This is a genomic window from Mycobacterium sp. (assembly GCF_052143115.1).
Lineage (GTDB): Bacteria > Actinomycetota > Actinomycetes > Mycobacteriales > Mycobacteriaceae > Mycobacterium.
In genome coordinates, this window is sequence record NZ_JBKQTQ010000136.1 from 1 (window position 1) to 90,529 (window position 90,529).

Consider the following 90,529-nt stretch of genomic DNA (forward strand, 5'->3'; position numbering starts at 1 on the left):
GAAAGCCATCCGCACGACATCACCATGACCGCCGAAGCGCCCAACTACTACGTGCGGTGAACCGATCGAGAAGGGTCGCTCATGCGTGACATGGTCGAGATCGGCATGGGCCGAACGGCAAGGCGCACTTACGAACTCGATGACATTAACATCGTGCCGTCACGGCGCACCCGCTCCTCGCAGGACGTGTCGACGGCGTGGCAGCTCGACGCGTATCGGTTCGAGATCCCCGTCATGGCTCATCCGACCGATGCGCTGGTGTCGCCGGAATTCGCCATCGAACTCGGCCGGCTCGGCGGTCTGGGAGTGCTCAACGGCGAAGGGTTGATCGGCCGGCACGCGGACGTGGCCGCCAAGATCGCTCAGGTCACCGAGGCCGCTGCCAAAGAACCCGAGCCGTCGGCGGCCATCCGGCTGCTGCAGCAGCTGCACGCTGCGCCGCTGGATCCCGAGTTGCTGGCCGCGGCGGTGGCCCGCATCCGCGACGCCGGGGTGACGACCGCGGTGCGGGTGAGTCCGCAGAACGCCCAGGCGCTGACGCCGACGCTGCTGTCGGCCGGCATCGACCTGCTGGTCATCCAGGGCACCATCATCTCCGCCGAACGTGTCGCCAGCGACGGCGAGCCGCTGAACCTGAAGACCTTCATCTCCGAGCTTGACGTGCCCGTGGTGGCCGGTGGGGTGCTCGACCACCGCACGGCGCTGCATCTGATGCGCACCGGAGCAGCCGGTGTCATCGTCGGCTACGGGTCCACCAGCGGAGTGACCACCAGCGACGAGGTACTCGGGATCAGCGTGCCGATGGCCACTGCGATCGCCGACGCCGCCGCGGCCCGGCGCGAATACCTCGACGAGACGGGCGGCCGCTACGTGCATGTGCTGGCTGACGGGGACATCCACACGTCCGGCGAGCTGGCCAAAGCCATCGCCTGCGGCGCCGACGCAGTGGTGCTCGGGACGCCGCTGGCCGAGGCGGCCGAGGCGCTGGGTGACGGATGGTTCTGGCCGACGGCCGCCGCCCACCCGTCGCTGCCGCGCGGCGCGTTGCTGCAGATCGCCGTTGGCGAGCGGCCTCCGTTGCAGCAGGTCCTCAACGGCCCGTCCGACGATCCGTTCGGCTCGCTCAACCTGGTCGGCGGCCTGCGCCGATCGATGGCCAAGGCCGGCTACTGCGACCTCAAGGAATTCCAAAAAGTCGGCCTCACCGTCGATAGCTGACGCCGAATCGCTGGCGCCCTGGTTTATTAACGCCGGGTAAGTCCATACTGGTGCGGTGAAACCGGATTACGACGTTCTGATTATCGGTTCGGGTTTCGGGGGCAGTGTCACCGCGCTGCGGTTGACCGAGAAGGGTTACCGCGTCGGCGTGCTCGAGGCCGGTCGCCGCTTCTCTGACGAGGATTTCGCCAAGACCTCCTGGAACCTGCGCAAGTTCCTGTGGGCGCCCAAGCTCGGCATGTACGGCATCCAGCGCATCCACCTGCTGCGCAACGTGATAATCCTGGCCGGGGCCGGCGTTGGCGGCGGATCGCTGAACTACGCCAACACGTTGTACGTGCCGCCCGAGCCGTTCTTCGCCGACAGGCAGTGGTCGCACATCACCGATTGGCGCGCCGAGCTGACGCCGCATTATCAGCAGGCGCAGCGGATGCTGGGCGTGGTGCAAAACCCGACCTTCACCGACGCCGACCGCATCGTCAAGGAGGTCGCCGACGACATGGGCGTGGGCGACACGTTCGTGCCGACCCCGGTGGGCGTGTTCTTCGGGCCCGACGGCACCAAGACACCCGGCGAGACGGTGCCCGACCCGTATTTCGGCGGCGCGGGCCCGGCGCGGACCGGCTGCCTGGAATGCGGATCCTGTATGACCGGCTGCCGCTTCGGCGCCAAGAACACGCTGGTGAAGAATTATCTCGGTCTCGCGGAATCCGCTGGGGCAGAGGTGATTCCAATGACGACGGTCACCGGTTTCCAGCAGCGCTCCGATGGGATCTGGGAGGTCCGCACCGCGCGCACCGGCCGCTGGCTGCGCCGCAAGAAGCGCACCTTCACCGCAACCCACCTGGTGCTGGCCGCCGGCACCTGGGGAACGCAGCATCTGCTGTTCAAGATGCGCGACAAGGGCAAGTTGCCGGCACTATCCGATCGGCTGGGTGTGCTGACCCGCACCAACTCCGAATCCATCGTCGGGGCGGCCCGGCTGAAGGTCAGCGCCGACATGGACCTCACCCATGGGGTGGCGATCACCTCGTCGATCCACCCGACCTCAGACACCCATATCGAACCGGTGCGCTACGGCAAGGGCTCCAACGCGATGGGGCTGCTGCAGACACTGATGACCGACGGCCCCGGCCCCGGCGGCAGCGATGTGCCGCGATGGAGGCAACTGTTGGATCAAGCCGGCGAAGATCCGCGCGGCATACTTCGAATGCTCAATCCCCGTCAGTGGAGCGAACGCACGGTGATCGCGCTGGTCATGCAGCACCTGGACAACTCGATCACCACGTTCACCAAACGCGGCAAGCTGGGGCGCCGCCGGTATGTCAGCAAGCAGGGCCACGGCGAGCCGAACCCAACCTGGATCCCGGTCGGCAACGAGGTCACCCGGCGCATCGCCGCCAAGATCGACGGTGTCGCCGGCGGAACCTGGGGCGAGCTGTTCAACATCCCACTGACCGCGCACTTCCTCGGCGGCGCCGCGATCGGCGACAGCCCGGACCACGGGGTCATCGACCCATACCAGCGGGTGTACGGCTACCCGACGCTGTTCGTCACAGATGGCGCGGCCATCTCGGCGAACCTGGGGGTCAACCCGGCGCTGTCGATCACAGCGCAGGCCGAGCGGGCCGCGTCGCTGTGGCCGAACAAGGGCCAGAACGATCTGCGGCCACGCCAGGGCGAGTCATACCGTCGGCTGGACCCGATCGCGCCGCAGCACCCGGTGGTGCCGGCCGACGCGCCCGGCGCGCTGCGCTGGCTGCCGATCGAGCCGATCAGCTCGGCTGGCTAACCGACCGGTAAGCGTTGCGGTGCAGCGGCGCGCGCCCGGGTGGTTGCTGCGGGGTGGGCAGCAGCGGCTCACGCTTTATCAGCGTGATCGTCGTCGGTTCGCTGGTGCTGAGCTCAACATCCTCCCCGGCATGCCGGATGGTCAATTCGCCGCCGGGCCCGTCGCGCAGCGTGTAGATCACTGTGTCGTGGATGACGTCCACGGTCAGCCGGAAGCCGCGCCAGCGCAACCGGAATCGCAGTCGCGAGATGCCTTCGGGCAGGTACGGGTCCAGGTACAGAATGCCCTCGTCGTCGCGCAGGCCGCCGAAGCCGGCGACCAGCGCAGTCCACGCGCCGGCCAGCGACGCCATGTGTAAGCCGTCGCGAGTGTTGTGGTGCAGATCGCGAAGGTCGACCAGAGCCGCCTCATAGGTGTAGTCGTGCGCTAGCTCCACATGCCCGACGTTGGCGCACATCACCGCTTGGGTGCAGGCGGACAACGACGAGTCGCGCACCGTGCGCCGCTCGTAGTAGTCGACGTTGCGCGCCTTCTGTTCGTCGCTGAATTTGTGACTTTGCCAGTACATGGCCAAAACCAGATCGGTCTGCTTGACCACCTGCGCGGGATAGAGCAGCGCGTACGGCTCGTGCAGCAGCAGCGGGTAGGTTGTCTTCTCGTTGAAGTCCCACTCGGCGTAAGTGGTGAAGCCTTCGCACTGCGGATGCACGCCAAGCTCTTCGTCGAAGGGAATGTGCGCGGCGTCGGCGGCGTCGCGCCATGCGGCGGTCTCTTCGGTGGTCACGCCCAGCTCGCGAGCGGTCTCGGAGTGCCGGGCGCACGCGTCGGCGGCAACCCGCAGGTTGTGTGCCGCCATCATGTTGGTGAACACATTGTCGCGCACGATCGCGGTGTATTCGTCGGGACCGGTAACCCCGTCCAGGTGCCATACTCCGTGGCGGTCGTGATGGCCGAGTGAATGCCACAGCCGGGCCGTCTCGATGAGCACTTCCAGCCCGCAGTCCCTCTCCAGCGACTCGTCGCCGCTGACGATCCGATAGCGCTCGAAAGCCATTGCGATGTCGGCGTTGATGTGCCACGCGGCGGTTCCGGCCGGCCAGTAGGCCGAGCATTCCTGGCCGCGAATCGTTCGCCAGGGATAGCTGGCACCCTTGAGGTCCAGCTGTGCGGCGCGCTCCCTTGCTAAGTCCAAAGTCGAAGCGCGCCAACGCAATGCATCGGCAGCCGCGTGCGGCAAGGTATAAGTCAGCACCGGAAGAACGAATCCCTCAGTGTCCCAGAAGATGTGGCCGTCGTACCCGGTGCCGGTCAAGCCTTTACTGCCGATACCGCGCCGCTCGGCTCGCGCGCTGGCCTGCAGCAGGTGGAAAAGCCCGAACCGCACCGCCTGCTGGCATACCGGGTCGCCTTCGACCTCCACATCGGCGCCGTCCCAATAGTCGTCGAGAATCTTGCGCTGGGCGTCGACCAGGCCGCGCCACCCGCTGTAGCGTGCGCTGTGCAAAGCGGCGGCAGCCTGGTCGCGCAGCGCCGGACGTGAACGCTGGCTTGACCAGCCGTATGCCAGGTATTTCACGATGCGCAGTTGCTGGCCCGGCCGCAGCCCGCAGATCACGGTCGTGCGGGCGAGGTCGTCGCCCGCGTCGTTGGTGATTTCCACGCGGCCTTCTACCTCGACTTCGTGGTCCATCGCCGCGGCCATCATCAAGGCACTGGCGCGCGTCCGGTGCATCAGCAGCGCGCCGCATTCGGTGTCCTCGTGGTCGACGGCCTCCAGCGGACTTTCCAGGATCGCCGCCACCCGCGGATCGCCCGAAGTCGTGGGCTGGTCCTCGTTGGCCACCAGCTCGGATTGCACCGTCACGCGAACGAATTCAGCACCCGCCTCGACGATGTACTCGATCGCGGCGACGCTGCGCTGTGCCAGTGACACCAGCCGGGTCGAGGTCACCTTCACCTGCTTGCCGACCGGTGACTGCCAGTGCGCGGATCGGGTCAACGTGCCGGCCCGCAGGTCGAGCACCCGCTCGTGGCTCAACAGCTTGCCGTAGCGAACGTCGAACGGCTCGTCGTCGACCAGCAGACGCAGGATCTTGCCGTTGGTGACGTCGACGACGGTCTGCCCGGCCTCCGGGTAGCCGAAACCGGCCTCCGCGTACGGCAGCGGACGGACCTCGTAGAAGGAGTTCAGATACGTGCCGGGCAGGCCGTACGGCTCGCCTTCGTCGAGGTTGCCGCGGAGTCCGATGTGCCCGTTGGACAACGTGAACAGCGACTCCGATTGCGCCAACACATTGAGGTCCAGTTGGGTCTCGCGGAGCTGCCAGGGTTCGACGGGGAAGGTGTTATCCGGGATCATCGCGGCGCCTACAGCAGATCGCCGAGATCGGTCACGACAACATCGGCGCCGTGGCTGCGTAATTCATCGGCTTGACCCACACGGTCGACACCTACCACGTAACCGAAGTGTCCCGCATGCCCGGCGGCGACGCCAGAAAGCGCGTCCTCGAACACGGCCGCTGCGGCGGGGGGAACGTTCAGCAGCTGGGCGGCACGCAGGAAGGAGTCTGGCGCCGGCTTGCCGGCGATGTGCTCCTCGCGCAGCGTGACGCCGTCGACTCGCTGTTGAATGAAGCGTTCCAGCCCGGTGATCTCCAGCACCTGGCGGGTATTGGCGCTGGAGGACACCACCGCCGTAGCGAGACCCGCGGCGGCCACCTTTTCCAGGTAGCGGCGCGAGCCGTCGAATACCTTGACGCCGTCGCTGTGCAGCGTCTCCTGGAAGGCATCGTTCTTGCGGGTGCCCAACCCGTAGACGGTGTCCTTATCGGACGTGTCGTCGGGGTCGCCATCGGGCAGCTCGATGCCGCGGCTGGCCAGAAACGACCGGACTCCATCCTCCCGCTTCTTGCCGTCGACATATTTCAGGTAGTCGTCGACCGGATCGAACGGGACGAACGGCTCGCCGGTCTGTTCGGCCCGTTGCTGCAGGAACGCGTCGAACATGACCTTCCAGGCCTTGGTATGGACACTCGCGGTGTCGGTCAGCACACCGTCGAGATCGAACAGACAGGCGTGCACCGCTTCAGGTAGACCCAGCACGGCGGACCTCGCTTCCAGGGGGTGATTTCGGCCGAGGCAATTACCACCTCACCATGCCCGACGCCGTTCCGCTATGCGATCTGCTGTCCTACTGTTTCCCCGCTGTTCGGCTGCTCGACCTGTCAGCTTGCTGCGGTCTGGAGGGCCTGCAGCGGAGCGCCGCTGATTACCCGGCTGCGTTGGCCGTGCACGTCGACCGGTACGTCGCCCATCACGGTGACCCGGTGCATCAGCCGGTACTGGTCGTCGTAGTCGTCGATCGCGCGGTGCTGGGTCGCCCGGTTATCCCAGATGGCGACATCACCGGACTCCCAGTTCCACCGGATGGTGTTCTCCGGCATGGTGATTCGTCGTTGCAGCAACTCCAGAAGCACCTGCGACTCGTAGTTGTCCATACCGACGAAGCCGCGGACGAAATCCCCGGCCACCAGGGTCCGCTCACCGGTTTCCGGGTGAACCCGCACCACCGGATGTTCGGTGCGGAAGTCCGCCTTTTCGAACCGGGTCCGATGCGCCTTTTGCTCTTCGGTCTGCGCCTGGGCAGCAGCGACATAGTCGAAGCGGTTGCTGTGCAGCGCCCAGAGATTCTCGGTGAGGTGTTTGAGCGGTTCGGGCAGCGCCTGGTAGGCCGCCGCGGTGGATGCCCACAGCGTCGATCCGCCGTAGCTGGGCAGGGTGACGGCGCGCAGGATCGACGCGGCGGGGTAGTTCGCGACGAACGTGACGTCGGTGTGCCAGCGGTTGGCCTTGCCGTAGTCGGAGTTGATCGGCGTAATGATCGGCGCGTTTTCATGCTGGACCGAGGGGTGAGCGATCGGAGTGCCCAAGCGGGCGGCGAAAGCCTGCTGCTGGGCATCGTCGAGGTGGTGCTGATTCCGGAAGAAGATCACCTTGTGGCGCAGCAGCGCCTCGCGGATCTGTCCGACCGTGGCGGCGTCAAGGTCGCCGGCGAGGCGGACGCCGTCGATGTGGGCGCCGATCCGGCCGCACAATTGCGTCACGGTCAAGGTGGATGTCGACGGACTCGTCATTGCAGTGGTCCTCTCACCTAGTATGTAGTCATTTGACTACACCTGCATACAGACTACTGTAGTCGGTTGACTACGCGCGTGTCAAGCCGGGGTTTGAGACCGCGTGCGGCGCTCATCGGCCGGCGGCTTCCGGCCACTAGACTGTGCCGGTGGAGTCAGCATCGCCCCGTCCCGTGCTGGTTGTCGATTTCGGTGCGCAATACGCGCAATTGATCGCCCGCAGGGTGCGCGAGGCCCGGGCGTATTCCGAAGTGATTCCGCACACCGCGTCGGTCGACGAGATCAAAGGCCACGACCCGCAGGCGGTGGTGCTCTCCGGTGGCCCGGCCAGTGTGTACGCCGAGGGCGCGCCACAGCTGGATCCGGCGCTGTTCGACCTGGGCGTGCCGGTGTTCGGCATCTGCTACGGGTTTCAGGCGATGGCACAAGCCCTCGGCGGTACCGTCGCGCGCACCGGCACCAGTGAGTACGGCCGAACCGAATTGAAAGTCGTTGACGGTGACCTGCATTCGGATCTGCCCGAGACGCAGCCGGTGTGGATGAGTCACGGTGACGCCGTCACCTCGGCCCCGGACGGGTTCGAGGTGGTGGCCACCAGCGCGGGTTCCCCGGTGGCCGCCTTCGAGAACCGATCCCGCCGGTTGGCCGGTGTTCAGTACCACCCGGAGGTCATGCACACCCCGCATGGGCAGCAGGTACTCAGCCGGTTCCTGCACGAATTCGCCGGCATCGCCGCCGACTGGACGCCGGCGGGAATCGCCAGTGCACTGATTGAGCAGGTGCGCAACCAGGTTGGCGATGGCCACGCGATCTGCGGACTGTCCGGCGGGGTGGATTCCGCGGTGGCCGCAGCGCTGGTGCAACATGCCATCGGGGACCGGCTGACCTGTGTGTTCGTTGACCACGGGCTGCTGCGCGCCGGCGAACGCGCGCAGGTGCAACGCGACTTCGTCGCCGCTACCGGCGCCAACCTGGTGACCGTCGACGCGGCCGCGACGTTCCTCGAGGCGCTGTCCGGGGTGACCAATCCCGAGGGCAAGCGCAAGATCATCGGGCGTCAGTTCATCCGCGCCTTCGAAGGTGCTGTTCGGGATGTATTGGGAGACAACGATGTTGAGTTTCTGGTGCAGGGCACGCTGTATCCAGACGTAGTGGAGTCCGGTGGCGGCACCGGTGCAGCGAACATCAAGAGCCACCACAACGTCGGCGGTCTGCCAGGCGACCTGAAGTTCACACTTGTCGAGCCGCTGCGGCTGCTGTTCAAAGACGAGGTGCGTGCGGTCGGGCGGGAGTTGGGCCTGCCGGAGGAAATCGTTGCGCGCCAGCCCTTTCCGGGTCCAGGTTTGGCGATCCGGATTGTCGGTGAGGTCACCGCGGCGCGGCTCGACACGCTGCGGCGTGCGGATTCGATCGCGCGTGAGGAGCTGACGGCGGCGGGTTTGGACCAGCAGATCTGGCAATGCCCGGTGGTGCTGCTGGCCGACGTCCGTTCGGTCGGTGTGCAGGGCGACGGCCGCACGTACGGGCACCCGATCGTGTTGCGGCCGGTGTCCAGTGAGGACGCGATGACCGCCGACTGGACTCGGGTGCCTTACGAAGTGCTGGAGCGGATCTCCACCCGGATCACCAACGAGGTCGTCGAGGTCAATCGGGTGGTGCTGGATGTCACCAGTAAGCCGCCCGGCACCATCGAGTGGGAGTAGCTGGACCGGGCAGAACCAGCGCTGGGATGGCCGGCGGACTTGCTGTTGTAACGCACGCCATCAGCGAGGAAGGAAGAGTCGCGATGGCTGCTGCTGTCGATCCATCGGTGCCGCCCAGTGGTATTGGTTGTGCCGAGTGTGATGCCGCCGGTGGTTGGTGGGTGCACCTGCGGCGGTGTGCGGCCTGCGGCCATATCGGTTGCTGCGACGATTCGCTGTCCCGGCACGCAACGCAGCATTGGCGAGAGACTGGGCACCCGATAATCCGATCGTTCGAACCGGGTGAGGACTGGTTCTGGGACTACGAGAGCAATGACTACTACGAAGGTCCCGAACTTGCCCCACCGAAATGCCATCCCGAGGACCAGACGGTCCCCGGTCCTCGCGATCGAGTGCCGCGCGACTGGGCCGACCTGCTCGGTCAGCAAGACGGATAGTTCACCTCGCCGAATCGACCTGGTCGGAGGAGTAGCCGATGACAGGCGTCGACTCGCCGTAGATGTCGAGGGTGTGCAGGAAGCGGTGCAGTCCCATCGTTCCGGCGCAGGTGAAGCCAAGTTCGACGATCTGTGCGGCAGTGAAATGCTCGCCCAGCCGCCGGTAGAATTCGTCGTCGATGGAGTGGTGATCGCCGGACAGCCGGTCGAGGAATTCCACGGCCATATGCTCCTGCGGTGTCAAAGCGTCGTGCTCCGGCGCGAGCAGACACAGAACGTCTTCGTCGGTGATCGAGTCGTGCTTGCGTGATTGGCTGCAGGGCTCGCACTCGCCCAGCTGGGCGCTGCGGATGCGCAACAGCTCCAGTATCCGGCCGCCGAGCAGGGTGCCGGCACCGAGGTGGGTCCTGGCCATGTTGACCTGTTCGAGCTGCGCGCTGCGATACGCGAAGATCTGCAGGGGAACCGGGGTCGCGTAGAGTCCGGCCGCGACGCCGGCCTCGACGATTTCGCGGGAGTGTGAGCTGAGCTCTTGCATCGGGATTGGCGCAATACGCGGCATCGAATCAGGCTAACTTTCTTTAGCGTCACCGAACAGAACCGGCCTTGGGAGAACTCGATGTCCAGACTTGCCGGAAAGGTTGCGATAGTCACCGGAGGTGCTGGCGGGATCGGTGCGGCAACGGCGCACGAATTGGCGCGTGAAGGCGCCGCCGTCGCGGTCGTCGATATCGACGAGGCGAAGGCCGCCGAGGTTGTCGACGAGATTCGGCGAACGGGGGCGCGGGCGATCGCACTCGGCGGCGACCTCGCAGAAGAGCAGACGGCCAGGCAAGTCGTGCAATCCACGGTGGCGGAGTTCGGCCGCCTCGATGTACTGCACAACAATGCGGCGCTGACCACCAGTAGCTTCCTGTCGCGGGATACCACCGTCAGCGAGATGGCGCTGGACGTGTGGCAGCGGTCTTTGGAAGTCAACCTCGGAAGCCAGCTGCTGATGTGCAAGTACGCGGTGCCCGAAATGCGAAAGAGCGGCGGCGGTTCCATCGTCAACATGTCGTCGGGGGCGGCGCTATCGGGTGACCGGACCCGCCTGGCCTACGGTGTGTCGAAGTCCGGGGTGCACACCCTGACGATGTACGTCGCGACCAGTGAGGGAAAGCGCAGCGTGCGGGCGAACACCATCGTGCCCGGATTGATCCTGACCGACGCCGTACGCGCGCATCTATCCGAGGACATCATCAGTCGCCTCGGCCACGCCACGCTGACGCCGTATCTCGGACAACCACAAGACGTCGCTGGCCTAGTCGTTTTCCTGGCTTCGGAGCAGTCTCGCTACATCACCGGACAAATGATTTCGATCGACGGCGGAATGTCCGCACACGTCATGCTGGACACCGGTGATTAGAAGCGCTCAGCTGCTCGGTCCGAGCGCGTAGGCGCCGGTCTTCGGGTCGTGGTACCAGCCGCTGGCTGCTTGGGTGCCGCCGTCCACGTGGATCGTCTGCCCGGTGATGTAGCTGGACATGTCGGACGCGAGAAAAACTGCTGCGCCTGCCATCTCGTCGACGTGGCCTGCGCGTCCCATCGGAACCGTGAAGCCGAAGCGTTCTTCGGAACCCGGGGGTGCTATTTGCCTGATCCCTTCGGTCAAGGTGATGTCGGGCGCGAGCGCGTTGACCCGAATGCCGTGCGGGGCGAGCTCGAGTGCCGCGGTCTTGGTGTAGTTGATGACGCCGGCTTTGGCCGCCGCGTAGGTCGCGTAACCCGGTGCGGCGCGGACACCTTCGATCGACGTGACGCTGATGATGCTGCCCGCCAATTTCTGCTCGACGAGGACGCGGGCCACGCGCTGCGTGCACAGGTAGATGTGGCGCAGGTTCGACTTGTACAGCGCGTCCCAACCGTTCTCGGTGGTGTCGAGGATCCCCGACCAGAAGACGCCGCCGGCATTGTTGACCAGGATCGTCACCGGCCCAAGCTCGGCTGTGGTCTGGGCGAGTGCGGCGTCGACCGCGCCACTGTCGCGCACGTCGACCGTGATACCCAGCGCACCGATCTCCGCTGCGGCGGACGCGCACGACTCGGGGTTGCGTTCCCAGATCGCCACCTGCGCACCGAATGCCTTGAAACCCGCCGCGATGCCACGGCCGATGCCCGCGCCGCCGCCGGTGACAACCGCGACGCGGTCGGTGAGAAGGACGCTTGAGGGGTCGAGTGCCATGAAACTGAATATAGAACAATCGCACGTCAAGGTTTACAGTCTTGACTGAATGTGTTCGATATGTAACAACCGATGCGTAGGAGGATGGCCATGCCCAGCACGATCTTCGTCACCGGCGCGACCGGCCAGACCGGCGGCAACGTCTGCGAGCAGTTGATCCAGCGGGGCGATCAGGTTCGGGCCCTGGTCCGCAATCCGGACGAAGCCTCCGCGCTTTCCGATATCGGAGTCGAGTTGGTCAAGGGCGATATCCGCGACGGCGACGACGTGCTGCGTGCGGCCAAGGGCGCTGAGGCGGCCATCCACTGTGCGGCGCTACTGGGCGGCGCGAGCCAGGACCTCGAAGACTTCAAGGCCGTCAACATGGTCGGCACCGCCAACGTTTTGGATGCGGGCAAAGCTCACGGCATGCGTCGGGTGGTGGCACTGAGCACCGCCACCTTCCTCAATCTGAGCACCGGCGTCGACTTCGAAGAGGCACCCGTGCTGGACAACCCGCCCAAAGACCCCTACACCGTGACCAAGCTCGCCGCCTTTCAGGAAGCGCACCGGCGCGCTGCCGCGGGCGACGACGTGTTGACGTGTCACCCTGGTGCGATCTTCGGCCCTGCCCCGGTCGTCGAACGCGCCTTGCACCGAACCAGCTTCAACCGGGTGCTGCTGGCGGGCATGCGCGGAAAGATCAAGCGCTACCTCGCTTTTCCGGTGACGTGGGTGGCGGGCAAGGACGTCGCGACGGGCTCGATCGCGGCGCTGGACCGCGGCGTGGCCGGCGAGCGCTACCTGTTGGTCGGCCGGCCGCGGGAAAGCTTCAGCACCGCCGGCGGAATCAATCGTGCCTGCGAGATCGCCGGAATCGACCATCGTGTCCAGGATCTCGATTACCGCACGGATCCTGAGGCATTGACCGCCGAATTCGGGCCCACCTTGATGGCCATCGCGAAAGCTGCGGCCAAGAGCGAGCGCAAGCTGAGAAGCAACGACAACCTGACCACCCGGCGCCTCGGTTATGAGCCCATGTCGTTCGACGACGGGCTGCGGCTGCTGATCTCGTGGCTGCGTGGACTCGGCCGGCTCGATCCGGTAGCCGCCTGAATTCCGGGCTGAAACGCAGGAGTTGCCATCGTGTCGATCGCCGAACCGCACGGATCCGGTTCAGCTCGCGGCGATCTGGCCGATCGGATACTCGAGGCGGCTCGGCGGCTCGTGCTGAGGACGGGCGCACGCAAGTTGTCATTGTCTGATGTGGCAACTCTGGCTGGGGTGTCACGGCCGACCATCTATCGCTACTTCGTGTCCAAAGAGGACCTGATCGATGCGCTGGGAGCGCATGAACGACGGCGTTTCGACGCGGCGATGGAACGGGCGATGAGCGGGGTCACCGGCATCGCACGATTGGAAGCGGCGGTCGACCTTGTGGCGACTTTCGTGGAGGATCAGCCGCCCGGGCGCCAGCTCGATCTGGATCCGGGCTTCGCGCAGGACCAGATGGCGCGGGCGTTGCCGATGATCAGCGAGAGGTTGATGGTGGTCTTGGAGCAGTGCGCTCGTGAGGACGGCTTCGATGCCGCGGCGAATGCCCGTGATCGTGCGGGTGCAATCGCACGAGTTGCATTGAGCCACTATATGTTTCGAGAGAACGACCCAGCGGCGGCACGTCGGGAGATCCGCGCTACGGCCGGCCTTCCGGACAGTCGATCCAGGATGTCGCGTTCACGTTGATGGTGATCGCGTGATGGTGTTCCGAGGCCGGGATCGATGCAGAAAAACGCCAGTAGGAAAGCACCAGAAGCCACATGAGTACCGGTTGTATGAAACAGCCTCTCACGTTTCTTGACGGTGTCGGAGGGCGGGTGTTGACTGACTTCTATCGAACATATATTCGAACATCATTGGTAACACCCGGACACCAGGAGGTGGTGATGACTGCGGCTTTCGCCTCCGATCGGCCCCATCACAGCCGTGCTGAGCAGCTAAAACAGCTGCGTCGCCAGATGGCGGCGGTGTCCGGAAAGGTCGGTTCCGGTCGGCTTAGTCATATTCAAAGCCATGCTCATAGTCACCCCGGCCCGGACGACCTGCTTCCGGATTCGGAGACCAAGCTGCCGATCCCGCAGCTGCTGGCTGATTTGCTCCCAGACGCGTTGCCACGGGGAACGGTGGCGGTGCTGTCGGGGGCCCGGTCGCTGCCGTTGAGCATGGTGGCCGCGGTGACGGCCGCCGGTGGGAACGCGGCCATTGTCGGCCAGCCGGATATCGGATTGCTGGCCGCCGTGGAAATGGGAGCGGATCTGAGCCGGCTCGCGGTAATCCCAGATCCCGGTTCCGATCCGGTGGAGGTGGCTGCGGTGCTCATGGACGGGATGGATCTGGTCGTGCTGGCTCTGGGCGGGCGCTCGGTGCCACTGACACGGGCGCGGGCGGTGGTTGCCCGCGCTCACCACAAAGGCTGCACCCTGCTGGTCACCGATGGTGACTGGCAGGGTGCATCGATACGGCTCAAGGCCCGGGTCTGCGGCTATGAGACCACGGCGGGTACGCCCGGTTTCGGACGGATCAGCAAGGTGCGGCTTGACGTGTGCGCAGGTGGGCGGGCAATCGGCCGGGTGCGAACCGGGTAGTTCACGTGGCCTCCCGAGTACTGGCGATTTGGTGTATGGACTGGCCTGCGGTCGGCGCGGCGGCGGCCGCGGGCCTGCCTGCGACCGCACCCGTCGCCGTCACGCTGGCCAACCGGGTGATCGCCTGCTCATCGGCTGCCCGTACGGCGGGAGTGCGGCGAGGATTGCGGCGGCGAGAGGCGGCGGCCCGCTGTCCGCAACTGCACGTCGTGACCGCCGACTCCGACCGCGACGCCCGCTTCTTCGAAGGAGTTATCGCGGCGGTGGACGATCTGGTGCTGCGCGCTGAGGTGCTGCGGCCCGGGCTCTTGGTGTTGCCGGTGCGTGGGGCGGCCCGCTTTTTCGGGTCCGAACAGCAGGCCGCTGAGCGGCTGACCGACGCAGTGGCCGCAGCCGGCGCCGAGTGTCAGGTCGGAATCGCCGACCAGCTGTCCACCGCGGTCTTCGCCGCCCGTACCGGTCGTATCGTCGAACCGGGAGAAGACGCGCGGTTCCTGGCGGCGCTGTCGATCCGGCAACTCGCCACCGAGCCCAGCCTGTCCGGTCCCGGACGAGACGATCTAGCGGATCTGCTGTGGCGGATGGGGATTCGCACCATCGGACAGTTCGCCGCACTGCCGCGCACCGACGTGGCTTCCCGGTTCGGCGCCGACGCGGTCAGCGCGCACCGGTTCGCCCGCGGTGAGCCGGAACGCGGACCATCCGGGCATGAGCCGCCGGCCGAACTCGACGCCGTGCTGCATTGCGATCCACCGATCGACCGGGTTGACGCCGCGGCATTTGCCGGCCGTTCGTTGGCCAGCACGTTGCATCAGACATTGATGGCCGCCGGAGTGGGATGCACCCGACTGGCCGTTCACGCCGTCACCGCCAATGGCGAAGAGCTGACCCGGGTATGGCGATGCGCCGAGCCGTTGACCGAGGATGCCACCGCCGACCGGGTGCGTTGGCAACTGGACGGATGGCTGAACACCCGGACCGTCGCGGATCGGCCCACCACGCCGGTGACGCTGTTACGGCTGCAGGCGGTGGAGGTGGTGTCGGCCGGGGCGTTGCAGCTACCGCTCTGGGGTGGCCTCGGTGAAGAAGACAGGATGCGTGCCCGTCGGGCGCTGGTGCGGGTGCAGGGTCTGCTTGGCCCGGAGGCGGTACAGGTGCCGGTACTGTCCGGCGGTCGTGGGCCGGCCGAGCGCATCACGTTGACGCCGCTGGGCGACGAGCCGGTGCCGCGGGCCGACCCATGTCTGCCGTGGCCCGGTCAACTGCCCGAACCGTCGCCAACGGTGCTGCTCGATGACCCGGTGGAATTGCTTGATGCCCAAGGTAACTCGATCCGTGTGACCAGCCGCGGGCTGTTCTCCGCCGACCCGGCACGGCTGACCTCTCGCGGCCGCGACGACCAGCTGCGCTGGTGGGCCGGCCCATGGCCGGTCGACGAACGCTGGTGGGATCCGGATCGGGTGGCCACCGGCGCAGGTGGGCGCACCGCCCGGGCCCAGGTGTTGTTGGAAGGCGGGCAGGCATCCGATCCCGGGATCGCGATGCTGCTGTGCTATCGCCAGCGGAGGTGGTACTTGGAGGGAATCTACGAGTGACGGCTTGCGGCCTCAGCCCAGGCGCGCGGCGAACGGTCCCACCCGATCGATGAACCGGTCGAAGAACACTGCTGGATCAACTCCGACACCGATCAGCGCGTTGGGTTTTCGGCGCCAGCGCCCTGACCAGTCGGTCACCGTCATGCCGCGGGTCAGGCTACCCGTCAGCTCGACGTCCACCGTCGCTGGCCGGGTGGCCAGCAGCTGCGGGTCCAGCGCGACCGCCGCGGCCAATGGATCGTGCAGATGGGCCTGGTAACCGTGGCCGAGGTCGTGGTAGGACTCCAGGTAGAACCGCGTCGCGTCCTCGATCAGCCGAATCAGCGGGTTGGACGCCGACGACCGGCTGCCCCGCTCATCGTCGACGCCCATCATGGTCGTCGCCGTGTTGGCAGCCGCCGCCAGTCTGACCAGTATCTCCGGTGTGATCGAGATGTTCCGCGTCACGTCCAGGCCGCACAGAATCGGAAGCGATTGCGGGTCAGCGCCTTCCGGTATTTCGGGGGACCAGGCGGCGAAGACTTCGGCCGCCGCCTCGGGGTCCACTCCGATGTTCCACTCCGCGACCGGATTGATGTTGCCGCGGTAGTCATAGGCCCCGCCCATGATCACCAGCCGGCGCAACAGCTTCGGCAGCGCGGGTTCCTTACGCAGCGCCAGCGCCAAGTTGGTCAGCGGGCCGGTAGCCAGCCCGATCAGCTGTCCCGGATGAGCATGTGCCGCCGTGACCCATGCCGTCGCCGCATCGTCACCGGCGAGCTGACGATCGCTCGGCGGCAACTCCGCGTAGCCCAGACCCCTTGGCCCATGGACTTTCCCGACCGGAAGCATGGGGGAGTTCAACGGGTGATCTACACCTTTGGATACCGGCACGCCGTCGATCCGGCACAGCTCGAGCAGGCCGAGGTTGTTCTCGCAGACTTGATCTACCCCGACGTTCCCACCGGTCGAGGCGATGCCGACCAGCTCGGCCTCCGGGCTGGCCAGCAGGTAAATCAGCGCAATGGCGTCATCTACACCGGTGTCGACGTCGGCGAAAACTGGTGCGGCAGCCACTGCTGCAACGATACCCGGAGGGGCTACCAGTGCACGCCGGGCACCAGCCGTATCGCCCGCTTGACCGGCCGCGGAACCCGCACCCGGGTAACCGCACGTGTCGGTCGCCTCGGTCGGCGCCGCGAAGACGATTGCGCAGCAACGGTTTCCGGCGGCGTTATTCCTTGCGCTGCCGCTGAATCCGGATATCCGAGGTAGAGCTGGTGCAGGATCCGTCGCAACAGCTTGGGGGTGAAGTAGTTTCCGGCTTCCGCAAGGGTGCCCACCGGGGTGTCGATGCGGGCCGGCTTGTCGACCAGCCCACGCACCACCATCGCCGCCGCATGCTCGGCACTGATCGGCGGAACGGGGTTGAGCCGCCGTGACGGCGCGATCATCGGCGTGGCCACCAACGGCATGTGGATGTTGGTGAACGTGATGTGGTCGGAAAGCGTCTCGGTGCCCACAACTTCGGAGAACGCGTCCAACGCGGCCTTGGTGGGCAGATACGAGCTGTACTTGGGGCTGGGGGCCTGCACGCCGGCGCTGGATACGTTGACGACGTGACCGAACCGGCGCTCACGCCAATGCGGCAGCAGCGCCAATACCATCCGCACTGCGCCGAAGTAGTTGACCGCCATCACCCGCTCGTAGTCGTGGAACCGGTCGGTGGCGTTGACCACCGAGCGGCGGATCGACCGGCCGGCGTTGTTCACCAGGTAGTCGACGTGGCCGAAGCGGCCCAGGATGTCCTTGACCGTGTGCTCCACCGAGGCGGAGTCGGTGACGTCGCAGGTGAAGGCGTGAGCCTGACCGCCGTTGGCGCGGATCTCGGCGACCAGGTCGTCGAGCGCCTCACCGTTGCGCGCCAACGCGAATACTGTTGCGCCGCGTTCGGCGACGGCGATCGCCGCGGCCCGGCCGATGCCACTGGACGCGCCGGTGATGATCACGTGGCGCCCCATCAGTGCTCCGGCCGGATCGTCGCGTCGGGCCCGATCGGGGTCCAAATGGTCGGCCCAGTACCGCCACAGCTTGGGTGCGTAACTGGCGAACTCAGGAACCTCGATACCGGTGCCGTGCAATGCTTTTCGCGTGTTGTGGGAGATGAACGTGGGCGCCAGCTCGACGACGTCGAGAACCTCGGCGGGAATGCCCAGTTGGGTGGCCGCCATGTTGCGCCACACCTTGGCCCGCCCGCGCACCTTCGTCAAAGGTGCAGAGACGGACCGGGGCAGTGATCCGCGCAGCGGCGGCAGCCCGGCCGCGTCGGCGATCCCGCGATAAATGCCGCGCAGGCCAATCGTTTTCGGTGCGGTCAGATGGAACGTCTGGCCGTCGCGACCGTCGGCGTGCATGAGGGCGACCAGCGCGTCGACGACGTAGTCAACCGGGACGATGTTGGTGCGGCCGGTGTCGGGCAGCATGATCGGCGTGAACCGGGGCAAAACCGCGAGCTTGGCCAGCACGCCGAAGAAGTAGTACGGCCCGTCGATCTTGTCCATCTCACCGGTGCGTGAATCACCCACCACCACCGCGGGACGGTAGATCCGATGACGCAGGCCGGTCGCCTCGCGCACCAGCAGCTCGGCCTCGAACTTCGTCTGGTGATACGGCGTCGGCAGCTGCTGACCGACGTCGAAATCGTCCTCGGTGTACTCACCGCGGAATTCCCCGGCCACCGCGATCGACGACACGTGATGCAGCGTCGCGTCGAGCCGGCGCGCGAGTTCGATCACGGCGCGGGTGCCTTCGACGTTGGCGATGCGTTGATCGGGTTCGGGGGTGGTGAGGTCGTAGATCGCCGCGCAGTGCACCACATGCTCGACGTTGCCCAGCTCGGCGATGGCCTCGTCGGTCAACCCGAGATCGGGCTCGGCCAGGTCGCCGACCAGTGGTTTCGCTCGTTCGCCCCACTGACCGGCTAGGCGTTCGAACCGGCCCAACGACGGGCGACGAACCACGACCCACACCTCGGCGTCCGGCCGGGAGTCCAGCAGACGTGACACAACGCGCCGCCCGATGAACCCGGTACCGCCGGTAACGACGTACCGCATGTGAGCCATCGTGGCCGCTCAGATGGGCAACGTCAACTAGGTGTGACGCGATCGTGGAACGCGGAAGGCCGACTACCCGGAAGTAACCGCCGTGGCGGGATCTCTTCGTCGTCCCATAGCAGTAGTTGACGGACCGCGGGACGTGGCCCGTACGGCCGAAGCATCTGGCTGGCCGGGCGTGGACGGACTCGTTGCGGCCACCAGAACCAGCGGCCGAGCAGGGTAGCGATCGAGGGCGTCAAAAACGAACGCACGATCAGCGTGTCGAACAACAGGCCGAGGCCGATGGTGGTCCCTAGCTGACCAAGCACCTGCAGATCGCTGAACACAAACGCGCACATGGTGATCGCGAACACCAAGCCGGCAGAGGTCACCACCGAGCCGGAGCCGGCCATCGCACGGATGATGCCGGTCTTCAAGCCGGCGTCGATCTCCTCCTTGAACCGGGAAATCAACAGCAGGTTGTAGTCGGATCCCACGGCCAACAGCAGGATGACGGCTAACGCGAGGACCACCCAGTACAGCTGGATACCGAGGATGTACTGCCAGACCAAGACGGAGATCCCGAACGAGGCGCCCAATGAAAGCGCGACGGTACCGACAATGACGAGCGCGGCAACCAGGCCTCGGGTGATGAGCATCATGATCAGCAAAATCAAGCTGAGCGCGGCCAGTCCGGCGATCATCAGGTCGTACTTAGCCATGTCCTGGATGTCTTTGTAGGTGGACGACGTGCCGCCGAGATAGAAGCCGGCGTTGGCCAAGGGTGTGCCCTTTACGGCTTCGTGTGCGGCCGTAGTGATCGGGTCGATGTGTGAAATGCCTTGCGGCGTCGCGGGATCACCTTCATGGGTGATGATCATCCGAGCGGCCTTGCCGTCCGGCGACATAAACAGTTTCAGGCCGCGCTTGAAGTCGGCGTTGTCGAAAACCTCTGGAGGCAAGTAGAACGAGTCGTCGTTTTTGGAGGCGTCAAAGGCTCGTCCCAGGGCGGTCGCGTTTTCCAGGGCGGCCGACGTCTGGGCGTAGATCCCGGATTGGGTGGCGTAGCTCGACAGGGTCAGGCCCCGGTTGGTCTCCTGGCTGGCGATCTGGGGCGGAGTCAGTGCCACCAGTTGTGGTTGCAGCGCATCCAATTTGTCCAGGGTTGCGGTGAGGTTCGTAAATTTTTCGCTGAGCTGGTCGATCCCGTCGATCGTGTCCCAGACGGATCTAAAGGCAAGGCAGACGGGGATGTCGTAGCAGTGCTTTCCCAGTAGAAGTAGCTGCGAATCGGCCTAAAGATGTCGTCGAAATTCGCGATCTGGTCTCGCAGCTGGTTGATCGTCGCGATGGTGTCGTGAAAGGCCTGGGTCTCGGCGTGGGTATCGGCGGCCAGCTGCTGTTGGAGAGCAAACTGTTGCTTCAAAATGCCGATCGTTTTCGCCAATTCGGCTGCCTGCTTGAGCAAGTCGGCCGCGCGATCCTTCTGGTATTTCAGATTTTCGATCTGGCTGGCGCTTTGCGCGCTGATCTGAAACGGGATCGAGCTGTGGTCGAGCGGCGTCCCCAACGGCCTGGTCATGGCCTGTACCTGAGCGATGCCGTGTACATGGAACACGGCCTTGGCCACCCGTTCCAAGATCAGCATGTCGGCAGGATCGCGCAGATCGTGATCCGCCTCGATCATCAGCAATTCGGGTTCCAGCCGGGACCGAGAGAAGTGCCGCTCGGCAGCCGCGTAGCCGATCTTGGACGGAGCACGGTCGGGCATGTAGGGCCGAATGTCATAGCTGGTCTTGTATCCCGGCAGGGCGAGCAGACCGATGAGGGCAATCGCGGATGCCACGGCAAATATGGCTCCAGGCCAGCGGACGATGGCCGTGCCGATGCGCCGCCAGCCCCGAGTTCTCAACGCGCGCTTGGGATCTAGCAGACCGAAGGAACTGCCCAGTGTAAGCACCGCAGGACCGAGGGTGAGTGAGGCCACTAGCGCAACGAGAATGCCCAAGCCGGCAGGAATCGCCAGGCTTTGAAAATAAGGCATCCGGGTGAAGCTGAGGCAAAATACCGCACCGGCGACGGTCAGGCCGGACCCGAGGACGATATGCGCGGTCCCCCGGTACATCGTGTAGAACGCAGTTTCCCGATCCTCCCCGGCGCCACGCGCTTCTTGATATCGGCCGACGAAAAAGATCGCGTAGTCCGTTCCGGCGGCGATGACCAGTAACGTGAGCAGGTTAGTCGAGTACGTCGAAAGTCCGATGAACCCGTGGTAGGCCAAAAACGCGACGATTCCTCGGGCTGCGGCCATTTCAACAAGGACAGTGAGAAGCACGAGGATCATCGTGAGGACGGAACGGTAGACGAAAAGCAACATCAGCGCGATCACCAGCACGGTTATCGTGGTGACCTTCGCGGTACCTTGACTGCCCACTTCGAATTGATCCGCGGTTAGCGGCGCCGCGCCGGTGACGTAGGCCTTGACACCCTTCGGGGCTTGCGTGTGATTGACGATGCTGCGCACGGCGTCGACGGACTCGTTGGTCAGCGCCGAACCCTGATCGCCGGCAAGATCGACCTGCACATACGCGGCCTTGCCGTCTGCGCTCTGCGAGCCGGCCGCCGTCAGGGTATCGCCCCAGAAGTCCTGGACATGCTCGACGTGCTTCTTGTCCTGTTCGAGCTTGTGGACCATGGTGTCGTAAAACTGATGCGCGTCAGCGCCCAACGGCTTATCGCCTTCGAGGACGACCATCGCGGTGCTGTCGGAATCGAACTCGTGGAACACTTTCCCGATGTGTTTCGTCGCCTGAAGTGACGGCGCATCGGGCGAGCTCAGCGCAACGTTGTGTACTCGTCCGACCTCTTCCAGTTGCGGGACAGTGCTATTCGTGATGGCAGCCAGCGCAACCCACAGCAGCAGGATCGGCACCGCAAGCCGGCGGATGGTGTGCGGCACCGAAGGGCGGCGAAGATGATGGTTGCTCATCCGGACTTGTCCAGGCAGAAGGTGTAGGCGTTCACTGCGTTGACGGTCCTCTCGTCTTTGACGACGCCGTTGACGGTGATGCGGCAGCCGATGGTGTCGCCGTTACCCTGCGCCACAACGTTGCCGACGACCGCGGGCTCCGTGCTCGTGATCGTGTATGACCACGGCAGCGGGGTGTCCAGGACCTGCTGTGGCTGAGCATTGACGTCCAGGTAGTTGATGGTCGCTACGGTCCCGGGCGCGCCGAAAACCTCGAGGATCACGTGCTTGGGGTTGAACGGGACGATCTCATTCGAGATGCCCTCGGCGGCCGAACTGTTGTGGTGCGAGCCGAAGATGCTGTGCAACCGGTAGACACCGAAGGCGGCGGTGGCGATGACGACCGCGGCGACCAACGCCATCCAGCCACGTCTGACCACGCGGGAAAGTGAAATCGCTTTCACCTGTTGGCCTTTCGGTAACCGGTGGCACGACCGCCTGGCGACGTTGCCGGCGCTTCGGGCGCGGGTCGACAGGTTTGACAGTACGGTACCGGACCGGACAGTACAAGAGACGATGCCGTACACATTCGTCCGGGCGATCTCAGTCGCGCGGACGGTGAATCGGTGTCGATCGCCACTTATCCGGTGGGTCGGGTGAGGCTCGGGATCATGACCTCGTCGACGAGGGCTTGGACGGTGTGCCGGGTCGGGGGCCGGCTGGGGATGATGGACCGGAAGATCAGATAGCCGGGCAGCAGATCCCAGAACTCGTCGTTGATGGCGGCTGCATCGATCTCACCGCGGTCGACGGCCTGCTGGAGGACGTGGCCGATCAGCGCCTTCCGCTGGTCGAGGAACTGGTGCTGCATCACGTCATTAAGTGCCGGGTTGCGTGACACCTCGACGAGCACCGCGCGGATCGTGCTCGCGTGCTGCTCGGCCTGCTGGCAGACCAGCTCTCCCACGTGCAACAAATCGCCTCGCAACGTGCCGGTTTCGGGTGGAACGGCGACTTGGCGGATACCCTCGATGAACGCGGCCAACACCAATTCGGCTTTCGACGGCCAGCGCCGGTACACCGTGGCCTTGCTGGCGCGGGCGGTGGCCGCCACGGCGTCCACCGTCAACCGGTCATACCCGTGTTCTTGCAGGAGTTGCAGCGTCACCACGAGCAGTTCGGTCTCCCGCGGCGACCACGGTGACGACTCCGCGGCGGGATCGGCAATCTGGGTCACAGCGCAAAGGATAGGCTCACAACGGCAGTACAGTCCAGTACCGTACCGTCAGAATTTCGCTGACAACTAGCCGTCGAGTCCAGGGCGCGTTCGGCTCAGTAAGTGAAGTCGCGGATGCCGTCCCAGTCCACCAGCGTCCATCCCATCGCCGGACTGCCGGTGACCACCACTCGGCCGAGATTTGGCAGCCGATGGCTTGTCACCAGGCTGTCCTTGGGATTTTTGACGTTCATCAAGGTCCAGTACATGATCGCCCCGCCGTGCGAGAACGCAACGGGTTTGGTGTTACCGCTGTCGTAGATCTTCTGGACGGCGGCAGTGAACTGATCGTTGAATTCATTGCCGCTGATCGAGCCCGGGATGGCGTTCTTGCGGTCGCCGTTGAGCCAATCCGCCGGCGCGAGCAGATAGGTCAGGTCGGCCCTCTTGGTCGGTGTGTTGTTGTACCAGCCGGCGTCGATTTCCCGCAGACCGGGCAGGACTTCGACCGGCTTGCCCAGCGCGTGGGCCAGCGGCGCAGCCGTCTCCTGGGTACGAACCATGTCGGAGACGTAGATGCCGTCGAAGTTGTTGCGGGAGAGCTGGTGGGCCAGCTGCTCGGCTTGCGCCTTGCCTTCCTCGGTAAGGCTTGGACCGGGAATATCGGTGTTGACGACATTGTCGGCGTTGGCCTGCGACTCGGCATGCCGGATGAACGTCAGCGTGATGCTGCGCACGTGCGGGGATCCCGAACAGGCGCCGATCATCATGGTCACGACGAGCGCGGCCAAAGCCTTCCAGATCACGGTGCGGTTGCGCATGGCGATAGCCTGCCTTGTCGACGGCTTCGGTGTGGTGGGTTTGCCACGGTTAGCCGTATGAATCTGATCGAGAGGAGAACCGCATGGCGATCGACCCGAAGGCCGTAGGCGCAACAACCAACCCGATGCTGTTCGAATGGACCGACCGGGACACCATCCTGTACGCGCTCGGTGTGGGTGCTGGAACCGAGGATTTGTCCTTCACCACGGAGAACAGCCACGGCATCACCCAGCAGGTGCTACCGACGTACGCCGTGATCTGCTGCCCGGCGTTCGGCGCGGCGGGCAAGGTCGGATCGTTCAACTGGGCCATGCTTTTACACGGTTCGCAGGGCATCCGGCTGCACGCGCCGCTGCCGGCCGCGGGCAAGCTGTCAGTCGTCACCGAGGTGGCCGACATCCAGGACAAGGGTGAGGGCAAGAACGCGATCATCATGTTGCGCGGCCGCGGCACCGATCCTGACACCGGGACACTGGTCGCCGAGACCCTCACGACGCTGGTGATCCGCGGCGAGGGCGGCTTCGGGGGAGAGCCGGGCCAGCGGCCGGTCGCGCCGGAAATCCCCGACCGCGAGCCCGACGCCCGAGTCGCCCTGCCTACCAGGGAGGATCAGCCGCTGATCTACCGACTCTCCGGCGACCGTAATCCGCTGCACAGCGACCCATGGTTCGCCAAAGAACTGGCCGGCTTCCCCAAGCCGATCATGCACGGGCTGTGCACCTACGGGTTCTCCGGCCGAGCTTTGGTCGCCGAGCTCGGCAATGGCGATGCCAGTGCCATCACCTCGATCGACGCGCGGTTCACCAAACCGGTCTTTCCCGGCGAGACGCTGACCACCTTGATCTGGCGCACCGAACCCGGCAAGGCGGTATTCCGCACGGAAGCTTCTGGCGCCAACGGCGCCGGAGATGGCGACGCGCGGCTGGTGCTGGAGGACGGCGCGGTCGAATACGCGGAGGGCTAACGCTGAGGTTTAGCGGGGCCGCCATCGTGGCAGCCTGCGGCTATGGCATTCAAACTCACCTACAGCGACGGGCAAGCGACTGACTACGACGACAGCACCAAGTGGGAAGTCGAAAACGGGGTGGTCAAGATGGGGCGCGAGGCCGGGAAGTGGACGGTCTTCATCTCCCCGAGTCATTGGGCCACCCTCGAGCTAGTGGCCGGAAAAGATCGAGACAAAACAGTCGGCGACGGGCACGAAGACAAAGGCCAGGGCAAACACAAAAAGGGCAAGGAGCACGACGAACAGGACAAAGACGACTGAGCCCCCTAAGGAGGTTGCCTCTCGCCTTTGGATGCCGCCCGCTCGCAGACCGCCTCGGCACCCGCGTGGTGTCCGCCGCCGCTGCGCGCTCTCATTACCCGTCAGGTAATCGTGAGGGTGAGCCCGCGCGGCTAGCATCGTGGCGGTGACGACTCTGGCCCAGCGGGCCCCGGCAACACCGCCGGTCGGTCAGCTGCTGCGCGAGTGGCGCGAGCGGCGTCGAATAAGCCAGCTTGACTTGTCAATTCAGGCCGATATCTCGGCTCGGCATCTGAGCTTTGTGGAGACCGGACGGTCGCGCCCGACCCCGGGAATGATTCTGCGGCTCAGCGAGCAACTCGACGTTCCGCTGCGCGAGCGCAACGCACTGCTGCTGGCCGGTGGTTACGCGCCCGCCTATCCTGAGCACTCGCTCGACGAGCCGGAACTGACACGACTGCGCGCCGCACTGCGTCAGATCCTCACCGGACACGAGCCGTATCCCGCGCTGGTTGTCAACCGGTGGTGGGAAATGCTCGACGGCAACTCGGCCATCGCGATGCTCACCGAAGGATGCGACCCCGCACTGCTGACACCGCCGGTGAACGCATTACGGGTGTCGCTGCACCCCGACGGCATGGCGCCACGCATCGCCAATCTCGCAGAGTGGCGCGCGCACATCCTCGAACGCCTGCACCGGCAAGTGCACACCACACGCGACCCGCGGCTGGCCGAGTTGCACGCCGAGTTGGCGGCCTATCCGGGCGGCGTTACCGAGCGCCCCGAGCTCACCGACGTCGCGGTGCCGCTGCGCCTGCTTCGTGGCGATCAAGAGTTGGCATTCTTCAGCATGACCGCCGTCGTTGGCGCGCCGCTGGACGTCACGGTCGCCGAGGTTGCGATCGAGTCGTTCTACCCTGCCGACGCGGAAACCGCTGCGGCGCTGCACGGAATTGGAGGGTGAGCTCATGACCGACGCCGCCGCGACCGAATTGATCCACGCGCAGGTCCCGCTGTGCGCGACTCTGGGCATCACCGCGGACACATTCCGGCCCGACGAGGTGGTGCTGAGTCTGGATTGGGCGCCGACGCTTTGCACAGGTAACAACGTGCTGCACGGCGGGATCGTCATGGCCCTGGCGGACTCGGCGGGTGGGGTATGCGCGTTCCTGAATCTCCCTGAGGGGGCGTGAGGAACCGCAACCATAGAATCCAAGACCAATTTCTTGGCTGCGACCCGCGGTGGCACAGTCAAGGCGCACAGTCGCCCGCTGCACATCGGGGAGCGCGTCATCGTGCTCGAAACCGAAGTCCGCGGCGACGACGGCAAGCTGGCCGCCAAAGTACTACAAACCCAAGCGATCCTGTGATCAGCGAGCGAGCTGCCGCGCCAGCAGCTCGGTGAAGTCCCGCACTCGTTCGGGATTGTCCAATGCGTACTTCGCGGCGGTGGCGCGATCGCCGTCGTCGGTGTGCCGCACCACGATGGGGATACCGTCGTCGTGGACGGCGTCAAACGCGTCTTCATCGGTGATGTCGTCGCCGAGGTAGATCGGTAACAACGGACCCGGATGCTCGTCATGGCGAATGTAGTCGAGCACCCAGCGCAGCGTCGTGCCCTTGTCCCAGTCGACATTTGGACGTAGCTCGATGACTTCGCGACCGGTGGTGACGCGAAGCGCAGTGCGCCGACCGGCGCTTCGTACCGCTGCGGACACCTCGCCGACTCGGTCACGCGCGGCGTTGCGGTAGTGTACGGCAACACCAAACCGCTTGTGCTCCACCACAACACCCGGGATGTGGCCGAGCTGGTCGGCCAGCTCGGCGGCCGCCTCCTCGAGCACCGGGATACTCGCCGCCGCCTCAGCGTTTTCGTGGTGTGCGCCGTCGGGTCCGGTCAGCTCGAAACCATGACTGCCCGCATACCAGATGCCGGGCAGGCCAATCCGCTGGCGCACGTCCGCGAGGTCGCGGCCGCTCAGTATCGCGACGGGGCACTGCGCGGTCAGCGATGTCAGCGCATCGGCCGCACCCTCGACCAGCCACGCAGAGTCGGGATTCTCGACGATGTCGGAGAGCGTGCCGTCGAAGTCGAAGAACACCGCAGGCTGCCGACCGGTCACCACGTCGAGCGCCCGCACCGCGTCGGGCAGCTCGAACATCCGGCGGTCCCCGGTGCGCACGCTGATGTCGCGCACGTCCGTGATCACCGCGTCGGCCCCTCGGCTGGTCAGCTCATCGCGGTGTCCGGTCGTGTCGATCGCGAGCACCAGCGCGAATCCGCCGGCCCGGGCGGCGGCGACACCGCTCCCGGTCGCCGTGACGACGGCGCACCGGCCCGGGCGCACCGACAGCCGCCGCGCTGCCTCGACCAGCGCCGCAGTGTCGGGCGGCTGGCGGAGTTCGTCGGAGCCCACACCGGCGTCGTGCAGCTGCTTCAGTAGGGGCGTATCGGCCGCCCGGTCACCGAGGTCGAACAGCACCGCGTCGTAGCGGCGCGGATCGATGGTGACCGACATTCGCCTGCCCTGCCTTCCCGGCACGCTGTCGCGATGCCGGTAGCAAGGTTAGTCAGGTCGATCAGTCTCCGGACCGTCAGACCGATCTGTTGGCGAACAGCAGGATCGAGTCTTGGCTGAGCATTTCCAAGCGCGCCACGGCCATCGCGATACCTTTGGCCAGTTCGTCGACGTCGGCTGCGGCGTCGTAATCCGCCGTGATGCCGAACACCAGGTCATTGGCATAGCTCAACACCGCGACACCCGTGCGCAACCGCAGTGCGATCGGTGGAATCGGCAGCAGGCGCGCTACCTCGTGGCCCATCATCTGCAACTGGCGGCGTGGTCCCGGGATGTTGGTCGCCAGCGTCATGATGCCGCGCTGCGGCAGACGGGTGAGGAACCGAATTAGCCACGAGGACAACATGAACGGGATATAGTTGGTCGCGGAGACCGCCACGTTGGTTGCTTGCCGCTGCCCACCTTGCTTGGCGCGGCTCAACCGGCTGTGCACGACGCGCAATTGCTGGATCGGGTCGTCTTGTTCGACGGGGAGATAGGGCAGCATGATCGAGAGGCGATTGCCCGGCTTGTCGAGCGCGTCGGGCGAGCGCACCGACACCGGGACGAGGGTGCGCAGCGAGTCCGGGCGGGGTTCCTCGCCGCGATGCAGCAAAACCGAGCGGAAGCCTTCGGTGATCGCGGTGAGAGCAACGTCGTTGATGGTCACGTCGAACTTCCGGCATACCTGTTCGACCTCGGCGAGCGGCACGCGCACCGCCCGATAACACCGCATCCTGGTGACCGGCCCCACCAGTGAGCTGCCGGCGGAAGATCGGAGCAAGCCGGTGGCAATTTCCGCGGCGCCGCCAACCGTCCGCGCAGCGGCACCGGTGATGCCGGTGGCCGTCCGCCACAGGCTGTCCAGCGGGTTCCACAAGTTCTCCAGCGGTTTGGGGTCCGGCACCGGCTTGAGGTGATGGCGTGTCGCGGCAGTCCGCTTGGTGACGGTGGGGCGAGCGAACGCATCGCCGTCGACGTCATCGCACAGTCGACTGAGGATGCGGGTCGCCGAGATTCCATCGGCCATGCAGTGGTGGATCTTCATCAGGATCGCCCAACGATTGCCCTTCAGACCCTCGATGACCCAGCATTCCCACAGCGGGCGGTCTCGGTCCAGACGGCGCTCCAGCACGTCGGCAACGACTCGGTACAGTTCGGCGTCATCGCCGGGCCGTGGAAGTGCCACCCGGCGGACGTGACGGCTGAGGTCGAATCCCGGATCGTCGACCCACTGTGGAGCACCAACATCGAAAAGTTGGGTACGCAACATCTGAGTGCAGCGCGGTATTGCCCGGATGCGTTCTGCCAGAACGTCCTTGAACTCGCCGTAATCGGGGGCGGAACCGTCGATGATCGCGACTCCGCCGATCGCCAGGCTGACGTTCCGGTCCGAATCTTCCGCCATGAGAAAGCCTGCATCGAGCGCGTTGAGCTGCTCCACGAATCGTCACCGCCGTTCACCCCAGGGACTTTGTCGAGTATCCGCTGCCGTCCCCAGCAGGAGGTGGCGGCAAGATTAAATCGTGTAAACAACTGGAGTCGATTGTGTGGCAACGTAGTTCAGTCTGAGAATTTCTGAGAATTCTCTCAACCACCGGTAAGCGCGGTCTACCAAAAACATTTCAGTCGACTGACTTGTATCTGTGTTATCGTCGATGACATGAATCCATCCACCCCGGTCCAACGTCGGACCCAAGCCGAGCGCAGGGAATCGACGCGTACGGCATTGCTGGACGCCGCGGTCGAGTGCCTGATCGACGAGGGGTACGCGGCGGTGACGACCCGCGGGGTTGCCGAACGGGCCGGGGTCTCCCAAGGGGCGCAGCAGCATTACTTCGATGGACGGGTGGACATGGTCGTGCAGGCCGTCGGGCATCTGTCGCAGCGATTGGCTGAGCAGTCCCGGGAGCAGATCCGTACCGGCCAGCGCGACGAGCGTCGCCGCATGCAGACGCTGCTGGATCGAATGTGGGACATCCACACCGGTCCCGCATTCCAGACCGCGGCTGACCTCTGGGCCGCCGCCCGCACCGATCTCGAATTGCGGGAGCCGATCGAAAACCTCGGTCGGGACCTGGATCGGCAGCTGGCGCGGCTCATCGCCGAAGTGCTGCCCACCCTCGCGAACACCGACTCCGGGCGCACACTGATCGACGTCGCAATGGCCACCGCCCGTGGTCTGGCGCTGCGTCGGCTGCCTGGACTGGAGGCCCCTGTCGACCGGCGGTGGCGTGCCGCGAAATCCCTGCTAATGGACACTTTCGACGCCCTCGACAAGAAGGGTTGACGGCATGACCGCCCCCACCCCCGCCGGTGATCGACACCGCGCCGAGCCGGTGTTGGTCGAACACCGCGGCCCGGTCGCCGTCGTCACCCTGAACCGACCCGACCACCTCAATGCCCTCAGCCCCGGCCAGGCACCGCCGATGCTGCAGGCCCTGAACGAGCTAGGTGGGGACGACTCCTGGCGCGTCGTCGTGCTCACCGGCGCGGGCGTGCGTTCTGCTCCGGTATGGATCTCGTCGCCGGACTCGACGTTCCAGGGCATGGCCAGGTCCAGGGACGATACCTGGCCCTCGAACGCGCCGCCGACGTGTCCTTGGCGCTGCGTGAGATCCCGCAACCGGTCATCGTCGCCATCACGGCCACGCCGTCGGCGCCGGCCTGGCTCTGGCGGCAATGGCCGACATCCGCGTCGCGGACACGACCGCGCGCTTCGGCCCGGTGTTCACCCGCCGCGGTTTCTCCGGCGGCGACCTCGGCGCTTCCTGGTGGTTGCCGCGGCTGATCGGTTTCGCCTACGCTGCCGAAATGCTTTACACGGCAAAACCGTTCGATGCTCACCGGGCACTCGAAATCGGATTCGTCACTCACCTCGCCACCGAAGGAGCAGACATCGATACCGCAGTCGGTATCGGTGAAAAGATCGCCGTCAACGCCCCGTTCGGAGTCACCCAGACCAAGAACCTGCTCAACACCGCCCTTGGAATCGGGGAACTGCGCGAGCACATGACCACGGAAATCCGCGCTCAAGTGCTGTGCTCGCTCACCGACGACGTCGGCGAAGGAATCGCCGCCGCGCTCCAGCGCCGTACACCCACCTTCGGCAACAGCTGACATGCTTTAAGCGAATCGAACATATATTCGATAGACTGGTTTGGTGGGCTGGAGCAACGGGCCGCCGGGCTGGGCGGAGATGGAGCGGGTGCTCGCCGGAAAGCCGCGCCGTTCCGGCACGCCATCTGTGTGGGGACCGGCGGATGACGCTCCGTGGTCTCGCAAGCGCGTGAGCTACCAGCCGCCGGACGCTAACCGGACGGTTCGCTCGTCCGTTGCGTATGCGGAGTTGCACACGCATTCGGCGTTCAGCTTCCTCGACGGGGCCAGCACACCGGAAGAGCTGATCGAGGAGGCGGTGCGGCTGGATCTGCGCGCCATCGCGCTGACCGACCACAACGGCCTCTACGGGGCGGTGCGGTTTGCGGAAGCGGCCGCGGAATTGGACATGCGTACCGTGTTCGGCGCCGAACTGTCGCTTGGACCCGGCGCTCGGACCGACGAGCCTGATCCGGCGGGCCCGCATCTGCTGGTGCTGGCTCGCGGTCCGGAAGGCTATCGACGATTGTCACGGCAGCTGGCCGCGGCCCATCTGGCCGGCGGCGAGAAAGGCAAGCTGCGCTTCGATTTCGATGCGCTCGCCGACGCGGCGGGTGGCCACTGGCATATCTTGACCGGTTGCCGTAAAGGTCATGTCCGCTCTGCGCTGGCCGCCGGCGGGCCGGATGCGGCCGTGGCGGCGTTGGCCGACCTGGTGGACCGGTTCGGCGCAGGCCGGGTCAGCGTTGAGCTGACCCACCATGGCCACCCGCTCGACGACGAAATCAACGCCGAATTGGCCGAATTGGCCATGCGATTCGGCCTCCCTTGTGTCGCCACCGCCGGCGCCCATTTCGCTGCGCCGTCGCGTCGCCGACTGGCAATGGCCATGGGTGCGATACGGGCCAGGCAGTCGCTGGACGAGGCGGCCGGCTGGCTGGCCCCGTTGGGCGGTTCCCATCTGCGGTCGGGTGAGGAGATGGCGCGGCTGTTCGCGCAGCGGCCTGATGTGGTGACCGCCGCGGCCGAACTCGGCGAGCAGTGCGCCTTCGGCCTGGCGCTCATCGCCCCGCAGTTGCCGCCGTTCGACGTCCCGCCCGGCCATACCGAGGACAGCTGGTTGCGCGAGCTGGCGATGGCGGGGGCGGAGCGGCGCTACGGGCTGCGGGCGCAGGCACGGCAAGCGTATGCCCAGATCGAGCACGAGTTGGGAATCATTGCGCAACTGGCGTTTCCGGGCTATTTCCTGGTGGTGTACGACATCACCCGATTCTGTCGGGAGAACAACATTCTGTGTCAGGGCAGGGGATCGGCGGCCAACTCGGCGGTCTGTTATGCCCTCGGTGTCACCGCGGTCGATCCGATTTCCAACGAATTGTTGTTCGAGCGTTTCTTGTCGCCGGTCCGCGACGGACCACTCGATATCGACATCGACATCGAATCGGATCAGCGCGAAAAGGTCATCCAGTACGTCTATGACAAATACGGCCGTGACTACGCTGCTCAGGTCGCCAATGTGATCACCTACCGCGGGCGAATCGCGGTCCGCGACATGGCACGTGCTCTGGGTTTCTCGCAGGGGCAACAGGATGCGTGGAGCAAGCAGATCGCGCACTGGAACGCGCGGCCGTCGGATATCGACGACATCCCCGAGCAGGTGATCGACCTGGCCACCCAGATCCAGAATCTGCCACGGCACATGGGCATCCATTCCGGCGGCATGGTGATCTGCGACCGCCCGATCGCCGATGTCTGCCCGGTGGAATGGGCGCGCATGGAGAACCGCAGCGTGCTGCAATGGGACAAGGATGACTGCGCGGCAATCGGTTTGGTGAAATTCGACCTGCTCGGGCTGGGCATGCTCTCGGCGTTGCACTACGCCATCGACCTGCTGGCCGAGCACAAAGGAATCGAGGTCGACCTGGCCAAATTGGACCTGTCCGAATCCGCGGTGTACGAAATGTTGTCCCGTGCCGATTCCGTCGGGGTGTTCCAGGTGGAGTCGCGCGCGCAGATGGCGACCCTGCCGCGGCTGCGACCAAGGGTGTTCTACGACCTGGCGGTCGAGGTCGCGTTGATCCGTCCCGGTCCTATCCAGGGCGGCTCGGTACACCCGTACATCCGTCGACGCAACGGCGTCGACCCGGTCGTCTACGACCATCCGTCGATGGAGCCGGCGTTACGGAAAACCCTGGGAGTGCCGCTGTTTCAGGAACAGCTGATGCAGCTCGCGGTGGACTGCGCGGGCTTTTCCGCCGCCGAGGCCGATCAGCTGCGGCGCGCCATGGGGTCCAAGCGGTCGGCGGAACGCATGCGACGGCTGCGTGGCCGGTTTTACGACGGCATGCGGCGGATACACGGCGCCGCCGACGAGGTGATCGACCGGGTGTACGAAAAACTGGAAGCCTTCGCGAATTTCGGTTTTCCGGAAAGCCACGCGCTGAGCTTCGCGTCACTGGTGTTCTACTCATCGTGGTTCAAGCTGCATCACCCGGCGGCGTTCTGCGCGGCGCTGCTGCGCGCGCAGCCGATGGGCTTCTACTCGCCGCAGTCGCTGGTGGCCGACGCCCGCAGGCACGGGGTGACGGTGCACGGCCCGTGTGTCGCCGCCAGCCTGGCGCACGCCACCCTGGAGAACGCCGGTATGGAAGTCCGGTTGGGGCTGGGCGGCGTCCGCCATATCGGAGATGACCTGGCCGAAAAAATGGTCGAGGAACGGAAAGCCCACGGCCCCTTTGCTTCGCTGCTGGATTTGACCTCCCGGGTCCAGCTCTCCGTGCCGCAGACCGAAGCACTGGCCACCGCGGGAGCGCTGAGCTGCTTCGGGATATCGCGGCGCGAGGCGCTGTGGGCGGCCGGAGCGGCCGCCACCCAACGGCCAGACCGCTTACCAGGGGTGGGCTCGTCGTCGCACATTCCGGCGTTACCGGGGATGAGCGAGCTGGAATTGGCCGCCGCCGACGTGTGGGCCACCGGCATCTCCCCGGACAGCTATCCGACCCAGTTCCTGCGGTCGGATCTCGATGAGATGGGTGTGCTGCCCGCCGACGCTCTGCTGTCGGTGCCCGACGGCGACCGGGTTCTGATCGCCGGGGCGGTCACGCATCGGCAGCGGCCGGGGACCGCCCAGGGGGTGACGTTTATCAACCTCGAGGACGAAACCGGGATGGTCAATGTGCTGTGCACACCGGGGGTATGGGCTCGGCACCGCAAGCTGGCGCAGACGGCGTCGGCACTGCTGATCCGTGGTCAGGTCCAAAATGCCAGTGGCGCAGTCACCGTCGTGGCGGAGCGGCTGGCCAAGCTCACCCTGAAGATCGGATCGAAGTCTCGCGATTTTCGGTGAACCTGTTGCGCCGAACGTGAAACTACGGCGAGAAAAACGCCGGTGATGTATGAATCCACCGCCGAAAAGTCGCCACAGGTTCGCGTTCGGCGAGCAAATGTAGTCTCCAGACATGACCTTGAACTTGTCTGTTGACGAAGTGCTGACCACCACCCGCTCGGTTCGTAAGCGGCTCGACTTCGACAAGCCGGTATCCCGCGAAGTGCTGATGGAATGCCTTGAATTGGCGCTGCAGGCGCCCACCGGTTCCAACTCGCAGGGCTGGCAGTGGGTTTTCGTCGAGGACGCCGACAAGAAGAAGGCGATCGCCGAGATCTACCTGGCCAATGCTCGGGGCTATCTCAGCTCGGCGTCACCCGAATACGCCGAGGGAGACACGCGGGGCGACCGAATGGGCGCGGTACGAGATTCTGCGACCTATCTTGCCGAGCACATGCATGAGGCGCCGGTCCTGCTGATCCCGTGCATCGAGGGTCGGGAAGACTCGTCGCCGCTGGGCGGTGCCTCATTCTGGGCGTCGCTATTCCCCGCGGCCTGGAGTTTCTGTCTCGCACTGCGCTCCCGTGGGTTGGGCTCCTGCTGGACGACGCTGCACCTGATTCGCGATGGTGAGAAAAAGGTGGCCGAGGTGCTGGGCATTCCCCACGAGCAGTACAGCCAGGGCGGGCTGTTTCCGATCGCCTACACCAAAGGCACCGATTTCCGGCCGGCCAAGCGGTTGCCCGCCGAGAGCCTCACGCACTGGAACAGCTGGTAGTCAGACCGCCCCGGCGAACCCGTGCTGGCGCCATGCCTCGTAAACGGCGACCGCGGCAGCGTTGGCCAAGTTGAGTGAGCGTCGTCCCATCAGCATGGGGATGCGGACGCGGTCGGTGATGTGGACGTCGGCCAGGGTCGTCGCGTCCAGCCCGGTGGGCTCCGGCCCGAACATCAACACGTCGCCGGCCCGATAGCTCACGTCGGTGAACAACGACGTCGCATGCGCGGTAAAGGCGAACACCCGCTGCGGTGCCAGCACCTTCCAGGCGGCATCCAGTGACGAGTGCACGGTGACCGACGCCAGGTCGTGGTAGTCCAGCCCGGCTCTGCGCAGCTTGGGTTCGGACAGGTCGAAGCCGAGCGGCTCGACGAGATGCAGTTCGGCGCCGGTGGCCGCCGCAGTCCGGATTGCATTGCCCGTATTGGGCGCGATACGCGGCGAGTAAAACAGCAGCCTGAACATCTGTCGATCATGACAGTTGTCGTTAGAGAATTTGCTCGGCTATCCTTCGCGGTGTCTGGCATCAGTCGGCTGACTCTGTCTGTTCAGTAAGAACTGTGGTTTCCACAGCCGCAGGCTGGCATACTCGCAGAATTGCCAGGCGTATATCACCCGCCCGTCACTGGGGGCGGGTGTAATCAGCAGGAAGTCTCATGAACGACGCGCCAACACTGCATATCAGCGGAGCGGTCACCAGCACGGACGTCGTCCGGTGACCATGTTTGCCCGCGCCACCCAGGCGATTTTGCCGACCAAAAGTGACACCGCAGACGGCAACGGCGCTGAGTCCTCAACGGTGAAACGGCCGGCCTCATGGTCGCTACGCAATTGGCCGGTGCGGTGGAAAGTCGTAGCCATTGTGATGGTGCCTTTGGTGCTGGCGATGGTTTTCGGGGGATTCCGTATCGCGGGCGCGTTGACCGATGCGCAGGGCCTCCGGTTAGCTGCCGATCGCGCCGAGGTGGTTCCGGCCATTACCAAATACATGTCGGCGCTTGATGTCGCATTGCTGGCAACCTCCACCGGGGGCGACGTCGAGGGTGTGAAGAAGAATTACGACGCCCGCAAACACGAGCTGCAGGCCCGGCTGGCGGAAACAGACGTTGCCGCCGATGTCGGAGCAGGGGTCAGCGCCATGCTGAACGGTGGGCAGGCGTTGCTGGACAAGGTCGCGTCGAACGCCATCGGTTTGCGGGAGCGGGTGACCACCTACGCCCCTATCTTGTTGACCGCCGAGAACGCGGTTGATGGATCGGTACGCGTCGACAACGTGCAAATCCGGGCTGCGGCTCAGGGACTGAGCCGCGCGATCGGGGCCCGCGGCCAGATGATGATGCAGCAGCTGCTGATCACCCGCGGCGCCGACCTGCCGGAGCCCGAGCTGCGCACGTCGATGATCACCCTGGCCGGCACCGAGCCGTCGACGCTGTTCGGGATGGCTGAAGTGCTTGGTGTCGGCTCAGCGGAAGCCAAGACGCTGCAACAGCAGATGGTGACCCGGATGGCGATCATGTCCGATCCGACCAGTCTGCTTGTCAACAACCCGGCACTGCTCCACTCGGTGCAGACCACCGATGCGATCGCCGCCCAGGTGATCAAAGACACCACCGCATTGGTGACGAAATCCGTGGAGGACCAGGCCCACAATCGGCGTGATGCCGCGATTCGCGACACCGTCGTCGTGCCGGCGGCCATCATCGCCGCACTCGCGATCGTGCTGCTGGTGGCCCGCTCGCTGATCCAGCCGCTGCGCGTGCTGCGCGACAGCGCTCTGAAGGTCGCTCACGAAGACCTCGAGCGCGAGATCACCCGCGTCCGGGCCGGCGACGAAAAGCCGCCCGAGCCGCTGCCGGTCCACACCACCGAAGAAATCGGCCAGGTCGCGCACGCGGTCGACGAATTGCACACCCAGGCGTTGCTCTTGGCCGGTGACGAGGCCCGACTGCGGCTGTTGGTCAACGACATGTTCGAGACCATGTCACGGCGAAACCGTTCACTGGTCGACCAGCAGCTTTCGCTCATCGACCGGCTGGAGCGCAACGAGGAGGATCCCGATCGGCTCGACAGCCTGTTCCGCCTCGACCACCTGGCCGCCCGGATGCGCCGCAACGGTGCCAACCTGCTGGTGCTGGCGAGCCCGCAGAGCCTGCGGGGAGAGCAACGCGGACCGGTGCCGCTGTCGTCGGCCATCAATGCCGCCACCTCCGAGGTCGAGGACTATCGCCGAGTGGAAACGTCGATGGTGCCCGACTGCACGATCACCGGCGCAGCCTCCGGCGATATCGTTCATCTCCTCGCCGAGTTGATCGACAACGGCTTGCGCTACTCGCCGCCGGCATCGCCGGTCCGGGTTTCCGCCTCACAGCGCAGCGACGCCGCGGTTCTGCTTGAGATCGTCGACGCCGGGTTGGGCATGACCGACGGCGACCGTCGCATCGCCAACATGCGGCTGCGGGCCGGCGGAGACGTCACTCCCGAAAGCGCCCGCCACATGGGTCTTTTCGTGGTGGGCCGACTGGCCGACCGGCACGGTATCCGGGTGCGGCTGCGCGGTTCGTCGATCGAGCAAGCGGGGTCGGGTACCATGGCCGAGGTCTATCTGCCGTCGTCGGTGCTGGCCGGCGCAGACGGTGGCTACGCTGCGCCGCGCCAGGCCGCGGCGGCACGCCCCGCCGCGTCGGCGGCCGGCGACCAGTCGGCCGCTGCCGCGGATTACGGCGACTCCGCAGACCTTGCTGTGCTGGCCGACGCGACAGAGCGCAACGGCTCCCATTCGACCGAATCAGCAATCACCTTGCTGCCGCGCCGCAGGCCGGGATCCAGCGGCATCACCGGTGTCCCGGCCGACCAGCCGGATCGGCCGTCGCGGCACCAGCCACCGCTGCGCCGGCGAGAAGAAGTAGTCGAGCAGACTGCGGAACCCCCTGCGGCCCAACCGGTTTCGAATACGTCGTCGTTCTTCGGCTCACAGGTGCAATTCACCCGGCAGCAGCCTCCCGAAGCGGAGCCGGTCGCGCCGGAGCCGGCAGCTGCGTTCGATGTGCGGGAGATCGACGAGCCCCGGCCCGCCGAAGCCGCCGCGCCGTCGGGGCGTTCGCCGGAGACGGATCTGATTTACCAGCGGATGCTCTCGGAATGGCTGGTCGACCCGCACGATCTGGCACGCAGCGCCGACCTCGATTGGAAGTCGGTTTGGGACCGCGGTTGGTCGGCGGCCGCCGAGGTCGACAACGTGCCCGTGCAGGCCCACACCGACCACGGCCTGCCGGTGCGTGACCCCGGCGCCCGGCTGGTGCCGGGCGGCGCCGGGCCCGACCACAACGGCATCGCGAGAGTCGCGCACCACCGGGCCGACGAGGACAACGGAGCGGCATCGAACGGCGGATTCCATTCCAGTCGCAAGCCTGCACATGAGGCGCCGGTGCGGGACCCAGAGGCGATCCGCGCCGCGATGAGTAGCCATTTCGGCGGCGTTCGCGCAGGACGATCGCATGCCCGCGACACAGATCAAGGATCCGATCACGAATGACGTCTGCCTTCGATTCGGCCCGCTCGGACAACTCCCTGGATTGGCTGGTGTCGAACTTCGCCCGCGAGGTTCCCGGGGTGTCGCACGCTGTGCTGGTATCCGTCGATGGGCTGCTGATCGCGGCCAGCGAGCACCTGCCGCAGGAGCGGGCGGACCAGCTCGCCGCGGTGTCGTCGGGCCTGGCGAGCTTGGCCACCGGCGCCGCGCAGTTGTTTGACGGCGGCGAGGTGCTGCAGTCTGTGGTGGAGATGGAAAACGGCTACTTGTTGTTGATGCGGGTCGGTGACGGCTCGCATCTGGCAACGCTGGCTGCGACGTCGTGTGATATCGGTCAGATCGGTTACGAGATGGCCGTCCTTGTCGAACGGGTGGGCAACGTCGTGCAGTCGACGCGACGTGCTCCGTTCGAATACTCGGCTCCTCCTCGGTCCGCTACACGGCCCGCATCGTCGCCGACCGCGACACACTCGTGAGCCGCGATGCACAGTCGCGAGCCACTGGGGCCGGAGCCACCCGCAGCTGAGGCGAGCCTGGTCCGTCCGTACACCCTGACGGCCGGACGGACCAAGGCGAGCGTCGAGCTGCCACTGGAAGCGCCGGTGCAGACGCTGCAGTCGGCGCTGTCTCACCGGTGGCCACCCAACGACGTGCTAGGCAGGATCGTCCAACTGTGTGTCAAGAGCCCATCCGTGGCCGAGATCTCGGCTCGGTTGGATTTACCACTCGGTGTCACGCGCGTGTTGGTCGGCGATCTGGTGACTTCGGGCTACCTTCGGGTGAACCGGACGTTGACCGATCGCTCGACCCGCGATGAACGCCGCGAACTGATAGGAAGGACGCTTCGTGGCCTACGAGCCCTCTGAGGGAGAGGCCCAACCGCATCCCAAGCCGCGAAATACCGCGTCGACGAAGATCGTCATCGCGGGTGGGTTCGGCGCCGGTAAGACGACGTTCGTCGGCGCGGTTTCGGAGATCATGCCACTGCGAACCGAGGCGATGGTCACCGATGCTTCCGCCGGCGTCGACATGGTGGAGGCCACGCCGGATAAACGGACCACCACGGTAGCGATGGACTTCGGCCGTATCACGTTGGACGAGGATCTGGTGCTCTACCTGTTCGGCACTCCGGGGCAGCGCCGATTCTGGTTCATGTGGGACGATCTGGTGCGCGGCGCGATCGGCGCGGTCGTCCTGGTTGACGTCCGGCGCCTGCAGGACAGCTTCGCCGCGGTCGACTTCTTCGAACACCGCCACCTGCCATTCCTTATCGCGGTCAACGAATTCGACAACGCGCCAAGGTATCCCGTCGCCGAGGTGCGCAGGGCGCTGACCCTGGCCGAACACGTCCCGGTGATCAACATCGATGCCCGCGACCGTAGATCGGCGACCGATGCGCTGATCGCGGTCAGCGAATACGCCCTGGCGAGCCTGACACCCGCCGGCGGCTGAATGCTGTTGGCTCTCAGCGCTTGAGGCGGATGTTCCAGCGCACGTAGCCGGCGTAGAACAGCGACAGCGCCGCGAGCATGGCCATATCGAAGAGGTATATGTGCTTCGAGTGCTGCCAGATCGGGTCGTTGGTCGGAATCTGCTTGACCTTGACCAGGTCCGGGAAGTCGATCGACGACGCCCCCGCGGCGTAACCCCATCGTCCTGGTGTCACCCAGGACAGCTGGTTGAGACCCGCCCGGCCGGTCACCGGGATCATCCCGCCGGCAAGCACCAGCTGCGACATGATCGACACCACCAGCAGCGGCATGATCTGCTCGTTGGACTGTGCGACCGCCGACAGCAGCAGGCCCAAGATGGCCGAGGCGACGCAGGTGCCGGCGACGGTGACGAAGAGCGAAAACGTCGAACTGTCGAAGAACGGCGGATGCGCGGTAGGCGCACCTTTGCCGAGCCGGACGATAAAGGTCGCGATCGCCGCCTGAGCAGTCGCGAAAACGAAGAAGACGAAGATCTTGGCCAGCAGGTAGGCGGTGGTGGACAGACCGACCGCCTGTTCTCTGCGGAAGATGGGACGCTCACCGATCAGGTCGCGAATGGTCAAAGCCGTGCCCATGAACACGGCTCCGATGTTGAGCAGCACCATGATGTACTGCGGTTGGGTTGGTGCGAGGCCGAGCGGGTCGGCCGGGCCGAGTCCCGGTTTGGGTCCTTTAACGGTCAGCGACAGCGCACCGATCAGGAACGGCAATATCGCCAGGAACACCGAGTATCCGCGGTCGGAGACGACGAGTCGAACCTGACGGCGCGCGATCGTGGAGAGCTGGCGCAGCATGTCGGTGTGCACTGGTTCGCCCAAGTCTGCCGGGCTTTCCGGAGCCGGGACTTGCGATTGTCGTCTGCCGTCGCGTTCCATGAAGCGGCGATTGGCTTCGTCGGGATCGGCGCCCACGTTGGCAAAGATGTCCGCCCAGTTGGTGGTGCCCAATACCGCACCGACCTGGCCGGGCGGTCCGTTGAAGGCGGTCTTGCCACCGGGGGCGATCAGCAGGATTTGGTCGCAAACGTCGAGGTAGGACACCGAGTGCGTGACTACCAGCACAACACGGCCGGCGTCGGCGAGCTGCCGCAACATCAGCATGACTTGGCGGTCCAGCGCCGGGTCCAGACCGGAGGTCGGCTCGTCGAGGAGCAGCAGCGACGGTTGGGTGAGCAGCTCCAGCGCCACCGAGGCGCGTTTGCGCTGGCCGCCGGAGAGTTTGTCCACCCGGGTGTCGGCGTGTTTGGTCAGGTCGAGTTCCTCGAGCACCTGCGCCACCACCTGGGCGCGCTCCTGTTTGCTGGTGTCGGGGGGTAGCCGCAGCTCGGCGGCGTAGCCGAGCGCCTGGTTCACCGTGAGCTGGCGGTGCACCACATCGTCCTGGGGTACCATCCCGATCCTGCTGCGCATGGTCGCGTACTCGGCGTGGATGTTGTGGCCCTCGAAGGTGACCGAACCGGCGCTAGGGCGGGTGTATCCGGCGATCAGCCGCGACAATGTGGTCTTGCCCGCACCGGACCCCCCGATGATCGCGGTCAGCGTGCCCGGCCGGGCAGTCAGCGAGATGTTGTCCAGCAGTTCCTTGCCGTCGATCTTGAAGTGAACGCCGTTGACCTCCAGTCCGCCGGTGCGGGTGGCGGCTTCGGTGCGGCGGATCAGGTTGCCGTTAGTGAAGACCAGGTCGACGTTGCCGATCGTGATCACGTCGCCTTCGTTCAGCACCGCCGAACCGACGCGCACGCCGTTGACGAACGTGCCGTTGACGCTGTGGGCGTCCCGGATTTCGGTGCCGAGCGGGGACTGAACCAAGAACGCGTGGTGGCGCGACGCGAGCACATCCTGGATGACGATGTCGTTGTCGTTTGCGCGACCGATGGTGGCAGATCCCGGCGGCTTCTCCGGTGTGCCGGAGCCGGGGAGAATCGCCTGGATCATCTTCGTGGCGAGGTTGCCCACCTCAGGCGGCTTGCTGGCCGGGGGCGCCATTTGAGTCTTCGGCGGCAGCTTCGGCGGCGGTGAACTGGCACCGCTCAGCTGGCTCGGGAGTTGCCGGTTCGGCGGCGGTGGTTGGTGCGGCGAGCTGGACGGATAGCCCGGTGGCCGCTGACCCCCGGCGCCCTGATACATCGGCTGTGGTGGTGCAGGGGGGCCGCCCGGATGCGGTCGCGGTGGTCCGGCTCCCTGGGGCCTTGGCGCGCCCGCCGGGCGTGCCGGCTGCGGGGGAGCCGACCGGGCGGCAGCTGACGGTTGGACGATGGGCACTGACGCGGTTTGCGGCGGCCGGCCGGCCATCCCGACGTGGTGACCGACTCCGAAAGCGAGCTGCGGCCCGTCGGGGTTGCCGATGTTGACGGTCTGGCCGTCGTGGATGTCGACCACCGGCACCCGACGCCCGTTGACGTAGGTTCCGTTCAACGACCCGTTGTCGATGGCGAGCCAACGCCCCTGCTCGAAGCGCAGCAGCAGATGTGCACGCGAGATGAGTGGATGAGTGATGCGCATGTCGGCGCGCAGATCGCGCCCGACTACCACGTCATGGCCTGCGGCGAAGGTGCGTTGAGATCCGTCGTATCGGACTGTCAGCACGGGCGGTGCTGCTTGACTCATCGCCCCAACCTTAGCTGCTTGGCTCACTGCACCGACTGTATCGGCTGCCGCACAATTGGCTCCGAACGACACGAACCCTCAGGCCGTTCCGGCCTGCATCGTCGGCGGCCGGTCGGGGGCGCCGGTGACGACGCAGCGGGTGCGGCTGTAGATGGTCGGCATGCACTGGTTGCAGTGCGTACACGCCGAATGCACGGTGTGCGCGGCCCCGTCGGCAGCGATCCGGTTGATCAGATCGGGCTCGGCCAGCAGAGCCCGGCCCATCGCGACGAAGTCGAATCCTTCCGCCATGGCCAGGTCCATCGTTTCCCGATTGGTGATGCCGCCCAACAGAATCAGCGGCATCGACAGTTCGGCGCGGAACAGCTTGGCCTCCCGTAACAGATAGGCCTCATGGTAGGGGTACTCGCGGAGGAACCTCTTGCCCGTCATCCGCATGCCCCAGCGCAGCGGCGGTTTGAAGGCGCCCGCGAATTCCTTGAGCGGAGCGTCGCCGCGGAACAAATACATCGGGTTGACCAGCGAGCTACCCGCGGTGAGTTCGATCGCGTCCAGCCCGCCGTCATCCTGCAGCCATTTCGCGGTGATCAGCGACTCGTCGGTGCTGATACCGCCGCGGACACCATCGGCCATGTTGAGCTTGGCGGTCACCGCGATCTGAGCCCTGTCTTTCTCAACGGCGCGGCGAACGGCCAGCACCATCCCCCGGGCGACCTTGGCGCGGTTCTCCAGCGATCCACCGAACTCGTCGTTGCGACGGTTGATCAACGGGCTTAAGAACGAGCTCGCCAGATAGTTGTGGCCCAAATGGATTTCGACGGCGTCGAATCCCGCGTCGACGGCCAGGCGGGCGGCATTGGCGTGCGCGGTGATCACGTTGTCGATGTCGTCACGGGTGGCCTTCTTGGCGAACCGCATGCTGATCGGGTTGAAGAACCGCACCGGGGCCAGGGCGGTGGCTTTGTTAGAACGAGCATTGGCCACCGGGCCGGCATGGCCGATCTGCGCGCTCACCGCCGCGCCCTCGGCGTGGATGGCTTCGGTGAGCCGGCGGAACCCGGGCACGGCCTCCGGGCGCATCCAGATCCCGTTGCCTTCGGTGCGGCCACCCTGGGAGACCGCGCAATAGGCGACCGTGGTCATGCCGACGCCGCCGGCGGCCGGCAGTCGGTGGTACTCGATGAGGTCGTCGGTCACCAGTGCATTGGGCGTTCGCGCCTCGAAAGTCGCCGACTTGATGGTGCGGTTGCGCAGGGTGATCGGGCCCAGCTTGGCTGGGCTCAGGACGTCCGGGGGGCTAGACATACGGGGAGCGTAACGGCGATCGCAAGGGCGGCGGAGCCGGGCGCGGCGGGTCGCCGTCATCTGGCCACGCGATCGCATGCGCGGCGGAGGCGGGCGCGGCGGGTCGCCGTCATCTGGCCACGCGCGCGGGCATGCCAGACTGTGAGGCGTGGGTGCGATTACGTTGGACGGCAAAGTCACGCGCGACGAGATCTTCGTCGACCTGTACCAACGGGTGGCGGCGTTGACCGCTGCAGGACGGACACCCGGCCTGGGCACGATTCTCGTCGGCGATGACCCGGGGTCGCAGGCCTACGTCCGCGGAAAGCATTCCGACTGCGCCAAGGTCGGCATCACCTCGCTGCGCCGTGACCTGCCCTCCGATATCAGCCAGGCGAAGCTCAACGAAACCATCGACGAACTCAACGCCAATCCCGAATGCACCGGTTACATCGTGCAGTTGCCGTTGCCGAAACACCTCGACGAGAACGCGGCACTGGAAGGCGTCGACCCGGAGAAGGATGCCGACGGGTTGCACCCGACCAACCTGGGCCGGTTGGTGCTGGGTATTGCGGCGCCGCTGCCGTGCACCGCACGCGGCATCGTCCACCTGTTGCGGCGCTTCGACGTCGAGATCGCCGGGGCGCACGTGGTCGTCCTCGGTCGCGGTGTCACGGTCGGTCGTCCACTGGGGCTGATACTGACGCGCCGCTCGGAGAATGCCACTGTGACCCTGTGTCACACCGGAACTCGTGATCTGCCCGCGCTGACCAAGCAGGCGGACATCATTGTGGCGGCCGTGGGTGTCGCGCATCTGTTGACCGCGGACATGGTGCGTCCCGGTGCCGCCGTCGTCGACGTCGGCGTCAGCCGTACCGCCGAGGGGCTGGTCGGTGACGTGCACCCGGGTGTGTGGGAGGTCGCCGGTCACGTATCACCGAATCCCGGTGGCGTCGGCCCGCTGACCCGCGCATTCCTGTTGACGAACGTCGTCGAATTGGCCGAACAGCAATGAGTTTGCGTCAGCTGGTCCGCTCGCAATGGCCGATCGTGACGGTAGTGCTGATCTTTTCAGCGGCGTTCACACTGGTTGCGGCGAACTTCTGGCGCCGTGGCGCGCTGTTGATCGGCATCGGGGTTGGGGTCGCCGCCGTGCTGCGGTTAGCGCTCACCGAAGACCGTGCAGGGCTTCTCGTGGTGCGCAGCAAGGGAATTGACTTTGCTGCGATGTCCCTCGTCGCGGCGAGCATGGTCTATATCGCCTGGACGATCGACCCGCTGGGCACACGTTAGATCCCTGGGATCATCCCCGGCATGGCAGGGAATTGCTGCAAACCAGATACGTTGCCGCCGAGTATGTTTGCGATCTCTTCCGGGCAGTACGTCTGTATCGCGATGGTGGTGAACATCTGGGCCATCTGCGGTGACATGCCCCGGTGGGAGACACCCGACGCGGCAGCGGCGAAGCTGCCGCCCGGCTGAGCGAGCATCGGGCAGATCGACTGGCCCACGGCCATCGCGTTTCCTGGTTCGCCATACTCGATGCCGGCGTGGCTCAGCGCGTCGATGAAGTCGTCGTCGTGCGGGTCTGCCTCCACCGGCGCCGAAAACATTGCAGCCGCGGTGATCAGGCAGCCGGCGCCCAGTAACAGACGAACGGCCAGTGGTTGGTTGTTCAAGCGCCAAATCAAGTTATGCGCGATCTCGAGCGTCGCCATGTCCTGCCCCTCACTTGGTGGGAGTGCAACCGCGGCACTCAAAGTCCCGGTTAGAACCCTGGTTTATCGCTGTCACGTTTCCAACACGATGGGGTTAAGGTTCGCGTACGTTTCAGTTCTCACGCCGACACGTCATGCGCCACCACGGTTTTTGTCGCCGCATAGTTGACAATGCGGGACGTGACGCAATCGCGGGAGCCCGACGTTGGCGCGTGAGATCTCGCGTCAGACGTTTCTGCGGGGCGCCGTCGGAGCGTTAGCCACCGGTACGGTTCTTGGATCGGGCCGAGCCAACGCCGATCCGATTGCCTCCGGCTGGGACCCGCTTGCCACCGCCATCGGCGGGCAGGTGATACGACCGGACAACGGTCAATTCGGAACGGCCAAACAGGTTTTCAACACCAACTACAACGACTCGACGCCGGCGGCGATCGTGACCCCTGCATCGCCGGGGGACGTGCAAAAGGCGATGGCATTCGCTGCTGCGAACAACCTCAAGGTCGCACCGCGCAGTGGTGGGCATTCCTATATCGGGGCGTCGACGGCGAACGAAACCATGGTGCTTGATCTGCGCCAGTTGCCCGGAGGGATCAATTACGACGCCGCCACCGGGCAGGTCACGGTCACCCCTGCCACCGAGCTGTATGCGCTGCACCAAGCGCTGGCCGCGGCCGGACGCGGGATCCCGACGGGTACCTGCCCGTCGGTCGGTAGCTCGGGGCACGGCCTGGGCGGCGGGCTGGGTGCCCATTCTCGGCACGCGGGCCTGATGTGTGACGCATTAAGGTCGGCAGCGGTGGTGCTGCCCGGCGGCCAGGCGGTCACCGCGTCTGCAAGCAGCCAGCCCGACCTGTTCTGGGCGTTGCGCGGGGGCGGTGGCGGCAACTTCGGGGTGACAACCGCGCTGACCTTCGCCACGTTCCCCACCAGTGACGTCGACGTGGTGAACCTCAATTTCCCGCCGCAGTCGTTCGCACAGGTTCTCGTGGGTTGGCAGAACTGGCTGCGCACCGCTGACCGAAGCAGCTGGGCACTGGCCGACGCCACTGTCGACCCGATGGGTACGCATTGTCGCATCATGGCGACCTGCCCGGCCGGGTCGGGTAACAGCGCGGCGAGCGCCATCACGTCAGCCGTCGGGATGCAACCGACCGGGACCGAGAACCACACCTTCAACTACTTGGACCTGGTGAGGTATCTGGCCGTCAGCAACCTCAACCCGTCGCCGCTCGGATACGTCGGCGGATCTGATGTTTTCCCGACCATCAACGCGGGCGCGGCTCAGGGCATCGCCGCGGCGGTCGACGCCTTTCCTCGTGGCGCGGGCCGGATGTTGGCCATAATGCATGCCCTCGACGGCGCCCTCGCCAGTGTCGCACCGGGAGCCACAGCCTTTCCGTGGCGTCAGCAGTCCGCGCTAGTGCAGTGGTACGTCGAGACATCCGACCCGTCGGCAGCGACCAACTGGCTCAACACGGCACACCAAGCGGTGCGACCGTATTCAGTTGGCGGCTATGTGAACTACATCGAGGCCAACCAGCCGCCGTCGCGGTACTTCGGCCCGAATCTGTCCCGGCTCAGCGCCGTGCGGCAGAAGTACGACCCCGGTCGAATCATGTTCTCCGGACTCAACTTTTGATGCCCTTTCGATCCAGGGTCTGGTGCGCGACTACTCAAGCGAATCTCTCGCGCTTTCTTCAAGTGCCCGGGCTAACCGTTCGCCCTTGTCGGTGAGTTCCATCCAAGCGGACCAAACCCATGCGGGCGGGTCGTCATATTTGGCCACATACACGTCCGAGATTTTCTGTATCGACTCATCGAGCGACCCGCTCCAGGCAACTAAACTGCCACCTTCGCCGGACAGATCGCCTAGTTCGAATAGGCCATCGCTGACCAAGGAGCGGATCGTCTCCAAGGTTTCGCGCTGCACCTGGCGGGTCATAGCCGCGGCGCCGATAGGTAGCAGACAGCGATGCGTTGCTTGCCGTGGCCCCGTTCGACGAGTGGTTGCAGATGTGTGCTCAGGTGGTCGGCCTCTTCGGGATTCGGTGCTTGGCGCATGGCCTCAGCCAGGGTGGGCAGGCGCGGGTTAGCGGCGATGTGCAGCGTGGCCGTCCAGGGACATGGTGGGGTCCGGCGGACGTCGATTGTCAGTTGGAGGTGTAGTTCCTCGAATCCGGCTCGCTCGGCGAGTGCGAGGAGGTCTCGCTCATCGAAGTTGCGCATCGGATCCGATTCGGCCGGCTGGATGGCCTCGTAGACCTTTCTTACCTTGGCTGCGAGTTCGGTTACTGGGCCGAAGTCATAGCCGCCAAAGGGTTTGGAAAGGTGGTTGATTGGTTCGAACAGCGATAGCCGACCACCGGGATGTAGTACTCGGTAGAACTCGGCGAAGGCGGCGGCCTTGTCTGGCTCATAGATCAGCACCGACCGCAGCATGACCGCATCGACGGATTCATCGTCGATCCCCAACAGGTCGCTGGCTGGCGCCTGCACGAACCGGCAGCGGTCGAGCAGTCCACGCTGCGTGGCCAGTTCTCGACACCGCTCGAGCAATTCGGACGATACGTCGCTGAAGATCACCTTTCCGGTGGGCCCGACCGCCTCGCCGGCGGCGAAGGCGATCAGCCCGTCGCCGCACCCGACGTCGAGGCCGTATGCCCGGGTGCAAGGGTGGCGTTGGCGATGACTTGGTCGCGGATCGGCGCGAGGGCTTCCAGGTGGTGACGGAGCAGTTCCGGGTCGCCGCCGTGGCGGCGCTGGAAGAGCCAAGCCGCCCATTGGTCGTGTTGTGGCTGCGCTGTCACGTGTTCTTCCCATCTAGCGACCCATTGACGGAGCTCACAGTAGTGATTCTTGCCGGTTATCCACAGTTGCAATGTCATCCACACCTGGGGCTTCGGCGGTCTCGCGTGTCAGTCGCGATCGATACCATTCGAACATGCATTCGAGTTGCCGCGAGGAGATCGTCGAGCGGTTCGACGCATTCCGAGATGCGGTATCCGGATTGCTCGAGCTGTCTTTCGACGTGCTGACCTGCCCGGAACTCCTGGGAATGCTGCAACGCCTGGAACAGGACACCCGTCGGCTACCGGTGCCCGGCCACGCTCTGATCAACCAACTCGCCCGGCAGGCCAGCGAGACGGAGTTGGGCGGCAAGCTAAGTCATGCGTTGGCCAATCGGCTGCTGATCAGCCGCGCCGAGGCTGCCGGGCGCATCCGGGCGGCCGAGGATCTTGGCCCGCGCCATTCAGTCACCGGTGAACCGTTGTCGCCACGGCTGGCGGCCACCGCCGAGGCGCAGCGCGCCGGAAAGATCGGCGACGGCCACGTCGCGGTGATTCGCGGCTTTTGTCAGCGGCTGCCGGACTTCGTTGACGTCGAGACCCGCCAGGAAGCCGAAGCGCAGCTCGCTCGCCTGGGCGGCGGGCACCGCCCAGACGAATTGAGCAAGCTGGCAGACAAACTCACCGACTGCCTCAACCCCGACGGTACTTTCACCGATGAGGACCGGGCTCGTCGGCGCGGAATCACTATCGGCAAACAAGGTTTCGACGGGATGAGCCCGATCACGGGGTATCTGACGCCCGAGGCGCGGGCCTCCATCGACGCCGTATTTGCCAAATTGGCCGCTCCGGGCATGTGCAACCCGGAGGATGACACCCCGTGCGTGGAGGGCAGCCCGTCGGAGACTTCCCTCGGCAACGACACGCGTAGCTTCGTTCAACGCAACCACGACGCGCTCAACGCCGCCGCGCGCGCCCTGCTGGCGTCCGGTGATTTGGGAAAGCACAACGGCTTACCGGCATCCATCATCGTCACCACCACCTTGCGCGAACTGGAGGCCGGGGCGGGTAAGGGGCTCACCGGAGGCGGCACGCTACTACCTATGGGCGACGTGATTCGGCTGGCCCGCCACGCACATCATTACCTGTGCATTTTTGACAAAGGCGAGGCGATCGGGCTCTATCACACCAAGCGACTCGCCTCACCCGGGCAGCGAATTGTCTTGTACGCCAAAGATCGTGGATGTTCACACCCCGGCTGTACCGTTTCGGGCTACTACTGCGAGGTTCATCACTGCGTCCCGTACGCCAAGTGCCGCGCCACCGATGTCAACCATTTAACTTTCGGCTGCGGCGGTCACCACCCGCTCGCCGAAGAGGGCTGGATCACCCGCAAAAACAAAGACGGTGACACCGAATGGATCCCACCCCCGCATCTTGACCACGGGCAAGCCCGTATCAATACTTTCCACCACCCCGAAAAGCTGCTTCGCCACGGCGACGGCGACGAGGACGACGACGCGGCGTAGTGATGACGACGACCGGGGCGCAATTACGTCGACAGCGTCGCCCGCACGCACACCGTGACGTAGGGCAGCGCCAGGCCTCCCGCGTTCGCCAACGCCGGATGGGTTGCCAGCAAGTCGCGAACCTGGTCCAGCGTCTTGGTGCGCACTTGGGTCGGCGAGGTGATGCAGTAGCTCCGGGAAGCGACCAAATCGATCAATGCTTGTGGCGTAAGGTAATTCGTCCACTCGACCTGATGGCGTTGTATTTCGATGAACGGGTCGCCCAGTGTCACCTTGTCGCGGACCGGATCCCCATCGCGGCCGATGATGCGACCCAGCTCCCGCACCCAGCCGAGCCGCTCATCGCGGGTGTTCCACACCAAACCCAGTCGTCCGCCCGGCCGCAGCACCCGGGCCACTTCCGGGATTGCCCGCTCCGGGTTGAACCAGTGCCAAGCCTGTGCGACGAGCACCGCATCAACGCTGTTGTCCGCCAGCGGAATTTCCTCCGCCGTGCCGAGCAGCGCCGGTGTGTCCGGCAGCGACGTGCGCAGCATTTCCAGCATCTCGGCGATCGGGTCGACGGCGACCACGTCCAGCCCGCGCTCCACCAGCCGAGTGGTCAGTTTCCCGGTCCCGGCGCCGAGGTCCAGCACGTCGCGAGCCCCGGCCGGCAACAGCCAGTCGATCGCGTCCGGCGGGTATGACGGTCGGCCGCGCTCGTAGGCGGCCGCTTCAGAGCCAAACGACAACGAGCGGTCCTGCCGGGACTGGGTCACCGTGGACACGCGCCTTCGCCGCTCGCCGATCCCACCGCCAGGTCGAGGGTTTGCCGCACCAGTTCGCCCACCGCCTCGGATTCCACCAGGAAGCCGTCGTGGCCGTAGATCGACTCGACGATCTGCAGCTCGCGACATCCGGGCAGCAGTTCGGCGAGTTCCTCTTGCAGACGCAGCGGGTAAAGCCGGTCAGAGGTGATGCCGCCGACCACCACCGGCACCGGGCAGCCGCGCAGCGCGGCGGCGACACCGCCGCGGCCCCGGCCGACGTCGTGACGGGACAGTGCCTCGGTGAGCGCCACATAGCTGCCGGCGTCGAAGCGTGACACCAGCTTGCCGCCCTGGTGCTCCAGGTAGCTCTGCACCGCGTAGCGGCCGCCCGCCACCGGATCCTCCGCGCCCTGTGCGTCGTTGGCGAAGCGGGTGTCCAGCTCGACCTCGCCGCGGTACGTCAGATGCGCGAAGCGGCGGGCGATGTGTAGGCCGGCGTCGGGGCTGCGCCCGGTGCGGTAGTAGTCACCGCCCTGCCAGTTCGGGTCGGCTTTGATGGCCGCGATCTGGGTGCACTGTGTGCCGATCTGGTCGGCGGTCGCGCGCGCACCCACCGCCAGCAGCAGACCGGCGCCCACCCGGTCGGGATGGTCGACGATCCATTCCAGTGCCCGGGCTCCACCCATCGACCCGCCGACCACTGCGGCGACCTCGGTGATGCCCAGCGCTGCCAGCGCGGCCACGTCGGCCTCGACTTGATCTCGCATCGAAATCAGCGGAAACCTTGAACCCCAAGGCTTCCCATCAGGTGCGATTGAGCTCGGACCGGTCGAGCCGCGGCAGCCGCCCAACACATTGGTGGCCACCGCGCACCAGCGATCGGTGTCGATCGGCGCGCCCGGGCCCGCGATGCCGTCCCACCAGCCCGGCGTCGGATGTCCGGGCCCGGCGGGTCCGGTGATGTGGGAATCTCCGGTGAGCGCATGCAAGACCACCACGACGTTGTCGCGAGCAGGTGACAACTCACCCCACCGCTGCACGGCGATGCTGACGTCGTCGATCACCGCACCGCTTTCCAGCGTCAGGGAGCCGATTCCGACAACGCCGACCTCGCCGTCGGCGGGCAGCGTCTGCGTCGGCACGTCCGAGATCGTCATTTCGGCCTCCTCAGAACGCCGCCACGGCGTGCGGGTCACCGCTGCTGGCTGTGGCGCCGCCGTATTTGCGAGCCGCGGCGAAGCCAAGCTCGAGGTCGGCCAGGATGTCGTCGATGCCTTCGATGCCCACGGCCAGCCGCACCAACCCGGGGCTCACGCCGGTGGATAGCTGCTGGGCGGGGCTGAGCTGGGAGTGCGTTGTCGACGCCGGATGAATCACCAGCGATCGCACATCGCCGATATTGGCGACGTGGCTGTGCAGCTTGAGCGCGTTGACGAACGCCTTTCCCGCCTCGACGCCGCCGGCCAACTCGAAAGACAACACGGCTCCGGTTCCCTTGGGCGCCAGCTTCTTTGCCCGCTCGTACCAGGGCGAGCTGGGCAGGCCGGCGTAATTGACCGACAGCACATCGTCGTGGCCGGCCAGGAATTCAGCGACTCGCTGGGCGTTGGCGACATGGCGCTCGATACGCAGGCTCAGGGTTTCCAGGCCTTGTGCGACCAGGAACGCGTTGAACGGCGAGGCGGCCGACCCGTAGTCGCGCAGCAATTGCACCCGCGCCTTGACCGCGAACGCAGGCGGTCCCAACTCCGCGTAGACCACGCCGTGGTAGCTGGGGTCGGGGGTGGTGAAGCCGGGGAAGCGGTCCTGTGTCCAGTCGAAGGTGCCGCCGTCGACGATCACACCGGCGATCGCGGTGCCATGCCCACCCAGGTACTTGGTGGCCGAGTGCACCACGATGTCGGCGCCCTGGGCGATCGGCTGGATCAGGTAAGGGGTTGCGACGGTGTTGTCGACGATCAGCGGCACACCGTGCTGGTGGGCCACCCCGGACACTCCCGGGGTATCCAGCACGTCGATCTGCGGGTTGGAGATGGTCTCGGCAAAGAACGCCTTGGTGTTCGGGCGCACCGCGGCCCGCCACGAGTCCAGGTCGTCGGGGTCGTCGACGAAGCTGACGTCGACGCCCAGCTTGGGCAGCGAGTAGTGGAACAGGTTGTAGGTGCCGCCGTAGAGCCGCGGGCTGGACACAATGTGGTCGCCGGTGCCGGCCAGGTTCAAAATCGCGAACGTCTCCGCGGCCTGCCCGGAGGACAGGAACAGCGCGGCCACGCCGCCCTCCAGTGCGGCGATGCGCTGTTCGACGACGTCGGTGGTCGGATTGCCGATGCGGGTGTAGATGTTGCCCGGGATTTCCAGCCCGAACAGCGCAGCGGCATGTGCGGTGTCGTCGAAGACGTAGGACGTGGTCTGGTAGATCGGCAGCGCGCGGGCGTTGGTGGTTGGGTCCGGCTGTTGGCCGGCGTGGATCTGTTTGGTTTCGAACGACCAGTGCGCGGTCGGATCGGAATCGGTTTCGCTGTCAGCGTTGGTTTCGGAACTCACGAGGGTTGCTTTCTGGGAAGGAAGTCGGGTGGGTCGAGTGCTGGCGGCCGGTGACGATGCGGGCCGGTCTCGGCCCGGTGAGGAGCCGGCCACCGGCTGGCGTGCGCGGGACGCCATCTCAAGACGACGTCAACCGGCAGCCACGCGTTCAGCAACTGCGACGCACGATGAGCCAGCCCAAATAGGTGCGCATCAGGTTTCCCTGTCTACTCGGGGGGCCCGTCACAGCGGACCCGCGCTTGCCGCGTAGCCGGTGGTGGCTACTCAACCTGGTCATCACCCGGGGCACCCCACCGCGGTTGGAGGGTTGCCGGCCAGCAAGCCGGGGCTTGACGCTGGCGCTCATGACCTGCCGGAAGCCTATCGCATGTCGCCGATGCGCCGCCACTGGCGGCGATCGCTAGGGCGGTGGAGCCAGGTGCCGCGGGTCGCCGCCATTGGGCCTAGCCGCAGCTGGAGAGACGTCGTACGGGATACTAGTTGCCATCGTCATAAAGCCTCTCAAGTAGCACGCCTTCAAGAATCTGACCGATAGTGACGCCGGGAGAAACTATGTGCGCCGACCAGCCGACCATCATCTACACGCTGACCGACGAGGCGCCGTTACTGGCGACCTACGCCTTTTTGCCGATCGTGCGCGCCTTCGCCGAGCCGGCGGGCATCCAGATCAAGACCAGCGATATCTCGGTGGCCGCGCGGATCCTGGCCGAGTTCCCCGATTACCTGACCGACGATCAGAAAGTGCCCGACAACCTCGGCGAACTGGGCCGGCTGGCGAAGCTACCCGACACCAACATCATCAAGCTGCCGAACATCAGCGCCTCGGTGCCCCAGCTCTTCGCCGCGATCAAGGAACTGCAGGGCAAGGGATTCAAGATTCCGGACTATCCGCAAAGTCCCAAAACCGACGAGGACAAGGAAATCCGCGACCGCTATGCCAAATGCCTTGGCAGCGCCGTGAATCCATTGCTGCGGCAGGGTAATTCGGATCGCCGCGCGCCCAAGGCGGTCAAGGAGTACGCACGCAAGCACCCGCACAGCATGGGCGAGTGGTCGATGGCGTCACGCACTCATGTCGCGACCATGCGGCACGGCGACTTCTATCACGGTGAGAAGTCGATGACGGTAGACCGCGCGCGCAACGTGAAGATGGAGCTGGAGACCAAAACCGGCAAGACCATCGTGCTCAAGCCCATGGTGTCGCTGCGGGAAGGCGACATCATCGACAGCATGTTCATGAGCCGCAAAGCTCTATGCGAGTTCTACGAGGCGCAGATGGAGGATGCGCACAAGACCGGCGTGATGTTCTCACTGCACGTCAAGGCGACGATGATGAAGGTCTCACACCCCATCGTCTTCGGACACGCCGTGAAGATCTTCTACAAAGAGGCGTTCGCCAAGCATCAGGCACTGTTCGACGAATTGGGTGTCAACGTCAACAACGGGTTGGCCGATCTCTACAACAAGATCGAGTCGCTGCCCGCCTCGCAGCACGATGAGATCATCCGCGACCTGCATGCCTGTCACGAGCACCGTCCGGAGCTGGCCATGGTCGATTCGGCCAAGGGAATCACCAACTTTCATTCGCCCAGTGACGTGATCGTCGACGCCTCGATGCCGGCGATGATCCGCGCGGGCGGCAAGATGTACGGCGCCGACGGGCGGCAAAAGGACACCAAGGCCGTCAACCCCGAGTCCACGTTTTCCCGTATCTACCAAGAAATCATCAACTTCTGTAAGACGCACGGGGCATTCGATCCGGCGACGATGGGTACGGTCCCCAACGTCGGGCTGATGGCGCAGCAGGCCGAGGAGTACGGCTCACACGACAAGACATTCGAGATCCCCGAAGACAGCGTCGCCAACATCGTCGACCTCGACACCGGCGAAGTGCTGCTGACGCAAAACGTGGAAGCCGGCGACATCTGGCGCATGCCCGTCGTCAGGGACGAAGCGATCCGCGACTGGGTCAAGCTGGCCGTCACGCGGACGCGAAACTCAGGCATGCCGGTGGTGTTCTGGCTGGACCAGGAGCGTCCGCACGAGAACGAACTGCGCAAGAAGGTCAACACCTACCTGGCCGACCACGACACAGAGGGCCTCGACATCCAGACCATGTCGCAGGAACGAGCCATGCGGCACACGATCGAGCGCGCGATGCGCGGGCAGGACACCATCGCCGCGACCGGCAACATCCTGCGCGACTACCTCACCGATCTGTTCCCGATCCTGGAGCTGGGCACCAGCGCCAAGATGCTGTCCATCGTGCCGCTGATGGCCGGCGGCGGAATGTACGAAACCGGAGCGGGTGGTTCAGCGCCCAAGCACGTCCACCAGCTCGTCGAAGAAAATCACCTACGGTGGGATTCACTTGGTGAATTCCTCGCGCTCGGAGCCTGTTTCGAAGACATCGGTATCAAGACCGGCAACGAGCGGGCCAAGATCTTCGGCAAGACGCTGGATGCCGCCATCGGCAAACTGCTGGACAACAACAAGAGCCCGTCGCGCAAGACCGGTGAGCTCGACAACCGTGGCAGCCAGTTCTATCTGGCGATGTACTGGGCGCAGGAACTGGCCGCGCAGACCGATGACGAAGAGTTGCGCAAACACTTCGCCGCACTGGCCGATGCGTTGACCAAGAACGAAGACGTCATCGTGGCCGAACTCGCTGAGACGCAGGGCGAAGCGGTCGACATCGGCGGGTATTACGCGCCCGACAGCGCCCTGACCACCGCGGTGATGCGGCCGAGCAAAACACTCAACGCCGCGCTGCAGGACGCGCACGGCTGACGTTTAGTCAACCAGTTCGCGAAGCGTCTCGATCAGCTTGATCCGGTCGGCCGGCGTTGCCGCGATCGGTACCACGTTCAAGGCGGTCACCCCCGCCTCGCGGAACGCCGCCAAACGTTCCTTGACGAAGCCGCGTGTTCCGATCAGCGAGATGTCGCGCACGAGTTCGTCGGGCACCGCCTTGACGGCGCTGTCCTTGTCGCCGGACAGGTAGAGCTCTTGGATGCGGTCAGCCGCAGCGCCGTAGCCGTACCTGGTGGCCAGGGTGTGATAAAAGTTCTTGCCCTTGGCGCCCATTCCTCCGATGTAGAGCGCCAGGTGTGGTTTGACGAATTCGCGCATCGGCTCGACGTTTTCGCCGATGGCTAGTGCAGGTCCCGCATACACGTCGAGGTCTCCCAACGCAGGGTCGCGCTTGGCCTGGCCGCTGGCCAGCGCCTTACCCCAGACGTCTTGCGCCTTCTCCGGCAGATAAAAGATCGGTTGCCAGCCCTCGGCGATCTCGGCGGCCAGTTCGACGTTCTTGGGCCCCAGCGCGGCCACCAATATCGGGATACGTTCTCGCACTGGCTTATTGATGAGTTTGAGCGGTTTGCCAAGCCCGGTGCCCTGTTCGGCGGGCAGCGGAATGGTGTAGTGCCTGCCGTGATGTTGCACGGTCTCGCGTCGCCACACCTGGCGGCAGATGTCGATGACTTCGCGGGTGCGTGCTATCGGAGCGTCGTAAGGCACGCCGTGGAAGCCCTCGATGACCTGGGGCCCCGACGCGCCGAGACCGAGGATGAAACGGCCGTCGGAAACGTAGTCGAGACCGGCGGCGGTCATCGCGGTCAAGGTAGGAGTTCGGGTGTAGAGCTGCAGGATTCCCGAGGCCAGTTGAACCCGTTCGGTGCTGGCCGCCAAATAGCCCAGTGCGCTCACCGCGTCAAACGAATACGCCTCGGGGACAAAGACAATATCCAAGCCGGCGCGCTCGAGGTCGGCCACTTCGGCAGCGACCTCCTTGAAGCCGCCTGCGTAGTTGATGCCCAATCCGATTCGCACGATCTATCCCTTCGGCGCTGCTACGCGGTGGTGAACGATGCGGCTAGTTCGAGGGCTTCCTGCTGGATCCGATCGAACTGGGCGCCCATCGCCTCGGACAATGCGGTCGCACCCGACAGCGGCCGCACCATGACTGTGAAATCGTCGATGAGGCCCTCATCGTTGAAGTGCAGGAAGTCGCAACCGTTGACCTTCTTGCCCGCGACGGTTGTCTCGAACACAAACGCGTGGTTACGGCCATTGCTGTCGTGGATCTCGCGGACGTAGCGAAAGTCTTCGAAGACCCGCAGCACACCGCGCAGGATCGCCGCGGTGATCGGTTTGCCGACGTAGGGCTTGAATGCAACTGGGCTGGTGAATACGACGTCATCGGCCAGCATCGCCGCGATGGCCGACTCGTCACGTTCCTCGACTGCTCTGCGGAAGGGATGAGTAGCAGACACGGAGCACCTCGCACAGTCAACTTGTTGAGTAGGTGTGGTTGACGCTAGAGGGCCGATCGCCATATGTCTAGATGTGATTAATCACTTTATTGATTAGTCAGATGTCGTACTATGGGTCGATGTCGCTGCGTGACGCGGTGCTCGCCGCTCTTCTCGAGGGTGAGTCTTCTGGCTACGACCTGGCCAAGGGCTTTGACGCGTCGGTGGCGAACTTCTGGATGGCCACACCACAGCAGCTGTACCGCGAACTCGAACGTCTTGCCGAGCAAGGCCTGATCCAGGCACGCGTGGTGCACCAGGAACGTCGACCCAACAAGCGGATGTTCTCGCTGACCGAGGCGGGCCGCGAGGCGATCCGCGAGTTCACCAGGACGTCTCCGAAGCCCTCGGTGATCCGCGACGAGCTGATGGTGAAGGTCCAGGCCGCCGATGCCGGTGACGCGGCGGCTGTCCGCGACTTCATCACCGAACGACGGGAATGGGCCGAGGCCAAAGTGCATCGCTACGAGCGGCTGCGTCACCGACTGCTCGATGGCCGCAGCGAAGCGGAATACCTGGCCACGGCGCAGCGGATAGGCCCGTACCTGACGTTGATGCGGGGGATCTCGTTCGAAGAAGAAAACATCCGATGGGGTGAGCGTGCATTGGAGATCCTCGAACAGCGTCAAGGCGCAGGGTCTGCCAAGTAGTGGGCGAGCACCGGGCGCAGCCATTCGATGAGTTGGGCGTCGTCCATACCGGCGAGTGGCGGGACACCCAGGATGTAGCGAGCGACGGCAAGGCCCAGCAGCTGCGATCCCACCAGGGCGGCCCGCTCGGCAGCATGATCGGGCGCGACCGCGGATAGCGCCGGGGCCACTTGGTCGACGAAAACTTGGAGCAGGGCATCTGCGGCAACGCGATTCGTCGCGGCCGCGCGCAGCAGCGGGAGAAACGGTCCCTGGGGTCCCCAAACGGTGATGAACAGCGGCAGCAGCACGTCGGCAACACGATCAGGCGCGACATCCGAGAGATCGGGAAACGTGATGTCGAATCGGGAGGCGGCGGCGAACAGTTCTGCCTTGCTGCCGAAGTAGTGCATGACGAGCGCCGGATCGACGCCGGCCTGCGATGCGACCGAACGGATGGTCGTGCGTTCAAAACCGTGGCTCCCGAACTGCGATCGTGCGGTGTCCAGGATCGCTGCCCGGGTGGTCTGTCCATCGCGTCCCTCACGCGCCTTCGATGGCATGCCAACAGTGTATTCAACAACTGTTGACACGGCTGGTGTAACAGCCTACGGTCGAGTTCAACAGTTGTTGAACTCATGACGAGGGGTCGTCATCATGACCGTTACCGCCATTCAGATCGGACTCGACCCAGATGTGATCGACTACTCGTCGCCCGACTTCGCCCGATTTCCGGGCCTGTCGCAGGAGAAGCTGCGCGGGGCCTTCGCCACCCCCGACGACATTCGTCGTTGGTACCCGAACCCGGAGGCGGTGGCGTGATGACCGTTCACGAGGTTGACGTCCTCATCGTCGGCGCCGGCCCGACCGGGTTGACCGCCGCCGGTGACCTCGCGCGAGCGGGCCGCTCGGTCGCCGTGCTCGAGCGCTGGCCCGCGATCAACCCGTCCAGTCGTGCGTTCGCCACCATGGCGCGCACGCTGGAGGTCTTCGACGCCCGCGGAATCGCCGACGATCTGCTCGCGCACGCGCACAAGGCGCCGGGCGTCACGATTTTCGGCGGCGCCCGCATCGACCTCACGCACCTCGACTCGCCCTACCCATTCGCGATGATCACTCCCCAGACCAATGTCGACCGGGCGCTGGGCGGCTACGCCGTCGCGCAGGGGGCCGAGATCCTGCGCGGCATCGAGGTCGTCGCGCTCGATCAAGACGCCGACGGCGTGACCGTCACCGCGCAGCCGCAAGGTGACCACGTAGATCGTCGAACCTACTGGCGGGCAAAGTATTTGATTGGTGCCGACGGGGCGTACAGCACCGTCCGCGCGTTGATAGGTGCCGACTTTCCGGGTAAGACGATCTTGTCGTCGATCGTGCTCGCCGATGTCAAGCTGGCGCACGGGCCTGCCGACGGTGGCCTGACGCTGGGTAGCACCCGCGACGAGTTCGCGTTCTTAGCCCCCTACGGCCGCCACGACCAGGACGGTTCCTGGTACCGCGCGATGGCGTGGGACCGCAACAATCAGGTTCCCGACACCCAGCCTGTGCACCCCGCAGAGATCGCTGCGGTTCTTGTGCGCGCGATGAGGGCCGACCTCGGGGTGCTCGAAGTCGGATGGAAATCCCGATTCCATTGCGACGAAAGACAAGTCGAGCAATATCGGCATGGTCGCGTGTTCCTGGCCGGAGACGCGGCACACGTCCACTCTCCGATGGGCGGTCAGGGCATGAACACAGGCATCCAGGACGCGGCGAACCTCGCCTGGAAGATCGACGCGGCGCTCGATGGTGCAGACGACGCCGTGCTGGACAGCTACCACGACGAGCGTCATCCGATTGGCAAGCGGGTCTTGCTGCCGTCCGGTCTCATGGCGCGCGGCGTCGCCCTTCACCCGCGGGTCGCGCGAGGTTTGCGAAACCTGCTGTTGCCGAGGCTTCTTCGTGTCCCCCGGGTGCGTGACGAGGTAGCGGGGAGCTTCGCAGGTACGACGCTGCGGTACGCCCGCCGGGCAGGGGAGGGCGCTTTGGTGGGCACCAGGGCGACGCAGATTCCGCTGATGCAAGACCGTCTCACGGAGTTGCAGCGCGAGCCCGGCTTCGTCTTAGTCCGTGAGAACGGCAGGTCTCCGTTCGACGTGACCGACCTGCACCAAGCCGAGCGGGCCGATTCCGGGCCGGCCGTGCTGGTGCGGCCCGACGGCTACATCGCCTGGGCCGGGGACTCCGCCAATCGGTCCGAATGGCTTGAGATACTTGCCCGCTGGACCGGGCCGGCCGTGCGCGCGAAGACCGTGTCACCGTCCGTGACCGGTTGATACGACTCCGCCAGGGGTGTCCCTTGTAGCCTGGGCGCATGTCCAGCGGACGAAAGATCAAAGTCAAAGGCACGGTAGTAGAGCTCGACGGCGACGAGATGACGCGGGTCATCTGGAAGTGGATCAAGGATCTGCTCATCTTTCCGCACCTCGACATCAAACTGGACTATTACGACCTGGGCATCGAGCACCGCGACGCCACCGACGACCAGGTGACGATCGACTCGGCGTATGCCATCAAGAAGCACGGCGTCGGCGTCAAGTGCGCCACGATCACCCCCGACGAGGCCAGGGTCAAGGAGTTCAACCTCAAGACCATGTGGTCGTCGCCCAACGGAACCATCCGAAACATTCTGGGCGGCACAATCTTCCGCGAGCCGATCATGATCTCGAACGTCCCGCGGCTGGTACCGGGATGGAAGAAGCCGATTATCATCGGCCGCCATGCTTTTGGCGACCAGTACCGTGCGACGAACTTCAAGGTCGACCGGCCCGGGACCGTGACACTGACCTTCACCCCGGACGACGACAGCGAGCCGATCGTGCACAAGATGGTGTCCATCCCCGAAGACGGCGGCGTCGTGATGGGGATGTACAACTTCAAGGATTCAATTCAGGATTTTGCCCGCGCGTCGTTCGCCTACGGCCTGCACGAGAACTACCCGGTATATCTATCGACGAAGAACACCATCCTCAAGGCCTACGACGGCATGTTCAAAGACGAGTTCCAGCGGATTTACGACGAAGAGTTCAAGGACAAGTTCGAGGCGGCCGGCCTGACCTACGAGCACCGGCTGATCGACGACATGGTCGCCGCGTGCCTCAAGTGGGAGGGCGGCTATGTGTGGGCGTGCAAGAACTACGACGGCGACGTCCAGTCCGACGCGATCGCGCAGGGGTACGGCTCACTGGGCCTGATGACGTCGGTGTTGATGACCGCGGACGGCAAGACGGTGGAGGCCGAAGCCGCCCATGGCACGGTCACTCGCCATTTCCGGCAGTACCAGGAGGGCAAGCCCACCTCCACCAATCCGATGGCTTCGATCTTCGCCTGGACGCGCGGCCTCGAGCATCGCGGCAAGCTGGACAACACGCCCGAGGTGGGCGACTTCGCCCAGAAGCTGGAAGACGTCGTCGTCGCCACGGTCGAAGACGGTCAGATGACCAAAGACCTGGCTTTGCTCATCGGCCCGGATCAGAGCTGGCAAACCAGCGAGGAGTTCCTCGGCGCGATCGCGGACAACCTTACGAAGGCGCTCAGCTCGAGCTGACCGCTCGGATCGGCGGAGTGTGCTCGTCGAGGAAGCTGGTAATGACTTCGGTGACTCGTCCCGGTGCCTCGAACATCGGAATGTGACCGACGCCGTCGAGCACGGTCACCTCGTTCGCGGCGGGCAAATGGTCGGTGAAATGCCCGCTGAACCGGCGTGGGGGAACCACCCGGTCTTTCTCGCAGAGCACCAGATGCGTGGGGACGGCGGTGTGCGCCAGCTCCACCAGCCCGGGCATCAGCAGCGATTTGACCAGCAGCTGAAAGTACGCCGGGCAATGCTTGAGGTCGTCGATCACGGCGATGAGTTGGTCTTCGCTGATCCCGTCTGGCGATCCGCTGATGGGCAGGGTGCCTATCCGGCGGCTCATGGGCAGGCGCAACAGTCGCGGCCCGAGCAAGTGGGCCAGCACCCACACCGGCATACCGCCGACGAACTTGGCGATCACCTCGAATTTTGTCGGGCTCCATCCACGCCAGCCGCCGGCCGGCGCGATACCGGTGACGGTGCGTGCCCGGCCGCGACGTTCCAATTCGAAGGCGACCCATCCGCCCAGGGAGTTACCGACGATGTGGCAGGTATTCCAGCCCAACTCGTCGAGTTGCCGCTCGACATGGTCGGCTAACACTGACGAGCTCAGCAACCAGGTGCCGGCGTACGGACCGCCGTTGTGGCCGGCCATTGTCGGGGCGAAGACCTCGTAGCGGCCGGTGTCGGCCAACTGCGGCGCCACCGTCTGCCACACCAGCTGCGACATCAGGAACGGGTGCAGCAAAAGGACCGGTTCGCCGGACCCGAGATGGATGGGCGCGCGAGTCGTCATGCAGCCGACAGTAAGGTGATACCACCGGTACCGCAAGCATTCGGAATGCGGGCCGGTGTCCGCGTGAAAAGATCGATTCATCATGAGCCGCGCCGGCGACGATGCAGGGCGAAGCGATGAGGAGGAGTGGCGCCTATGACTCCTGGATCCCGTCGGGTCTTCTCCGGCGTGCAGCCCACCTCCGATTCCATGCACCTCGGAAATGCGTTGGGCGCGGTGACCCAGTGGGCCCAGCTACAGGACGACTACGACGCGTTCTTCTGCGTCGTCGACCTGCACGCGATCACCATCCCGCAGGATCCCGAAGTGCTGCGCCGCCGCACCCTGATCACCGCCGCGCAGTATCTGGCGCTGGGTATCGACCCCGGCCGCAGCACCATCTTCGTGCAGAGCCACGTCCCTGCGCACACTCAGCTGGCGTGGGTGCTGGGCTGTTTCACCGGTTTCGGCCAGGCTTCGCGAATGACGCAGTTCAAAGACAAATCGACGCGGCAGGGAAGCGACGCGACCACCGTGGGCCTGTTCACCTACCCAGTACTGCAGGCCGCCGACGTACTGGCCTATGACGCCGAACTGGTACCGGTCGGTGAAGACCAGCGTCAGCATCTGGAGCTGGCGCGCGATATCGCCCAGCGATTCAACAGCCGGTTCCCGGACACATTCGTGGTTCCCGACCTACTCATCCCCAAGATGACCGCCAAGATCTACGATCTGCAAGACCCGTCGTCGAAGATGAGTAAGTCGGCCGCGACCGACGCCGGGCTGATCAGTCTCCTCGATGCTCCGGGGCTGTCCGCCAAGAAGATTCGCTCCGCGGTAACAGACAGCGAACGCGAGATCCGGTACGACCCGGACGCCAAACCCGGTGTGTCGAATCTGCTGAGCATCCAGTCTGCGGTTATCGGGGTCGACGTCGACGCCTTGGTACAGCGCTACGCCGGACACGGCTACGGCGATCTGAAGAAGGACACCGCCGAGGCCGTCGTGGAATTCGTCACCCCGATCAAAGCCCGGGTCGACGAGTTCCTCGCGGACCCAGCCGAATTGGAGGGTGTGCTGGCCGTCGGGGCGGCGCGGGCCGAGGATGTGGCCGCAAAAACGGTCGACCGGGTCTACGACCGACTCGGGTTCCTGCCGAAACGTCCTTAGCGGCTGCGGTAATGAGCGAACCGGCCAAACCAGGAATCCTGGATCGGCTGCGGGCGCGGTTCGGATGGTTCGACCACGCGATGCGGGCCAACGACCGATACGAAGAATCCAAGGGCAACTTCTTCGCGGCCGGGCTGACCTACTACACGATTTTCGCGTTGTTCCCGTTGCTGATGGTTGGTTTCAGCGTCGGCGGATTCATCCTGTCGCGTCGGCCCGACGTGCTGACCGGGATCGACAACAAGGTCAGGTCCGCGGTGCCGGGCGCACTGGGGCAGGAAGTCGTCGACCTGATGAGTTCGGCGATCAATTCACGGGCCTCGGTCGGCTTCATCGGTCTGATCGCCGCGGCATGGGTCGGACTGAACTGGATGGCGAATCTTCGGGTAGCACTCAGTGCAATGTGGAAGCAGAAAGAGGAATCCCTCGGATTCACTGGATACATCCGCACAAAGTTCTCCGACCTGGTGGCGATGGTTTCGTCGTTTGTAGCGATCCTCGCTACGCTCGCGCTCAGTGCCCTCGTCGCCGCGGTGCCAATGGGCAAGGTGTTGGGGTGGCTGGGTATCCAGAACGCGCCAGTGCTGGACGCAGTCCTTCGCGGTGTGTCGATGCTGATTTCATTGCTGGTGTCGTGGTTGGTATTCTGCTGGATGATCGCCCGATTGCCCAGAGAACCAGTCAGCTTCGCCAGCTCGATACGGGCGGCTCTGATTGCGGCAATCGGCTTCGAGCTGTTCAAGTTGGTTGCGTCGATCTACCTGAAGTCCGTGCTGCGCAGCCCGGCTGGCGCGACGTTCGGGCCGGTGCTGGGCCTGATGGTGTTTGCGTACATCACTGCGCGGCTGCTGCTCTACGCGACCGCGTGGGCGGCGACGACGACGGAGAACCTGCGGTCGGCGCCGGTAGAAGCGCCTGAGCCGGCGGTCATCGCGCCCAGGGTGCAGCTGAACGAGGGTCTTAGTGCGCGGCAGGCATTGACCGCTGCGGCGGTAGGTGCGATTGGGGCCCTTAGTCTTTCCCGACTGGTCCGACGGCCTAGAGACTAGCTGCCCTCAAAGCGCATCTGGCACTCGGGCTTGGAAGCGCGGGGCAGGGTCTCTACATAGCGATCGTTTCTATCTCGAAACGATTTGGCCACGACGGGGCGCTTTCTGCGCTCAACCGTGTCACTCTCATGGACACGAATTGTTGCTCTACGTAAAGGCGGGTAGGCGATGTCGGAACCAAACCTGTTTCACAAATTGGCGGCAGAAACGATCGGCACCTTTTGGCTGGTGCTCGGTGGCGTTGGCAGCGCAGTTTTTTCGCTGAAGGCCCACGCCGCCGACCTATACCCGCTGGGTATCGGCTATCTCGGCGTTGCGCTCGCGTTCGGTTTAACCGTACTGGTCGGCGTATACGCATTCGGAACGATCTCCGGCGGGCATTTCAACCCGGCTGTGACGCTGGGCGCGGCATTGGCTCGCCGTGTGGAATGGAAAGTCCTGCCGGCGTACTGGATTGTTCAGGTGGTCGGCGGCCTGCTCGGAGCTTTGGTGGTCTACTACATCGCCTTCGGCAGGCCCGGTTTTATCGCTACTGGGCACCTGGCCGCCAACGGCTATGGCGAACACTCGCCCACTGGGTACTCACTGGGCGCGGTCATACTCGCCGAGATCGTTTTGACGGCGATGTTTTTGTTCGTCATCCTCGGCTCGACCGACGCGCGGGCGCCGAAGGGCGTTGCGGGCCTGGCCATCGGGCTGACATTGACAGGGATACACCTGGTCGCGATTCCGATCTCCAACACCTCGGTCAACCCGGCGCGTTCCACCGCCGTCGCGTTCTTCAATGGTGACGGAGCCCCTGGGCAGCTATGGGTGTTCTGGCTGGCGCCGTTGATCGGTGGAGCGATCGCCGGCATCGCCTATCCCTTATTGTTCGGCCGGGCCGAGGAGACCGAACACCATCCGACGTCCGCGTGACTACTGGCGCGACGACGAATGGGAGTTAGCTGCCCGCTTGCCATTCGCCGTCGGCCATGACACGCATGACCTGTAGATCACCGTCCAGGACAACAAGGTTCGCGTCGGCACCGGCGCGCAGGCCGCCGAGGCTGGCGAGGCCGAGCGCCCGGGCCGGCGTCGTCGAGGTCATCTGCACCGCAGCGGCCAGCGCCGCGTCCCGGTCTGAGCCGAGGCCGGCCGCGGCGCGGAAGAGCTGATCCATCGTCGCGGTGCTCCCGGCGATCGTCGAGGTACCACGCACCCGTGCCACCCGCTTGACCACATCGATCTGTACTGCACCGAGCCGGAATTCGCCATCGCCCAATCCCGCCGCCGCGGTGGCATCGGTGACCAACGCCACCCGGTCGGCTCCCGCCGCGTCGATCACCGCTCGCAGCATTGCGGGGTGGACGTGCACGCCGTCGGCGATCAACTCGACGGTCACCCGGGCATCCTCCAACAACGCGAGCGCAGGACCGGGCTCGCGGTGATGCACTGGCCGCATCGCGTTGAATAGGTGGGTGCCGACCGTCGCGCCCAGCTCGACGGCATGACGGGTCTGCTCGTACGTCGCTTCCGTATGCCCCACGGCGACAATTACTCCGGCGTCGACGAAGCGGGTGATCGCGTCGTTGCTTGCGGCGCGTTCCGGCGCCAGGGTAACCATCCGGATTGCGCCCCCGCCTGCGGCCAGCAGCGCGTCGATCTCAGCAGGCGTCGGGTCGCGCAGCTGCGTGGGATCATGCGCCCCGCAGCGCGTCGGGCTGAGCCACGGCCCCTCCAGATGAATACCGGCGACGGTGCCCGCGCGGGTCGAGTCGGCGAGCACAGCCACCGCCGTGAGCAGATGGGCGGGTGACGCCGTGACCAGACTCGCCAGCGTGGTGGTCGTGCCATGCTGGCGGTGAAACATCGCCGCGCGCAGGATATCTGCGTCGTTGGCGTCGGTGTATGACGCGCCGCCGCCACCGTGCGCATGCATGTCGACAAAACCCGGCACTACCAGCGCCTGGGGCATGTCGACATCGGCCGGCCGGGGTGGCAGACCGGACCCGCGGTCCACGATCCGCTCGCCCGACGTTTCCAACCAGCCCGGTCGGCAGACGCCATGCTCCAGGATCACAGTGCCAGCGGCGATCAGCGGCATGCCGGCACATCCGTTGCTGTGCTGGCTAATTCGTCAGGCCAGCGGCCATCCAGCAGGATTCCACGGCGCCGGGTGCGTGGCTTGTTGGCTCGGCCCACGTCGACTTTGCGCACTAGGTTGCGGTGAACTGGCTCAGGTCGTAGATGCCGAGGCTCTTCTCGATATCGGCGACTTTGTCGACTACCCCCTGGAAGCCGGCTTGGCCGAAGCGACGGTGCTCCTCGTCTTCGAAGATGTCAGCCAGATCGCGAAACTGCTTCGCGGGCACCACGTCCCGAAGAGCCGGGAAGACGACAGTGTCTTCGCGTGCCTCATGCGGCTCGTACATCCGGATGAACGCCGCCATGTCCTGAACCAGGGCGTCTCGCGCAGGGTGGCCGAGAGCCGCGGCTGCGGTGGTGGCGGCGAGCACCCGATCGGTGAGCGTGCGTCCACGCTGGTGTTGCGTGCGCAACACGGCGGTGGTGTCGGCAAGTTTGTTCGCCTGCTCCAGCTTTGGAAAGACATATTGTTCTTCCAGGTGCTCGTGGTAGTCCTCGATGAAACTTCGAATAATCCCCGCGCCCGCGTTGAGCGGTTGAAGGGGAGCTTCGTCGTCGGCCTGCAGGCGGCGGATTCCTTCTCGATAGATCAGCAATACGCGCTTGAGCACGCCATGCTCACGCATTAAGTCTTCGGGTGGAGTGACCGACGCTTCCGCCTCTCCGGGTGCGCCGCGCTGCCCCGCTTCGGGCTGCGGGCTACCGCATGCCGAGACGGCAACGACACCGGCCGCCGACATCGAGATCCCGAGGAGTTGTCGTCGCCCCACGGCGGTCGGGGGCCGTTGCTCTGTCACGTCGTCTCACCTGCCTCCGCAACGCTGTCTGGTACCGAACCGACACCGGTAGCTAAGTACAGCAGTTTGGGTCCAGTGCCGTACAAAGCGCCTGCAACGCTTCCGGGCGCACCCGGTGAAACACATTCATCCCGCGGCGATCTGAGACCACCAGGCCGGCCTTACGCAGCTGGGTCAGATGATGGCTCACCGTGGACTCGCTCAGGTCGAGCACGGCTGCCAGCTCCCCGGAAATCTCCTCACCGGCAGAGGAACTGAACAGATACGAAACGATCCTGACCCGCACCGGATCGGCAAGGGCCTTCAAACGCAACGCGATGTGCAAGGCATCGGCATCAGTCATTGGTCCAGCAGCCACCGGGGCACAACACACCGGCGCGGTTGTATCGATTACCGGCAACGTTTTGGGCATCGCACCATGCTGCCACATTTATTGACATATATCGAAAAGGTCGGCATGCTGGGCCACATCACTAGTTCGATATATGTCTCACAGGTTGGGGGTTCGCCGCCATGGCACGGGTTCAACTGGCCCTCAACGTCGAGGATCTCGATCAGGCAATCGCCTTCTATACCAAGCTGTTTCAGACCGAACCGGCAAAACGCAAGCCCGGCTACGCCAACTTCGCGATCGCCGATCCGCCGTTGAAGCTGGTGCTACTGGAAAACCCGCGCCACGGTGGCACGCTGAATCATCTTGGGGTCGAGGTCGAATCCAGCGAGGTCGTGCACACCGAGATCGCCCGGCGGACCAAGGCCGGGATGTTCACCACCGAAGAAATCGGTACTGCCTGCTGCTTTGCGACCCAGGACAAGGTTTGGATCACCGGTCCCGGCGGCGAGCGCTGGGAGGTCTACACCGTGCTCGCCGATTCCGAGAGCTTCGGTAACAGCCCCGATCAACCTGGCCACGACGGCTCAGGACTACGTTGCGGCGCGACTGCGGAGTCCGCCGACACCGCCGCCGCGGCGACATCGTGCTGCTGATGGCCCATTGCGACCGCGTGAACCGAATTACCCGATGACAGACACGAGCACTGTCGTCACGGCTGACGCCTCCACTGTGACAAGCCTTTCCATGCTGGATCGGATGTTGCCGGTCTGGATTGCGGTGGCGATGGCCGCTGGCCTGCTGCTGGGACGCTGGGTGCCCAGCCTCAACATCGCGCTGCAAAAAGTGCAGATCGACGGGATTTCGCTGCCCATCGCAGTGGGGCTGCTGACCATGATGTATCCAGTGCTGGCCAAGGTCCGGTACGACCGGCTCGACACCGTAACCAGCGACCGCCGTCTGCTGATCAGTTCGCTGCTGCTGAACTGGGTGCTCGGCCCCGCGGTGATGTTCTCCCTGGCCTGGCTGATGCTGGCCGATCTGCCCGAGTACCGCACCGGGCTGGTCATCGTCGGCCTGGCCCGCTGCATTGCCATGGTCATCATCTGGAACGACTTGGCCTGCGGGGACCCCGAAGCCGCCGCCGTGCTGGTCGCGCTGAACTCGATCTTCCAGGTCCTCATGTTCGCCGCCCTGGGTTGGTTCTACCTCTCAGCGCTTCCCGGCTGGCTGCATCTGCCGCAAACCACCATCTCCACCTCGCCTTGGCAGATCGCCAAATCCGTGCTCATCTTCCTGGGCATACCCCTGGCCGCCGGATACTTCTCCCGCCAATGGGGCGAAAAAGCCAAGGGCCGCAATTGGTACGAGACCCACTATCTCCCCAAGATCGGGCCCTGGGCACTCTATGGGCTGCTGTTCACAATCGTGATCCTGTTCTCACTCCAAGGCCACCAGATCACCACTCGGCCATGGGATGTCGCCCGCATTGCGCTGCCACTTTTGGCCTATTTCGCGACCATGTGGGTTGGCGGCTACGTAGTGGGGGCCGCACTCGGCTTGGGATATGAACGCACCACCACTCTGGCATTCACCGCCGCCGGCAACAACTTCGAACTGGCCATCGCCGTGGCGATCGCCACCTACGGTGCTGCGTCCGGCCAAGCACTGGCCGGCGTCGTCGGCCCCCTGATCGAAGTACCGGTGCTCGTGGCCCTGGTCTACGTATCCTTGGCCCTGCGGACACGCCTGTTCCCAGCCCCTTCCGTCGCCGTCGACTCCTCCAGGAGCGTCAACTGATGAGCCGCAGGCCCAGCGTCATGTTCGTCTGCGTGCATAACGCGGGGCGCTCCCAAATGGCCGCTGCGCTACTGACCCATCTAGCCGGTGATGGCATCGAAGTCCGCTCGGCGGGAACCGAACCCGCCGATCAGATCAACCCTGCCGCTGTTGCGGCGATGGCTGAACTCGGTATCGATATCACCGCAGAGGTCCCCAAAGTTGTGACTCCCGACGCGGTGGAGGCCAGCGACGTCGTCATCACCATGGGCTGTGGCGACACGTGCCCCTACTTCCCCGGAGTGTCTTACCGAGATTGGGAACTTGACGACCCGGCAGACCAACCGCTTGACACCGCCCGCGCGATCCGTAATGACATCGCCGAACGCATCCGCGCACTCATCGCGGAACTCCTGCCGACCACCAACGCCCCATGAACACAACAGAGCCGCGCACTTTCGCAAGTTAGTTCTGCGGTCGACGATTCATCGAGCGAGCAGCCAGGATCAACCCGAACACGATGACGGTGCCGATCACCGCCACGCCGACCCGTACCGGCAGCGCATCGGCGGGCGGCACGATTGCGGCGGCGCTCGCGGCGGCGCCCGGAACGGCGTCACCGCTGGCCGATGTCTTGAGTGCGGCCACCAATGACGGGTCGGGTTCGATCAGTGTTCCCACCCGGGTGCCCGGGGCGGTCGCGAAGCCGTAATCCAGCAGATGCGCGGCCTGCTGCCAAGGCGCAATCGGCTGATGGGTGCCGTGCAACAGCACCGCCATCAGCCGGCGCCCGTCCCGGTTAGCGGCGCCCACGAACGTCTGGCCCGCGTCGTCGGTGTAGCCGGTCTTGCCGCCTAGCGCCCCCGGATAGTGGTAAAGCAGCTGGTTGTCGTTTTCCAGCTGATAGCCGGGGTGGTCGGCGTGCCCGGGGAAATCGAGCGTCCGCGTGTTGACGATGTCAGCGAAAGTTGCGTTCTCCCACGCGTATCGGTAGAACAACCCGATGTCGTACGCCGACGTGCTCATGCCGGGTCCGTCCAGCCCCGAGGGCGTCGCGGCGCGGGTGTCGCGCCCGCCGAGCTTGCCGGCCAGCATGTTGATCTTCTCCAGCGAGACCGGCATGCCGCCCAGCTGCATGGCCAGTGCATGCGCGGCGTCGTTGCCGGAGTGCATCAGCAACCCGTGCAGCAACTGGTTGACGGTGTAGGTGCCACCCGGGGCAACGCCGACCCGGGTGCCCTCCGCGGCGGCATCTTCAGGCGTGCCGTCGACAGTCTTGTTGAGGTTGAGCTCGTTGAGCGATGCCATCGCGACGAGCACCTTGATGACACTGGCCGGGCGGTGACGACCATGCGGGTCGCGGGCGGCGATGATCGCGCCGCTGTCGAGATCGGCCACCACCCAAGCCTCGGCGGAGATGTCGTTGGGCACCGGCGGGGTGTCGGCTGCGGTGACCACACCGCAGCCGCCCAGCGCGTTACCGCCGATCGGCGACGCGGGGACCGGCAGCGGAAGGGGAGGATCGCCGGCCTGCGGGACTTCTGACGAGTCCACCGCCGGCGGGGTCGCCACCTTGTACGGGCAAGCGTCGTGCCCAGGACCGGCTCCGGCACTGGGCTCGGCGACCGCGATCGGCATGCCCGCCACCGCGGGCGCCGTGACCAGGAAAGCCGCCGCTGCCAGGCATGACGCACTACGTAAGAAGGTCATCTTGTGTGCAGAGTAGGCGATCAGCGGCCCGATTCCTGGAAGCCGCGCTGTGACTGGTGTTGCAGAAGTTACAAATCCAGATAACAGATCGTGGGGCCGCCGATGCGGCCCAGCCAGAGCCGGCCGGGCGTTTCCACCACTCCCGTTGCCAGGCCGAAGGACGGATGCTGGGCGCGAAGCTGGGTTACGACGTGGCCGTCGCCGGGGTCGAACGCGACCACCCACACCGTCGGCTTCGGGTTCGGCAGCCAGCGGTAGGGCAGCCGCCATAACAGCGAGCGGATGACCGGCGCGCGTGGGCCAAGCCATTCGCCGAGCCGGTTGCGCTCCGAGACCATGGCGACCCAGATCCTGCCGTCGCGACCGGTCGCGATGTTGTCGGGGTAACCGGGCAGATCGGTGACCGCCGCGGTGATCGAGCCGGCCCGGCTTCCGGTGAGCCAGTATTTGGACAGCCTGCAGCCGGTCGTCTCGGCGAACACCAATGCCGACTCGTCGGCGGTCAGCGTGACGCCGTTGGCGAAGTGTAGACCTGACGCCAGCACGGTCACCGCACCGTCGGGATCACGCCGGAACAGCGAGCCGGTGGGCCGTCCCTCGACTACTGCGCCCTTGTAGTACTCGTAGTGAAAGCGGCTCGTCGACTCGGTGAAAAAGATTGTGCCGTCTGATGATTCGACGACGTTAGAGCAGAACGTCAACGCTCGCCCGGCCACCTCGGCGACCAACGTTTCCAGCGTCCCGCTGGCGGGGTCGTATCGCAGCAGGCCGCGGTGACTGTCGCAGATCAGCAGCCGGCCGTCGCGGGCGACCGCCAAGCCGAGCGGTCGCCCGCCGGTGTTGACCATCACCTGCGTCGAGGCGCCGTCGGGGGTGATCCGGATGATGCGTCCGTCGTCGACGCCGGTCCAGATGTTGCCCTCGGCATCGGCGACGACGTCCTCGGGTGCGTTGCCGGGTAGCGGCACCACGTGCAGCGTCGCCGTGAGGTCAGGTTCGGGTAACGGCCGTGACGGCGGTGGTTGCCACCGGATCGGGTCGATGCGTGGCTTGGTCATTTGCGCCGCTCCTTCTCATCGCTTCGCTCTGCATCGTCGCCGGCGCGGTCATTTGCGCCGCTCCTTCTCATCGCGTCGCTCTGCATCGTCGCCGGCGCGGTCATAGGCGACTCCCAACATCCGTCAGCACACTGCGCAGGATGGCTTCGATGGTGTCGAACTCGGTTTGGCCGCTGATCAGCGGCGGCGCCAACTGGATGACGGAGTCGCCGCGGTCGTCGGTGCGGCAATACAGCCCGGCCTGGAAGAGGGCCGACGACACGTGACCCAGCAGCGAGCGGCGCTCGGTGTCGGTGAAGATTTGCTTGGTCGCCTTGTCCTTGACCAGTTCCACGCCGTAGAAGAACCCCTCGCCGCGCACATCGCCGACAATGGGCAAGTCGTACAGCTTTTCCAGGGTGGCGCGGAAGCTGGGCGCGTGGTTCTTCACGTGGTCGTTGAGGCCCTCACGCTCGAAGATGTCGAGGTTGGCCAGCCCGACGGCGGCCGACACCGGGTGGCCGCCAAATGTATAGCCGTGCGCGAACATCGTGCTGCCGTCGTTGAAAGGCTCAAACAACCGCTCGCTGGCGATCATGGCGCCGATCGGCGAGTAGCCCGACGTCATCCCCTTGGCGCAGGTGATCATGTCGGGCACGTAGCCGAAGTCGTCACAGGCGAACATGGACCCGATCCGGCCGAACGCACAAATCACCTCGTCGGAGACCAGCAGCACGTCGTAGGTGTCGCAGATCTCCCGGACCCGTTCGAAATAGCCTGGGGGAGGCGGGATGCTGCCGCCGGCGTTCTGCACCGGTTCCAGGAATACCGCGGCCACGGTCTCGGGTCCTTCGAACTCGATCGCCTCGGCGATCCGGTCCGCGGCCCACTGTCCGAAAGCTTTGACGTCGGTGTGCCGACCTGCTCTGAAAAGTTCGGGTGCGCGGTAGAAGTTCGTGTTAGGCACCCGGAAGCCACCGGGCGTCACCGGCTCGAACGGCGCCGTGAACCGGGGCAGCCCGGTAATCGCCAGGGCGCCGTGGGTGGTGCCGTGGTAGGCGATCGATCGCGAAATCACTTTGTGCTTACCGGGTTTACCGGTCAGCTTGAAGTACTGTTTGGCCACTTTCCAGGCGGTTTCAACGGCCTCGGTGCCGCCGGTGGTGAAGAACACCCGGTTCAGGTCGCCGGGAGCGTAACGCGCCAGGCGCTCGGCGAGCTCGATCGCGGTTGGGGTGGCGTATCCCCACAGCGGGAAGAACGCCAGGGTGCTCGCCTGCCGGGCAGCCACCTCGGCCAGTTCGGTGCGGCCGTGGCCGACCTGCACAGTGAACAGACCGGAGAGCCCGTCGAGGTAGCTTTTGCCGCGGTCGTCCCAGATCGTCACGCCTTCGCCCCGCGTGATGATCGGCGGCGTGATGCCCGGGCCGTGCCGGGCGAAGTGCAGCCAGAGGTTGTCGGTCATCTCGTTCGCGAGCGTAGCGCTAGGCTCGGGTCATGACCTCCACGCAGGTCACCGAATTCGAGGCACTGAGGCCGCATCTGATGGCGGTGGCCTACCGGGTGACCGGAACGGTGGCCGATGCCGAGGACATCGTCCAGGAAGCCTGGCTGCGTTGGGATCGACATGACACCGCGATCACCGACCTACGGGCCTGGCTGACGACGGTGGTCAGCAGGCTCGGGCTGGACAGGTTGCGGTCGGCGGCACACCGCCGCGAAACCTACACCGGCCATTGGCTGCCCGAACCCGTGGTCACCGGATTCGACGACACTGATCCGCTGTCCAGCGTCGTAGCCCGCGAGGATGCCCGCTTCGCGGCGATGGTGGTGCTGGAACGGCTCAGCGCCGATCAGCGGGTTGCGTTCGTGCTGCACGACGGCTTCAACGTGCCGTTCGCGGAAGTGGCCGACGTGCTGGGCACCAGCGAAGCCGCTGCCCGACAGTTGGCCTCGCGAGCCCGCAAAGCCCTGGGGAGGAAAGCCGCGGAGCCGGCACCGCAACCCGATCCCACCCACAACGAGGTAGTCGGCAAACTGATGGCCGCCATGGCCGTCGGCGATCTTGACGCCGTGGTGGCGTTGTTGCACCCCGACGTGACCCTGACCGGCGACGCGAATGGCAAGACGTCGACGGCCCTTCAAGTCATCCACGGGCCGGACAAGGTGGCCCGGTTCATGTTCGGCCTGATCCGCCGTTACGGCCCGGCGTTCTTCACCGCGAATCAGGTGGCGTTGATCAACGGCGAACTGGGAGCCTACACAGCGGGTTTCGCCGGTACCGACGGGTATCGAGACATGTCGGCGCGGATAACCGCGATGACCGTGCGCGACGGAAAGGTCTGCGCGATATGGGATATCGCCAACCCGGACAAATTCACCGGCTCTCCGCTGCGTGGTTCGCGTTTGGGCGCCAATCACTGAAGAGCATGTTCGTCATCGCGGCGTAGCTTTGGGCGCACGGCGGCCAGACCGAGTCGCAGTGCTTCAGCCGCTTCGCTGGCGGCTTCGGCGAACCGGCCTCCGATGCCGACAAAGTTGAGATATCCGTGGGGCAGGTCGGCCTGGCGGCTCAGCGATACCGGCACTCCGCCGGCCCGCAGTTTGTCAGCGTATTCCTCGCCCTCGTCGCGGAGCGGATCGAAACCGGCGCTGGCGATATATGTGGGTGGCAAATCGGCGACGTTGCCGTGCAGCGGTGACAGTCGCGGATCACGCAGATCGGTTCCCGCCGGTATGTAGTTGGCCATTACCCATTGGAGATTCCGCTCGGTGAAGGTAGAGCACTCGGCGAAGAGATCACGCGATGGCCGACGCGTGCTGAGATCCGTCGGGGGATACATCAGAAGCTGAAACGCCGGGACCGCCTCGCCTCGTCGCACCGCATGTTGCGCGGTAACGGCCGCGAGGTTGCCGCCGGCGCTGTCCCCGCCGACCGCGATGCGGTCGGGGTCGACACCGAGATCGGTGGCGTGGTGGTGCGCATATTCAAACGCGGCGTTGGCGTCCTGCACAGGAGTGGGGAACGGGTGCTCCGGCGCGCGTCGGTACTCGACCGACAGCACCCGCACAGCGGCGTTGCTTGCCAGATAACGGGCGACCGGGTCGTGGCTCAGCCGTGAGCCGACGGTGAAGCCGCCGCCGTGGAAATACACCAGCAGGCCCGACTGCTCGGGCAGGTCTGCGGGTGTGTAGAGGGTGGTTGGGATGTCGCCGTGCTCGGCGGGGATGGCGATATCCCGCGTCGCGACAGGTACCGGCGGTCTGTACCCGATGATGCCCGGAAGCCCGTCATATCGTGCTCGGGCCTCTGCCACGGTCCCGGCGAAAACATCAGAACCCGAACGGTTTTTGAGGGCGAGGGCGAGCTGTGCGTCGAGGTCTAGTTGCTGCCCGTCGATTCGTACCGGTGGCCCTGCGATCAACCGGCGAACCGGCTTGGGCAACCCGAAGATGCCGCGGACCACTGCGGCCCGAGCGCGGATACCTAATGGTGTTGACATGGCATGTGCTCCTTTCGCGATGTCAGTTCTTGTGCGCGACGAATCGCATTACGTGGCCGAGAAGCCGGGACTGGAGGCTGATGGTCAGCCCATTGCGCGCGCACTCGTCCTGGAAGTCGATGGGCACGATCAGCCGATGCGGCGAGCCGTCCAAACGGTGAAACAGACTGGCCAGCGGTGTGCGGGTGAGGTCATAGCCAACGAAGGTCCCGCCGGGTCGCAACACACGTGCCACTTCGGCGACCGCGCGTTCCCAGTCGATGATGTGATGCAGCATCAGGCAGCTGACGACGGAGTCGAACGAATCGCCGGGGAACGGCAGCGCGGTCGCGTCGGCCGTTTTCGTCGAAGCGTTGGGGAACTTACGCAGGCGCGTGGCGGCCGCGTGCACCATGAGCGGGTCGATATCTATTGCCGTCCAACCAAGTTCGGGATTCCTGGAGAGCAGCTGCTTGGCCACAGATCCACTGCCGGCACCGATTTCCAGAATGTCGCGGCCTAGTCGTTGGGCGCGAAGTTCACGCGCGATGGTTGCGCTGCTGGAACGCCACACGGCGCCGCAGCAGAAGGCACGTTCAAAGGATGACATCTCGGGCATGCCTTCAAGCGTGAGCTAACCCGGACGGGGTCGCTTGTATGGATCCGTCAGATCTGAGTTTCGCGAACCGCTTGCGTGAATTCGTGCGGCGCCGCTCCGGTCATCTCCCAGCACACCTTGTTGGCGTGCGACCAGTCGGCAAACCCGGCCAGGTGCGCAGCATCGGTGACCGAGCGACCGTCAACGAGGTGGCCCACGGCGGTCACCAGCCGCTCCCAACGGATGGTGGCCGAGAACGAGATGCCGGTTTGCTGTTTGCACAGTCGCCCGAGGTAATCCGGTGATAGCGCAACGGCACCAGCGACCGAAGCCACATCGACATGGTCCGGCACGCGGCTCGACACGACTTCGATCGCTTGGCGTAGCTGCGGGTGAACGGATCGCGGGCCGCCAGAGCATCGGCCTTCCATCCCGCAAAGCTCATCGACGAGGAAATCAGCCGCGGCCTGCGGGGCCGTTTGCGGCCAGCGACGTGGCCGTTGCCTCGGCCAGTTCCGCTCCGCCATCGACGATCCAAATACCGCGGTGCTGACCGCGGTGACGGGCCAACGCGTTCAGCGCTATGCCTTGTGGTGTCTGGAGCCCGAAGTACAGCGTCAAACCGGCGGATTCCGAATCTGACCGCACAGCATGCCGAGCTCCGCTGCCGACCACAACCAACCGGCATACGTCGTGGACGTCGCCGTCTCGGGTAACTGTCAAGCAACCCGTCCACCGACCACGACCTGAACCGCGGGGTGATGGTGGACGGCGAGATCTGAGAACACGCCGGCGACCATGAGCCGGCCCGGCCCCAGCTCCCAGACCTGCATGCCGCTACTCTAGCGCTGCGCTGCGGATTCGCCCGCCTCGCTGGGCTCGGTAATCCATGGAACGCGGCAACTGTCACCGGAATTGAAGCCCTGCTCGGTGATGCCCAGCGCGGAATTCATCCGGGCGCGCATGTTCTCCACCCCGATCTGATAAGTCAGCTCGACCACGCCGTCGTCACCGAAGCGACCCCGCAGGTCGGCTACCTGCTCGTCGGTGACGCTGTGTGGGTCGGTGGTCATCGCGTCGGCATACGCGATGCCGGCCCGCTCGTCGTCGGTGAAACGTGGCGAAGTGGCGTAGTTGTCGATGTCTTCGAGGCGCTCGATGTCCAACCCGTCGAGGCGCTGCAGCATCGACCCGAAGTCGACGCACCACGAGCAGCCGACGGTGCGCGCAGTCCAAAACACCGCCAGCTCACGCACGTTGGCCGGCAGCTTGCGTGAGGCCGATTGCAACATGGTCTCGTGGACGGCGTTGGCGACCAGCAGCCGCGGGTGGTGCGCGGCCACCGCGAAAGGCTCGGGGACCTCGCCGAAGCGCCGCTTGGCGTAGAGGTACATGGCGCGGATGAGCCAGTTGGCCCGTTTCGGAGGCAGCGGTTCGATGCGGGTTTTCTGTGTCATATCAGTCAGACGGCGCAGCCGCCCACAGTGTGACGTGGTTTGTCGAATGTCGCTCAAGCGCTCGCGAGCGGTCGGCGGAGTCGGCAAACGATTGCCCGCCCAGCGCTGCTGGCTATTTCGGCCGGTGCGCAAGCGCCGAAACAAGGTAGTACGGCTGGATCGGCGACCAGCGGCCGCTGTCAGCCCCGGTGTGGTGGCCGAATGGAACGTGCGCCGGAGCGGCGACGATCCTGATGTGTTCGCACACGCTACCCCCGCACCTGCCCAACCTGGTATCGCACACCGCCCGTCGCATCGGCGCAGTGTTAGCTAACCGCTTTCCCGCTGGGCCCGCCCGATTTCCCCAGCTGGGCGATGCGGATGCGCGGCCCGGCGCGGACCACGAGCCGGACGATGTCGACGAACCGCTCGCCGTCGACAATCGGCGACAACGGCTCGTCTTCGGCCTCGATGATCATCTCCCGGCCGTTGCTGTCGCGGGCGTGCCGAGCGAACCACGAAACCGGGCGCGGGCAGGACCGGAGACATGACGCGCTTCGTAATTACCCCATCAATTGATCGGCCGGCTCCTCCAATTCGGCACCGCTCGGGTATGTTCTGGCAACTCTGCGGTCCGCTGAGTGGACCGGTCAGGCAGCTGGCGTCATTCGATTCGCCCGCCAGCTGACGTTGGTCACGTACTCGCGCACTGGTCGCCGCGAAGCCTTTGTCGGTGGCTGGCTCAGGCTTGCATTGGTCTGGTACCGGCGGGGCTCGATCGTCTCTGCCAGCTCGCGGTTCACGTTGCGCGTAGTTGTGCGCATGGCGGGATCTCCCGCATGTTGCTGCCCGAATAGCATGAGCTAGGGAACGCTGCTGTCTATTAGCTTATTTCCACATGTGTAGAGCCTGGGCATTCGACTTCAACGCGTGAACATCAACGCGCGTTTGACCTCTTGAACGGCCTTGGTCACCTCGATGCCCCGCGGGCAGGACTCGGTGCAGTTGAACGTGGTGCGGCAGCGCCACACCCCGTCGACCTCGTTGAGGATGTCGAGGCGCTCGGCAGCGGCCTCGTCGCGGCTGTCGAAGATGAACCGGTGCGCGTTGACGATGGCCGCCGGGCCGAAGTAGCTGCCTTCGTTCCAGAACACTGGGCAGCTGGTGGTGCAACACGCGCACAGGATGCACTTGGTGGTGTCGTCGTAGCGCGCGCGATCGGTTTGGCTTTGGATCCGCTCTCGCGTCGGGGGGTTACCGCTGGTGATCAGGTACGGCTTCACCGCGCGGTAGGCGTCGAAGAACGGCTCCATGTCGACCACCAGGTCCTTCTCCACCGGCAGCCCGCGAATCGGCTCGATCGTGATGGTCAACTGCTTGCGGGGCTTGCTCGGAAGCAGGTCGCGCATCAGCACTTTGCAGGCCAGCCGGTTCACACCGTTGATCCGCATCGCGTCGGAGCCGCAGACTCCGTGAGCGCAGGACCGCCGGAAGGTCAGCGTGCCGTCGAGGTAGCTCTTGATGTAGATCAGCAGATTGAGCACCCGGTCGGTGGGCAGACATGGCACCCGAAAGCTCTGCCAGCCGCCGGAATCGGCGTACTGGTCGGGGTTTTCCGGATTGAACCGAGCGATCCTCAGCGTCACCATCACCGCGCCCTCGGGGATCGCCGGCAACGGTGGATCCGCGCTTTGCGCGGTCTCGACAACCGAACTCATCAGTACTTCCGTTCCATTGGCTCGTAACGGGTTTGCACTACGGGTTTGAAATCCAGCCGAATGTCGCTGAGCAGGTCGGTGCCCTGCTTGTAGGCTATGGTGTGACGCATGTAGTTGACGTCATCACGGTTGGGATAGTCCTCGCGGGCATGCCCGCCACGGGATTCCTTGCGGTTCAAGGCGCCGACCACGGTGACTTCGGCCAGTTCGAGCAGAAAACCCAGCTCGATGGCTTCCAGCAAGTCGCTGTTGAAACGTTTTCCTTTGTCGTGCAGGGAGATTCGGGAATAGCGCTCTTTGAGTGCGTGAATATCGGTGAGTGCCTGCTTGAGGGTCTCCTCGGTGCGGAACACCGCGGCGTTGTTGTCCATCGTCTGCTGCAACGCCCCGCGGATGTCGGCGACGCGTTCGTTGCCGTGTTCCGACAAAATGTCGGCCACCCAGCCGACCACCATCGCGGACGGTTCCGGTGGCAACTCGACGAAGTCGTGACCCATTGCGTAATTGGCCGCGGCGATTCCGGCGCGCCGGCCGAAAACGTTGATATCCAGCAGCGAGTTGGTGCCCAACCGGTTGGCGCCATGCACCGACACGCACGCACACTCTCCGGCCGCGTACAGGCCCGGGACGGTGGATGTGTTGTCCCGCAACACTTGTCCGGTGATGGTCGTCGGGATGCCGCCCATCACGTAATGGCAGGTCGGGTAGACCGGGACCAGCTCTTTCACCGGATCCACGCCCAGGTAGGTGCGCGCGAACTCGGTGATGTCGGGCAGCTTCGCCTCCAGGACGTCCGCGCCGAGGTGGCGGACGTCGATGTAGACGTAGTCCTTCTGCGGGCCGGCGCCGCGGCCCTCCAGCACTTCGAGCACCATCGATCGCGCGACGATGTCACGCGGCGCCAGGTCGACGATCGTCGGAGCGTAGCGCTCCATGAATCGCTCGCCTTCGCCGTTGAGCAGCCGACCACCCTCACCGCGAACGGCTTCGGAGATCAAGATGCCCAGCCCGGCCAGCCCAGTTGGGTGGAACTGGTGAAACTCCATGTCTTCCAACGGGAGTCCCTTGCGGAAGACGATTCCTATGCCGTCGCCAGTGAGGGTGTGCGCGTTGGACGTCGTCTTGTACATCCGGCCCGACCCTCCGGTGGCGATCACGACGGCCTTCGCGTGGAAGACGTGGATCTCGCCGGTGGCCAGCTCGTAGGCGACCACGCCGGTGGCGACCGGACCGCTCGGGGTCTGGGTGAGCACCAGGTCGAGCACATAGAACTCGTTGAAGAACTCGACGTCGTGCTTGACGCAGTTCTGGTACAGCGTCTGCAGGATCATGTGGCCGGTGCGGTCGGCGGCGTAACAGGCGCGGCGTACCGGGGCCTTGCCGTGGTCGCGGGTGTGCCCGCCGAAGCGACGCTGGTCGATGCGGCCCTCTGGGGTGCGGTTGAACGGCATCCCCATTTTCTCCAGGTCCAGCACCGCGTCGATGGCTTCCTTGCACATGATCTCCACCGCGTCCTGGTCGGCGAGATAGTCGCCGCCCTTGACGGTGTCGAAGGTGTGCCATTCCCAGTTGTCGTCTTCGACGTTGGCCAGCGCGGCGCACATGCCGCCCTGGGCAGCGCCGGTGTGGCTGCGGGTCGGGTAGAGCTTGGTCAGCACCGCCGTGCGCACCCGGGGTCCGGCCTCCACGGCCGCCCGCATTCCGGCACCGCCCGCGCCGACGATCACCACGTCGTATCGGTGTTGCTGGATCACGGCTCGCCTTTCACGAAATGTTCGGGTTGAACGTCAGCAGCACGTAGGTCCCCAGCACCAGCGTGAAGACCATCGACAACGCCAGCAGGGCATTAAGCCAGAAGCGGGTGGAATCCTTGCGGCTGTAGTCGTCGATGATGGTCCGCAGACCGTTGCCACCGTGCAGCTGCGCCAGCCAGAGCAGCAGCAGGTCCCATGTCTGCCAGAACGGTGAGTGCCAGCGTTGCGCCACATAGTTGAAGTCGATGCGGTAGACACCGTCGTCCCACATCAGCATCACGAACAAGTGCCCGAGCGCTAAGAACACCAGCACGACGCCGGAAAACCGCATGAACAGCCAGGCGTATTTCTCGAAGTTGGGCATGCCGGCCCGCCGGCGTGGCGCCCGCGGATTGTCCAGGCTTGCCGGACGGTCGTGGCTGCGCTGCCGCACCGGCGCGAGCTGGCCGCGGCCCAGTTGAAGGTCGGGGGAGCTCATCCGAACCGTCCCATCATGTGGATGCCCACGACCACCGTCGCCGGAACCATGACCAGCAACCAGATGACGGCGATCGCCCACAGCATCACCCGCTGATAGCGGGTGCCCTGTGCCCAGAAGTCGATCAAGATGACGCGGATCCCGTTGAGCGCGTGGTAGAGCACCGCGGCCACCAGGCCGAGTTCCATCAGACCCACGATCGGAGTCTTGTAGGTCGAAATGACTTCGTCGTAGGTCTGCGGGCTTACCCGCACCAGCGCGGTGTCGAGCACATGCACGAACAGGAAGAAGAAGATGGTGGCCCCGGTGATGCGGTGCAGCACCCATGACCACATACCCGGATCGCCGCGGTAGAGGGTTCGTCGTAGGCGCCGTCCGCGCGACGATCCGTCCCGCGGTGTCGGCGTGGCCGGATTCGCAGATGTCGCCGTCGCCATCAGCGCCTCCGTTTCTGTGGCGACCCGCTGCGCCCGGCTTCGCCGCGCTCGCGATCGCCACGCCGTATCAGTGACGACCCGCTGCGCCCGGCTTCGCCGCGCTTGCGATCGTCACGCCGTATCAGTGACGACCCGCTGCGCCCGGCTTCGCCGCGCTCGCGATCGTCACGCCGTATCAGTGACGACCCGCTGCGCCCGGCTTCGCCGCGCTTGCGATCGTCACGCAACGTCATCGTGTGGGCCGTCGTAATGGAACCGTCGGGTGGACTCTAAACCCATTCGTGCGGTCTTATAGGCCACTTTGCCTCCGCGCGCGTTGTTCCTGCGCTTAACGGCCCGGGGAATCTAGGGTGGCCTTGTGAACTAGCCAACAGCGAACGGGGTTGCCCGATGGATTCCAGATACGGTTGGTAGTGCGACCGTGACCGACACGATTGACTGGAAACTGCTGCGGGACAAGGCCGTCCAAGCAGCACATGGAGCATACGCGCCCTACTCTCGGTTCCCGGTGGGCGCAGCGGCGTTGGTCGACGATCACCGGATAATCACCGGCTGCAATGTGGAAAATGTCTCATATGGCCTGGGTCTCTGCGCCGAGTGCGCGGTGGTGTGCGCGCTGCATTCGACCGGTGGCGGCAGGCTGCTCGCGCTGGCGTGTGTCGACAGAAGTGGCTCGCCGCTGATGCCGTGCGGCCGGTGTCGTCAGGTGTTGCTGGAACACGGCGGACCGGACCTGCTCATCGACCATCCCGACGCACCCCGGCGGCTCGGCGACTTGCTGCCCGAGCCGTTCGGTCCCGAGGATCTCGCCCGGTGAGAGCAGGAGCGTCGCGCATGACGTTCGACGCGCCGACAGTAATCGCGACCAAACGCGACGGCGGTCGGCTGTCGGACGCCGCCATCGACTGGGTCATTGACGCCTACACCAACGGGCAGATCGCCGACGAACAGATGTCGGCTTTGTTGATGGCCATTTTCCTGCGGGGCATGGACTACGGCGAGATCACGCGATGGACGGCGGCGATGGTGGCCTCCGGTGAGCGCATGGATTTCACCGATTTGCGGCGTGACGGTAATCGGCTGCGGACCGTGGACAAACACTCCACCGGCGGGGTCGGAGACAAGATCACGCTGCCGCTGGTGTCGGTGGTCGCGGCCTGCGGTGGCGCGGTGCCGCAGGCCTCCGGCCGCGGACTCGGCCATACCGGCGGCACCCTGGACAAGTTGGAATCCATCGCTGGCTTCACCGCGGATCTCTCGAATAGCCAAGTCCGCCAACAACTTTGCGAAGTCGGCGCGGCCATCTTCGCGGCAGGCCGGTTGGCGACCGCCGACGCGAAGCTCTACGCGCTGCGCGATATCACAGCCACCGTCGAGTCACTGCCGTTGATCGCGAGCTCGGTGATGAGCAAAAAGATCGCCGAAGGTGCGAGCGCGCTGGTGCTCGACGTCAAGGTCGGTTCCGGCGCATTGCTGCGGTCGGAATCGCAGTGCCGTGAGCTGGCCGAGACCATGGTGGCGCTGGGCGCAGAGCATGGGTTGCCGGCCTGCGCGATGTTGACCGACATGAACGCTCCGCTGGGCGCGGCCGCCGGTAACGCGCTTGAAGTTGCCGAAGCGCTGGACGTATTGGCCGGCGGCGGACCGCCCGATGTGGTGGAGCTGACCATGCGGCTGGCCGGCGAGATGCTCCAGATCGCCGGCATCGACGAGCGGGATCCGGCCCAGACGCTGCATGACGGCACCGCGATGGACCGATTCCGCGCGCTGGTCGCCGCGCAGGGCGGTGACTTGTCCGTACCGTTGCCGGTTGGTAAGTACTCCGAAACCGTGATCGCCGGTCGGAGCGGCAGAATGGGCGATATCGACGCGATGGCAGTGGGGCTGACGGTGTGGCGGCTCGGAGCGGGCAGGTCTCGCCCGGGTGAGTTGGTGCAACCCGGCGCCGGGATCCGGATCCACCGTCGTCCCGGGGAACGAGTGGCTGCCGGCGAACCGCTGTTCACGCTCTACACCGACACCCCGGAACGCTTCGAGCCCGCGATGGCCGAGTTGGACGCTGGCTGGAGCGTCGTCGACACGCAACCCGTCCCGCGACCGCTGATCATCGATCGGATCACCTGATGACGACGCCACTGACTTTGCAGGCGATCAAACAAGCGCCGAAGGCGCTGTTGCACGATCATCTCGACGGCGGGCTGCGCCCGGCGACCGTTATCGACATCGCTGGCCAGACCGGCTATGACGGCTTGCCCGCCACTGAGGTCGATGAACTGACGCGGTGGTTTCGCACCTCGTCGCACAGCGGATCGCTGGAGCGCTACCTCGAGCCGTTCTCGCACACCGTCGCGGTGATGCAGACCCCCGAGTCACTGCACCGCGTTGCCTACGAGTGCGTGGAAGACCTGTCCGCTGACTCGGTGGTCTACGCCGAGGTGCGGTTCGCCCCCGAACTGCACATCAACCGCGGACTGTCGTTCGACTCGGTCGTCGATGCCGTGCTGGCGGGTTTCGCCGACGGGGAGAAGGCGGCCGCCGCGGCCGGGCGACCTATCGTCGTGCGCTGTCTGGTCACCGCGATGCGGCACGCCGCGTTATCCCGCGAAATCGCCGAGCTGGCGATCCGATTCCGCGACAAGGGAGTGGTCGGATTCGACATCGCCGGTGCGGAGGCCGGTTATCCGCCAACCCGGCACCTAGATGCTTTCGAGTACATGCGAAACAACAACGCCCGCTTCACGATTCACGCGGGCGAGGCATTCGGGCTGCCGTCCATTCATGAGGCGATCGCGTTCTGCGGTGCCGATCGGCTGGGGCACGGGGTGCGGATCGTTGACGACATCGACGTCGCCGAGGACGGCACGGTGCGGCTGGGCCGATTGGCATCGATACTGCGGGACAAGAGGATTCCGTTGGAGCTGTGCCCCAGCTCCAACGTCCAGACGGGTGCGGTCGACAGCATCGCCGACCACCCGTTTGACCTGTTGGCGCGGACCCGGTTCCGGGTCACCGTCAACACCGACAATCGCCTGATGAGTGACACGACGATGAGCCGCGAGATGTCGGTTCTCGTCGACGCGTTCGGCTACGGCTGGAGTGATCTCGAGCGGTTCACCATCAATGCGATGAAGTCGGCGTTCATTCCCTTCGACGAGCGGCTCGCGATCATCGATGAAGTCATCAAACCGCGCTTCGCCGTGCTGATTGGCTAGCGGGCACCTGGCCACACCTGCCACATCAGCACCCTCCGACCTCCACGGCTCTGGTCCTCACATTGATATCGCATGCGATATCAATGTGACGTATCCGCGAGCACCCTGCGCAGGGTCTTCGCGAATTCGACTGGCTGCCAGATGAATCCGCCGTGATCACCGGGAAACTCGACCGGCGGTGTTCCGAGTCGTTCGGCCAGCGCCACGCTGGTGCGGTAGGTGAGCAGACCACCGGAAGCCGCGCCAAGGCCGACGACTACTCTGGCGGGCCCGCGGGTCAGCGCGGCGATGTCGGGCAGGTAGCGGGCGGTGCCGCGCAGCTCGTGGGCGAGAAACCTTGTGCCGTGGGCGATCTGCTGGGGCGATGGCTCTGACACTACCGGGGCGCCCTCGGGGTGCACGTCGAATCCGGTATTGGCCATAAACTTTGCCATCGCGGCCGGCACCCCTTCACGGTGGAAGGTGTCGACGATGTCTTCGGTTGTGGCGCGCTGTGCGGCCGCATCTGGCAGCAGTTCCAACACCGGCGGCTCGTGGGCGATCAGGGTGCGCACCCGCTTCGGATGCCGAGACACCAGGGCGAGCCCGGTCACGGCGCCGCCCGACGAGCCGAACACGTCGGCGGATGCAGCGTCCAGGGCGTCGAGAATCGCCGCGACGTCATCGGCGCGCAGTTCAGGCGTGGAGTCCTGGTGCGGGTCATCCAAGTGGCTGTTCGCGATGCCGCGTGGATCGGTGGTGACGACGGTGTGATCACTTGTCAGCGCCTCAGCCAGCGGCGCGAAGTCTGCGGCCGGCATCGGTGCGCCCAACAGCAGCAGGGGGGGCCGCTGGCAGATGCGCCGCGCACTTCGTAGTGCAGACGAACGCCCGGCACGGCGAGTGAATGTGTGGTCAGGCTTCCCGGCACTATTCGCGCCTTAGCCGCGACTCTCACACCAATGTCGTCGCCGGCTTGCGGCGCTATTCGCGCCTTAGCCGCGACTCCACGAACCGCTCCAGGTCCTCCCATGCCCGAACCACCGCGGCGTAGGGAGGCGCGGGCTTGCTCACCGAGTCGGAGTCGAGCACATAGGCCGCCAGCTTGCCCAACGGGCGATCCGTCGCGAGCGCTTCGTCGACGGTGTTGTCCTCGGCGTAGTCCCCGACATCGCGAAGCAGCTCGACAGCCAGATCAAGCTGGTCACGGTCCACTGCATCGGGCCCGTCGGCTAAATCGTCGACCAGCCCGGTAAGGACGTAGACGTTGTCGTCGCTGACGTCGACCCGCAGCGAGCCGTCGGTGGCCGCAGTACGGATGTCGTCATAGGTGCTCAGGTCGGACAGATCGTGGTCGTGCTCATCGGCGAGATATCTGGCCAGCGCCCGCTCCGAGCTGAACACGCTGATGCGACCGTTGCGTCCCAGAAAGATCGGCCGGTCGTCGAAATAGCAGCGCAGCGTGTAGAAGGTGCCAGCACCGGTCATGATCTGGATCGGGTCGATGCCGACTTTCAACCAGAAGTCCTCGTCACCGCCCAGCACGACATCGGCGGCGGCGGTACGGGCCTTTTGGGTGTCCCGGGCGTCGGTGTCGTCGCCACTTTCGGGCGCGGATTCGGTCTGTTCCTGGTCGGCGCCGTCGTCTGCGGTGGTCTCCAGGTCTTCTTCTTCGAGGTGCTCCTCTTCGACCGGTTCGGCCAGCTCGGCGGCGGCGGCTTCCGATACGGCGCTCTCCACGTCGGGAGTGCTGACGATCTCGTCCAGCGCGGCGAGCACGTCGTCCCAGCTACGTCCGATGACGTCGGCGATGGCATGCCAGCGCTTGAGACCGGCTTTGCCGGTGAAGTGGCCGATTCCGCCGGACAGCGTGCCCAAGGTCGGGTTGCCGTTGAAAAACTTCATCACCGCCGGCAGCTCACAGACCGACCCGATGGACGAGACGATCGCCAGCGCGTTCGCTAGCGTCGTCACCGACTCCTCGGTCGGTTTGTCGGAGACCACGTCTTCAACCGCGATCAGATCGAATTGCTTGTCGTCGGCGGGCTCGAGCTTGTGCGCGTTGGCCTCGGTCAGCCCTTTCCACGCCGGATGGTCCACCAGATCGTTGTCGGTGTTGGTGCGTACGAACGCCACCAGGTCAGCGGGCGTCTCAAAAGCGTAGAGGTCCTCATCCTTACCCAGAAACGCCTCCCATTCGTCGCCCGCGTCGCGCCAACGAGGCGCCCACACGGTGTAGCGGTCACCGTCGGTCAGGCTCAAGCGGATAGGTACGAGGTCAGTAGGCATGCGGCACAGAATAGCGACGGGCCGCGCGGCCGCCGGACGGAGTCCGCGGTTAGCCGGTTGCTGCCCGCGATGATTCGAGGTCAGGCGCCCCAAATGTCGGTGATGGCGGGCGCTCTGGTCGCGTAGCCGAGCTTCGGCAGCCCGTACATCTGCTCCAGCGTGGACAACACGTTGTAGTGGCTGATGGTCTCGCCGTAGGCGCCGGGTCTGACGTTCGCCCCGTAGATCACCGTAGGAATCTGATTCCGGGAGGTGTTGTCGTCCTCGTCCCAGGTCAGGATCAGCAGGCTGTTGTTGGCTTTCGCCCACGCCGCGTACTGCGACAAGTTCTGATATAGCCAAGCGTCGCCCGCAGCGATCGAGCCGTCGTGCATGTCATCGTCGAGGTTGGGGGTGACGAACGCGACCGTCGGCAGGCTGGCGTAGTTCGCCGGGGCCGGAAACGCGGAAAACGGAAGCGAGTAGGAGCTGGGGATATTGCTGAAGCTGACCCAGGGCACATGCTTGCGCGCATACTTCCCCGCCTTGCACTCCGTCGAGCCCACCGCAGGCAGGCTCTCCGCGTACCCCGAGAAGGTGTAACCGGCTGCAAGCAATTCCGAACCGAGGTTTGGTGTGTTGCCGGCGTTGACAGGACAGACGTTGTCGTTGACCAGTGTGTTGCCGGCGAACAAGGCGTAGTAGTTGGGTTCGCTCGGATGCACTTCGGCGAAGGACTGCGCCATCATCGCGCCGTTTGCGGCCAGCTGGTTGATATAGGGCGCCGACTTGTTTCCGATGATGTTGGTTTGCGAGCGATTCTCTTCCACCACCACGACGACGTGCGCGGGGGTCGGAACCGCGGCCGCCTTGAAGTCCACTGGACCGGTCTTGTGGGCCTGATGAACCGACGGCCACGACATCACCACAGCGGAAACCGCCAGTACACCAAAGAGGCTGACCGCTCGATACCGTTTGCCATTCCGCCATGGTCGGCGCCGCATGGCGGGAGTATATGGTTCTTGCGCCCGCTCATCGGTTCATCGGTCGACGCGCAGGCGTGTCGAGTTGTTAAGAGCGACGGACAAATTTGCGAATTGCGTCCTGACGGATGCCCGAACAGCGCATGATATTTGCCAATCGCCAGGCCGGGGACAATCGAACGCGATCTATGGCTGCATTCTCGGCTGGCGCGATACGGCTGGGAGGTCGCGATGTCAGGGCTGAGGTTGCGCTCGCCGGTTTATGCGTCGCTGGTGATCGGCTGCGCCGCTGTCACGGGCGCGATGTCGATAGGACTGTGGGCCTTCCCGTCTGAGGTGAAAGCGATCATCGCGGAGGCCAGGCTGCTCGCCAACGACGGTTTGATCATGGGCGGCACCGGAAACCCGATACCCGACCAGGATTACCTCAACAGCGTCGAATCGCTCTACCTGAGCCAGTACCTGCCCCCGAACAACGACTACAGCTACTCCGGCCTGGTAACACCGGAGCAGTTCTGTCCGATCGTCTGCAATGCCAGCCAGCCTGACCTGACTTTCGGCGACTCGGTTAACCAGGGCGTCACTGCCCTGAACGGCGCGATACTCACGGACTTGGAGGGCGGAAACGACGTCTCCGTGCTGGGCTACTCGCAGAGCGCCACGATTGCCACCATTGAGATGAACGACCTGATCAACAACAACCCCGGTGTCAACCTCGGCGACTTGAACTTCACGCTGCTCGGAGACCCTAACAGTCCGATCGGCGGGATCCTGGATCGATTCCAATTCCCCGACGGCGTCGGCGCCTTCAGCTTGAGCCCTGAGCCTCAACATCTTCCGTTCCTGGACATCCCGCTCAGCTTGGCAACGACCCCGACCGACCCCTTCACCACCGACATCTACACCGGCGAGTACGACGGCTGGGCCGACTTTCCCGAGGACCCCAGCAACATCTTCGCCGACATCAACGCCCTCATCGGGATCGAGACGGTGCACCCCTACTATCCGGATCCGACTCCCGGGGTGAACTTGGACACCACCAACATGATCGATCTCGGCACCATCGGGAACACCACCTTCTACGACATTCCCGCGCCGCTGCCGACGTTGGCGTTCATGTATGACGGCGGGCCCGCGGGGCTGTTCTTCTACGACCTCTTCGACCCGTATGCGAGCCTGTACGACGACTGGGCCTACGGCAACCCGGGCGATCCGTCGTATGGGATCGACCCGAGTGACGGCACTCCGGTCGATGGAAGCGGGATCGGTGATGTCGGCCCCTGGCAGGTTGACGCGACGGGTCAACTTATGGAATCCGGAGTCGCTGGGTTCATTCCGACGATGGATCCGCTGGAGATGCTGGCCGGCACCGAATACGCCACGGTGCAGGAGTTCGTCGGGCCCATCGACGCCCTGCTAGCGGATGCCGGGCAGTCAGCGATTCCGACATCGGTCGTCGACACTTTGGACGAGCTCTCCGGCTACGACTTGACCAATGAACTGAACAGTTACGTGATCACCGGGTTGGACGATCTAGGGAACCTGGTTGGCCAGAGTGACCTTGCGGACACCATCTTCAGTGGCGATCCGCTGATCTCCGGGCAGCCGCTGATCGACCTGGTCGGTTACGGGTTCGACATCTTCAACTTCTTCGGCGCCTAACCCACGGCCGGCGGGCTAGGTTCGCTTGGTGAGGGCGAAGTTCACAATCAGACCAAGTTGGGGTTTAGGCTGCGGTGAGCGCTGCGTTTGTGAATTGATTCAGGCGTTGGTCGAGTTGCCGCCAGGCGCGCGCCAGTTCGTT

The 90,529-nt window shown here is 65.1% G+C and carries 80 protein-coding genes, 9 pseudogenes and 1 riboswitch; of the genes and pseudogenes, 42 read left to right on the top strand and 47 right to left on the bottom strand.

The window, feature by feature from the left end:
• Positions 1-90: 90 nt before the first annotated feature.
• Both ACLQI9_RS14280 and ACLQI9_RS14285 read left to right on the top strand, forming a co-directional pair.
• On the top strand, positions 91-1,218 hold the full coding sequence (locus ACLQI9_RS14280; protein ID WP_442382310.1) for a GuaB3 family IMP dehydrogenase-related protein: 1,128 nt from the start codon (positions 91-93) through the stop codon (positions 1,216-1,218).
• A gap of 55 nt (positions 1,219-1,273) precedes the next feature.
• On the top strand, positions 1,274-3,010 hold the full coding sequence (locus ACLQI9_RS14285) for a GMC oxidoreductase (RefSeq protein ID WP_442382301.1): 1,737 nt from the start codon (positions 1,274-1,276) through the stop codon (positions 3,008-3,010).
• Here ACLQI9_RS14285 and ACLQI9_RS14290 read toward each other — a convergent pair.
• The 3 genes from ACLQI9_RS14290 to ACLQI9_RS14300 all read right to left on the bottom strand — a co-directional run bounded on the left by ACLQI9_RS14290 (position 2,994) and on the right by ACLQI9_RS14300 (position 7,143).
• Entirely contained in the window at positions 2,994-5,369 is a 2,376-nt protein-coding gene (locus tag ACLQI9_RS14290) for a glycoside hydrolase family 65 protein (RefSeq protein WP_442382302.1), read from the bottom strand. The two genes, ACLQI9_RS14285 and ACLQI9_RS14290, sit on opposite strands and share 17 nt — an antisense overlap.
• Positions 5,370-5,377: 8 nt before the next feature.
• Complete coding sequence (locus tag ACLQI9_RS14295) at positions 5,378-6,112, bottom strand: beta-phosphoglucomutase family hydrolase (protein ID WP_442382303.1); 735 nt, start codon at positions 6,110-6,112, stop codon at positions 5,378-5,380.
• A 122-nt stretch (positions 6,113-6,234) separates the two neighbouring features.
• Positions 6,235-7,143: a TauD/TfdA dioxygenase family protein gene (locus ACLQI9_RS14300; RefSeq protein WP_442382304.1), complete on the bottom strand. Its 909-nt coding sequence runs from the start codon at positions 7,141-7,143 to the stop codon at positions 6,235-6,237.
• Positions 7,144-7,292: 149 nt separating this feature from the next.
• Here ACLQI9_RS14300 and guaA point away from each other — a divergent pair, with 149 nt between their 5' ends.
• Together guaA and ACLQI9_RS14310 are read left to right on the top strand one after the other, a co-directional pair.
• The gene (gene guaA / locus ACLQI9_RS14305; RefSeq protein ID WP_442382305.1) at positions 7,293-8,846 is read left to right on the top strand and encodes a glutamine-hydrolyzing GMP synthase; all 1,554 of its coding nucleotides are present in this window, start codon (positions 7,293-7,295) and stop codon (positions 8,844-8,846) included.
• Between the two features lie 83 nt (positions 8,847-8,929).
• Positions 8,930-9,283 (top strand): UBP-type zinc finger domain-containing protein, encoded by a 354-nt coding sequence (locus ACLQI9_RS14310; RefSeq protein WP_442382306.1) that lies wholly within the window; start codon positions 8,930-8,932, stop codon positions 9,281-9,283.
• Position 9,284: 1 nt separating this feature from the next.
• Here ACLQI9_RS14310 and ACLQI9_RS14315 read toward each other — a convergent pair whose 3' ends face one another.
• Positions 9,285-9,845 (bottom strand): carboxymuconolactone decarboxylase family protein, encoded by a 561-nt coding sequence (locus tag ACLQI9_RS14315; protein WP_442382307.1) that lies wholly within the window; start codon positions 9,843-9,845, stop codon positions 9,285-9,287.
• A gap of 57 nt (positions 9,846-9,902) precedes the next feature.
• Here ACLQI9_RS14315 and ACLQI9_RS14320 point away from each other — a divergent pair, with 57 nt between their 5' ends.
• Positions 9,903-10,691, top strand: a complete 789-nt coding sequence (locus tag ACLQI9_RS14320) for an SDR family NAD(P)-dependent oxidoreductase (RefSeq protein ID WP_442382308.1) — start codon at positions 9,903-9,905, stop codon at positions 10,689-10,691.
• 6 nt (positions 10,692-10,697) lie between these two features.
• Here the strand turns inward: ACLQI9_RS14320 and ACLQI9_RS14325 are convergent, their stop codons facing one another.
• A complete protein-coding gene (locus ACLQI9_RS14325; RefSeq protein WP_442376612.1) occupies positions 10,698-11,507 on the bottom strand; it encodes an SDR family NAD(P)-dependent oxidoreductase in 810 nt (269 codons plus the stop codon).
• A gap of 90 nt (positions 11,508-11,597) precedes the next feature.
• On the opposite strand from ACLQI9_RS14325, the gene ACLQI9_RS14330 reads away from it, so the two are divergent.
• The 4 genes from ACLQI9_RS14330 (at position 11,598) to ACLQI9_RS14345 (ending at position 15,723) form a co-directional block, all read left to right on the top strand.
• Positions 11,598-12,602 carry an NAD-dependent epimerase/dehydratase family protein gene (locus ACLQI9_RS14330; RefSeq protein ID WP_442376610.1) on the top strand — a complete coding sequence of 335 codons (1,005 nt, stop codon included), beginning with the start codon at positions 11,598-11,600 and terminating at the stop codon, positions 12,600-12,602.
• A gap of 30 nt (positions 12,603-12,632) precedes the next feature.
• Entirely contained in the window at positions 12,633-13,229 is a 597-nt protein-coding gene (locus tag ACLQI9_RS14335; protein WP_442376608.1) for a TetR/AcrR family transcriptional regulator, read from the top strand.
• Positions 13,230-13,429: 200 nt separating this feature from the next.
• Positions 13,430-14,128 (top strand): hypothetical protein, encoded by a 699-nt coding sequence (locus tag ACLQI9_RS14340; RefSeq protein ID WP_442376606.1) that lies wholly within the window; start codon positions 13,430-13,432, stop codon positions 14,126-14,128.
• A gap of 35 nt (positions 14,129-14,163) precedes the next feature.
• Positions 14,164-15,723 (top strand): DNA polymerase Y family protein, encoded by a 1,560-nt coding sequence (locus ACLQI9_RS14345; protein ID WP_442376604.1) that lies wholly within the window; start codon positions 14,164-14,166, stop codon positions 15,721-15,723.
• A gap of 12 nt (positions 15,724-15,735) precedes the next feature.
• Here ACLQI9_RS14345 and ACLQI9_RS14350 read toward each other — a convergent pair whose 3' ends face one another.
• The 6 genes and pseudogenes from ACLQI9_RS14350 to ACLQI9_RS14375 all read right to left on the bottom strand — a co-directional run bounded on the left by ACLQI9_RS14350 (position 15,736) and on the right by ACLQI9_RS14375 (position 23,802).
• Positions 15,736-16,779, bottom strand: a complete 1,044-nt coding sequence (locus ACLQI9_RS14350) for a nucleoside hydrolase (protein WP_442376602.1) — start codon at positions 16,777-16,779, stop codon at positions 15,736-15,738.
• A 23-nt stretch (positions 16,780-16,802) separates the two neighbouring features.
• Positions 16,803-18,815, bottom strand: coding sequence for an SDR family oxidoreductase (locus ACLQI9_RS14355; RefSeq protein WP_442376600.1), 2,013 nt, complete (start codon positions 18,813-18,815; stop codon positions 16,803-16,805).
• A gap of 32 nt (positions 18,816-18,847) precedes the next feature.
• Positions 18,848-21,786, bottom strand: a pseudogene (locus ACLQI9_RS14360) (MMPL/RND family transporter).
• Positions 21,783-22,229, bottom strand: a complete 447-nt coding sequence (locus tag ACLQI9_RS14365) for an MmpS family transport accessory protein (RefSeq protein ID WP_442391808.1) — start codon at positions 22,227-22,229, stop codon at positions 21,783-21,785. The pseudogene ACLQI9_RS14360 and the gene ACLQI9_RS14365 overlap by 4 nt, the downstream one beginning before the upstream one ends.
• A 176-nt stretch (positions 22,230-22,405) precedes the next feature.
• Positions 22,406-23,014 (bottom strand): TetR/AcrR family transcriptional regulator, encoded by a 609-nt coding sequence (locus ACLQI9_RS14370; RefSeq protein WP_442376622.1) that lies wholly within the window; start codon positions 23,012-23,014, stop codon positions 22,406-22,408.
• Positions 23,015-23,097: 83 nt separating this feature from the next.
• Positions 23,098-23,802, bottom strand: coding sequence for a histidine phosphatase family protein (locus tag ACLQI9_RS14375; protein ID WP_442376596.1), 705 nt, complete (start codon positions 23,800-23,802; stop codon positions 23,098-23,100).
• A gap of 83 nt (positions 23,803-23,885) precedes the next feature.
• Here ACLQI9_RS14375 and ACLQI9_RS14380 point away from each other — a divergent pair, with 83 nt between their 5' ends.
• From ACLQI9_RS14380 to ACLQI9_RS14400, 5 genes are all read left to right on the top strand, one after another.
• Positions 23,886-24,767, top strand: a complete 882-nt coding sequence (locus tag ACLQI9_RS14380) for a MaoC/PaaZ C-terminal domain-containing protein (protein WP_442391809.1) — start codon at positions 23,886-23,888, stop codon at positions 24,765-24,767.
• Positions 24,768-24,809: 42 nt separating this feature from the next.
• Positions 24,810-25,070, top strand: coding sequence for a hypothetical protein (locus tag ACLQI9_RS14385; protein ID WP_442391810.1), 261 nt, complete (start codon positions 24,810-24,812; stop codon positions 25,068-25,070).
• A 145-nt stretch (positions 25,071-25,215) separates the two neighbouring features.
• Entirely contained in the window at positions 25,216-26,013 is a 798-nt protein-coding gene (locus ACLQI9_RS14390; protein WP_442376591.1) for a helix-turn-helix domain-containing protein, read from the top strand.
• Positions 26,014-26,017: 4 nt separating this feature from the next.
• Positions 26,018-26,242 carry a PaaI family thioesterase gene (locus tag ACLQI9_RS14395; RefSeq protein ID WP_442376590.1) on the top strand — a complete coding sequence of 75 codons (225 nt, stop codon included), beginning with the start codon at positions 26,018-26,020 and terminating at the stop codon, positions 26,240-26,242.
• 12 nt (positions 26,243-26,254) lie between these two features.
• Complete coding sequence (locus ACLQI9_RS14400; RefSeq protein WP_442376620.1) at positions 26,255-26,419, top strand: hotdog domain-containing protein; 165 nt, start codon at positions 26,255-26,257, stop codon at positions 26,417-26,419.
• Here ACLQI9_RS14400 and otsB read toward each other — a convergent pair whose 3' ends face one another.
• Complete coding sequence (otsB, locus tag ACLQI9_RS14405) at positions 26,420-27,568, bottom strand: trehalose-phosphatase (RefSeq protein WP_442376588.1); 1,149 nt, start codon at positions 27,566-27,568, stop codon at positions 26,420-26,422.
• Between the two features lie 76 nt (positions 27,569-27,644).
• Positions 27,645-29,051, bottom strand: a complete 1,407-nt coding sequence (locus tag ACLQI9_RS14410; protein WP_442376586.1) for a WS/DGAT/MGAT family O-acyltransferase — start codon at positions 29,049-29,051, stop codon at positions 27,645-27,647.
• Positions 29,052-29,270: 219 nt separating this feature from the next.
• On the opposite strand from ACLQI9_RS14410, the gene ACLQI9_RS14415 reads away from it, so the two are divergent.
• The 5 genes and pseudogenes from ACLQI9_RS14415 (at position 29,271) to ACLQI9_RS14435 (ending at position 34,809) form a co-directional block, all read left to right on the top strand.
• Complete coding sequence (locus ACLQI9_RS14415; protein WP_442376584.1) at positions 29,271-29,897, top strand: TetR/AcrR family transcriptional regulator; 627 nt, start codon at positions 29,271-29,273, stop codon at positions 29,895-29,897.
• A gap of 4 nt (positions 29,898-29,901) precedes the next feature.
• A pseudogene (locus ACLQI9_RS14420) lies at positions 29,902-30,090 on the top strand (enoyl-CoA hydratase/isomerase family protein); the annotation flags it as partial.
• A 172-nt stretch (positions 30,091-30,262) separates the two neighbouring features.
• Positions 30,263-30,727, top strand: a pseudogene (locus ACLQI9_RS14425) (enoyl-CoA hydratase/isomerase family protein); the annotation flags it as partial.
• 43 nt (positions 30,728-30,770) lie between these two features.
• The gene (locus tag ACLQI9_RS14430; protein WP_442391811.1) at positions 30,771-34,052 is read left to right on the top strand and encodes an error-prone DNA polymerase; all 3,282 of its coding nucleotides are present in this window, start codon (positions 30,771-30,773) and stop codon (positions 34,050-34,052) included.
• Positions 34,053-34,164: 112 nt separating this feature from the next.
• Entirely contained in the window at positions 34,165-34,809 is a 645-nt protein-coding gene (locus ACLQI9_RS14435; RefSeq protein WP_442376580.1) for a nitroreductase family protein, read from the top strand.
• Here the strand turns inward: ACLQI9_RS14435 and ACLQI9_RS14440 are convergent, their stop codons facing one another.
• Entirely contained in the window at positions 34,810-35,274 is a 465-nt protein-coding gene (locus ACLQI9_RS14440) for a tRNA (cytidine(34)-2'-O)-methyltransferase (protein ID WP_442376578.1), read from the bottom strand.
• Positions 35,275-35,524: 250 nt separating this feature from the next.
• On the opposite strand from ACLQI9_RS14440, the gene ACLQI9_RS14445 reads away from it, so the two are divergent.
• The 4 genes from ACLQI9_RS14445 to ACLQI9_RS14460 are packed head-to-tail and all read left to right on the top strand — an operon-like array spanning position 35,525 to position 39,790.
• Entirely contained in the window at positions 35,525-38,341 is a 2,817-nt protein-coding gene (locus ACLQI9_RS14445) for an ATP-binding protein (protein ID WP_442376576.1), read from the top strand.
• Positions 38,338-38,814, top strand: a complete 477-nt coding sequence (locus tag ACLQI9_RS14450) for a roadblock/LC7 domain-containing protein (protein WP_442376574.1) — start codon at positions 38,338-38,340, stop codon at positions 38,812-38,814. The genes ACLQI9_RS14445 and ACLQI9_RS14450 overlap by 4 nt, the downstream gene beginning before the upstream one ends.
• Positions 38,815-38,820: 6 nt before the next feature.
• Positions 38,821-39,204 carry a DUF742 domain-containing protein gene (locus ACLQI9_RS14455; RefSeq protein WP_442391812.1) on the top strand — a complete coding sequence of 128 codons (384 nt, stop codon included), beginning with the start codon at positions 38,821-38,823 and terminating at the stop codon, positions 39,202-39,204.
• On the top strand, positions 39,185-39,790 hold the full coding sequence (locus tag ACLQI9_RS14460) for a GTP-binding protein (RefSeq protein WP_442376570.1): 606 nt from the start codon (positions 39,185-39,187) through the stop codon (positions 39,788-39,790). Before ACLQI9_RS14455 ends, ACLQI9_RS14460 begins: the two co-directional genes overlap by 20 nt.
• A gap of 13 nt (positions 39,791-39,803) precedes the next feature.
• On the opposite strand, the gene ACLQI9_RS14465 is transcribed toward ACLQI9_RS14460, so the two are convergent.
• Positions 39,804-42,437 carry an FHA domain-containing protein gene (locus ACLQI9_RS14465; protein WP_442376569.1) on the bottom strand — a complete coding sequence of 878 codons (2,634 nt, stop codon included), beginning with the start codon at positions 42,435-42,437 and terminating at the stop codon, positions 39,804-39,806.
• 78 nt (positions 42,438-42,515) lie between these two features.
• A complete protein-coding gene (locus ACLQI9_RS14470) occupies positions 42,516-43,742 on the bottom strand; it encodes an NADH:flavin oxidoreductase (RefSeq protein ID WP_442376567.1) in 1,227 nt (408 codons plus the stop codon).
• Positions 43,743-43,890: 148 nt separating this feature from the next.
• Between ACLQI9_RS14470 and ACLQI9_RS14475 the strand changes: the two genes are divergently transcribed.
• Both ACLQI9_RS14475 and ACLQI9_RS14480 read left to right on the top strand, forming a co-directional pair.
• Entirely contained in the window at positions 43,891-44,736 is an 846-nt protein-coding gene (locus ACLQI9_RS14475) for a bifunctional methylenetetrahydrofolate dehydrogenase/methenyltetrahydrofolate cyclohydrolase (protein ID WP_442376565.1), read from the top strand.
• Positions 44,733-45,014, top strand: a complete 282-nt coding sequence (locus tag ACLQI9_RS14480; protein ID WP_442376563.1) for a DUF3017 domain-containing protein — start codon at positions 44,733-44,735, stop codon at positions 45,012-45,014. Before ACLQI9_RS14475 ends, ACLQI9_RS14480 begins: the two co-directional genes overlap by 4 nt.
• Here the strand turns inward: ACLQI9_RS14480 and ACLQI9_RS14485 are convergent.
• A pseudogene (locus tag ACLQI9_RS14485) lies at positions 45,014-45,439 on the bottom strand (DUF732 domain-containing protein); the annotation flags it as partial. The gene ACLQI9_RS14480 and the pseudogene ACLQI9_RS14485 overlap by 1 nt on opposite strands.
• A 205-nt stretch (positions 45,440-45,644) precedes the next feature.
• Between ACLQI9_RS14485 and ACLQI9_RS14490 the strand changes: the two are divergent.
• The gene (locus ACLQI9_RS14490) at positions 45,645-47,078 is read left to right on the top strand and encodes an FAD-binding protein (RefSeq protein ID WP_442376562.1); all 1,434 of its coding nucleotides are present in this window, start codon (positions 45,645-45,647) and stop codon (positions 47,076-47,078) included.
• 30 nt (positions 47,079-47,108) lie between these two features.
• On the opposite strand, the gene ACLQI9_RS14495 is transcribed toward ACLQI9_RS14490, so the two are convergent.
• The 3 genes from ACLQI9_RS14495 to ACLQI9_RS14505 are packed head-to-tail and all read right to left on the bottom strand — an operon-like array spanning position 47,109 to position 48,246.
• Complete coding sequence (locus ACLQI9_RS14495; protein ID WP_442376560.1) at positions 47,109-47,381, bottom strand: hypothetical protein; 273 nt, start codon at positions 47,379-47,381, stop codon at positions 47,109-47,111.
• Positions 47,378-48,067: a methyltransferase domain-containing protein gene (locus tag ACLQI9_RS14500; protein ID WP_442391821.1), complete on the bottom strand. Its 690-nt coding sequence runs from the start codon at positions 48,065-48,067 to the stop codon at positions 47,378-47,380. Before ACLQI9_RS14500 ends, ACLQI9_RS14495 begins: the two co-directional genes overlap by 4 nt.
• Entirely contained in the window at positions 48,064-48,246 is a 183-nt protein-coding gene (locus tag ACLQI9_RS14505; RefSeq protein ID WP_442376624.1) for a hypothetical protein, read from the bottom strand. The genes ACLQI9_RS14500 and ACLQI9_RS14505 overlap by 4 nt, the downstream gene beginning before the upstream one ends.
• Before the next feature lie 134 nt (positions 48,247-48,380).
• On the opposite strand from ACLQI9_RS14505, the gene ACLQI9_RS14510 reads away from it, so the two are divergent.
• A complete protein-coding gene (locus ACLQI9_RS14510; protein WP_442376559.1) occupies positions 48,381-49,754 on the top strand; it encodes an HNH endonuclease signature motif containing protein in 1,374 nt (457 codons plus the stop codon).
• A gap of 23 nt (positions 49,755-49,777) precedes the next feature.
• Here ACLQI9_RS14510 and ACLQI9_RS14515 read toward each other — a convergent pair whose 3' ends face one another.
• Genes ACLQI9_RS14515 through ACLQI9_RS14525 form a run of 3 tightly spaced genes read right to left on the bottom strand, consistent with a single transcriptional unit; the run spans position 49,778 to position 53,047 of the window.
• Positions 49,778-50,512, bottom strand: coding sequence for a class I SAM-dependent methyltransferase (locus ACLQI9_RS14515; RefSeq protein ID WP_442376557.1), 735 nt, complete (start codon positions 50,510-50,512; stop codon positions 49,778-49,780).
• Positions 50,509-51,660: a homoserine O-acetyltransferase MetX gene (metX, locus tag ACLQI9_RS14520; protein ID WP_442376555.1), complete on the bottom strand. Its 1,152-nt coding sequence runs from the start codon at positions 51,658-51,660 to the stop codon at positions 50,509-50,511. Before metX ends, ACLQI9_RS14515 begins: the two co-directional genes overlap by 4 nt.
• Before the next feature lie 10 nt (positions 51,661-51,670).
• Entirely contained in the window at positions 51,671-53,047 is a 1,377-nt protein-coding gene (locus tag ACLQI9_RS14525) for a bifunctional o-acetylhomoserine/o-acetylserine sulfhydrylase (RefSeq protein WP_442376554.1), read from the bottom strand.
• A gap of 230 nt (positions 53,048-53,277) precedes the next feature.
• A riboswitch (SAM riboswitch) is annotated at positions 53,278-53,397 on the bottom strand.
• Between the two features lie 202 nt (positions 53,398-53,599).
• Between ACLQI9_RS14525 and ACLQI9_RS14530 the strand changes: the two genes are divergently transcribed.
• A complete protein-coding gene (locus ACLQI9_RS14530) occupies positions 53,600-55,837 on the top strand; it encodes an NADP-dependent isocitrate dehydrogenase (protein WP_442391813.1) in 2,238 nt (745 codons plus the stop codon).
• Between the two features lie 3 nt (positions 55,838-55,840).
• On the opposite strand, the gene ACLQI9_RS14535 is transcribed toward ACLQI9_RS14530, so the two are convergent.
• Complete coding sequence (locus tag ACLQI9_RS14535) at positions 55,841-56,881, bottom strand: LLM class F420-dependent oxidoreductase (protein ID WP_442376550.1); 1,041 nt, start codon at positions 56,879-56,881, stop codon at positions 55,841-55,843.
• 20 nt (positions 56,882-56,901) lie between these two features.
• Positions 56,902-57,387 carry a nuclear transport factor 2 family protein gene (locus ACLQI9_RS14540; protein WP_442376548.1) on the bottom strand — a complete coding sequence of 162 codons (486 nt, stop codon included), beginning with the start codon at positions 57,385-57,387 and terminating at the stop codon, positions 56,902-56,904.
• A gap of 56 nt (positions 57,388-57,443) precedes the next feature.
• On the opposite strand from ACLQI9_RS14540, the gene ACLQI9_RS14545 reads away from it, so the two are divergent.
• Entirely contained in the window at positions 57,444-58,013 is a 570-nt protein-coding gene (locus ACLQI9_RS14545; RefSeq protein WP_442391814.1) for a PadR family transcriptional regulator, read from the top strand.
• On the opposite strand, the gene ACLQI9_RS14550 is transcribed toward ACLQI9_RS14545, so the two are convergent.
• The gene (locus ACLQI9_RS14550; RefSeq protein ID WP_442376544.1) at positions 57,989-58,555 is read right to left on the bottom strand and encodes a TetR/AcrR family transcriptional regulator; all 567 of its coding nucleotides are present in this window, start codon (positions 58,553-58,555) and stop codon (positions 57,989-57,991) included. The two genes, ACLQI9_RS14545 and ACLQI9_RS14550, sit on opposite strands and share 25 nt — an antisense overlap.
• Before the next feature lie 94 nt (positions 58,556-58,649).
• Here ACLQI9_RS14550 and ACLQI9_RS14555 point away from each other — a divergent pair, with 94 nt between their 5' ends.
• From ACLQI9_RS14555 to ACLQI9_RS14565, 3 genes are read left to right on the top strand one after another with little or no spacing between them, the layout of a single operon-like run.
• Complete coding sequence (locus ACLQI9_RS14555; protein WP_442376542.1) at positions 58,650-58,814, top strand: hypothetical protein; 165 nt, start codon at positions 58,650-58,652, stop codon at positions 58,812-58,814.
• Entirely contained in the window at positions 58,814-60,307 is a 1,494-nt protein-coding gene (locus tag ACLQI9_RS14560; protein ID WP_442376540.1) for an FAD-dependent oxidoreductase, read from the top strand. Before ACLQI9_RS14555 ends, ACLQI9_RS14560 begins: the two co-directional genes overlap by 1 nt.
• Positions 60,308-60,345: 38 nt before the next feature.
• On the top strand, positions 60,346-61,578 hold the full coding sequence (locus tag ACLQI9_RS14565) for an NADP-dependent isocitrate dehydrogenase (protein WP_442391815.1): 1,233 nt from the start codon (positions 60,346-60,348) through the stop codon (positions 61,576-61,578).
• Here ACLQI9_RS14565 and ACLQI9_RS14570 read toward each other — a convergent pair.
• Positions 61,565-62,401, bottom strand: coding sequence for an alpha/beta fold hydrolase (locus ACLQI9_RS14570; RefSeq protein ID WP_442376537.1), 837 nt, complete (start codon positions 62,399-62,401; stop codon positions 61,565-61,567). The genes ACLQI9_RS14565 and ACLQI9_RS14570 overlap by 14 nt on opposite strands.
• A 135-nt stretch (positions 62,402-62,536) precedes the next feature.
• On the opposite strand from ACLQI9_RS14570, the gene trpS reads away from it, so the two are divergent.
• From trpS to aqpZ, 3 genes are all read left to right on the top strand, one after another.
• Positions 62,537-63,550 (top strand): tryptophan--tRNA ligase, encoded by a 1,014-nt coding sequence (gene trpS / locus ACLQI9_RS14575; RefSeq protein WP_442376535.1) that lies wholly within the window; start codon positions 62,537-62,539, stop codon positions 63,548-63,550.
• Between the two features lie 11 nt (positions 63,551-63,561).
• On the top strand, positions 63,562-64,599 hold the full coding sequence (yhjD, locus tag ACLQI9_RS14580; RefSeq protein WP_442376533.1) for an inner membrane protein YhjD: 1,038 nt from the start codon (positions 63,562-63,564) through the stop codon (positions 64,597-64,599).
• Positions 64,600-64,767: 168 nt separating this feature from the next.
• Positions 64,768-65,517, top strand: coding sequence for an aquaporin Z (gene aqpZ, locus ACLQI9_RS14585; protein ID WP_442376531.1), 750 nt, complete (start codon positions 64,768-64,770; stop codon positions 65,515-65,517).
• 25 nt (positions 65,518-65,542) lie between these two features.
• Here aqpZ and nagA read toward each other — a convergent pair whose 3' ends face one another.
• From nagA to ACLQI9_RS14600, 3 genes are all read right to left on the bottom strand, one after another.
• A complete protein-coding gene (nagA, locus tag ACLQI9_RS14590; RefSeq protein WP_442376529.1) occupies positions 65,543-66,685 on the bottom strand; it encodes an N-acetylglucosamine-6-phosphate deacetylase in 1,143 nt (380 codons plus the stop codon).
• A 112-nt stretch (positions 66,686-66,797) separates the two neighbouring features.
• The gene (locus ACLQI9_RS14595; RefSeq protein WP_442376616.1) at positions 66,798-67,466 is read right to left on the bottom strand and encodes a hemerythrin domain-containing protein; all 669 of its coding nucleotides are present in this window, start codon (positions 67,464-67,466) and stop codon (positions 66,798-66,800) included.
• 109 nt (positions 67,467-67,575) lie between these two features.
• On the bottom strand, positions 67,576-67,935 hold the full coding sequence (locus ACLQI9_RS14600) for an Rv2640c family ArsR-like transcriptional regulator (protein WP_442376528.1): 360 nt from the start codon (positions 67,933-67,935) through the stop codon (positions 67,576-67,578).
• Between the two features lie 101 nt (positions 67,936-68,036).
• Between ACLQI9_RS14600 and ACLQI9_RS14605 the strand changes: the two genes are divergently transcribed.
• Both ACLQI9_RS14605 and arsB read left to right on the top strand, forming a co-directional pair.
• A complete protein-coding gene (locus tag ACLQI9_RS14605) occupies positions 68,037-68,510 on the top strand; it encodes an ArsI/CadI family heavy metal resistance metalloenzyme (protein ID WP_442376527.1) in 474 nt (157 codons plus the stop codon).
• Between the two features lie 34 nt (positions 68,511-68,544).
• Positions 68,545-70,070, top strand: a pseudogene (gene arsB, locus ACLQI9_RS14610) (ACR3 family arsenite efflux transporter).
• 28 nt (positions 70,071-70,098) lie between these two features.
• Here arsB and ACLQI9_RS14615 read toward each other — a convergent pair.
• The 4 genes and pseudogenes from ACLQI9_RS14615 to ACLQI9_RS14630 all read right to left on the bottom strand — a co-directional run bounded on the left by ACLQI9_RS14615 (position 70,099) and on the right by ACLQI9_RS14630 (position 73,922).
• Entirely contained in the window at positions 70,099-71,343 is a 1,245-nt protein-coding gene (locus ACLQI9_RS14615) for a D-alanyl-D-alanine carboxypeptidase family protein (RefSeq protein WP_442391816.1), read from the bottom strand.
• 68 nt (positions 71,344-71,411) lie between these two features.
• Positions 71,412-72,401, bottom strand: a complete 990-nt coding sequence (locus ACLQI9_RS14620; RefSeq protein WP_442382375.1) for an SMP-30/gluconolactonase/LRE family protein — start codon at positions 72,399-72,401, stop codon at positions 71,412-71,414.
• Between the two features lie 13 nt (positions 72,402-72,414).
• Positions 72,415-72,505 (bottom strand): annotated as a pseudogene (locus tag ACLQI9_RS14625) (sirohydrochlorin chelatase); the annotation flags it as partial.
• Positions 72,502-73,922, bottom strand: a pseudogene (locus tag ACLQI9_RS14630) (aspartate aminotransferase family protein). The pseudogenes ACLQI9_RS14625 and ACLQI9_RS14630, both read right to left, overlap by 4 nt.
• Between ACLQI9_RS14630 and ACLQI9_RS14635 the strand changes: the two are divergent.
• Positions 73,878-74,804, top strand: coding sequence for a sigma-70 family RNA polymerase sigma factor (locus ACLQI9_RS14635; protein WP_442382376.1), 927 nt, complete (start codon positions 73,878-73,880; stop codon positions 74,802-74,804). The pseudogene ACLQI9_RS14630 and the gene ACLQI9_RS14635 sit on opposite strands and share 45 nt — an antisense overlap.
• Here ACLQI9_RS14635 and ACLQI9_RS14640 read toward each other — a convergent pair.
• The 10 genes and pseudogenes from ACLQI9_RS14640 to sdhC all read right to left on the bottom strand — a co-directional run bounded on the left by ACLQI9_RS14640 (position 74,798) and on the right by sdhC (position 82,181).
• Positions 74,798-75,883 (bottom strand): alpha/beta hydrolase, encoded by a 1,086-nt coding sequence (locus ACLQI9_RS14640; protein ID WP_442391817.1) that lies wholly within the window; start codon positions 75,881-75,883, stop codon positions 74,798-74,800. The two genes, ACLQI9_RS14635 and ACLQI9_RS14640, sit on opposite strands and share 7 nt — an antisense overlap.
• Positions 75,884-75,905: 22 nt before the next feature.
• Positions 75,906-76,481, bottom strand: coding sequence for a class I SAM-dependent methyltransferase (locus ACLQI9_RS14645; RefSeq protein ID WP_442391818.1), 576 nt, complete (start codon positions 76,479-76,481; stop codon positions 75,906-75,908).
• A gap of 47 nt (positions 76,482-76,528) precedes the next feature.
• Positions 76,529-76,795 carry a helix-turn-helix transcriptional regulator gene (locus tag ACLQI9_RS14650; protein WP_442391819.1) on the bottom strand — a complete coding sequence of 89 codons (267 nt, stop codon included), beginning with the start codon at positions 76,793-76,795 and terminating at the stop codon, positions 76,529-76,531.
• Positions 76,796-76,916: 121 nt separating this feature from the next.
• Positions 76,917-77,183: a hypothetical protein gene (locus ACLQI9_RS14655; RefSeq protein ID WP_442391820.1), complete on the bottom strand. Its 267-nt coding sequence runs from the start codon at positions 77,181-77,183 to the stop codon at positions 76,917-76,919.
• Between the two features lie 119 nt (positions 77,184-77,302).
• Positions 77,303-77,950, bottom strand: a pseudogene (locus ACLQI9_RS14660) (carboxymuconolactone decarboxylase family protein); the annotation flags it as partial.
• A 272-nt stretch (positions 77,951-78,222) separates the two neighbouring features.
• Positions 78,223-78,396 (bottom strand): annotated as a pseudogene (locus ACLQI9_RS14665) (retinol dehydrogenase); the annotation flags it as partial.
• A 423-nt stretch (positions 78,397-78,819) separates the two neighbouring features.
• On the bottom strand, positions 78,820-79,614 hold the full coding sequence (locus tag ACLQI9_RS14670) for a succinate dehydrogenase iron-sulfur subunit (RefSeq protein ID WP_442382381.1): 795 nt from the start codon (positions 79,612-79,614) through the stop codon (positions 78,820-78,822).
• Positions 79,614-81,368 (bottom strand): succinate dehydrogenase flavoprotein subunit, encoded by a 1,755-nt coding sequence (gene sdhA, locus ACLQI9_RS14675; protein WP_442382382.1) that lies wholly within the window; start codon positions 81,366-81,368, stop codon positions 79,614-79,616. The genes ACLQI9_RS14670 and sdhA overlap by 1 nt, the downstream gene beginning before the upstream one ends.
• A 10-nt stretch (positions 81,369-81,378) precedes the next feature.
• Complete coding sequence (locus tag ACLQI9_RS14680) at positions 81,379-81,846, bottom strand: succinate dehydrogenase hydrophobic membrane anchor subunit (protein WP_442382383.1); 468 nt, start codon at positions 81,844-81,846, stop codon at positions 81,379-81,381.
• The gene (gene sdhC, locus ACLQI9_RS14685) at positions 81,843-82,181 is read right to left on the bottom strand and encodes a succinate dehydrogenase, cytochrome b556 subunit (protein WP_442382388.1); all 339 of its coding nucleotides are present in this window, start codon (positions 82,179-82,181) and stop codon (positions 81,843-81,845) included. Before sdhC ends, ACLQI9_RS14680 begins: the two co-directional genes overlap by 4 nt.
• 523 nt (positions 82,182-82,704) lie before the next feature.
• Here sdhC and ACLQI9_RS14690 point away from each other — a divergent pair.
• Genes ACLQI9_RS14690 through ACLQI9_RS14700 form a run of 3 tightly spaced genes read left to right on the top strand, consistent with a single transcriptional unit; the run spans position 82,705 to position 85,495 of the window.
• Positions 82,705-83,100 (top strand): cytidine deaminase, encoded by a 396-nt coding sequence (locus ACLQI9_RS14690; protein WP_442382384.1) that lies wholly within the window; start codon positions 82,705-82,707, stop codon positions 83,098-83,100.
• Positions 83,101-83,117: 17 nt separating this feature from the next.
• Positions 83,118-84,407 (top strand): thymidine phosphorylase, encoded by a 1,290-nt coding sequence (locus ACLQI9_RS14695; protein WP_442382385.1) that lies wholly within the window; start codon positions 83,118-83,120, stop codon positions 84,405-84,407.
• Positions 84,407-85,495: an adenosine deaminase gene (locus ACLQI9_RS14700; RefSeq protein ID WP_442382386.1), complete on the top strand. Its 1,089-nt coding sequence runs from the start codon at positions 84,407-84,409 to the stop codon at positions 85,493-85,495. Before ACLQI9_RS14695 ends, ACLQI9_RS14700 begins: the two co-directional genes overlap by 1 nt.
• Before the next feature lie 80 nt (positions 85,496-85,575).
• On the opposite strand, the gene ACLQI9_RS14705 is transcribed toward ACLQI9_RS14700, so the two are convergent.
• The 3 genes from ACLQI9_RS14705 to ACLQI9_RS14715 form a co-directional block, all read right to left on the bottom strand.
• Positions 85,576-86,295 (bottom strand): alpha/beta fold hydrolase, encoded by a 720-nt coding sequence (locus tag ACLQI9_RS14705; RefSeq protein WP_442382387.1) that lies wholly within the window; start codon positions 86,293-86,295, stop codon positions 85,576-85,578.
• Between the two features lie 163 nt (positions 86,296-86,458).
• Positions 86,459-87,763 (bottom strand): protein export chaperone SatS, encoded by a 1,305-nt coding sequence (gene satS, locus ACLQI9_RS14710; protein ID WP_442375901.1) that lies wholly within the window; start codon positions 87,761-87,763, stop codon positions 86,459-86,461.
• 80 nt (positions 87,764-87,843) lie between these two features.
• Positions 87,844-88,665 carry an alkaline phosphatase family protein gene (locus ACLQI9_RS14715; protein WP_442375903.1) on the bottom strand — a complete coding sequence of 274 codons (822 nt, stop codon included), beginning with the start codon at positions 88,663-88,665 and terminating at the stop codon, positions 87,844-87,846.
• A 291-nt stretch (positions 88,666-88,956) separates the two neighbouring features.
• Between ACLQI9_RS14715 and ACLQI9_RS14720 the strand changes: the two genes are divergently transcribed.
• Positions 88,957-90,387 carry a PE-PPE domain-containing protein gene (locus ACLQI9_RS14720; RefSeq protein WP_442375902.1) on the top strand — a complete coding sequence of 477 codons (1,431 nt, stop codon included), beginning with the start codon at positions 88,957-88,959 and terminating at the stop codon, positions 90,385-90,387.
• Positions 90,388-90,529: the final 142 nt, after the last annotated feature.

What these genes read in the sequence shown, in the direction of transcription:
- ACLQI9_RS14700 (WP_442382386.1), top strand. Translation starts at nt 84,407, where the DNA reads ATGACGACGCCACTGACTTTGCAGGCGATCAAACAAGCGCCGAAGGCG.
- ACLQI9_RS14530 (WP_442391813.1), top strand. Translation starts at nt 53,600, where the DNA reads ATGTGCGCCGACCAGCCGACCATCATCTACACGCTGACCGACGAGGCG.
- ACLQI9_RS14635 (WP_442382376.1), top strand. Translation starts at nt 73,878, where the DNA reads ATGACCTCCACGCAGGTCACCGAATTCGAGGCACTGAGGCCGCATCTG.
- ACLQI9_RS14620 (WP_442382375.1), bottom strand. Translation starts at nt 72,401, where the DNA reads ATGACCAAGCCACGCATCGACCCGATCCGGTGGCAACCACCGCCGTCA.
- ACLQI9_RS14280 (WP_442382310.1), top strand. Translation starts at nt 91, where the DNA reads ATGGTCGAGATCGGCATGGGCCGAACGGCAAGGCGCACTTACGAACTC.
- ACLQI9_RS14705 (WP_442382387.1), bottom strand. Translation starts at nt 86,295, where the DNA reads ATGCCGGCCGCAGACTTCGCGCCGCTGGCTGAGGCGCTGACAAGTGAT.
- ACLQI9_RS14645 (WP_442391818.1), bottom strand. Translation starts at nt 76,481, where the DNA reads ATGCCCGAGATGTCATCCTTTGAACGTGCCTTCTGCTGCGGCGCCGTG.
- ACLQI9_RS14450 (WP_442376574.1), top strand. Translation starts at nt 38,338, where the DNA reads ATGACGTCTGCCTTCGATTCGGCCCGCTCGGACAACTCCCTGGATTGG.
- ACLQI9_RS14465 (WP_442376569.1), bottom strand. Translation starts at nt 42,437, where the DNA reads ATGAGTCAAGCAGCACCGCCCGTGCTGACAGTCCGATACGACGGATCT.
- ACLQI9_RS14395 (WP_442376590.1), top strand. Translation starts at nt 26,018, where the DNA reads ATGACCGACGCCGCCGCGACCGAATTGATCCACGCGCAGGTCCCGCTG.
- ACLQI9_RS14695 (WP_442382385.1), top strand. Translation starts at nt 83,118, where the DNA reads ATGACGTTCGACGCGCCGACAGTAATCGCGACCAAACGCGACGGCGGT.
- ACLQI9_RS14290 (WP_442382302.1), bottom strand. Translation starts at nt 5,369, where the DNA reads ATGATCCCGGATAACACCTTCCCCGTCGAACCCTGGCAGCTCCGCGAG.
- ACLQI9_RS14560 (WP_442376540.1), top strand. Translation starts at nt 58,814, where the DNA reads ATGACCGTTCACGAGGTTGACGTCCTCATCGTCGGCGCCGGCCCGACC.
- ACLQI9_RS14340 (WP_442376606.1), top strand. Translation starts at nt 13,430, where the DNA reads ATGACTGCGGCTTTCGCCTCCGATCGGCCCCATCACAGCCGTGCTGAG.
- ACLQI9_RS14545 (WP_442391814.1), top strand. Translation starts at nt 57,444, where the DNA reads ATGTCGCTGCGTGACGCGGTGCTCGCCGCTCTTCTCGAGGGTGAGTCT.
- ACLQI9_RS14330 (WP_442376610.1), top strand. Translation starts at nt 11,598, where the DNA reads ATGCCCAGCACGATCTTCGTCACCGGCGCGACCGGCCAGACCGGCGGC.
- ACLQI9_RS14720 (WP_442375902.1), top strand. Translation starts at nt 88,957, where the DNA reads ATGTCAGGGCTGAGGTTGCGCTCGCCGGTTTATGCGTCGCTGGTGATC.
- ACLQI9_RS14315 (WP_442382307.1), bottom strand. Translation starts at nt 9,845, where the DNA reads ATGCCGCGTATTGCGCCAATCCCGATGCAAGAGCTCAGCTCACACTCC.
- ACLQI9_RS14325 (WP_442376612.1), bottom strand. Translation starts at nt 11,507, where the DNA reads ATGGCACTCGACCCCTCAAGCGTCCTTCTCACCGACCGCGTCGCGGTT.
- ACLQI9_RS14670 (WP_442382381.1), bottom strand. Translation starts at nt 79,614, where the DNA reads ATGAGTTCGGTTGTCGAGACCGCGCAAAGCGCGGATCCACCGTTGCCG.
- ACLQI9_RS14615 (WP_442391816.1), bottom strand. Translation starts at nt 71,343, where the DNA reads ATGACCTTCTTACGTAGTGCGTCATGCCTGGCAGCGGCGGCTTTCCTG.
- sdhC (WP_442382388.1), bottom strand. Translation starts at nt 82,181, where the DNA reads ATGTGGTCATGGGTGCTGCACCGCATCACCGGGGCCACCATCTTCTTC.
- ACLQI9_RS14300 (WP_442382304.1), bottom strand. Translation starts at nt 7,143, where the DNA reads ATGACGAGTCCGTCGACATCCACCTTGACCGTGACGCAATTGTGCGGC.
- ACLQI9_RS14435 (WP_442376580.1), top strand. Translation starts at nt 34,165, where the DNA reads ATGACCTTGAACTTGTCTGTTGACGAAGTGCTGACCACCACCCGCTCG.
- ACLQI9_RS14570 (WP_442376537.1), bottom strand. Translation starts at nt 62,401, where the DNA reads ATGACGACTCGCGCGCCCATCCATCTCGGGTCCGGCGAACCGGTCCTT.
- ACLQI9_RS14415 (WP_442376584.1), top strand. Translation starts at nt 29,271, where the DNA reads ATGAATCCATCCACCCCGGTCCAACGTCGGACCCAAGCCGAGCGCAGG.
- ACLQI9_RS14510 (WP_442376559.1), top strand. Translation starts at nt 48,381, where the DNA reads ATGCATTCGAGTTGCCGCGAGGAGATCGTCGAGCGGTTCGACGCATTC.
- ACLQI9_RS14600 (WP_442376528.1), bottom strand. Translation starts at nt 67,935, where the DNA reads ATGCCCAAAACGTTGCCGGTAATCGATACAACCGCGCCGGTGTGTTGT.
- ACLQI9_RS14310 (WP_442382306.1), top strand. Translation starts at nt 8,930, where the DNA reads ATGGCTGCTGCTGTCGATCCATCGGTGCCGCCCAGTGGTATTGGTTGT.
- metX (WP_442376555.1), bottom strand. Translation starts at nt 51,660, where the DNA reads ATGACGATCTCGGACGTGCCGACGCAGACGCTGCCCGCCGACGGCGAG.
- ACLQI9_RS14320 (WP_442382308.1), top strand. Translation starts at nt 9,903, where the DNA reads ATGTCCAGACTTGCCGGAAAGGTTGCGATAGTCACCGGAGGTGCTGGC.
- ACLQI9_RS14550 (WP_442376544.1), bottom strand. Translation starts at nt 58,555, where the DNA reads ATGCCATCGAAGGCGCGTGAGGGACGCGATGGACAGACCACCCGGGCA.
- ACLQI9_RS14345 (WP_442376604.1), top strand. Translation starts at nt 14,164, where the DNA reads ATGGACTGGCCTGCGGTCGGCGCGGCGGCGGCCGCGGGCCTGCCTGCG.
- ACLQI9_RS14385 (WP_442391810.1), top strand. Translation starts at nt 24,810, where the DNA reads ATGGCATTCAAACTCACCTACAGCGACGGGCAAGCGACTGACTACGAC.
- ACLQI9_RS14715 (WP_442375903.1), bottom strand. Translation starts at nt 88,665, where the DNA reads ATGTCGTGGCCGTCGGTTCATCAGGCCCACAAGACCGGTCCAGTGGAC.
- ACLQI9_RS14495 (WP_442376560.1), bottom strand. Translation starts at nt 47,381, where the DNA reads ATGACCCGCCAGGTGCAGCGCGAAACCTTGGAGACGATCCGCTCCTTG.
- nagA (WP_442376529.1), bottom strand. Translation starts at nt 66,685, where the DNA reads ATGCCGCTGATCGCCGCTGGCACTGTGATCCTGGAGCATGGCGTCTGC.
- ACLQI9_RS14555 (WP_442376542.1), top strand. Translation starts at nt 58,650, where the DNA reads ATGACCGTTACCGCCATTCAGATCGGACTCGACCCAGATGTGATCGAC.
- ACLQI9_RS14540 (WP_442376548.1), bottom strand. Translation starts at nt 57,387, where the DNA reads ATGGCGATCGGCCCTCTAGCGTCAACCACACCTACTCAACAAGTTGAC.
- aqpZ (WP_442376531.1), top strand. Translation starts at nt 64,768, where the DNA reads ATGTCGGAACCAAACCTGTTTCACAAATTGGCGGCAGAAACGATCGGC.
- ACLQI9_RS14380 (WP_442391809.1), top strand. Translation starts at nt 23,886, where the DNA reads ATGGCGATCGACCCGAAGGCCGTAGGCGCAACAACCAACCCGATGCTG.
- ACLQI9_RS14565 (WP_442391815.1), top strand. Translation starts at nt 60,346, where the DNA reads ATGTCCAGCGGACGAAAGATCAAAGTCAAAGGCACGGTAGTAGAGCTC.
- trpS (WP_442376535.1), top strand. Translation starts at nt 62,537, where the DNA reads ATGACTCCTGGATCCCGTCGGGTCTTCTCCGGCGTGCAGCCCACCTCC.
- otsB (WP_442376588.1), bottom strand. Translation starts at nt 27,568, where the DNA reads ATGTCGGTCACCATCGATCCGCGCCGCTACGACGCGGTGCTGTTCGAC.
- satS (WP_442375901.1), bottom strand. Translation starts at nt 87,763, where the DNA reads ATGCCTACTGACCTCGTACCTATCCGCTTGAGCCTGACCGACGGTGAC.
- ACLQI9_RS14375 (WP_442376596.1), bottom strand. Translation starts at nt 23,802, where the DNA reads ATGCGCAACCGCACCGTGATCTGGAAGGCTTTGGCCGCGCTCGTCGTG.
- ACLQI9_RS14355 (WP_442376600.1), bottom strand. Translation starts at nt 18,815, where the DNA reads ATGCGGTACGTCGTTACCGGCGGTACCGGGTTCATCGGGCGGCGCGTT.
- yhjD (WP_442376533.1), top strand. Translation starts at nt 63,562, where the DNA reads ATGAGCGAACCGGCCAAACCAGGAATCCTGGATCGGCTGCGGGCGCGG.
- ACLQI9_RS14440 (WP_442376578.1), bottom strand. Translation starts at nt 35,274, where the DNA reads ATGTTCAGGCTGCTGTTTTACTCGCCGCGTATCGCGCCCAATACGGGC.
- ACLQI9_RS14680 (WP_442382383.1), bottom strand. Translation starts at nt 81,846, where the DNA reads ATGAGCTCCCCCGACCTTCAACTGGGCCGCGGCCAGCTCGCGCCGGTG.
- ACLQI9_RS14640 (WP_442391817.1), bottom strand. Translation starts at nt 75,883, where the DNA reads ATGTCAACACCATTAGGTATCCGCGCTCGGGCCGCAGTGGTCCGCGGC.
- ACLQI9_RS14455 (WP_442391812.1), top strand. Translation starts at nt 38,821, where the DNA reads ATGCACAGTCGCGAGCCACTGGGGCCGGAGCCACCCGCAGCTGAGGCG.
- ACLQI9_RS14595 (WP_442376616.1), bottom strand. Translation starts at nt 67,466, where the DNA reads ATGTCGGCGGCCGGTGTCGTTGCCGTCTCGGCATGCGGTAGCCCGCAG.
- ACLQI9_RS14605 (WP_442376527.1), top strand. Translation starts at nt 68,037, where the DNA reads ATGGCACGGGTTCAACTGGCCCTCAACGTCGAGGATCTCGATCAGGCA.
- ACLQI9_RS14480 (WP_442376563.1), top strand. Translation starts at nt 44,733, where the DNA reads ATGAGTTTGCGTCAGCTGGTCCGCTCGCAATGGCCGATCGTGACGGTA.
- ACLQI9_RS14470 (WP_442376567.1), bottom strand. Translation starts at nt 43,742, where the DNA reads ATGTCTAGCCCCCCGGACGTCCTGAGCCCAGCCAAGCTGGGCCCGATC.